Genomic DNA, 113,828 nt, shown 5'->3' on the forward strand with positions numbered 1-113,828 from the left:
GCAACGGCGCTTGCCCGTTCACGGCGCTCGGTGCTCGTCGTCGATGCCGGGCAACCGCGCAACGCTCCGGCCGAGGGTGCGCACAACGTCCTCGGCCAGGATGGCGTTCCACCGCTCGACCTGCTCGCGGCCGGGCGTAAGGAGGCGAGCGGATACGGGGCGGAAATACGCGTCGACACCGCAGTATCGGCGCGGCACACCGGCGGTGCACTCGAGGTGGACCTCGAAGAAAGTGGACCCGTTCGCGCGCGACGCCTCATCCTGGCATCAGGGCTCGTCGACGAGCTTCCCGACCTGCCCGGCGTGCAGGAGATGTGGGGGAGGAAGGTGCTCCACTGCCCCTACTGCCACGGATGGGAAGTGCGCGATCAGCGCGTCGGCGTGATCGGGACGAGCCCGATGAGTGTCCACCAGGCGCTGCTGTTCCGGCAGCTCACCGCCGACGTCACGCTGTTCACCCACGCGATGCCGGAGCTCGACACCGACGCGACCGAACAGCTTGCGGCACGGCAGATCCGCGTCGTCGCTGCGACCGTTTCGGGACTCCGGGAAGAGGGCGATACCGGTGTCACCGTCGTACTCGACGGCGCTCCGGAGGCCGAGTTGGACGCGGTGGTGGTTGCCCCACGATTCCACGCCCGGGCAGACCTGTACGAACAGCTCGGTGGAACCATGACCGACCACCCGCTCGGGGCCTTCATCGATTCTGATCCGATGGGCAAGACCGAGGTCCCCGGAGTTTGGGCTGCAGGCAATGCGAGTGACCTGTCGGCGATGGTGATGGTGGCATCGGGGGCAGGTGTGATGGCCGGTGCTGCGGTGAATGCAGACCTCGTCATGGAAGACGTCGCTGCCGCGGTCGACGCACGGGCCGGACGGTGACGACACATCGCCGGACGTGCGTCAACGCGAATCCGACGCTTCGACCGTCTCGGAAACGCCCACGACCACACCTGCTTCGTCGAGCGCCTCAACGGTGACGAATACCGGGGACGCGGTATCGGTGTAGCCCGAGTCATCAGAGATGGTGGCAACGGTCTCGAAACCTGTTGCGTCCGCGTCGGTGACACGGGTAGGGCCGTCCGCTTCGGGTCCGGAGCTGATGCGCCACGCGGCGACCTCGGTGGCACCGTTCCAGCTCATCGCGACCTCGATCGGTCCGGATTCCACGGAGTCGTCCCGGTGGGCAACGACCGACGGCGGCTCGGCCGGCGTTCCGGTCCAATCGAACAGGTGCGCGCGGTACGAATACATGCCTTCGGGTAGGGATGCGTGCCACAGGACCGCCCCGTCCGCGCCGAATTCGGTGGCTGTCGGAACCGAACCCCAGCCCACGAAGCTGTGGCCGTTGGGCAGCACCTGGTGGTTCGCCTGCGTGGCGCTGGTGACCGGGTCGGGGTTCTCGAATGCTCGGATGGTCCGAGCCGAGCGGTTCTGTTCGTCGAGTTCGAGGATGAGCGCTCGGGAGGGCCTTCCGGCATTCTCGTCGTCCGACACATTGTCGAGCAGACTGATCCGCCCGTCCGGGAGCCAGCGGGCATCGTGCTGCCACGCGAATCGGGCATCGTCGTCGAGTGCGAAATCACTGTGTGGGCCGCCAAGGCGCCACAGGACGTCACCCGAATCTCGGTCGATCTTGTACAGCGCGTGGGTGTGTCGAGCGGACAGCAGCAGGTTTCCGTCGCTGTCCTCGTCGACGGAGTTGATGTGGAAGTAGTCATAGTGCTCTTCCGGGTCGTCCGGCTCGGACACCATCGATTCGGACGGATCGATATGGTCGAGACTGTTCCACTCGAAAAGTACTGCACCAGTGCTGATATCGATCTCCTGGACGATCGCCGACAGGAACGGACGCCCGCGGCGTTCTCGGGCGTACGAGGTGAGCAGCGCGGTGTCGCGCGGTGTGATCACCAGATCGTGGAAATCGGCCGCGTGTCCGTTTCCTGCACCGACAGATGCGATGTGCCGGTACGCCGAGTCGAGGATCCAATAAGTGCCTTCACCCCAGCCGATGCCGGGCGACGTGCCCTCCCAGAAGGTGAGCACCGACTCTCCACGGTAGGTCTGCACGTCGATATCGTTGACGTACGTGTCGCCACTGGGATCCTCGTGAGGCATCACCCACAGCGGGTTGCCCGCGCGATCCACGATCAGCAGCCCGGTGTCCGGACCATCCTCGCCCTGATCGTGGATCCGCGGGGTCAGGAACACGAGCCCGTCCCGGTCCGTCGGTGTCGTCAGTACGTCGACGACCGGTGGGGTCAGATCGGGGCGCGACATATATTGGGACGCCTGGTGCTGAGGGCGGTCTTCGACCGGGCTGGGAGGAGAACCGTTGTCCGCGGTGCAGCTTGCCAGGATCAGGCAGGTGGATACGGGGATTGCCCAGCGCACTGCTCTGCGCACCGTGGATCACCGTCCTCTGGTGGGTAGGACTGTGGTAAGTGCTGACCGTGAGTTTACGTATCGGATCGTGGCTCGGCCACCGTCGGCAGTGTGGCGAGTCGGCCGAGTCGGCTCATGATTCGCTCGATGTCGTGGGGGAGGAGCGCGCCGTCGATGAACGCGCCCAGTGGGACCGTCGAGATGAACGTAGTGGCGATGTCGCGGTCGTAGAGAACGTCGACGACGTTCGCGAAACGTTGAGCCGGTTCCCGACCTGCGGCGCGTAGGTCGGGGATCTCGCTGATGACCCAATGTCCGAACTGCTCGGCCAGGGCGAGATAGTCCGACGGCGCGGTGGTGTCGACACACAGGTCGGAGAAGCCGATCCAGAGTGCCGCGCCGGCACCGCGCCGGAGACGGATGGGGTGGCCGGTCGGTGCGACTGTCACTGCTTCGTCCGGCCGGGGGTGCGGAGGTGCGGAGTCCGGTGCGGACCACGAGCCGGCAGCAAACCCGGTGTCGTGACTCGGCACCGTGCGGTAGTCGACGGGACCGTCGACCGCCACGACTGTCAGATGCTGTTCGATCAACTCGATGGTCGGCACGAAATCGTCATGGAACAACGGATTCGGCATGAGGGACCGCGGTGGATAGTTCGACGTCAGGACGACTGTGACGCCATGATTCAGGAGTGCGGGAAGCAGGCGCGAGAGGAACTTGCCGTCGGCAGGATCGTGGACGTGGAATTCGTCGAAGCACACCACATCCACTCCGTCGAGCAGCTCGTCCAGAGCGGCGGCGAGGTTGTTTCGGTGGCGTCGGATGGCGCGGTGCAGGTTGCGGAAGAAGTCGTGGAAATGGACCCGACGCTTGCGGTGGGTGGGCAGTGCATCGAAGTACATCGACATCAGCCGGCTCTTGCCGCGTCCGACCGGCCCCCACAGGTACACGCCGCCTTCGGCGGACGAGAGTTCGAGTGCGGCCTGTCGCTGCGCTGCATCCAGGGTGATCCCGAGTTTCTGTGCGGCGGAGTCGAATACCTCAGGATCCACCCGGTGAGGTCGGACTGTTCGAGCTGTCCGGCGAAGCCATCCCATGACCGATACTCTACTATCGTAGAGCGTGGAAGGATGGAGACATGCCTCACCGATCCTCGCGTCGCGACCTCATCTGTGACGCTGCCCTGGATCTCGTTGCAGAGGGTGGAAATCACGCGCTCACACACCGAGGTATCGACACCCGGCTCGGACTCGCGCCCGGTTCCACTTCGTACTACTACCGAACCCGCCAGTCGTTGGTCGCCGCCGCGATCGCCCACCTGGCACGGCGTTCGCGCGAATCCTTCCGTGCTGCGTTGCCCGAAGCGCCGCCCCGGTCGGTCGAGGAGGCCAGTGCACTGATCACCGACCAACTCGACACGCTGATCGTGGACCGGCGCCGAGACGTTCTCGCCAGGTACTCGTTGGCGGTCGACGCATCCGGGAACGACGAATTGCGTGCAGCGCTGGCTGCGTGTCTCTTTTCACGTCCCGCCGCAACCGTTTTGATGGATTCACTGGGAGCCGGAGATCCGGACGGTGCAGCGCGCGACCTGATCACTCTGCTCGAAGGAGTGGTATTCGATCTCACGTACGGGTCGCGGGCGCTCGCCGCCGACGCTCGGTTCGCCGAACATCGGCAATCGGTGCAGCGGGCCATCGCGCTCTGGATCGGCGCGCTCTGTCACCAATAGCCCTAGCATCGGAGGATGACCACAGCGCGACAGGTGCGAAAGGCAGCGCTCTACCTCCGCGAGGTGGAGGAAGGGACACGGTCTGAAACGATCACCTTTTCGGTCCGGGGCAAGGTCTTCGTTTCGATCACCGACGGCGGTGTCGTCCAATTCCGGCTCCCCGAGGAGATGATTGTCGATGCGCTGGAACGTCATCCGTCCGGTGAGCGGCTCGTGCAGCGGGGCGCCGTGATCGGATTTCGGATGCCGCTCGCCGAGATCGATGGGCAGGATCTCAACGGGTTGGTGCGTCAGGCGTGGATTTTCCGGGCCCCGAAACGGCTGGCCGCCGCATCGGTCGAAGCCGACACTGGAACATTGCCGTCCCACAGCGACCTGCCCACATCCATCGGGAAGCCCGCGACACGGGCCCTGCTCGGCGCTGGGGTGGTGACGCTCGACGATGTCGCAGCCCGTTCGAAGGCCGAGCTCGCAGCGCTCCACGGTGTGGGTCCGAAAGCGCTGCGGATCCTTGCGGAAGTGCTTCAGGAGCGAGGTCGGGGTTTCGTGTCCTGAATGCGTCTACCGGCATTCGGACGAATCTCCTGTCATGATCGAGTGGCGTGGGTTACGAACCCCCACAAGGTCGGACTCACGACAGGGAGACTGCGATGACAGCCGAGCGAAGTGCGGCTCGACGTCCGCGACGGCACATTCTGAGGTGGATCGTGGTTGTTCTCGCGTTGGTGGTGGTGATCGCGGTGGCCGCGTTCGTGCTGAGTCCGACCCCCGGTGCTCTCGTCGTCAGGGCCGTATTCCATCGAGATGCCGACAGGCTGACGACGAACCTCGCGGAGGGTGCGCCAGAAACCGATCTCGTCGCCGACGTCGCGTACCGGAGCAACGACCCCGACGCGTATCTCGCCGTCTATACGCCGACAGGGACGACGGAGGCGCTTCCCACGATCGTCTGGACCCACGGAGGCGCGTGGATCTCCGGGAACCGCAAGAACTACGCCGGGTACTACCAGCGGCTGGCCGATGCCGGGTTCACGGTGGTGTCCGTCGGATACTCGCTCGCGCCGGAGCACCGCTACCCGATCGCGGTCCACCAGCTCAACGACGCGCATGCGTACCTGCTTGCCCACGCCGAGGATCTCCATATCGACCCGGACCGGATCGTGCTCGCAGGTGACTCCGCGGGTGCTCAGCTCTCGGCGCAACTCGCCGCAGCGATCACGACGCCCGCCTATGCGCAGGAGCTCGCGCTGGAACCGGCACTGCCTGCGACTGCACTACGTGGTGTGGTGCTCAATTGCGGCATCTACAACGTTCCTGCGATGGACGGTGCGGGTGGACTGATCGGGTGGGGGGTGCAGCAGGCGTTGTGGGCGTATACCGGCGACCGTGACTTCGCGGCGTCCGAAGCAGCGCGGCAGATGTCCAGCCTGTTCGTCGTCACGGAGGACTTCCCGGCGGCATTCATCAACGGCGGCAACGCCGATCCGCTCACCGTCAGGCAGTCGAAACCGCTGGCCGCCAAGTTGTCCGATCTCGGCGTCACGGTCGACGAGGTGTTCTACCCGGACGACCACATCCCTGAACTGGGGCACGAGTACCAGTTCGACCTTTCGCTTCAGGACGCCCGCGACGTCCTCGACCGCACGATCACCTTCGTCCGCAAGGTGACGGCATAACCGTCACGCGGCGGGGAGCGTCAGGATCTGCGCGGCGTCCTCGGTGATCGCGATGGTGTGTTCGCTGTGCGCGGTGCGTGATCCGTCCGCCGACCTGATGGTCCAGCCGTCCGGGTCGTACACGATCTTGTCGGTTCCCGCTGCGAACCACGGTTCGAGCGCGAGGGTCAGACCAGGTCGGAGAATCAGGCCCCGTCCTGCCCTGCCCGTGTTGGAGACGTGTGGATCCTCATGCATGGTGCGTCCGAGGCCGTGCCCACCGAATTCGGTGTTGACCGGGTACCCGTATTCGGCCGCGACCGCGCCGATGGCAGCGGAGATGTCACCCAGTCTGTTGCCACGCCGTGCGGCGGCAATGCCTGCGTCGAGCGCTTGCTGCGTTGCGTCGATCAACCGGAGGTCTTCGTCCCTCGGAGTTCCGACGACGATGCTGCGCGCCGAATCGGCGACCCAGCCGTCGATGGAGACCGCGATGTCCATACTGAGAAGATCGCCGTCGCGCAACGTGTAGTCGTGGGGGAGTCCATGCAGCACGGCGTCGTTGACGGACAGGCAGATGACGTTCCGGAACGGGCCTCGCCCGAACGAGGGAGAGTAGTCCCAGTAGCAGGACACCGCGCCACGCTTCGCGATGAGCTCGCGGGCTCGGTCTTCGAGATCGAGGAGGTTCACACCGGGTAAGGCCCGGTTCGAGAGGTCGGTGAGCAAGTCGGCGATGAATGCGCCCGTAACGCGCATTGCGGCAACTTCTCCCGGGGTCTTGAGCTCGAGCATCAGTAGTCCTTCTTCTGGATGACACCTAACCTTACCGGTATTTTAATACCAGACGGTGTAGAGTCATGCGTATGGTTCGTCTCCCGCTCACCCCGGAGCAGCTCGCCGCAGGACGACGCCTCGGTGGCCGTCTGCGCGCCGCGCGTGGCGCGCGCACTCTCGCTGAAGTCGCCAGTGAGGCGGGAATCTCTCCCGAAACTCTCCGTAAGATCGAAGCGGGCCGGATGGCAACCCCCGCTTTTGCGACCGTTGCTGCATTGGCGCAGGTCCTCGCGGTGTCCCTCGACGAACTCGCGGTACTCGCGCTCACTGTTCCAGGCGAGGAATCGGTCCGGCCGGCCGGGTAGAACCCGGCTATTCGCGTTTGAACAGTGCTGAGCCGGGGAACACACTGCCTCGAACCCTAGGTCGTATGAGTCGGAAATGGGGACGAAACGATGGTCACGGCAACACCCGTACGGATCGACACCGCGAGTCGAGAGCAGGCTCTGACGGAGAGCAAGGCGGCGGGAGTGGTTCTCCTGGTGATCATGGTCGTACTCGGTGGTCTCGCGGTGGCCTTCGTCGCGGGCTCTCCGCTCCTCGGGGCAGCAGCAGCCGCTGCAATGGGTGTCGGTGCGCCTGTCCTCGCCGCGCTGTTGTGATCTCTTTCGAGTACGGTGAGCGGGTGGCGCGCGGGCGGTGATCCCGTGGCGGAGCTGTGATGCCGGCGGGCTATTGTTCCCGCCATGTCGAAAGCATTCACCTTCACCACCGAATTCGAGCACGGCGTCGACGCGATGCACGCCGCGCTGACCAGCGAGGACTTTTGGAAGAGCCGCGGCGGAGCAGACGCCGAAGGCAGCTCGATCGCAGTGACCACCCCCGGCGGACCCGGAACGATTCGTGTCGAGATCACCGGCCGGATGGATCCTGCAGGGCTACCTGCCGTCGTTCGCGGGGTTCTTCGCGGCCCGCTGGAAATGACCCGGACGGACGAGTGGAGTGCGCTGGACGGTGGTAGCGCGCAGGGTGCGATGGCCGGAGGGTCCTCCAGCCTTCCCGTCACCATTTCAGGGCGCTCCGAACTGCGTCCCTCGGCGTCGGGCGGATCGGTCGTCGAGGTCACCGGTGAAGTCGGGGTCAAGATTCCGGTCGTCGGCGGTCAGGTCGAAGGTCTCGTCGTCCAGATGGTGGAAAGCATCGTCAAGGCCGATGAGAAGGATCTGAACGACTGGCTCGCCGCGCACTGACGCGCCGAGGGGGTCGCTCAGGCGGCCCCATCCTGTCGGGTCTCGTTGTCTGCCGGCCGGGCCCGTACGGAATTGTGATCTGCGACACGCCGTGATCGGTCGTTGCGGGTGTGGCGTAGTGCGAGCAGTATGCGGGCCATGTCGGCACCGTGGGATGACGATGGCGGCTTCGCTTGGGAACAACGCGAAGCCGGGCACACCTGGGATCAGATCGGCGCCGAGCTCGGATGCCCCGCTCACGTGGCGCGCGAGCTCGGAGAGCGGCACCACGCGGAATTCACAGCGTCGGCACTGCGCGATCAGCTCCCGTTGTTCGACCTCTCCGGTGGAGGTGGTCCCGAATGACGTGACCCGGGGGCGGAAATGGGTATTGTCCCGGATGTCTCCCGGGCGTACGTCGCGCACAATCGACATCGAGAATCTCCGGCAGCTGAAGGAGTTCGCAATGTCGAAACTGCGAAATGCGTTGTCTGTATGCATAATCGGAGCATCCGTGCTCCTCGCCGGTGTCGCAACCGCAGGCGCCGCGCCACCGTCGGCGGCGCAGGAACTCGCCTCCGACCTCCAGGCGATCGAAGACCTGCGGGTGCGTCAGCACGACGCGTGGAAGAACGGTGACGGCGCGGCATACGCTGCGATCCACACGCACGACGCCGATGTGGTGACCTTCAGCGGCGACCTGTTGCACGGCCATGATGAGATCGCGTCGGGTATGCAGTACTTCTTCGACACCTATGTCGGCGGTACCGAACTGAATCAGGTCTCCGAGACCATCGCCTTCCCCCGACCCGACATGGCGATCATCATCCGCACCGGATGCGTGCTCTGGAACGGTGAGACGGAGTGCACCGACGAGGCGTTGTCCCGTAATACGAGCGTCGCGTTGAAGTCCGACGGGCAGTGGCTGATCCGCTCGTTCCAGAACACCCGTCTCGATCCGCTCTTGTAGTGGTCAGTGCAGTTCGTTGCGAGTTCATCTGAACATCACCGGGCGGTGACCGTGTTGATGCATTGCACGGCGACCATCGATCACATGCAGGCACTCGTGCCCGACTCGCTGTTCGGCTTCCTCCAGGAAAGTGGTTTGGCCACCTCCGGAGGGGAAGCCGCGGCCCTTCTCATGGAAGGCGCTGTGTGCGTCAACCACAGTCCGGTACGGAGTCCGCGAAGGCGGCTGCAAGCGGGCGATGTGGTGTCGGTGTCGGGTAGCCGCATGGTCGCGGTGTACGGCGCAAAGTCTCTCTTCTGACACTTTTTCAAAGCGGTATGCGACTCTCCACCCTCGGGAAACGCGCAGGTGGTCGATCGTTGTCGGCTCGGTGTGGTAAGCCGTAGCCGACGGATCGAACAACCCACGAGGGGGCCCACGCGTGCTCAGACTGCATCGTGCCGAGCGCACCGACACCCTGGCCGATGCACTCGCCGAACTTCTGTCCGTCCCGCCTGCCGACCCGTTCGCCCGCGAGATCGTCGCCGTACCGGCTCGAGGTGTCGAGCGGTGGCTCACGCAGCGGTTGTCGACGGTGCTCGGGGCCGTCGCCGGCGATGGGGTCGCTGCGAACATCGACTTTCCATCCCCGTCCCGTCTCGTCGACGAGGTGCTCTCGTCTGCCGCGGACACCACCGCAGACGATGACCCATGGCATCCGTCGCGCGTGTTGTGGGCGTTGCTCGACGTCATCGACGAGAACCTCGGCCGACCGTGGTGTGCAGCGCTCACGCGACACCTCGGCCACGGCACCGACGATCACCGGGCCGGGCGTCGCTACGCCACCGCCGAACACTTCCGCGACCTGCTGCGCAGCTACGGGCAGCATCGGCCACGAATGCTCACCGATTGGGCTGCGGGACACGACACCGACGGCACCGGGGCCATGCTCGACGAGCACCTGCGTTGGCAGGCCGAACTGTGGCGCCGCCTGCGCGACCGCATCGGTGTCGACAGTCCCGCGCAGCGGCTCGACGAGGTGTGCGAACGGCTGCGCGCAGAGCCCGGAATCGTCGACCTGCCGGATCGGCTGTCGCTGTTCGGGCCCACCCGTATCGACCGGGTGCAGCTCGAAGTACTGGCGGCGCTGGGTGCCCGCCGAGACGTGCACCTGTGGCTGCCGCACGCGAGTCCTCGGATGTGGGCGAATCTCTCCGGCCGAGAGCAGATTTCGCGGCGCGCGGACGATCGCAGCGTAGATCTCGTCGGCCACCCCCTTCTGGCCGCGCTTGCCCGGGACGTCCGCGAACTTCAGAGCAGGTTGTCCGAGCTCGGTGCGGTCGAGCAACAACACGATGTGCCTGCGCCCCCTGCCACGCTGCTCGGCAGGATCCAGGCGGACATCCGGGCCGACCGCGCTCCGGAGGTGGCCTGCGCCGAGGCCGACGGCACTGTGCAGATTCACGCGTGCCACGGCCCGACCCGTCAGGTCGAGGTGCTCCGCGAATGCCTCCTGCACCTGTTCGAGAATGATCCGACCCTCGAACCTCGCGAGGTCATCGTCATGTGCCCGGACGTCGAGACCTACGCTCCGCTCGTCGCTGCGTCGTTCGGTCAGGACATCGGCGGGCATCCCGGGCACGAGCTGAGGGTCCGGCTGGCCGACCGCGGGCTGCGTCGTACCAATCCCGTGCTGTCCGTCGTTTCGGCACTGCTCGATCTCGCGGATGCGCGCGTCACTGCGGGCGATGCGCTCGACCTCGCTGCGGCGGCACCGGTGCGGCGCATGTTCTCGTTCGACGACGACGATCTGGAGCGGTTGCAGGAATGGACTGCCGAGTCGGGCGCCCGCTGGGGGCTGGGCAAACGGCAACGCAGCGCGTTCGGACTCGCGGACTTCCCGCAGAACACTTTCGGCACCGCGCTGGACCGAGTACTCCTCGGAGTCGCCGCGGACGGTTCCGACAGCGAATGGCTGGCGCTTGCAATGCCACTCGATGACGTCGAGAGCAACGACATCGATCTCGCGGGGCGGTTCGCCGAATACGTCGATCGGCTCGACAAAGCGTTGTGGGTTCTGCGTCGACCCCAGGACGCAGCGCGGTGGGCGCACGCGCTCACGCACGCGCTCGATCTACTGGTGGATGTTCCGGCCGCCGACGCATGGCAGCGCGCGCAGGCGCATCGCGAAATCGGCGCCGCTGTCGAACACAGCGGAGCCGCCGAGCTGCGACTGGCCGATGTGCGTGCGATGCTCGCCGGCCGGTTGGCGGGCCGTCCCACTCGCGCGAACTTCCGCACCGGCGAGCTCACGGTGTGCACCATGGTGCCGATGCGTTCGGTGCCGCATCGGGTGGTGGTGTTGCTGGGCCTCGACGACGACGTCTTCCCCCGCACCGCCCACATCGACGGCGACGATGTGCTCACCCAGAATCCCCGCGTCGGCGAACGTGACCCTCGAAGCGAGGACCGGCAGTTGTTGCTCGACGCGATCATGTCGGCGGGAGAGAAGGTGCTGCTGTTCTACACCGGAGCCGATCCGGTCACCGGTGCGGCACGGCCACCCGCGATTCCGCTCACCGAGGTGCGCGATGTCGTCGCCACGATGATCGGCGACGCGGCGCAGGTGGTCCGCCGTCACCCGCTGCAGCCGTTCGACACCCGGAACTTCCTGCCCGATGCGCCGTTCAGTTTCGACGAGACGGCGCTCGCCGGTGCCCAGGCGGCACAGAGCCCGAGCACGGGGAACGCGGCCCCCGCCCTCGCGCAGGTCCTCCTCGCTCCGCCCGAACAGCGGGCCGACATCGACCTCGCCGACCTCGTCTCGTATCTCGTGCATCCTGCCCAGGGGTTTCTGCGGCAACGCCTCGGTATCAGGATTCCCGAACCGGACGAAGGCACGACCGACGCGCTCGACGTCGATCTCGATCCGCTGGCCCGCTGGAACCTCGGCGACCGGATGCTCGAATCCCGCCTCGGCGGTGTCTCTGCAGCCGACTTCCGGGCCGCGGAGTGGCGCCGCGGGACGCTCCCGCCGTACGCGCTGGGCGAGAGGGCGCTCGACGACGTCACCCATGCGGTGGAAAGCCTCGTCTCTGCGTGCGCACCGGTACACAGCGGAAGACCCACGACCATCGACGTGATGGTCGATCTCGGCAACGGCCGACGGCTCACCGGGACGATCGGTGGAGTCCACGGCAACGTGGTCGGCCGCAGCATCTTCTCGAAGTTGTCTGCCAAACATCGGATCACGGCCTGGATCCAGCTCTTGGCCGTCGCTGCGTCCGGTCATGACGAGAGGTGGCAGGCCGTGACCACCGGCCGCGGCCGCGGACGCATGCCTGCATGGCGTTCGACGATGATCGCGCCCGGCAACGCCCACGAACTGCTCCTTCAACTCGTCGACCTCCGCGACCGCGGCCTGGGCGCAGTGCTGCCGCTGACAACTGGGGCAGCCGCCGCGTATGCGGAGCAACGTGCGCGTGGTGGCTCCGTCGACATGGCACTCGAATCCGCCGGAAACGAATTCGGAGGAAAGTTCGGTGACGGGAAGGACCGGCACGTGCAGTACCTGTACGGCAGCGGTGTCGGGTTCGGTGAGCTCACCGCAGCAGAACCGCTCGCCGACGAACACGTCTGGTTCGACGACCCGACCCGGTTCGGGGTGTTGTCCCGCCGGTTGTGGGAACCGCTGCTGGCAGCGGAGAAACAGGGGCGTCCGTGATGGGAAGTGGCATCGTGACCGAAGGCGTAGTGCCCGGTACTGCAACAGGATTCGACCTTCTGGGAGAGCTTCCGGCGGGGACGACGGTCCTCGAGGCGTCGGCGGGGACGGGGAAGACCTACGCAATCGTGGGTCTCGCGACCCGATACGTCGCGGAAGGCATCGTCGACCTGTCCGAACTCCTGCTCGTCACGTTCAGCCGTGCAGCAACGCAAGAACTCCGGGAACGGACCCGCGCCCGGTTCGCCGAGGTCGTGGACGCTCTCGCCGATGCGGAGGCTGCCGCAACAGGCAGCGACGAGCTGATCCGGTACCTGGCCGCTCACGACATCGCCGGTCGTCGCACCCGCCTCCGGCAGGCCCTGTCGGATTTCGACGCCGCGACCATCGCCACGACGCACGGGTTCTGTCAGCGGATGCTCGACGAACTCGGCATCGCCGGCGAGCGTGAACCCGATGTCACCGTGGTGGAGGATGTCGACGACCTCACGATCGAGGTCATCGCCGACCTCTACCTGCAGCGGTACGGCCGATGTGAGCCACCCATCTCCCATGCAGAGGCCACGATCGCCGCCCGCGCGGCGATCTTCGACCAGCAGGCGGCGCTCGCTCCCCAGAGCGCCGACGGGACACCTGCGGGAGAGCGCGTCGAATTCGCGCGGGAGGTGCGTGCCGAGGTCGAACGACGGAAGCGAATGACGGGTTTGCGTGATTTCGACGACCAGCTCGCACTGCTGCACCGTGTGCTGAGCGACCCGGAGCACGGCGCGGCTGCATGCCTCCGGATCCGCGCGCGGTTCGGTGTCGTCCTCGTCGACGAATTCCAGGACACGGACCCCAAGCAGTGGGAGATCCTTCATCGGGTGTTCCACGGCCACACCACTCTGGTGCTGGTGGGCGATCCGAAACAGGCAATCTACGCCTTCCGAGGCGCCGAAGTGTTGAGCTACCTCGATGCGGTGAACACGTCCGATGCACATCGTGAGCTCACAACCAACTGGCGTAGCGACGCCGCTCTGATCTCCGCACTCGACCACGTGTACGGCGGTGCAGCACTGGGTGATCCGAGGATCGCCGTGCACCGTGTCGACGCCGCCCGCCCCGGGACACGCCTTGCAGGGGCGGCCCCGCTGCGTCTGCGTTACCTGCCGCGCACCGGAGCCGGACCACTGGGCAAATCGGGATACCCGACGGTCGGGCCGCTGCGGGCCAACGTCGCGCGCGACGTCGCCGCCGATGTGGTCGCGCTGCTCGACAGCGATGCGACCATCGAACGGACCGGGCGCCCGGAGCCGGTGCAACCAGGCCACATCGCGATCCTCGTGCGGACACACGCACAGGTCTCCCTCGTGTACGACGAACTGCAACGGACGGGTGTGCCGTGCGTCCTCGCAGGCGGAACGAGCGTGTTCACGACCCCCGCGGCCCAGCAGTGGCTGTGGACCCTGCAGGCGCTCGAACAGCCGCACCGCGCGGATCGGGTGCGCCTCGCAGCGTTGACACCGCTGCTCGGGTATTCCGCGCAGGACCTCGTGGCGCGCGGCGACGAACTGGTCGCGCAGGTCGGGGGCGCGCTCCGCGATCTTGCGATGGTGTTCGCACAGTCCGGATTCGCGGCGCTGTTCGAACGCCTTGCCACGATCAGCGAACTCGAAGCGCGCCTGCTCCGAACGGTATCGGGAGAGCGGCACCTGACCGACCTGCGACACCTCGCGGAGCTGCTCGACGATGCGGCCGCATCCGACTCGTTCGGTATTGCGGCGCTGACGCGATGGTTCGAAGACCGGATGAACGATCCGGGACGCGGCAGCGCCGATCGTAGTCGTCGCCTCGACAGCGACGCAGCAGCCGTGCAGATCCTCACGGTACACGGCAGCAAAGGGCTCGAATTCCCGGTCGTCTACGTGCCGTACGCATGGGATGCCGCCAAGAACCCGAACCCCGATACCCTGCTGCTACACGAGAACGGCCGCCGCATCCTCGACGTCGGGGGCGAGGGCAGCCCGGGCTACGGCGAGCGTCGCCGCACCCACGAGGCGGAGGAAGCGGGTGAGGAACTGCGATTGCTGTATGTGGCGTTGACCCGAGCCTGTTGTCAGCTCACGCTGTGGTGGGCGCCGTCCTACGGGACCGCCCGCTCACCGCTGCACCGAGTGTTGTTCGCCCGCACTCCGGGCAGCTCCGAAGTTGCGCCCGCAGCGGGCATTCCGGCCGATTCGGTGATGGCCGAACAGTTCGCGTCGTGGGCGAAGGCCTCCGGCGGTCTGATCTCCGTTGAGGCCACGGGCATCGTCGGAAAGGGAGAGATCAGCTGGGTGAAGCCGCAGCAGGACGAAACGTCCCTGGTTGCTGCACGGTTCACCCGTGTGCTCGACGGCACGTGGCGGCGCACCTCGTATTCGGCGCTCACTGCGTCGGCACACGACGGTGCCGGCGTCGGCAGCGAGATCGAAGTGCCGGAGAAGGACGACGAGCCGGAAGAGCCCCCGCTGGCAACCCCTGACCCCGTGGTCGAGGGGATCCCCTCGACCATGAACGACTTGCCCGGCGGCACGATCTTCGGCACGCTCGTGCACTCCGTGTTCGAAATCGTGGACACCTCCGCCGCCGACCTCGCCGGCGAACTCACCGCGTGTTGTCGCGACGTGGTGGCGCAGCGACTGTCCGACGTCGACCCCGAGGAGCTTGCGCAGGCGCTGCTGCCCGTGTTGCACACCCGGCTCGGCCCGCTCGCACGCACGCTGGCCGACTTCTCGCCGAAGGACAGGCTCGCCGAGCTCGACTTCGAGTTGCCGCTTGCTGGCGGCGACGATCCCGCTGCCGTGACCGTCACCCTGGCTCAGGTCGCCGATCTGCTGCGACGCCATCTCACACCGGATGATTCGTTGTTCGAGTACGCCGATCATGTGCGCGACCTCGAGCCGGTGCCGTTGCGCGGATACCTCACGGGCAGCATCGATGCGGTCCTGCGCGTCGACGGGCCGCAGTTCGTCGTGGTCGACTACAAGACCAACCGGCTTGCGCCCGGTGAGCTGACAACGGCCCACTACACCCGCGACGCGATGGCAGCGGAGATGATCCGTGCCCACTACCCGATGCAGGCCCTGTTGTATTCGGTTGCGCTGCATCGGTACTTGCGGTGGCGCCTGCCCGGGTACCACCCGGAGACGCATCTCGGTGGTTCGCAATATCTGTTCGTTCGCGGCATGGCCGGACCGGACAGTCCTCCCGGAAGCGGTGTGTTCGACTGGACACCGCCCGCATCGCTCGTCACCGACCTGTCGGATCTGCTCGCGGGAAGGGCCGTACCGTGATCGAAGCCAGAATTGCGCAGCGGGGTAAAGGAGCACTGCGCGAATTCAACGAAGCCGGCGTGCTGGCCGCTGCCGACGTCCACGTCGCACTGAGACTCGCGAACCTCGGCGGCGAACCGAACACCGACGTTCACCTCGCCACTGCCCTCGCCGTGAGGGCCGTACGTTCCGGTTCGGTATGCCTCGACCTGACGCGACTGCGCGACGTCACCGTCGAAGAGGACGAGGACGGCAACCCGGTGGTCGACCTCGAGTCGTTGCCGTGGCCACACGACGGTGACGTCCTCGGTGCGCTGCAGCGCAGTCCACTTGTGATCGGCGGCGACCACGGGTCGCTGCGCCCACTGCGCCTGGTCGACACCGACGAGGGGCCACTGCTGTACCTCGATCGGTACTTCCGTCAGGAACAGATGATCAGGGAGGTCCTCGCTGCCCGCAGCGACGGCTTCCCCGCAGCCGACGACGACCGGCTCTCCGCCGCACTCGACGAACTGTTTCGCGACCAGTCCGACCGGACGAAGTCGTCTCCTGCGCCGGATCGTCAACGCGTGGCGGCGGCGCTCGCCGCCACGCACCACACCACCGTCATCGCAGGCGGACCGGGAACCGGAAAGACCCACACCATCGCGCGGATTCTCGCGCTGCTCGAGATGATCGAAGGCCCCGGTCTTCGCATCGGGCTCGCGGCACCCACCGGTAAGGCTGCGGCGCGTCTGCAGGAATCCGTGCGCGAGCAGGAGTCGGTGCTGCCGCTGCCGCCGGGGCTCAGCGCCATGACTCTGCATCGCCTGCTGGGCTGGCAGCGTGGACGCACGCGATTCCGTTATCACGCCGACAACCATCTTCCGTACGACGTCATCGTCGTCGACGAGACCTCGATGGTGTCGCTGACGATGATGTGCCGGCTCCTCGAAGCAGTCCGGCCCGATACACGTCTCGTCCTGGTCGGCGACCCCGACCAGCTCGCCTCCGTCGACGCCGGTGCCGTGCTCGCCGACCTGATCGCGCGCCCGGTCTCCGGGGAGGTGAATCCGGTGTTCGTGCGGGCCGCAGCGCGCGACCTCGAAGCCTCCGGCGATCCGGACGAGGCCGCCTTCAAACCCCTCGAACACGAGCGGTTGCGTGGCGGGATCGTGCGGTTGAGCCGGGGTCGCCGTTTCGGGGGTGAGATCGCGCGCCTGGCAGTTGCGGTGCGCGACGGCGACGGCGACAAAGTCATGGAGATCCTGAACAGCGGAGCGCCCGAGATCGCGTTCCAGCGGCCCGACGACATCGAGTCGCTGCGGCGCGACGTGGTGGGCTCGGCGCAGGAGGTCACCGCAGCGGCACTGGCCGGCGACATCCACGCAGTTCTCGAACGATTCGAGACCCACCGGTTGCTGTGCGCGCACCGCGACGGACCGTACGGGGTGCAGCGGTGGGCGCGCCAGGCCATGGAATGGATCAGTGCATCCACGGGCCGACGCCTCGACCCGGAGCGCTGGTATCCGGGGCAGCCGCTGCTGGTCACCGCCAACGACCACGAGGCCCGCGTCTACAACGGAGACACCGGTGTTGTCGTGCGCCGCGGCGACGGCGATCTTGTTGCCGCCTTCGCGCGCGGCGAGCAGCCGTTCGTGCTCCATCCGAGCCAACTGTCGGGGGTGCAGACCGTGTACGCGATGACGATCCACCGCAGCCAGGGCAGCCAGTACGGCACCGTGTCGGTGATCCTGCCCGACGAACGGTCGTCGCTGCTCACCCGCGAGCTGCTGTATACGGCGATTACGCGTGCGCGCTCCAAGGTGCGGGTCGTCGGGACGGAAGCGGCGGTGCGAGCAGGCGTGGAGCGTCGGGTGCTGCGAGCCAGTGGACTGCGCCGCACGATCCGAACCTGAGTCCGGCGTCCGAACGTCATCAGTCCGTCCGGCGTGCAATCCTGGGAGTGGGGCTGTGCTCGGCCCGCGCCGGGGCCGACGGGAAGTCACGACGGTGCACTGGTTGGATGCTGACGACTACGTGATCGGGCGGCTGCTGCTCGCCCGTGGTCTTGCCGCGCTGTACCTCGTCGCTTTCCTCGCGGCCTTGCTGCAGTTCCGGGCGCTGATCGGCGAGCGAGGAATACTCCCCGTCCCGGACTTCGTGCGGGAACACCCGTTCCGTTCCGCTCCGAGCCTGTTCCACTTGCGGTTCACCGACCGCACCTTCGCCACAGTGGCGACGATCGGTGCGGTCCTGGCGTTGCTGACCCTCGTGGGTGTCACCGAGCGCCTACCGTTGATCGCCTGCATGCTCGTGTGGTTCGCGCTGTGGATGCTCTATCTGTCGATCGTCAACGTCGGCCAGGTCTGGTATTCGTTCGGTTGGGAATCGTTGCTGCTCGAAGCCGGAGTGCTCGCGATCTTCCTGGGCAACGCGGAGACCGCACCTCCGTTCCTGGTACTGCTCCTGATCCGCTGGTTGCTGTTCCGCGTCGAGTTCGGAGCGGGCATGATCAAATGGCGTGGCGACCGCTGTTGGCGCGACCTGACGTGCCTGTACTACCACCACGAGACGCAGCCGATGCCGGGCCCGCTCAGCCGATGGTTCCATCACTTGCCGCGCCCGCTGCATCGGCTGGAGGTGGCCGGGAACCATATGACACAGCTCGTGGTGCCTTTCGCTTTGTTCACGCCGCAGCCCGTCGCGGGAATCGCCGCCGGGGTCATGATCGCGACACAGCTGTGGCTGGTGGCGAGCGGCAATTTCGCGTGGCTGAACTGGGTGACGATCGTGCTGGCGCTTTCGGTGTTGCCCGACGGCTTCTATGCCGCCCTCGTCACTCCGAACCCTGACTTCGCGCCCACCCCCGCGCCGTTCACCGGGGCGGTACTCGCTTTGAGCGCCGTGGTCGCGGTTCTGAGCTATCGGCCGGTGCGGAACCTGATATCGAAGCGGCAGGCGATGAATGCGTCGTACAACCCGTGGCATTTCGTCAACACCTACGGTGCGTTCGGCAGCATCACCCGTACCCGCAGGGAAGTGATCGTCGAAGGCACCACCGATGCGGTTGTCACCCCGGCTACCGAGTGGCTCGAGTACGAATTCAAAGGCAAGCCCGGCGATGTGTTCCGCAGACCCCGCCAATGTGCGCCCTACCATCGCCGGCTCGATTGGCTGATGTGGTTCGCCGCTATCTCGCGTGACTACGCGGTCGGCTGGTTCCCTCGATTCGTAGCGCGGCTCCTCGACAACGACCCCGAGACCCTGCGGTTACTGCGTCACAACCCGTTTCCCGATGCGCCGCCCGCTCTGGTCCGTGCACGGGTGTTCCGCTATCGGTACACCACCTCGGCCGAGCATCGCGCGACCGGAGCCTGGTGGGTGCGTTCACCGGCGGGCGATTTCATGATGCCGGTATCGCGAGTGGACCTCGCGGGCCTGTGAACGCAACCTCCCCGACTCAGGCGTCACCACAACTCGTAGTCGTCGGCCGACACCGTGAATCCGTGCGCGTCCGACTCGCAAGTGACGCCCGTGCTTTCGTCGATCGTGCAGGTGAACACGCTGACCTTCAACTCTGCCCCGTACGGGAGGACCTGTGCTGTCCGATTGGGATCCATGAAGGCGATGTCGCCGATGTTGCTGAACTGGCCCTCGCCGGACGATTCCACGATCACGACGTTCGCGGGCACCGTGACGTCCGACGCTCCGCTCCCCGGGACGCGGGGCGCGCTCGACGGCATGGTGCCCTGGCAACCCGCAACAGGGTCGGTGTGGGTGAGGATCGCGCACTCGAACTTCCCGCTCTCGGAGAGGAAGTAGTACACGCCGGGCTGCGAGCCCGCGTAGTCCGCAGCGTTCGCCTGTACCGGCGCCTTCGTCGTGGTCGTCGTCGTGGTAGCCGGTGCAGACGATGTCGTCGGTGCTGCAGAGGTGGTCGGGTCGGCGGCGGTGGCCTCGCCGGAAACCGTGTCGCTGCAGGCTGTGACGGTGACGAGCGCTGCGGCGAGCGCGATGAACGATGCGGTGCTGCCCCGGCTGATCATGCCGGGAGCATAGCGGCCTCCTGATGGCGGTGCTCCACCAGATGCTCTACGACGTACCGAGCATCGGGGCCGAGATCTCCGGATGCGTTCGGCATGGGCGAGTCATCCGGCGACACGAGTCGTGGGACGGTCAGTCGCCCACCCGCTCCCCGGTCTCGGGATGGAACAGGTGCACGGAGCCTTCGCGCTTGCGAAGGTGGATGGTGTCCGCGAGGCGGGCGGGGGTACGGGTCAGTGAGCGCGCGACGATCTGATTTCCGCTCCCGGGCACCCGTGTGTGGACGTACGATTCGCTGCCCAGCTCTTCCACGAGTTCGACGACGGCCTCCACACCCTCACCCTCGGTGATCTCGAACTGTTCGGGACGGATCCCCGCCGTGACAGATGTGATCCCGGCCGCGTGCAGGCTGGTGATCCGGTCACGTTCGACCGGGATCACCGTATTGCCCACGAGGACTCCGTCGTCGGTGACGGTGGCGGGGAGAAGATTCATTGCCGGAGAGCCGATGAACCCGGCGACGAAGGCGTTCGCCGGGCGGTCGTACAGTTCGGTCGGCGACGAGAACTGCTGCAATTGCCCTCTCTTCAGGACGGCAACACGATCGCCCATCGTCATTGCTTCGACCTGGTCGTGGGTGACGTACACCGTGGTGGTGCCCAGCCGGCGTTGGAGGGCGGCGATCTGCGTGCGCGTCTGAACGCGCAACTTGGCGTCGAGGTTGGACAGTGGCTCGTCCATGCAGAACACCTGTGGTTCGCGGACGATCGCACGTCCCATCGCGACACGCTGCCGCTGACCACCCGACAACTTCGCAGGCTTGCGGTCGAGGTATTCGGTGAGGTCGAGGACCTTGGCTGCCTCCTCGACCTTCCGTCGCCGTTCCTCGGCGCTGACCCCACGCATCTTGAGGGCGAATCCCATGTTCTCGGCGACGGTCTTGTTCGGGTACAGCGCGTAGTTCTGGAAGACCATGGCGATGTCGCGATCCTTGGACGGCACACCCGTCATGTCGACGCCGCCGATGGAGATCGAGCCCTCGTCGATGTCTTCGAGACCCGCGAGCATGCGCAGTGCCGTGCTCTTGCCAGACCCGGACGGCCCGACGAGGACAACGAACTCACCGTCCTCGATGTCGAGGTCGAGCGAGTCGACGGCGAGTGAATCGGAGTTCTCGTAGATGCAGGAGGCGTTCCGATAGGTGATCTCGGCCATGATGGAAACCCTTCGTTTCGAGAGGAAGTCGAGAATCGGTGGCTTACTTGATGGCGCCGAACGACAGGCCGCGTACGAGCTTGTTCTGCGCGATCCATCCGGCGAGCACGACGGGGAGGGCAGCCATCGTCGCCGCAGCGGACAGCTGTGCCCAGTACAAGCCCTCGCCGGTGATGAACCCGACCAGGAAAACCGGAATCGTCTGGGCCTGAACGGCAGTGAGGTTGACAGCGAAGAAGAACTCGTTCCACGAGAAGATCACGCAGATGAGGGCGGTCGCGGCGATACCGGGGGAGACGAGCGGGAGGATCACCTCGCGCACCGATGTCCACAGACTCGCCCCGTCCATGCTCGCTGCCTCGAGCAGTTCGCCAGGAACCTCGAGGAAGAACGACCGCATCATCCACACAGCGATGGGCAGGTTCATGGCGGTGTACAGGACGATCAGTGCCCAGATGTTGTCGAGTAGACCGATATTCGCCACGATCACGTACAACGGAATGATCGCCGCAACGATCGGCAGCATCTTGGTGCTGATGAAGAAGAACAGTGCGTCCTGGGTTTTGCGGACCGGGCGAAGCGACAACGCGAACGCCGCGGGCACGCCGAGCAGGAGTACGAACACGGTCGAGACGATGGTCGCGAACGCAGAGTTGAGCAGGGCCGTGCTCGCACCGGTTTCGAAGACGGAACGGAACTGTTCCAAAGTCGGTGTGAAGATGAATTTCGGTGGATCGGAGTATGCGTCCGATTCCTGCTTGAAGGCGGTGAGCACCATCCAGAACACCGGGAAGAAGAACCCGATGGCGGCGATCCAGGCCACGATGCCCCAAGGGTTCATCTTGCGGTGCTTGCGTTTACGGACCGTCCGCGTAGCCTTCCCGGTCGGCAGCGTGGTGTCCGATGTCTGCGGACCCGCAGCTGTGGTGCTCATGCCGCTTCCTCCTTACCGGTGAACGACTTGAAGATCAGGCGTAGCGCGAAGGTCGCGATGACGATCGTGGCGATCACGACGACCACACCCATCGCCGCGGCCTGGCCGATGTCGAAGCCGAGGAACGCGCGCTGGTAGATGTAGAACGGCAGGTTGGCGCTCGCTGTGCCCGGCCCGCCCTGCGTCATCATGTAGATAGCGTCGAAGGTGTTGATGAGATAGATGGCGCCGAGCACCGTGCCGAGTTCGATGAATCGACGCAGGTGCGGCAGTGTGAGCTCGCGGAACAACGAGAATCCGCTCGCTCCGTCGACTCGACCTGCCTCGAGGATGTCGCGGGGCATCGACTGCAGCCCGGCGAGGATCAACAGCATCATGAACGGTGTCCATTGCCAGATCAGCGCGACCATCACCGTGGGCAGGGGGTATCGGCTGATCCAGTCGACCTCGCCGACCCCGAACGGGGACAGTACCCAGTTCACGATGCCGAAGATGGGATCGAACATCGAGGTCTTCCACACCAGTGCCGCGGCGACGGGGGTGACCAGGAACGGTGTGATCAGCATGGTGCGGACGATGCCCCTGCCGAGGAACACGCGGTCGAGCAGTAGTGCGAGCAGTAGGCCGAGAACCACCGAGATCAGTACGGTACCGACGATGAGGATGACGGTGTTGAGTGCCACCTGCCAGAACTGACTGTCCTGGAACACATCCACGTAGTTCTGTAGCCCGACGAAGCGCCGGGAGCCGGGGCTGACGAGGTTCCAGGACTGCGTGGAGTAGAAGAGGGTGAACAGGAACGGTATCTGTGTCACCACGATCATGAATATCAGTGCGGGCAGCAGGGGGCCACGCAGCCGCCAGCCTTCGGCGCGGGAGACCTTCTCGTTCTTCGCTGCTCTGACACGGCGGATGCGTTCGGCTGCATCCGGTGTCGGTTGAGGCACCTCGAGGGCAGTCACTGCGATTCCTCCCGATAGGTTGCGCCGACTGCTTCGGCGTACTTCTGGGCTTGATCGAGCGCTTCGGCGACCGTCTGACGGCCTGCGATGGCGGCGCTGATCTGCTGGCTCACCCGGGTGCCGAGATCCTGGAATTCGGGTATCGCCAAGAATTGGATGCCGGTGTAGGGGACCGGCCGGACCGTGGGATTCGATTGATCGGCGCCCTCGATGGATTCGAGTGTGATGGGGCCGTATGCCCGGGCTGCCTCCGCGTACTCGGGGATCTCGTATGTCGACAGCCGGCTGCCCGGCGGAACACGCTCCCACCCGAGTTCTTCACCGACGAGGCGCATGTAGCTCCTGTCGGTCATCCACGAGATGAATTTCCACGCGTCGTCGGCGTTCTCGCTGCTCTTCGGGATCCCGAGCGACCAGGTGTACAGCCACCCGGAGGGGTCCTTCTCCATGACCGGTGCGGCCGCGTAACCGATCTTGCCGACGACGTTGCTGGAGGACGGATCCTCCAACGTGGAGACCGCGGAGGTCGAGTCGTACCACATCGCGACCCGACCCTGCGCGAGTTGCGTCGCACACTCGGTGAATCCGCTGGTCGCGGCGCCCGGTTGACCGTAGGAGCGCACGAGGTCGACGTAGAATTCGACGGCGCGCTGCACCTCGGGGGAGTTGAGCTGAGCGTTCCACTCCTCGTCGAACCAACGGCCGCCGAACGTGTTGATCACGGTGTCGAGCGGTGCCAGCAATTCGCCCCACCCCGGTTTACCCCGCAGGCAGATCCCGTTGATCTCCGGACTGTCGAGTTGCGCGGCGGCGTCGGCGACCTCGGTCCACGTCGGTGGATCGGACAGCGTGATGCCTGCCTCGTCGAACAGGTCCTGTCGGTACATCAGGAACGACGATTCGCCGTAGAACGGCACCGAGTACATGTCGCCCTCGTACGAGAGTGCCTCGCGCAGAGAGGGAATGAAGTCGTCCTGGTCGTACCCTTCGGTGCTTTCGATGAAGGGTCCGAGGTTGGTCAGCCACCCGTACTCGGCCCATTGCGGCGTTTCGTAGTTGCTGATCATCACCACGTCGAATTCTCCACCGCCCATCGCGGTGGATGCGGTGATCTTCGCGCGGGCTTCGTTCTCCGACAGGGTGACGAAGCGCAGGTCGATGTCCGGATTCTCGGCCTCGAATTGTGATGAGAGCGAGCGTGCATCTGTCATCTGGGAATTCGACACCATGGCAATGGTGACGGTCCGGTCGGATGCGCCGAGCGCCCCGGCTCCGGCGCAGCCGGTCAGTGCCAGACACAGCACTCCGGCTCCGGCGACCAGTCTTCCGGCGAAACCGATTGTACGGGTGTTGCTTCCGGGCGGTTGCACGGCCATCTACCTCATTTCGGTGGGGTCCTGTCCGAGTCGTGCGGGTGGGTGTGGGGGCGGTCGAGAAGCCATTCGGCGCAGGCGATATCGCAGACCAGCATCGTTGCGTAGCCACCGCGCAGAGCGCCGTGGACCGCGTGATGCTTCGATGCTCCACCGGTGACGAGGATCGTCGAGGCGCACGCGGCGATGTCGTCCAGCGGTGTGGACATCGTGCGGGTTTCGAGTTCGGGGTGGGCCGGTGTTCCGTCCTCCCTGAAGAAGCGTCCGCCGATCTCGCCGACTGCCCCCAGCTCATCGAGGGTGTCGAGCATGGCGGTGTCGAGGAAGCTGCCCTCGAACAGGGTGGTGGAGGCGGACACGGCTCCGATTCCGAACATCATCATCTCGGCCCCCGAGCCCAGCTCGAGGGTGCGGGAGATCACCGAGTCCGTGCGCATCGAGGCGACGGTCGCGACGTCGGCGTACAGGGGGGTGGGCAGCCGAACCGGCTGGGCCTGAAGCTGTTCGGCGCAGCGGCCGAGGACGTACTCGGTGCCCGTCTGGTAGGTGCTGGTCGTGACGGACCCGTCGAGTTGCACGATCGTCTTGCAAGTTGCGACACCGGAGGGGATCGCCTGGGCGACAGCGATGGTTTCGGGGCCCCACGTGAACCCGAGGGTATCGGCCGGCCGGAGGCGGCGGGTCAGGAGTGAGGCGGCGGCGCGCCCGAGTGCCGCGAAGCTCGCGGAGTTGTCCACCGGCCCGCGGTCGTCGACCCGGACGCCGACGACCACCGCTTCGGTGAGCCCGAATCGTTCCTCGAGTGCGCGTTCGGCGTCGGCATGCAGGTCGTCGCGCAGATCGGGAGGCGTTGTGACCTCGATACGCACCAGCCCGTGCGAGCGGGCTCTCGCCACGAGGCGGCCTGCTGTGGCGCGGGAGACTCCGAGTCGGTCGGCGACCTGGGCCTGGGTCAGTCCGTCGAGGTAATAGAGGGTGGCTGCGCGTAAGGCGAGGCGAAGATCCTCGGGCGCGGTCGTGGTATCGCCGTCGTGTGCGGTCGGTGCAGCACTGGGATGGGTCACGGGGGCTCCTCTATGCCCGGAAGCACTCGACCCGTGAGCAGATGCTCAGGGGTGCGTTCATGTGCTCAGTACGTTAGCATTGCAGTGTGATCTACACAACAGATTCGCGCGAGCTTCCTGCGACGATGCGTGCGGCGGTTCTGGTCGAACCGGGGCGGATCGAAATCGAGGAGCGGCCTGTCCCCGAGCCCCGCCCGGGCGATGTGCTCGTCCGTGTCGCCGCCGTGGGGGTGTGCGGATCCGACGCGCATTACTACCGTGAAGGCCGCATCGGGGAATTCGTGGTCGAGGCTCCCCTCGTCCTCGGGCACGAGGCATCCGGCACCATCGTCGCGGTGGGCGCAGGCGTGCCCGCGGCGCGCATCGGGCAGCGCGTCTCGATCGAACCGCAGCGCCCCGATCCAGGGAGTGACGAGACCCGGCGCGGCGACTACAACCTGTGCCCCCACATGCAGTTCTATGCCACACCTCCTATCGACGGGGCGCTGTGTGACTACGTGACGATCGGGGCGCACTTCGCACATCCGGTCCCGGAGAGTGTCTCCGACGACGCCGCCGCGCTGTGCGAACCACTCTCGGTGGGTATCGCCGCCGTCCGCAAAGCGCAGTTGACGGCCGGGTCGAGCGTGCTCGTGACGGGCGCAGGCCCGGTCGGCATCGTCACGATCCAGGTCGCGCGGGCATTCGGCGCGGTGGAGATCGTGGTCACCGACCTCGACGAACGACGCCGCGAACTCGCTCGATCGTTCGGAGCCACCGCCACCGGCGATCCACGGTCGTTCGACATGTCCGCCGTACGGGCGGACAGCTTCATCGATGCGTCCGGCGCGCCGGCCGCAGTGGACTCCGGTATCCGGGCCGTCCGTCCCGGCGGCACCATCGTGCTGGTGGGCTCCGGTTCCGAGTCGATGCACCTGCCCGTCCAGGTGATCCAGAACCGAGAGTTGGTGCTCACCGGGGTTTTCCGGTACGCGAACACATGGCCGACCGCTTTGGGTCTTCTCACCTCCGGAAGGGTCGATCTCGATAGCATGATCACGGCGCGCTTCCCGCTCGAGAAGGTCGCCGATGCCCTCGAATCCGACCGCGTCCCCGGCTCGCTGAAAGCCGTTGTGCAGGTAGCACCCCTCGTGGAGGAGCAGGATCATGGAACCCGGTGAGAAGACACTCTCGGAACTCGCGATACCCTCGCCCACGTACTCCAGGGACGACGTGTCCGTCGGAATCGTGCATTTCGGTGTCGGTGGCTTCCACCGTGCTCATCAGGCCATGTACATCGACCGTCTCTTGGAGCAAGGACTTGCGAAGGAGTGGGGAATCTGCGGCGTCGGTGTGATGCCGCAGGACCGGCGCATGCACGAGGCCCTCGTCGCGCAGGACCACCTGTACACCCTCGTCCTCACCCACCCCGACGGCACGTGGGAACCGCGCGTGATCGGGTCGATAGTCGACTATCGGTACGCGCCGGACGAGCCGGAGTCCGTCATCGAGCTGCTCGCAGCACCCACCACGAGGATCATCTCGTTCACCGTGACCGAAGGCGGATACAACATCCGTCATGACACCGGCGAATTCGACACCGAGAATCCGGCGGTTCGGCAGGACCTGAGCTCCGACGGTCTGCCCAGCACCGTGTTCGGCCTGGTCGTCGAAGCATTGGCACGCCGACGCGCGCGGGGCGTTCCGTCGCCGACTCTCATGTCATGCGACAACATCGAGGGCAACGGTGTCGTCGCCCGCCGCGTTTTCACCTCTTACGCGCGTCTGGTCGATCCGGGTCTCGCAGACTGGATCACCGAGAACACCCGGTTTCCGAACTCGATGGTCGATCGGATCACGCCCGTGACCACGCAACAGGTGATCGACGAGTTGTCCTCGCGCTTCGATGTCCAGGACCGTTGGCCGGTAGTAGCCGAACCGTTCACCACCTGGGTTCTCGAGGACGACTTCGCCGACGGCCGACCGCCGTTCGAGGAAGCTGGCGTGCATGTGGTCGACGACGTCGCCCCGTACGAGCTGATGAAGTTGCGTCTGTTGAACGCGAGTCACCAGGGGCTCTGCTACTTCGGGTACCTGATGGGCTACCGGTATGTGCACGACGCGGCACAGGATCCGTTGATCGCACGGTTCCTCCTCGACTACATGGGTAACGAGGCAATACCTACCTTGAAGCCGGTACCGGGAATCGACCTCGACGACTACACCCGCACCCTCATCGAGCGGTTCGCCAATCCCGAGATCCGCGACACCATCGCACGGCTGTGCGCGGAATCGTCCGATCGCATCCCCAAATGGCTGCTACCGGTGATCCGGGAGAACCTCGACAACGGCGGCCACGTCGTCCGTTCGGCTGCGATCGTCGCGTCCTGGGCACGCTACGCCGAAGGCGTGGACGAGCAAGGGTCCCCCATCGAGGTGGTGGATCGGCTCGCCCAGGAGCTGGTGCCGATCGCGCGGAGACAACTCGTCCACCCGACAGTGTTCATCGAGAACGCCGCGGTGTTCGGCGACCTCGCGCACAACACTCGCTTCGTGGACGCCTACGCGTGGGCGTTGAACTCCTTGCACAATGAAGGCGCGAGACGCACCCTCGAACTGCTGCCTGTGGAGCCCGAATGAACGACCGGGCGCTGATCGTCGGTGAAGCCCTCGTCGACATCGTCCGACGCGGGGACGACGCTCCCGTCGAACATGTCGGAGGGAGTCCGTTGAACGTCGCTGTCGGCTTGGGCCGCCTCGACCGAGATGTCCGGCTCGCCACGAGTCTGGGGACCGATGAGCGTGGCACGCGCATCGCCCGGCATCTCGACTCGTCCGGTGTCGCACTCACGCCCGGCAGCGTGACGGCGGAACGCACCGCGACTGCTTCGGCGACGATCGGTCGCGACAACGCCGCCACCTACGAATTCGACATCGCCTGGGATCCCGAACTTCCGGTTCCGTCCCCCGACGCGGTGCTCGTTCACACCGGATCGATTGCGACAGTGCTCGAACCGGGATGCGACGCTGTCGCCGAGCTCATCGAACAGCAGTCCCGGATATCGACGGTGAGCTTCGATCCCAATGTCCGGCCCGCGCTGATCGCCGACGAAACACGGGGGCGGAGGCGGATCGCGCGTCTGGTGGCGCTCTCGGATGTCGTCAAGGTCAGCGACGAGGACCTCATGTGGATCGAACCGGGACGCGAGCCGCTCGATATCGCCCGCGATTGGTTGTCGCTGGGGCCTGCCCTCGTTGCGGTCACGCGCGGGGCATCCGGAGCAGTCGCCGTGTGTCGCGCAGGAGTGGTCGAGGTGCCTGCAAAGAAAGTCGAGGTGGTCGACACCGTGGGTGCGGGCGACGCCTTCACCGTCGGGCTCCTCGACGCTCTGTGGACGCTCGGACTGCTGGGAGCTCATCGACGCGAGGCGCTGCGCATGATCGGGGTCGACGACCTTGACTTCGTATTACGCACGGCTGCAGTGTCATCGGCGCTCACAGTCGCTCGACCCGGAGCGGATCTGCCGACCAAGGCACAGCGCGACGCGGAGGTGGCCCCATGACGCTCGTGGCCGGTGTGGATTCGTCGACGCAGTCCTGCAAGGTGATGGTGTGCGACGCCGAGACCGGCTCGGTGGTCAGGGAAGGCCGAGCGGCCCACCCGGACGGAACGGAGGTGGATCCGCGAGCCTGGTCGTCTGCGCTCGACGAGGCGATCGCAGCGGCCGGGGGGCTCGACGACGTCGCCGCGGTATCGGTCGGCGCGCAGCAGCACGGCATGGTGTGCCTGGGCGACACGGGAGAGCCCGTCCGGGATGCCCTGCTGTGGAATAACACCCGATCGGCGGTGGCGGCGGAAGACCTGGTCCGAGAGTTCGGAGGGCCGGATGCCTGGGCCGACGCAGTCGGCGTGGTGCCGCTTGCCGCGATCACCGTGGCGAAGGCTCGCTGGCTCGCCGACACCGAACCCGAACACGCAGCGCGGACGGCAGCCATGTGTCTGCCGCACGACTGGTTGACCTGGCGCATCACCGGTAGCGGTGACATCGGGGATCTGATCACCGATCGCAGCGACGCGAGCGGCACCGGTTACTTCGATGCCACGAGCGGCGAGTATCGCCGGGATCTGCTCGAGCTCGCGTTGCGCCGTCCGAGTCCGTCGTTGCCGTCGGTCGCGGGCCCCGCAGAATCCGTCGGGGAAGCCCCGTGGGGGGCGCTCGTCGGACCCGGCGCCGGCGACAATGCTGCTGCGGCATTGGCATTGGATGCGCGGGAAGGCGATGTCGTCGTATCGATCGGCACATCCGGAGTGGTGTGCGCGGTATCGGCGACCGCCCCGCGCGACCCGGACGGATACGTCGCCGGATTCGCCGACGCGACCGGGCGGCACCTGCCGCTCGTGTGCACGCTCAACGGGGCCCGGGTGCTCGACGCGACCGCAGCGATGCTCGGTGTCGAACGTGCAGAACTGGCCAAGCTCGCGCTGTCTGCCCCCACGGGCAGCGACGGCCTCGTACTCGTGCCGTACCTCGAGGGCGAGCGGACTCCCAACCGTCCCGGCGCGACGGGCGCGATTCACGGTATGCGACTCACGAATTCGACACCCGCGCACCTGGCCCGCGCCGCTGTCGAGGGGTTGCTCTGTTCGCTGGCCGACGGCATCGACCACATCATCGATCAGGGCACACCGGTCCGACGGGTGCTGATGGTCGGGGGCGGGGCGAGGTCCAAGGCCCTGTGTGAGCTCGCACCTGCGATCTTCGGTCTGCCGGTGGACGTGCCCGAACCGGGTGAATACGTCGCCCGCGGCGCGGCGCGGCAGGCCGCGTGGGTCCTTCGCGGTGGCCACGAACCCCCGAAGTGGGAGGAGGGCTCGATTCGACGTTACGAAGCCGACCCGGCCCCGCACGTCCGTCGGCGGTACGCCGAAGTGCGCGACCTGACCGACGGTGTCGGCCACTGAGATATCGAGGAGAGCAGAGCAAACATGGACCTTGCAGGCAAGGTTGCCGACCACACGAGTTGCGAGGTCTGCATCGGTCCTGCGGGCTTCTCGGCGATGACTCTTCGTCGTCGCCGTGGTCTGTCCACATGACAGCTGAATCGTCGATGAAGGAGACCGTGATGCCCGCCCTGACCCCGTGCCTGTGGTTCGACATGAATGCCCAGGAAGCCGTCGAGTTCTATACGACCGTGTTTCCCCATTCGAAGGTGCTGAGCACTTCGTATTATCCGGAGGGCACACCACTGCCCGCCGGGACCGTGCTGACGATCGAGTTCGAACTCGACGGTTCGCGCTTCACAGCTCTCAACGGCGGGCCGCAGTTCACCTTCAGTGAGGCGGTGTCCTTCCAGATCGACTGCAGCGACCAGGACGAAGTCGATCACTACTGGAATTCGCTCCTTGCCGACGGCGGCGAGGAATCGCAGTGCGGATGGCTCAGAGATCGGTTCGGGCTGTCGTGGCAGGTGGTGCCTCGACGTGTCGTGGAACTGCTCGCCGACCCCGATCCGTCGGTCGCGCAGCGGGTCAGCGACGCGTTCATGAAGATGCAGAAAATCGACATAGCCATCCTCGAGGAAGCCGCGCGCGGGTGAGCACCGTCAACGGAGGCACCGTGTAACTTCCGATCCATGACCACGCGCACCCAGCGGCTCGACGAACTGCCGTTCACCGCCAAGCACCGTCGCTTGCTGGCAGGGTCCGGTGTGGGCTGGGCACTCGACGCGATGGACGTCGGCCTGATCTCGTTCGTCATGGCGGCGCTGGCAGTGCAGTGGGATCTGTCGTCCACTCAACTGTCGTGGATCGGGTCCATCGGCTTTCTCGGCATGGCGATCGGCGCGTCGGTCGGTGGCCTGCTCGCCGACCGCATCGGCCGCAGACAGGTATTCGCCGCGACGCTCCTGCTCTACGGACTGGCGACGGGCGCGGCCGCGTTGTCGACGTCGGTCGCGATGCTCATCGCTCTTCGTTTCATCGTGGGCCTCGGGCTCGGCGCGGAACTCCCGGTCGCCTCGACGTTGGTCAGCGAGTTCGCGCCGCGCAAGATCCGTGGTCGCGTCGTGGTGGCGCTCGAAGCCTTCTGGGCTGCGGGGTGGCTTCTTGCGGCGTTGATCGGGTACTTCGTCGTACCGCTGAACGACGACGGGTGGCGATGGGCTCTCGCGATCGGTCTTGTTCCGGCCGCGTACGCGCTCGTCGTGCGTCTGGGATTGCCGGAATCGGTGCGGTTTCTCGAGAGCAAAGGTCGTGACGAGGAGGCCGAAGCGATCGTCCGCGACTACGAACGCTCCGCCGGCGTCGTGCCTCGGGGAGACGTGGCGGACGATGCGCCGTCCGAGACAACGCAGGCCGAAGTTGCGCGGCGGTCGATCTGGGGCGAAGGGTTACGCGCCCGCACCGCAGCGCTGTGGATCGTGTGGTTCGGCATCAACTTCTCGTACTACGGTGCATTCATCTGGTTGCCGAGCCTGCTCGTTGCGCAGGGCTTCGACCTGGTCACCTCATTCGGTTACACCCTGATCATCACCCTCGCGCAGCTTCCCGGTTACGCCGTCGCCGCGTGGCTTATCGAATTGTGGGGCAGGCGCACCACACTTGCGGTGTTCCTGGCGGGGTCGGCGGTCTCGGCGGCGTTGTTCGGTCTCGCAGACACTCCCGGCACGATCATCGCCGCAGGAATGGCGCTCTCCTTCTTCAACCTCGGCGCGTGGGGCGCACTGTATGCAATCGGACCGGAGTTGTATCCGACGCTGGTGCGTGGATCTGGAACCGGCGCTGCCGCCGCGTTCGGGCGCCTCGCATCCATCATCGCTCCGCTACTCGTCCCACTGCTTCTCGACGGTGGTGGAAACGGTCTGGTGTTCTCGATGTTCGCAGTGTCGTTCGTGATCGCTGCGGTTGCGGCCATCACCCTCCCGGAGCGGGCGCAGGTCGCCCTCGAGGACTAGGTGGCCGTCATGACCACGAGCGAAGAGGTCCTCGACCTGATCTTCGAATCGCTGCAGGACGCGACCGCGCGGCGCACGCCGTTCACCCTCGGGTATCTGGGAACGGTGGGCATCGACGGTGGGCCGCGGGTTCGTGCGGTGATCCTTCGCCGCTTCGACCCGGTACGGAGCCGGATCATGTTCGCAACCGACTCACGGTCGGAGAAGGTGCCCGAGATCCGGCGCAGCCCACGTGTCGCGCTGACGATGAGCGACGATCAGCGCGCAGTGCAACTACGAGTCGAAGGCCACGCCACCCTCGTCGACGACACCGACGAGCGGGTATCGGTGTGGGAGACGCTCGGACGCCACAGTCGGGAGCTGTACAGCTCGCCGGCGGTCCCCGGCACACCGGTGCGAGAGCGACCGGAGGTGTTCGACGACGATGCGACCGCTTTCGACCGCTTCGCCTGGGTGGGGGTGGAACTCGAGCGGCTCGACTGGCTCGACCTGTCCGCACCCCGCCACGCGCGTTGGAGGTTCGTGCGGCGAGACGGTGGGTGGAGCGGTCAGAGTGTAGTTCCGTGACCGGCCACGGCGGCGACGACCCGTTCGGCCAGCGGCCGCGACGACGCGGGGTTCTGGCCGGTGTACAGACCGCGGTCGACCACGACGTGAGGTTGCCACGGATCTGCGGACGAGAAGACCGCGCCCGCTTCCTGGAGCCGATCCTGCAGCAACCAGGGGGCCATGTCTGCGAGTCCTGCCTGCGCTTCCTCGAGGTTGGTGAAGGAGGTCAATCGGTAGCCCTCGAACAACCAGCGCCCGCCCGACGCGAAGGCGGGAAGAAGCGCTGCAGGGGCATGGCACACCATCGCGACGATCTTGTCCGAGTCGACGAAATGCCGCACCAGCTCACCGAATCTTTCGTCGACGGCAAGGTCTTCCATCGGCGCGTGGCCACCGGGCACGAACATCAGATCGAAATCATCGGCGCGTTGGCTTTCGAGTGGTACGGCATCCTCGAGCACGGGATGCAAATTGTCCAGCGACGCTTCGAGAGCCGCGGCGCGGTCCGCTCCTCCGGCAGCGTCGGGTTCGAGGCTGGCAGGGTCCACGACCGGAGTGCGCCCGCCCGGAGTCGCGACGGTGAGGGTGTAGCCGGCCTCGTCGAAGGCGGTGTAGGGCTCCACGAGTTCTTCCGCCCAGAAACCGGTGGGATGGCGGGTGCCGTCCTGAAGAGTCCAGTGATCGGCAGCGCTGACGACGAACAGGACTTCGGTCATGAGGTGGCTCCTTTCGAAGGTGTGTAGCTCGTGTACCCGCTGGCGGCTCGGAGAACACGGAGAAGCCGCCGCCGATCGCCGGGTGCGAAATCACGACCCGGCGATCGGCGACGGCGCTTCGAACTCGGCGTCGGTTGATCAGACGCCGACCACGTCCTGCGCGATGTCGGCCAGGCGGGTCTGCGCGGCAGACACCACGCCGTGCCGTGCTTTGTGGGCTTCTTCGTACGCCACGACAGCGCGGATGTCCGCGGGCTCGGTCAGCTCCTTGACCGCGTGCACAGCCTTGGGGACGGTGAGTTCGTCGTAGTCACGGATCGGTAGTTCTTCCGCGGTGAGGACCCCGGATGCACTGCGTGCCCTGTGCAGGGCGTCGGCAGCGCCGTCTGCGCCTTCGTTTCGGCTCACGCGCTCGGCGGTCTCGAGGGCAGCGTCGCGCGACGCACCGATGGTCTTTGCGGCGATGTCACCGGCGTGCGCACCCCGGGAGAGGAGCGTCTCGATGCGGGGCCGTGTGGAACGGGCCACGTCGATCGCGCGGTCGAGTCCCCGTGCCGACCACGTGACCGGCGTGTTGACGAGCCGCACAGCTGCACCGGCCGCGGCCTGCAGCGGAGTCCGGCGCAGAGCGGCGGGACCTCCGAGAGCTTCCTCTGCGATGACGGTGGTCAGCCATTCCACGGTGGCCGTATGGGCGGTGATCAGACGGTCTGCCAACGCGACGATCGGCTTGTGGCCACCCGCGGTGGCGAGTGCCTTCACGTAGCGGGCGCGGTCGAGCAATTGGTGTTCGAGGGCGAGATCCGACAGCAGTGCCTCGTCGAACGGTTGTGCCTGTTCGGTGAGGGTCTTCACCAGGACGGCGGCGCGGCCGAGGAAGGGCCCCACCACATCGGGGAACCCGCCCAGGTCGCGAATGGTTTCCTCCAGGGCAATCGCCCGGATCCGGCAGTGCTCTGCGTTCTCGGACAGTTCCTTGCGCACAGCGTCGGTACGAGCCTGCGCGACACGGGTCTCGGCAACTTGGATTTCGGCATGGGTCAGTTCGTGGAGTGTGCGCAACTGCGTGAGCAACGCGGGGGTACGGTTCTCGGTCATGTGCGTTCGCCTCCTTCGCACTGGAAGAGTCGGTGATCTACCGACAGATCACATCGATCGGGAACACGATGTGACCACTCTCGACTACCCGGATCGCGCCCTGCCAATGCGTGTGTGACCGATGGCACACGTTCCGGGGTTGGTTGCCACCGCAAGGTGCACTGTCTGCCCTGGGCAGACAAACGGGCCGATTCGGGCCGGAACCCGCAAGGGTGAGGCGCATGGCAACGAACGGAACCTCCACTTATCGCGACACCCTTGTCGAAAGGCTCTTTCGGCACCGCACCCTCCTCCTCACCGGCGAGGTGGACGACGAGATGGCCGAACGTGTCTGCTCGGAACTGGTGTTGCTCGCCAGCGAGGACGATCGGCGCGACATAGTTCTCCACATCAACTCGCCGGGCGGATCGGTTCTCGCGGGGCTGGCGATCTACGACACGATGCGCCTCGTCCCCAACGACGTGGTCACTGTCGCTGTCGGCTTCGCCGCGAGCATGGGTCAGGTGCTCCTCGCGTCGGGCACGAAAGGCAAACGGCTGAGCTTGCCGCACAGTCGCATCATGATGCACCAGCCGTCCGCAGGGTTCTCCGGTACGGCCGTCGACATCGCGATTGCGGCCGAGCACCTCGAGTACATGAAGCAGCAATCGCAGCAGATTCTCGCCGAGGCCACCGGGCGTTCGGTGGAGGAGATCGCCCGCGACAGTGACCGCGACCGGTGGTTCACCGCCGACCAAGCTCGCGAGTACGGGATCGTCGACGCCGTCGTCGGGTCACTGCAGGAGGTCGCTCCGTTTGCCGCAGCGCGTCGGCTCGGATTGTCCGCCGACCGGCAGGAGGACGTCCGATGAGCTCGTACACGATCCCCAACGTCATCGAACGCACACCGGGAGGGGAGCGGTCGTTCGATGTCTTCAGCAGGCTGCTCAACGAGCGGATCATCTTCCTGGGCAACGAGATCGACGACGGCGTCGCCAACGTCGTGATGGCCCAGATGCTGCACCTCGAAGCGGAATCGCCCGACCGGGAGATCGGGCTGTACATCAACTCGCCGGGCGGCTCGACCACGGCGATGCTCGCGATCTACGACACCATGCAGTTCCTGCGTCCGGCCGTGGCCACCTACTGCATGGGTCAGGCGGCATCCGCAGCAGCTGTGCTCCTTGCGGCGGGCGCGGAAGGACGACGGCATGTACTCGCGCACTCGAAAGTTCTGCTGCACCAGCCGTCGGCGCAGGGGCAGGGCACCATCTCCGACCTCACGTTGCAGGCTGCCGAAGTGATGCGGGTGCGGGGCACAGACCGAGGAGATCCTCGCCGCGCACACCGGTCGCGACGTCGGGCAGCTTCGCCGTGACACCGATCGTGATCGGGTCTTCGTCCCAGAGGAAGCCGTTGCATACGGGCTCGCCGACCACATCATCGTGAGCCGTGACGACATCTAGGTCGTGAACCGATCACCCTTACGCTGCTCGAAGTTCCACGGTTGTATGCCGTGTGGTCCCGATCGCGCGGTGTGCCGACATACGGCGGATTCCACGCTCGAGGAGTTGTTCCACCGGCATGCCCAGTGCCGTGCAGACGGAGCCGAGTATCTCCGACGACGGGTCCTTGCGTCCGCGTTCGATCTCGGACAGATACTGTTTCGACATCCCCACGGTGCGGGCGACTTCGTCGAGGCTGCGGTCCTGGTCGAGCCGCTCGCTACGGAGAACTTCGCCGTAAACCTGACGAAGCAACCGCGGTTCGCGGGTCGCGCGCGCGGCTCCGAGATCGACGACGTTCCGTGGCTCCGTTTGCATGTCGTCCATTGTTCCGCCGGAATACGTGGAGTGGACTCGGTTCCGCTGTGGACGAACACGCGCGTCCGTCAAGACCGGGCGTCGACGTGACACATACCTCGGGCGTGGTGATTGCGAAGTACGCCGTTTTCTGGAATAGTTCCAGTTATTGGACTCATTCCAGAAAATTCCCGGCCGGAGTACGATGGCCGGGAGAAGCGCAAGGAGATTCGCATGTTCACCGCCGACCGTTTTCGCACTGTGACGCTTCCGCCGCTGGTGCTCGGCGGACTGCGTCCCCTTCATCGTCAAATGATCCGAAGCAACGTAGCGTCCGCGTCGTTCGAACACGACGCTGGCGGTGCTGTATTCGAAATCTGCTTGACCGAGGGTCAACACGGTCCCGAGTTGCTGGTGCGCTCCCGCAGTCACGGAATCGCGTTCACGTTGGCGATGACCACGCACTTTCGCGTGGCACCGGTGCTGAGCGACGACACCTACCGTCGACTGTGCGAGATCCTCGCCCCCGGTGAAGAACCCGCGCCGGATGTCGTCGCGAGCTTCCTGCAGAGTGTGGTCGCTCAGTCCCCGGCAGTTCTGTCCCGTACGCATTCCTGCGCTGCCTGACGGTGAACCCGGGGAGATCCGCTCCCGCGACCGGCCCAGCTTTCCACATCGGCAATTGCCGTAGGGGAAGCGAATTCGATCGCGGGAGCGGATTCTCCTTAGGTAGACCGAAGTCTAGAGACCGGGTCGCTTCCCGACGGTCAGCGTGACCTCGCCCGTGTGGGCGAAGAAGTCGTTGCCCTTGTCGTCGACGACGATGAAGGCGGGGAAGTCCTCGACGTCGATCTTCCAGACCGCTTCCATACCGAGCTCTTCGTATTCGACGACCTCGACGTTCTTGATGCAGTCGAGCGCCAGACGCGCGGCCGGGCCGCCGATCGAGCCGAGGTAGAAACCGCCGTGCGCGTTGCACGCGTCGGTGACCTGCTTCGACCGGTTGCCCTTCGCCAGCATCACCATCGAACCGCCCGCCGCCTGGAACTGCTCGACATAGGAGTCCATGCGGCCGGCCGTCGTCGGACCGAACGATCCGGACGCGAGCCCTTCTGGCGTCTTGGCCGGGCCGGCGTAGTACACCGGGTGATCCTTGAGGTACTGCGGCATCTCCTCGCCCGCGTCGAGCCGCTCCTTGATCTTGGCGTGCGCGATGTCGCGGGCCACGACGAGCGGGCCCGTCAGTGACAGCCGTGTCTTGACCGGGTGCTTGGACAGCTCGGCGAGGATCTCCGGCATCGGCTTGGTCAGGTCGATTCTGACCGCTGCACCCTTGCCGGTGCCCGAGACACCGGAGGTCTCGGCGTCGAGCTGACTGTCGGTGACCTCGGGCAGGAACTGGCCGGGGTTGAACTCGAGCTGCTCGAGGAACACGCCCTCCGGCGTGATCTTCGCCTTGGCCTGACGGTCGGCCGAGCACGAGACCGCAATGGCGACCGGCAGCGACGCACCGTGGCGCGGAAGACGGACGACGCGGACGTCGTGGCAGAAGTACTTACCGCCGAACTGCGCACCGATGCCGATCTTCTGGGTGAGCTCGAAGACCTTCTTTTCCAGCTCGTGGTCGCGGAAGCCGCGGCCGGTGATCGCCCCCTCGGTGGGGAGCTCGTCGAGGTAGTGCGCCGACGCATACTTCGCCGTCTTGAGGGCGAACTCGGCAGACGTGCCGCCGACGACGATCGCGAGGTGGTAGGGCGGGCACGCGGCGGTGCCGAGCGAACGAATCTTGGCCTCGAGGAACTGCATCATCGAGTCCGGATTCAGGATCGCCTTGGTCTCCTGGTACAGGTACGACTTGTTGGCCGATCCGCCGCCCTTGGCCATGAACAGGAACTTGTACGAGTTCTCATGACCCTTCGCGGTGTCGGCGTACAGCTCGATCTGCGCGGGAAGGTTGTTGCCCGTGTTCTTCTCCTCCCACATGGTGAGGGGAGCGTTCTGCGAGTAGCGCAGGTTCAGCCGTGTGTATGCGTCGTAGATTCCGCGCGCGATCGCTTCTTCGTCGTCGCCGGGGGTGAGCACCTGCTGGCCCCGCTTACCCATGACGATCGCGGTGCCGGTGTCCTGGCACATCGGCAGCACGCCGGCCGCCGCGATGTTCGCGTTCTTCAGGAGATCGAGAGCGACGAACTTGTCGTTGTTCGATGCCTCGGGATCGTCGAGGATGCTCGCGAGCTGCTTCAGATGATCGGTGCGCAGGTAATGCGAGATGTCGTGAAGCGCGGTCTCGGTGAGCAGCCGCATCGCCTCGGGTTCGACCTTCAGGAAAGTGCGTCCGTCAGGTCCTTCGACGGTGGACACCCCCTCGCTGGTCAGCAGCCGATATTCGGTGGGGTCTTCCCCGATCGGCAGCAGGTCCTCGTAGAGGAAGTCGGCCATTGTTTCTCCTGAAAAGAGGCTGAGGTTCGCAAACAGATTAGTCGCGCCGACGCAAGGCCTTGACAACGGGGCGCGTGACGCATCCCTCGAGTGCGCAGATCGTGATGTGCGTCACGGGAATGGGCTGGTTCGGTCCGTATACTGGGGGAGATGTTCCCCAGCAACCCGCGCGTCACCTCCCGTTTCCCTGCATCACACCTGGTCGAGAGGGTTCGCGCGTGACTGTCGAAGCCGAACGGATCGTCCCGATCGTCCGACGGGTCCCACAGTTCCACGCGTGGGTCGACGTCTGCGTCGTCGTTGTAGTACTCGTCGCCACGAATCTCGTCGCGCACTTCACCACCGTGTGGGCATCGATCGCCACGGTCCCCATCGCTGCAGCTGTGCTCGTGGCGATCATGCGGCAACGTGGCATGCACTGGAACGAACTCGGATTGTCGCCGCGGCACTGGAAGCGCGGCACGCTCTACTCGGTGGGTGCGATCGGCTTGGTTCTCGCCGTGGTCGCCATCGGAATCGCGCTACCGTTCACGAGGCAGTTCTTCCTGTCCGAACGGTACGCGACCGTGTCCGGCGCACTTGTCGCGTCGATGATCATCATCCCGCTGCAGACCGTCATTCCCGAAGAACTCGCCTTCCGCGGTGTCCTGCACGGCACCCTCGAGCGCGTGTGGGGAGCCCGCGGTGTGTTCGCGGCCGGATCCCTGTTGTTCGGTCTGTGGCACATCGCGTCGTCGTTCGGGCTGACGGCGGGCAACGCGGGACTGAGCGCATTCCTCGGCGCCGGAATCTGGGCGCAGCTCGCAGGGATCGCCGGCGCGGTGGTCGCCACTGCGGCGGCGGGGTTCGTGTTCACGTGGCTTCGCCGACGCAGCGGCAGCATTCTCGCCCCGATCGCGTTGCACTGGTCGCTCAACGGCGCCGGTGCGCTCGCGGCAGCGCTTGTGTGGCACGCGACCGTGGCCTGACGGAGCCATGCGGCATCGCGAACGTCTCGGCTGATGGCACTCGCCGTCTGCTTGCTCTTCGACGCCGACACCGACCGTGCGGTGCGGCGACTGTGGGGACGTCTAGAGGACGACGGCATCTCGACGCTCCTCACCCACACACATCGCAGGCACGTACCGCACCTGTCGTATGCGGTGCTGCGGACCTACGACACGGGTCGTATCCTCGCGGCGCTCGACGCGCTGCCCGCGGCCGACCCGATCCCACTTCGGCTCGACGCTGTGGGCCTGTTCCGCAGGGGCCGCGCATGCTTGATCCCCGCGCCGACCGCCGAACTGCTCGTCCGGCAGGAACGTGTGGTGCGCGCAGTCGCGGGCGCCGGAGCCGAACTGCACCGCCACTACAGGCCGAAGTCGTGGACACCTCACTGTTCGCTGAGTCCGAGAGCGCGGCGCGAAGAACTCCCACGGTTGACCGCCGCCGTCTACGACGTGCTGCCCATGGAAGCCACGGTGATGCGGGCGGAGCTCATCGACACCGTGACCGGCGAGCGGCAGCGGCTGCAGAATCTGCCCTGACGCGAGATCAGTCGTCGGGATTCTCGACCCAGTGCCCGTAGGGTGGCGGTCCCTCGCTCTGGATCTGGATGCCGAACACCGGCGAGTGCTTCCACACATACCCGTGAAGCACGTGTTCTTCGGACGAGGACTTGTTCGTGACCACGATGTCCCCGGTAGAACGTTCTTCGACGGCGAATCCGTCTTTCCGCCCGTCGATCACCCACCACTTCGCAGTGCTCATGATCGGTCGCCTCCGGATCAGTTCGAACAGCTTCCACTCGAACCGTACGCCGGTGACGTCCGGTGGGAACAGGGTTCGCGCGACCCGCTCAGCCGTGCAGGGCAGCGGCGGTCGCGTCGTCGGCCGGATAGAACGCCTCGATCGCGAGTTCGGACACCGTGACGTCGAGCGGCGTCCCGAACAACGTGGTGGTACTCAAGAACGACAGTTCACTGTCGGCGGTGCGTATCCGCAGGGGAACCACGAGTGAATTCGACTCCGCATGCTCGTCCGGGTCGTCACACGGATAGCCGGACAGTTCGTCGTACAAGCGCAGGAGAACGGGGTCGGCGGTGGCGCCGATCTGATGACGGAGCCGGGCCAGCAGGTGCGAGCGCCACTGCCCCAGATTCGCGATTCGTGGGGCCAGGCCGTTCGGATGCAACGACAGGCGCAGCACATTGACCGGTGGTTCGAGTAAATCCGGTGAGCAGCCTGCAACGAGCGCGCCGATGGCCTCGTTGGCGTCGATCATCGTCCAGTGCCGATCCACGACGAGCGCGGGAAACGGCCGGTGCGAACGCAGGATTCGCGTGATTGCATCGGACACCGCGGACATGGGCACGTCGCCGAGTCGATGCTCGGGATAGGCGGGTGCCAGACCCGCGGCCATCAGGATCGAATTCTGCTCGCGCAGAGGTATTTCCAGCTCCTCGCAAATCTTCAACAGCATCTCGCGGGACGGACGCGACCGCCCGGTCTCGACGAAACTCACGTGTCGCGCGGAGACGCCGGCGCGGTTAGCGAGCGTGAGCTGGCTGAGTCCTCGACGTTCTCTCCAGTGTCGCAGCATCGCGCCGGCCGGTTCCGACTGCATCGTCGTCATGCGTCGACTCTATGGGCGGCGAGGGAACCGTTGCCATTACCTCACAGGTAATCGATCTGTCGCGCCCGATCTTGCAGAGTCGTCGGCATGACCGCATACGCAATCGCCCACCTCCGTTCCGTCGACTTCGGAGCGGACATCATCCGATACCTCGAGACGATCGATGACACGTTCGTGCCGTACGGAGGACGTTTCCTAGTTCACGGGGTCGACCCGGAGGTGCTGGAAGGACCGTTCCCCGGGTATGTGATCGTCGTCGAATTCCCAGACATCGAGCGAGCCCGCGGGTGGTACGACTCACCCGGGTATCAGGCGATCCTCCCGCTCCGCACGGAGAACTCCGACGGGGTCACCGTCCTCGTCGAGGGAACGGCGGACGGTTACCGCGCGACCGACTACGTCGCGAAGGTGACCGGGCGCGCCTGATCACCGCGCGAGGATGCCTGCCGCCCGAGCGGGCGCTGCGTACGCCTCGGCCAGGGAGTCGACGGTGTCGTGGGCATTGAGGCCGCTCGGATTGGGGACCACCCACAGCGGAACGCCGGCGATCGTCTCCTCCTGCATGCCGGAGACGGCTTTGCGTCGCCCGAAGGCTGCGCGGTACGCGGTGATTCCCGCAACCGCGACGACGCGGGGTTGCCAGCGCGTGACCACCTCTGCCAATCGCTCAGGGCCGGCGCGCAATTCGTCGGTGGTGAGTTCGTCCGCGCGCGCCGTGGCGCGGGGTGCCAGATTCGTGATGCCGATGCCGCGCTCGAGCAGGTGCGCGGTATCGGCTTCGCTCAGGCCGGATGTGGGGTCGACGGCGCGGGTGAGGATGCCCGCCCGCAGCAAGGCGGGGTAGAAGCGGTTGCCCGGTCGCGCGAAATGGGCTCCGGTCGCGGCCGTCCACAGTCCGGGATTGATGCCGACGAACAGCAGACGGCAGCCGTCCCCGATCAGATCGGGGACGACGGCATCGCGGAAGGACTCGAGCTCGGCGCGTGTGAAACCCACCCGCTCACACTAGGAGATCTCGGGTAGCCACGCTCCGTGCAGCCCCGAGGGCACCCGGATCGGCATCTGTACCTGCGCCACCGGCCCGGTTGTGGGATCCTCGGCCGGGAAGATCAGGAAACGACTGGTCATATCGGTGCGGTCGGTGGCGATCGTGCCCCAGTAACCCGGCCCGCCGGACGAGCTCGACAGGTACACGGGTTCGCCGACGGAGTAGTCGCCCGCGTCCCACGTCGTATCGGTGCCGGCGACCACGTCGAACCAGCACAGGGCGTCCGCGTCGCCGGGCGGAATACGGCGCTCTCCGGTCTTGCCGACCGTCGCCACCGTCCGGTGCTCGCCGGTCAGGAGGCGGTCGTCGACGCGGGGGAACTCGATGGTGCGCTCGACGAACGGTGTCCGGGTGACTCCGGAGTCGGAGATCAGCGCGCGTGTGAGTGAACCGGGATTCGGCTCGTTCGACTCGATGATCCCGCCCGGATACCGCCATTCGACGTAGTCGAGTGTGACATCGCCGTTCGGCATGTCGAAGGCGTTGGCCGTGTGCCAGACCCAGAACGTGTCGGTGGTGTGCCAGCGCACCGGGCTGCCGTCGCGGGGGATCAGCGCGATTCGGGTGCCGAGGTCCGGCAGCCAGGTCAGCGGCGACGCACCGGAGAAGATCCGCTCCATCTGGAACACGCACGGGGAGAGGATGAGCACGATGTAGCGCGACGTCAGTGCCATATCGTGGATCATCAGCGGGCGGTCCGCCCCGGCGACGGGCGTCGGTGGGCGGATGACCGTGCCCGCGGCATCGATCACCGACCAGGTGAGATACGGGGCTTCGAGCATGTAGCAGAACGCCACCATCTCGCCGGTGTGCGGGTCGACCTTCGGGTGGGCGGTGAGGCCGACGGGAAGGCCCCCGTCGAACGTGTCGCGAGCGAGTGTCTCCAGCTCGGATCCGAGTGTGTACGGCGGCGCGCCCTCTGCGAGTGCGAACAATTTGCCACCGTGCCGGACCACGTTGATGTCGGGGAGTTCGCGCATGGTGTTCGCGAGGTCCGGGCCCACCTCGGCTGCGGGCGGGAAGTACGGGTCGGTGATCCCCGCCCACAGCGCACGCCCGGCCTTCTCCTCCGCGACCACGTTGGGAGTGCGGACGAACCTGTTGGTGTACCGCACTGTGCCGTCGCCGATTTCGACGCGGTGCACCATTGCGTCGCCGTCCAGCGGATAGACGTAGGTGCCGATCGGATCGAACCTCGGGTTCGGTCCGTTCCGCAGATAACTACCGTGTAGATCCGGTGGCAGCTCACCGGATACCGGGAGGTTCGCCACGTCCACTTCGTCGCGTTGCGGGGCGAACACCCCACTCAGGTAGGGGTTACGGGCCATATCGACTGGTGCGGGGCGATTCACGGCCGGCCCGCAGACCTCGTGGGGAGCACGGATTTCATCGTAGGGCGCACGTCAGGTGCCCGCGCCGAAAACGGGCACCGCCGATCCGATAGGGTGTTTCCCGACCTGTAGGAGCGACCGGCGGTACTGGGCAAGACCGCAACGATTGGGGAAGGTGTGCAGCGCCGAAACGTTGTCGGAAACCCCCTCGCAAGCACGGCAGGTGCGGTAAGTGCAGCCGATGACGAGAGCGCGCTCCCGCCCTATACCGATTTGCTGTGGCCGACCCTGCAGGCGGTCATCGGACTCGGTGGATCCGGTGCGATCGACGAGATCGACACCGCAGTATCGGAACGTGTCGGATTGTCGGCGGCAGCGCGTGCCGTGCTGCACGGGGACGGCCCGGGGACCGAAATCGAATACCGCGTGGCCTGGGCGCGCACCTACCTCAAGGGCATGGGGCTGCTGGCCAACGCCCGTCGCGGCGTGTGGAGCGTCACCGATCGGGGGCGTGCGGTGCGGGAATCCGAGATCAGGCCCATGCAGATCGCCTACACCGCCGAGAAGCGGCGCAAGCGGATGGTGCGCAGCTCGTCGGGTGCTCAGGTCGTTCCTCTTGTCGCAGCCCCCGAGGATCCGGAATTGTGGCGCGAACCGGTTCTGGGTGCCGTCACGGATCTGTCCGACGACGGCTTCGAGCGGTTGGTCACGGCCGTTCTTCGTGCGGCCGGGTTCACGACGCTGATTACCCTCGACCCGGACGAGAGTACCGACGCCGACGTCGTCGAAGGCACCGGTGTGTTGCGGGTGTCGCTGCTCAGCTTCTCGGTGTTCTTCCGTTTCGTCCGCGGTCGCGAGCGGGTGGCCGCCGATGTCGTGCGTGAGTTCCGCGCTGCGATGGTCGGCCGCGGTGAGAAGGGGTTGCTCGTATCCACCGGTGAGTTCACCGACGATGCCCGGGCTGAGGCCCATCGGCACGGAGCTCCGCCGATCGATCTGGTCGACGGCGATGGCCTGTGCGATCTGCTCAAGGAACACCGGCTGGGGGTACGCACCACGGTGCGGACCGTCGAGGACGTCGCACTGGTGCCCGCGTTCTTCGCAGATCTTGCCGGTTACTGATTTCCTTCGTAGTACCGGGCAAATCGGGCGCCTTCGGCGATGTGACAGGTGTGTCCGGTGGTGCTGTGGTGCAATACCGGATGGTATCTGTCCCACCAGTGAAGCGAGCGCGCATGACACTCACCCGTCGGGAACTGCTGCGGTATACGGCGATCGGATCGGGAGCCGTGGTTGCATCCGCACTCGTGGCGCCCGGGATCGCTCAAGGACGCGAGGTGCTCGGCACCATCGTGGACTACTCCGCAGGGGTACCGTCGCCGTCCTCGATCCGCTCCGCGGGGCACATCGGTGCAATCCGGTACGTGTCCGATCGTCGGCCGGGTGCCGACTGGATGCTGGGAAAGCCTCTCACCGAAAGTGAGGCCGACGCGCTCGTCGACAGCGGCCTCGAAGTGGTGTCCTGCTACCAATTCGGCAAAGGGGAAACCTCCGACTGGCTCGGTGGCTACGAGGCCGGGTTGACACACGCGCGACGTGGCCTCGAACTGCATCGCGCGGCGGGGGGACCCGACGATCGGCCGATCTACGCCTCGATCGACGACAATCCGACCTTCGTGCAGTTCACCACTCAGATCGTCCCGTACCTGCTTGCATGGCAAGAAGTGGTCGGACCTTCGAACACCGGGGTGTACGCGAATTCACCGACCATCGGGTGGGCGTCCGCCGTCGGGCTGGGGGCTTTCTACTGGCAGCACAACTGGGGAACGCCCAAGGGGTTCGTCCACGGATCCGCACACCTGCACCAGGTGTCCGGGGGCGAGATCGACGGTATCGGTATCGACGTGAACAACATCCTTGCCTCCGACTACGGACAGTGGTCGCTGTCGAAACTCTGAATTCGGTGACGGGGCTCAGTTGTCGGCGCGCCGCGCGGTCGGGGACGGTCGGGGGATCAGCGCGGTGATCGCCAACGAGACGATCGCTGCGACGACCGCAATCAGGAACGTGATCCGGAATCCGTCGAGGGACGGGACCACGGCATCGCCGATCCGGGTGGTCATGGCGGCGAGCACGACTCCGATGACCGCTGCCGCCGTCGACGTACCGATCGATCTCATCAGAGTGTTGAGACTGTTGGCTGCGGCGGATTCACTCAAGGGCACCGCTGCCATGATCAGAGCGGGCATCGCCGCGTAGGCGAGGCCGACCCCGGCCCCGATGATCATCGCCGCGACGAGGATGTGCCATACCTCGGTGTACAGCAGGTACGCCACAAGATATCCGAGTCCGACGGTGGCTGCCCCGCACGCGAGCGTTGCACGCGCGCCGAATCGCCGCGTGATCCCGGCCGATACAGGGGACAGGGCCATCATCACAAGTCCGCTCGGGGCGAGCACGAGCCCCGCCATCACCATCGACTGCCCGAAACCGTAACCCGTTTCGGAGGGCGCCATGAGCAGCTGCGGGAAGGCGAGAACGTTGGAATACATCGCGAACCCCAGCGCGATCGAGGCGAAGTTCGTCATGAGAACCGGGCGTCGCCCGGAGATCCGGAGATCGACGAGCGGGCGTGGCAGCCGTAGTTCGTACATGCCCCACCCGACGAATACCGCAATCGCACCGGCGAACATCCCCAGCGTGATCGGGCTCGACCACCCCCACGTATTGCCCTTGCTGACGGGAAGCAGTAGCAGCACCAACGCGATGGAGAGCAGAACGGCGCCGAGGTAATCGAAGCGGCCCGGATTGCGCTGGGGCGACTCGGGGACGAAATACAGCACTGCGGCGATGCCGATGACCCCGATGATCCCGGAGACCACGAACAGCATGTGCCAGCTGGTCAATTGCGCGACGAACGCCGCGAACGGCAGACCTATCGCGCCACCGACACCGAGAGTGGCGCTGAGCGTCGCCATAGCGCCCGGGATCTTCCTGGGGGGAAGTTCGTCGCGCAGAATCGCGATGCCGAGTGGAATCGCGCCGACGGCTGCGCCCTGGAGGGTGCGGCCGACCACAAGGGGAACCAGGGTGGTCGACAGAGCACACACGGCGGAGCCGAGGACCATCATGCCGAGGCTGACGATCAACATCCGGCGTTTGCCGAACATGTCGCCGAGGCGGCCCGAGATCGGGGTGATGACGGCCCCGGCGAGAAGTGTCGCGGTGACGGCCCATGAGGTGTTCTCGGGCGTCGCGTCGACCAGCACCGGCAACTGCGGCAGAAGAGGAACGATGAGGGTCTGCATGAGCGCCACGCCGATGCCACACAGCGCCAGAACCGGAACGATCGCGCGCGGTGCGGGCCGCTCCCGTGTGGGAATCGGGCTGTCGACGGCCATGGGGTCCTCGTCCGAGCCACGCTCGAACGCGGCCTCAACTTTGATGTGTGCGAAAACAACTATGTCGCAACTTGTCTAACATGCCGACAGTTCGGAAGCCCAGCGGACCCACCGCATACGTGTCAGGACTGGCAGTGACCGGCTGGATCGGTTTCGTCGGCCGTGACCACGAGGCGTGGATGCTCGTCCGGCGCCGAATGCACCCCGCGCCACGCCATCAGCGACCAGCGCGAGAGCGCCGACATGCACGAGCCCACGCTTCCGAACGACAACGACGACAGTGCCGAGACTGCGGATCCGGCGGATCCGATCGACAGGATCGAGCCGATGCTGCCGATCGACAGGATCGAATAGGCGGACCCGATGGAGAGGATCGATCCCTCCGAGGCGATCGACAGGATCGAGCGGTGCGAGCGCAACGACCGGTGCCGTTGTGTTCGTGGGTGGTGGGGCATGCGGGCCATGCTTCGGTTTACCACGTGCAGCGGCCGGTGAGAAGGGAGCGAGGAATTCGGCTGCATACGCGACGAGGCCACCGGAACGCCTCCGGTGGCCTCGTGCTGAATGTGCCTGTCAGGGAACTGCGACGAGCCCCAGTGTCGGCAGGAAGGTGCACGAGCGCGCGTCCGCGCCCTCCTCCTGCGTGGTGATGCCCCCCGAGATCACGGCGACGACCTGGCCGGGTCCGGTGTCGGCGATCGCGGTCAGCGTGGTCGGGCCGTCAGGGTTGACATTGGCCTCGTTGGTCAACGGCTGCGCCCCCGTGCGTCCGTTGGAGATGTTGATCCAGGTCAGGGTGAGCGGCTCGGCCTGCTCAGCGGCCGCCGGTGCGGTGCCGAGTGCAGTGAACACGAAACCGGCCTGGCCGGCGCCCGGTCCCGGAGGCGGCAACAGTGCCGGGCCCGCGACTGCGAGTGCAGTGCCGACCGAGTCGGCGCCGTCGCCGATGCAGTCCTGGCCGAGTGTCGGGTACAGGAACTGGGAGATCACGACTTCACCCGGAGCCGGGAGGTCGGGCCCGCCGCCGCCACTGCCGTCGAGGAAGGTGATGACCCTTTCGAGGGTGCTCTTCACCGAATCCGGAAGCTCGGAGTTCGCGAGCAGTTCCTTGGCCTGAGCGAGGATGTCGTTCTTGCCGTCGTCCGCGATGTCGGAGGGACCGGCAGCAGCCCCCACGATCGCGGGAGCGAGAGACGCGAGCGCTTCCGTCTGCTGGAGGTCGACCTCGGCCCGGGGGAGGAACTGTGTCAGCGACTCGATGGACAGGTCGGCCGGCACAGCGAACTGGGGGAGCGTTACGAGCTCGGCCAGATCCGGTAGCGCAGGCGGTGCAGGTTGCGCGACTGCGTGCGTCGGCACGGCAAGTCCCGCGGTGGCGGCGAGTGCGCACACCGTGAGCGCCCTCCGCATTCCTCGAGTACGAAGCACTGTTCCCCATCCTTGTCGTTGAAGTATCCGGTGTCCTGGACGGGCAACCAGATACTGACGGCTCGAGGAGACACTCTATGTAGCCCCCCCGTCCGGTACAAGCGGCAGCGCCCGTTTGCAGAGGACGCGGGCCGATACCTGCGGGGAGTGTAGCGACAGGGTGTTCCGTATGGCGGTTCGTGTTCGACGGTAACTCGATACTGATGTGGAAAGTGTGACGAGAGATAAAATTGTTACGTGAGAGGTTGGTGCTTTTCTCTCTGATGCGTCGCACCGGTAACCTCTGACGCCGGGTCGGAGCACCCGGACGACGACGACGGGAGGCGCACCGCAGTGCCAGAACGTGCTCGGTCGTACCGTCTGTGGTGCGTGTTGCTTCTGCTGATGTCTGTGGTGGCCAGGCTTGCATGGGGTCTGCTGACTCCCAACGGCATGAACCTCGTCGACCTGCATGTCTATGTCGACGGTTCCGCCGCGCTCCTCAGCGGCGGGCTCTACGACTTCACCTATTCGCGCGACACCCCGGATTTCCCGCTGCCGTTCACTTATCCGCCGTTCGCGGCTCTCGTGTTCCTGCCGCTGCACTATCTGCCATTCGGATTGCTCGGCATCATGTGGTTGCTGCTGACCATCGCGGCGCTGTTCTGCGTCATCAGGATCGCACTCGAACTGCTCATCGGTCCGGCGGCGCACGAGGATCACTGGACGTCGGTGGCGTTGGTCTGGACGGCGATCGCGGTGTGGATCGAACCGGTACGCACAACCCTCGACTACGGGCAGATCAACGTCTTCCTCGTGCTTGCCGTGATGGTGGCGGTCCGTAGCAGCCGGTGGTGGCTCTCCGGTGGGCTCGTCGGCGTGACGGCCGGGATCAAGCTCACTCCGGCGATCACAGGCGTGTATTTTCTGGCCAGACGACGTTGGCGCGAGGCATTCTTCTCGGCGGTCGCGTTCGGTGCCACCATCGTCGTCAGCGCCGTGCTGCTCGGTGAGCAGGCTCGCACCTACTTCACCTCCCTCTTCGGTGACGCCGATCGGATCGGGCCGGTGGGATCGGTCTGGAACCAGTCCCTGCGGGGCGCGCTCAGCCGGCTTCTCGGCCGTGATGTCGACACCGGTGCGGTGTGGATCGTCGCCGTCGCTGTCTGTGCGCTCCTCGCGGTCGCGGCGTGGCGGTCCCTCGGCCCTGACGACAGGCTCGGCACACTCGTCATAGTTCAGCTGTTCGGGCTGCTGATTTCGCCGATCTCATGGGTGCACCACTGGGTGTGGGTCGTGCCGATGTTGCTGTGGCTCGTCTACGGGCCCCTCGCGGGTCGTCTCGGCACGCGGGTCGTGGCGGTCTGCTGGGCGGCGGTGACGTTGGTCGGCGTGCCGTGGGTGCTGAGTACTTTCCAGGCTTCGATGTGGGATATCGACCGGCCCGCCCCGCTCGCATGGCTCGGAGCGGTGAACGTCGTCGGCGTTCTCGTTGTCTATCTGTGGATGATCGTCGCACCGCGGTGGGGCGGCAGTGATGCTGCTACGGGCCGGCCAGCGCATCGATCTTGTGAGCCAGAGCCGGATCGGCCTCGGTGATTCCGCCTGCGGAGTGCGTGCTGAGCGAGTAGGTCACCTTGCGCCATCGGATATCGATATCGGGATGGTGGTTTGCTTCCTCCGCGACTTCGGCGACCCTGCCGACCAGGGTGATCGCTTCGGGAAACGTCGGTGATTCGATCGTGCGCACCAAGGCGTCTCCTGCGCGGTGCCAATGCGGAAGGTCGGACAGTGCGGCGTCGATCTCGCCGTCGGTGAGCAGCTGGGCCATGACCCATTGTGTCGTCTCCGCGGTCGCACCCGCAATGACCCGCGCAATGAACCCGTTGGTGCGAGTCAGGCGGCGCGGACCTTCTCCAGGTGTTTGCGCAGCTGCTTCTCGCTCATCCCCTCGTCCTGGACCTTCTTCATGCGCATGATCACGACAGGGCATTTGACGCAGCGGGTCTTCTTGCGGCAGCACTTCTTCTTCGGTTTCAGGCTCGCGACAGTGCTCGCCTTGAATTTCTTCTTGCCCATCGTCGTCCTGCTCCCGTCCGTGCGCGTGAAAGTCAGGTTAGCGTTCCCTCAGTTGAACACCAAGGGTCACTTTGGAGGGGCTGAGCATCGCGAAGCACGGTTCTCCTACGTGTCGAACGTCACTTCGAGGTACCCTGAGCTGGGCCGATAGGGGCGCGATGCCGCGTGCACACCCATGCGGGCTGTAGGGTATTCGTGGCCGCACTGCCCGCATGGACCTTCGGAGAGTTGATCTCGAAGACCACGCCGGGTGTTTCGCATTCGCGTCGCGGCCCAGAACGAAATTGCGCCGTACGGGCGAGGTGCCAACCGGGTCCAGTGCCGTGTGGCCGGACTACAGCCAGGAGAGCCATCGCGTGAGCACCGCCGATTTTCGAAACGTCGCCATCGTGGCGCACGTCGACCATGGAAAGACCACCCTCGTCGACGCAATGCTGCGCCAGTCGGGTGCGTTCGCCGAACGCGCCGAACTCGTTGACCGAGTCATGGACTCCGGCGACCTCGAACGCGAGAAGGGCATCACCATTCTCGCCAAGAACACCGCGGTGCACCGCCACCACCCCGACGGCAGCGTGACGGTGATCAACGTCATCGACACCCCCGGCCACGCCGACTTCGGCGGCGAGGTCGAGCGGGGCCTGTCGATGGTCGACGGCGTCGTCCTGCTCATCGACTCCTCCGAGGGCCCGCTTCCGCAGACCCGCTTCGTGCTGCGCAAGGCGCTCGCCGCGTCGCTGCCGGTGATCCTGGTGGTGAACAAGACCGACCGCCCCGATGCCCGCATCGCAGAGGTCGTCGAGGAGAGCCAGACCCTGCTTCTCGATCTCGCGTCCGATCTCGACGACGAAGCAGCGGAAGCCGCCGAGCTCGCCCTGGAACTACCCGTGCTCTATGCCTCGGGTCGCGAAGGTAAGGCCAGCCGCAAGCAGCCCGAGAACGGTCAGGTCCCCGACGCAGAGAACCTCGATGAACTCTTCGAGGTTCTGTTCGAGTGCATCCCCGCGCCGAAGGGCAACCCGGAGGCCCCGCTGCAGGCGCACGTCACCAACCTCGACGCGTCCGAGTTCCTCGGACGCCTGGCACTGCTTCGCGTCCACAACGGCAAGCTCCGCAAGGGCGACACCGTTGCATGGATGCACTCGGACGGCGTGAAGAACGTCAAGATCACCGAGCTGCTCAAGACGGTCGGTGTCGAGCGTCAGCCCGGTGAAGAAGCCGTCGCGGGCGACATCGTCGCAGTCGCGGGTATTCCCGACATCATGATCGGCGACACGCTCGCCGACATCGAGAACCAGGTCGCGCTGCCCACCATCACCGTCGACGAGCCCGCGATCTCCATGGTGATCGGCACCAACACATCGCCGCTCGTCGGTCGTGTCCAGGGACACAAGCTCACTGCGCGCATGGTCAAGACCCGTCTCGATTCCGAGCTCATCGGCAACGTGTCGCTCAAGGTGCTCGACATCGGCCGCCCGGATGCGTGGGAGGTGCAGGGTCGTGGTGAGCTCGCCCTCGCGATCCTGGTCGAGCAGATGCGCCGTGAAGGCTTCGAGCTCACGGTCGGCAAGCCGCAGGTGGTCACCAAGACCGTCGACGGCAAGCTGCACGAGCCGTACGAAGAGCTGACGATCGACAGCCCGGAGGAGTACCTCGGCTCGATCACTCAGTTGCTCGCTGCCCGTAAGGGCAAGATGGTGCAGATGACCAACCACGGTACGGGTTGGGTCCGGATGGAGTTCATCATCCCGTCCCGAGGTCTCATCGGCTTCCGCACCGACTTCCTCACCGAAACACGCGGCACGGGTATCTCCAACGCGATCTTCCACGGCTACGCACCGTGGGCCGGTGAGATCCGCGCGCGCCACACCGGCTCGCTCGTCTCCGACCGCGCAGGGTCGGTGACCCCGTTCGCGATGATCCAGCTGGCCGACCGCGGCACCTTCTTCGTCGACCCCGGTGCCGACACCTACGAGGGCATGGTCGTGGGTATCAACCCCCGCGCCGAGGACCTCGATATCAACGTCACGCGCGAGAAGAAGCTCACCAACATGCGCTCGTCGACGGCCGACGTCATGGAGACGCTCTCGAAGCCGATCGAACTCACCCTCGAAGCTGCGCTCGAATTCTGTGCGGTCGACGAATGCGTCGAGGTGACGCCCGAGGTGATTCGCGTGCGGAAGGTGCATCTGTCGAGCACCGATCGAGCGCGCGCACGTTCGCGTGAGAAGGCCCGCAACAAGTAGAAATAGTGTGAAGCGGCCCCGGTAGCCCTGGCTCCCGGGGCCGCGACATACCCGGTGGACACAAGTCGACGAGAGGAAGCCCGAGTGTTGCGTTCGCGCACCTGGTATCGGCGATGGGTCGTTCCGGTGGCCGTCGCGACAGTCGTACTGACGTCGGCGGCGTGTACCGCAGATCCGCCTCCGCCGATCGAACAGACGGAGCCGACGGCAGCGCCCGCACCTGCCCAGAAGCGCAACACCGTGGTCGTCGCGATCGACGGCGTGGAGACCGGTTTCAACCCTCATCTGCTGGCAGATCAGTCACCGGTCGGTGACGCGATCGCGCAACTGGTCCTGCCCAGCGCCTTCCGTCCCGTGCCGAGCGTGGAGGAGCCCGGTGTCACCGAATGGGTGCTCGACGACTCGGTGCTGGTGTCGGCGGAGGTGGTCTCGCAGACACCGTTCACCATCGAGTACGAGGTTCGGACCGATGCCCAGTGGTCCGACAGCGCACCCATCGCGGCGGAGGACTTCCATTATCTTTGGCAGCAGATGATCACGCAGCCGGGAGTGGTCGACGCCGCCGGTTACCGGTTGATCGACGATGTCCAGTCCTCGGGCGGGGGTAAGACGGTCACTGTCACACTGCGTGAGCCGTACCCCGCGTGGCGAGAGTTGTTCGCCGACATGCTGCCCGCACATCTCGTCAAGGACACCCCGGGTGGTTTCGACACCGGCCTGTCGGAAACGATCCCGGTGTCGGGTGGGCCGTTCAAGGTGGAATCCGTCGACCGTGGTCGCGGCGAGGTGCTGCTCGAGCGTAACGACCGGTTCTGGGGCGAGCCCGCGCTCCCGGACGAGATCCTCATGCGACGCGGTGGCAGCGACGCCCAGCTCACCGAATCCATGCGCACCGGCGACACTCAGATCGCGCAGGTCTCGGGCGGATCGGCATTGCTCGCCCAGCTCGGTGCGGTATCCGGCCTGCGAACGCACGTGCAGCTCGAGCCCCGCACGCTCGAATTGACGCTCAACACCCGCACTGCCGTTCTCGCCGACCCGCGGGTACGCCGCGCTGTGCTCGGTCTTCTCGACCCGGAGATGCTTGCCCTCGTCGCAGCGGGTTCCGCTGCCGAGGTCGTCCCCGACCGGGCACAGATCCTCGCTCCGTCCGATCCCGGCTACGCGCCGACGATGCCGCCGCGACCGAGTCGTGAGGACGTGCTCGCCCTGTTCGCGGACGCCGGCTACCTGCCCAACCTCCCCGCTGTGCCCGCCCCCGAGCCGGCCGAGGATCCGGCGTCCTCGGCCGAAACGACGACGCCGGAGACCACCGCGGCGGAAGGGGCTTCCCCGGAAGCGGATTCGCCGGAGCGGGCGCCCTCGGGACGTGCAGAGCCGATCGCGGACGGCGCGCTCGTCCGGGACGGGGCGCCGCTCGTGCTCGTGCTGGGTGTCGCCGAAGGGTCCGAAACAGCGCGTACTGTCGCGCGGACGGTGGCGGATGTGTTGTCCGGCGCAGGAATTGCGGCCTCGGTGAGTGAACTACCGCCGGACGAACTCTACGGAGACGCCCTCGTCACCGGGGAGGTGCACGCGATCGTCGGCTGGATGGAGGCGGGGTCCGACCCCGCAACGGCGGCGATCTCCCGCTTCGGGTGCCTCCCCGCGCTCCCGGCTCCCGCAGCCTCGGAGACCGCAGATATGTCGGAGACAACGGAGGCGGTGCCCACGTCGACGAGTGGCCCCGCGACCACTACGGCAGCCGATGCCCCCGACTCGGACGCTGGGAACGACGGGTCCGGCGACGCCAACTCGACGGATGACGAAGAGGATGCGGCCGCGGCCCAGCTCGAAGCACCGAGCAACCTTTCCGGTGCTTGTGATCCCACAGTGCAGGCCCAGCTCGTCGATGCCCTGCACGGGGTGGGCGACGTCCCTGCAACACTGGCTGCAGTGGAGCCGAGCCTGTGGGATCTCGCAGTGAACCTTCCGATCATCCAGGGCAGGTCCGTCGCTGCCGCCGGCCCCGGCGTGGACGGAGTGGCCCTGTCAGGCCCGGTGCAGGCAGGCATCGTCGGCGACGCTCGATTCTGGGGGAGGAACACACCGTGACCGCTGACGAACCGCGCAGACTGCTGCTCGTCCACGCACATCCGGACGACGAAACCCTCACCACGGGCGGCACTGTTGCCCGGTACGTCGACGAAGGAGCCGAGGTCACCGTGGTGACCTGCACCCTCGGCGAAGAAGGCGAAGTCATCGGCGACGAGTGGGCGCAGCTGACTGCCGACCGGGCAGACCAACTGGGTGGTTACCGCGTGCTGGAACTGACCCGGGCCCTGAATGCCCTCGGGGTCGCCGCGCCCTGCTTCCTGGGTGGGGCCGGCCATTGGCGAGACTCCGGGATGGCAGGCACTCCGGCAGCGTCGAATCCCCGCGCGTGGGTCAACGCCGATCCCGATGAAGCCGTGGGGGAGCTCGTTGCCGTCATCCGGCGCACTCGGCCTCACGTCGTCGTCACCTACGACCCGGTCGGTGGGTACGGGCACCCGGACCACATCGCAGTGCACGAACGCGTCACCGCCGCCGTCGAGCTCGCCGGAACGGAGGACTACCCCGGTGCGGGTGCGCCGTGGACACCGGCGAAGGTGTACTGGACGGTCACCGAGAGGACGGCGCTCGAAGCGGGCATCGCCGAGATCGGCGAGCTCCCCGAGGGTTGGCGCGTGCCCGAGCCGGGCGAGCTCCCGAGCGTGCCCGACGATCAGGTCAGCGCCGTCGTCGACGTCCGCGAAGTGCTCGACGCGAAACGTGCCGCGATGGCAGCCCACGCGACCCAGGTCACCGTGGCACCGGGAGGAGCGCAGTTCACACTGTCGAACTTGGTCGCCCAACCGATCCTCCGCGAGGAGCATTTCCGCTTGGTGCGCGGAGAACCGGGCGAACGGGACGATTCCGGGCGGGAGCGTGACCTCTTCTCCGGCATCGGATAATGTGACCGCCGTCACCGATGGAGGGAGGGGCGGCGATGTACAACTGGTCCGTTCAGAATCAGATCATCGCGTTCGTCGACTCGTTGCGGCCGCACGCCGACGAGATTCGCGCCGGCTATTTCGATGCGCTCTACGGGTTCGTCGACATGCAATCGCACCTGCTGACAATGCTCGGTTACCCGCCTGTACCGTGACCTGCCCCCGACCCCGGGTAGCTCGGCCGACGCGCCGTCGCGCACTATGGAACGATGACCGTCGACCCTGCAACCGAACTGCCGGACGTACCCGCGCTACCGCCGGAGCCGCGCAGAGGCATCGTTGCGTTGCTCGTCTTCGACGGTGTCCTCTGCGCGATCCTGTCGGTGCTGTTCCTCGGCCTCTACATCGGCCCGGTTCCGTTTCCGATCACGATTCTGCTCGCAGCCGTGATCAATCTGCTGCTGGTGATGGCCGTGTACAGCGAAACCGGGGCGCTGCGAACCGCGATGCTGCCGCTCGCGGCCTGGTTGCTCGGATTCGCCGTGTGCCTGGCCGTCGGACCGGGTGGCGATCAACTCGCCATGGCGGACTGGCGGATCCTGATGCTTCCCGTCGCGGCGCTCCTGCCCGCAGGCGGTTACCTCTTCTCGGCGCGGATCAAAGCGATCATCAGGACAGCCCGGCCGCCTGCGCAGCAGATCTGAGCACAGCCGCGGTCATCTCCTGGGTGAGACGGCCGGTGAAGGTGTTCTGCTGACTCACGTGATAGCACCCGAACAGGTGCAGCGGGGCCTTTCCCTCGGTCGCCGGGGCGAGGGTGACACTTGCGCCGTGCCCGAACTTCGGACGCGGCGACGGCACGACCCATCCCGCCGCGGTAAGCACCGGGAGCAACGCTTGCCATCCGAAACCACCGAGCACCACGACGGCCCGCAGCGTCGGCGAGAGCAACGCGAGTTCCTGCTCGAGCCAGCCCCGGCACGTGTCCCGCTCGGTCACGGTCGGCTTGTTGGCGGGGGGCGCGCAGTGCACCGGTGAGGTGATCCGCGTGCCGAACAGTTCGAGTCCGTCACCGATGTGGGTCGCGATCGGTTGCGACGCGAGTCCGGCTTCGTACATGGCGGCGTAGAGGAAGTCTCCGGAGCGATCGCCGGTGAACATCCGTCCCGTCCGGTTCGCGCCGTGCGCGGCGGGCGCCAATCCCACGATGAGCAGCGCCGCATCGGCGGGGCCGAAACCGGGGACCGGCCTGCCCCAGTACTCCTCGTCGCGGAAAGCGGCCCGTTTCTCCCGTGCGACGCGTTCACGCCACTCGACCAGCCTCGGGCACGCGCGGCAGTCCACGAGCAACTCGTCCATCACCGCGAGGGTGCTTGCTCCGGGTCTGCGCCAAGGATCGATCACGAGGACTGACCTCCGCGTGTCCAGATATCGCCCGCGCCGGGTGTCACGGATTCGATCAACGCCCATGCGTCGCTCTCGGGGACGTCCACGACCTCGTAGTGGCCCGCGCCCGCAGGAGTCGCAGCGATCACCGTCGCCACTCCCGCCCGCCGCTGGAAGAACGTCTGCCGCACGGTCCATCCGATGATCCCGTCCGACTCGAGGCAGACCCGATGGCGATCGAGGGAACCCGAGCGGGTGACGAGGTACCCGGCCGGCGAGGCATGTCCGAGCCCCCGATAGCGATCCCACCCGAGTGCTGCCGCGGCAACGACGAGCACCACCGTTCCCGCTGTGGTTGCGGGCAACGGCAGCGGCCGGTCGAGGATCGTGGTGACTGCAATACCCGCCGCGACCAGGCACACCACCGGCACGATCGCCCTGGTGAATCGGCGGCGGCGTGCTGCAGCGCCGTGGGGGACCAGAGGCACCGTCAACGGTGAGTCGGTGGTGAGCACTGCGCCTGCGACCCGGCGCACCTCACCGTCGGGCGCCGACGGCAGCACGAGCGACGACTCGCCGCGTTCGGCCGATACACCGGTCATGATCGCGTCGAGTCGTGCAGCTCCCACGAGTCTCAGTGCAACGGGCTCGTGGACGTCGACGCCGCGAAGGCGCGCGCGGTCGAGCGTCGTGTGCCGCACCCGCAGCAGGCCTCGCCCGACCCGCAGCATCCGTCCGTCGTCGGTGACCAGTAGGTTCCCGTACAGCAGTAGGTACCGGATGCACGCGGCGATGCTCGCGACGACGAGCATCACGACCACTGCGACGCCGACGACGACCGCAATGCCGGCTGCCGCGAGCGCATCGACCCCGCGCGCGACGGTGTCCGATTCGGTGAGTTGTTCACCGATCCCGTATTGGAACGCCAGCCCGACCACGGCGGCGATACCGATCAGGCCGGTGGCCGAGAACGGCGCGTACCGCACCCACCCGGATCGGAATCGGGCCAGTTCGCGTTCGCTCGGTGCAGTGCCCATCGGGGCGCGCACGGAATCCACCGAGGCGCGCACGGCCATGCCTTCCGGTGCTGCGGCATCGAGGCCGCCTTCGAGGAGTCCGGTTCGCAGAGCGGGAACGTCCTCGATGGCGATGCCGTTGAGCTCGAACCTGTTGTGATCGGTGGCGCTGCCGCCCGATTGTCCGGTGCCGATCTTCACCACTGCGAGGCCGAGCAGTCGATGCAGTACCCGCCGATCGACGTCGACCGACCGGATACGGCTCCGCGGGACCGAGAGCTCGCGGCGTCGGAGCAGACCGCGGCGCAGCTCGACGTGCACGGGCCCGATCCGATAGCTCGTGGTGAACCAGCGAGCCAGTCCGACAAGGACCAGCAGCCCCGCGACACCGAGTCCCCAGTACGGGTTGCCGCTGCTGCTGCCCAGCAACACCGAACCGATCAGGACGGGGAACAGCTTCAGGATCTCCTCGACCGGATGGATCAGCAGCATCCGGCGGTCGAGTCGCTGCCAGCCGACGATGTCGTCGTCGACGGCGCCTGCCGGATGAGTCGTGTCGGGTGGGGGAGTTCCGGGTTCGAAGGTCACGTCGCATCGGCTCCGTCGCCACCCGCGATCGCGGTGAGTCGTGCGACCGTCTCGTCGGCCACTGCCGTGTCGAGCGCGGTGATTTCCACGGCGCCGGCGGACGACGCGGTGGTGACGGTCACGGTCGCGAGCCCGAGCCACCGGTCGATCGGGCCGCGTTCGGTGTCGACGGTCTGGATCCGGGAGATCGGCGCGATGCGGCGTTCCTGCGTGAACCACCCCGAGCGGGTGTGGACGGCAGCGTCGCTGATCTCCCATCGGTGCACCCGGTACCGCCACAGCGGCACCACCGAGATGTGAAGGCCCGCGACGACGACGGTCGCGACGGCCGCGGCGATGTGCCACCCGGCCCGGCCGGAGTCGAGCACACCCCACACGACCTGCGCAATGACGATCGGTACCCACATCAACGCAGCGTTGATCGCCCACAACGCCCGAGCCTTCGGACTCGGCCTCCATGCGGGTTCGGCTATCACCGTCCCGGTGCTGCTCTCCACATTCACACTCCCGACTCGGTTCAGGGTTCCACGTTAGGCTTGGTTGGACACCCGATCGGGGCAGCCCCGAGTATTCCCACACCGCCGGGCGTTTCAGGCACGAGGAGGATCGACATGAGCGAAGCGGACATGACCGACACTTCCGATGTTCTCGGGTTCAGCAGCCTTTCGGCGGAAGATTCCGAAGGCGATCGGGTCGAACAGTCGACGCCGGCCTACGACGAGCCTCGCGATACGTTCCCGACAGACCTGCCACTCGAGGTCGATCCCGCCGACGCGGTCGAGCAGAATCGCGAGGTGGCCGTGGACGACGACTATCCCCACGAGTGACAGCCGGGTGCACCCCGAAGTGGCATGCGACACGGCGGGGGCGCATGATCGGCCCATGACCGATTCCGCTGACGACACCCAGCACTCCGCGATGCTTCCGTCGCCGTCGCTGCGCCCCGGTGCCGCTCCCCGGCCGTCCCCGTCTGCGATGCGCCGAGTGCTGCGTCGCGCCCGCGACGGGGTGAGTCTCAACGTCGACGAAGCCGCAGTGCTGCTGCAAGCGCGCGGCGCCGACCTCGATGATCTGTGTGCGTCGGCGGCTCGCGTACGCGATGCGGGTCTGCTCGAGCAGGAGCGGCCGGGTACGGTCACCTACTCGCGAAAGGTGTTCGTCCCGATCACCCGGCTGTGCCGCGACCGTTGCCACTACTGCACGTTCGTCACGGTCCCGGGCAAGCTTCGGGCCGAAGGCCGGGGGATGTACCTCGAGCCCGACGAGATCCTCGAAATCGCACGGCAGGGCGCCGAGCTCGGCTGCAAGGAGGCGCTGTTCACTCTCGGTGACCGGCCCGAGGACCGGTGGCCAGAGGCACGGCAGTGGCTCGACGAACGCGGGTACGATTCGACGCTCGACTATGTGCGTGCGATGTCGATCCGGGTGCTCGAGGAGACCGGATTGCTGCCGCACTTGAACCCGGGCGTGATGAGCTGGGCCGAGATCTCGCGACTCAAGCCGGTGGCGCCGTCGATGGGCATGATGCTCGAGACGACCTCGGAGCGGTTGTTCACCGAGAAGGGCCAGTGCCATTACGGCAGTCCCGACAAGGAACCGTCCGTGCGGCTGCGGGTGCTCACCGATGCGGGCCGCTTGTCGGTGCCGTTCACCACGGGCATCCTCGTCGGAATCGGCGAGTCGTTCGTCGAGCGTGCCGAGTCGATCCTGGCGATCCGCAAGACGCACAAGGCGTTCGGTCACATCCAAGAAGTCATCGTGCAGAACTTCCGGGCCAAGGACGACACGGCGATGCGTGATGTCGACGATGCCGCGCTCGACGAATTCCTGGCCGCGATCGCGGTCACCCGTCTGATCCTCGGCCCGGGTATGCGAATCCAGGCTCCGCCCAACTTGGTGTCGCTCGACGAGTGCCGCGCGTTGCTCGGGGCGGGGGTCGACGACTGGGGTGGAGTCTCGCCGCTGACCCCGGATCACGTCAATCCGGAGCGGCCGTGGCCGAACCTCGACACGCTTGCCCGGCTGAGTGCCGAGGCGGGCTTCCGGCTCACCGAGCGGATCGCAGCGCAGCCGCAGTACGTGCTGGCGGGTCAGCCGTGGATCGATCCGAGGATCACCGCCCACGTGCGCGCGCTGTCCGACCCGGAGACCGGTCTCGCGCAGCAGGTCATCCCGTCGGGTCTGCCGTGGCAGGAGCCCGACGTGGACTGGGAGTCGTCGGGGCGTATCGACCTCAACTCCGAGATCGACGTGACCGGGCGCAACACCGATCACCGCTCCGACCTGGGCAGTGCTTTCGGTGATTGGGACACTGTGCGCGAGCAGGTGCTGGCACTGGGTGAGTCCGCCCCGGTTCGCCTCGAGCGCGACGTACTGTCGGCGTTGCGTTCTGCGGAGCGCAATCCGGGAGGGTGCTCGGATGCTGAGTACACCGCGCTCGCGAATGCCGACGGTGCGGGCCTGGAGGCAATGGTCGCGCTGGCAGATCAGCTGCGTCGCGACACGGTCGGCGACGACGTCACCTATGTCGTCAACAGGAACATCAATTTCACCAACATTTGTTACACGGGCTGTCGCTTCTGTGCGTTCGCGCAGCGCAAGGGCGACGCCGATGCCTTCACGCTCTCTGCCGAGGAAGTCGCCGACCGGGCGTGGGAAGCGCACGTCGCAGGCGCCACCGAGGTGTGCATGCAAGGCGGTATCGACCCCGAACTACCCGTCACCGGTTATGCCGATCTGGTGCGCGCGGTCAAGGCACGGGTGCCGTCGATGCACGTGCACGCGTTCTCGCCCATGGAGATCGTCAACGGTGTCGCGCGCAGCGGTACCTCCATCCGTGAATGGTTGACCGAGCTGCGCGAAGCCGGCCTCGACACCATCCCGGGCACGGCCGCGGAGATCCTCGACGACGAGGTGCGCTGGGTGCTCACGAAGGGCAAGCTGCCCACCGCGGAGTGGATCGAAGTGGTCACCACCGCCCACGAGGTGGGGCTACGGTCCAGTTCGACGATGATGTACGGGCACGTCGACCAGCCGCACCATTGGGTGGGGCACCTGAACGTGCTGCGCGGAATCCAGGACCGGACGGGTGGCTTCACCGAGTTCGTGTTGCTGCCGTTCGTGCATCAGTCGTCGCCGCTCTATCTGGCGGGTGCGTCCCGTCCGGGGCCCACGATGCGAGACAACCGCGCGGCGCACGCGCTGGCCCGCATCATGCTGCACGGGCGGATCGCGAACATCCAGACCAGCTGGGTCAAGCTCGGCGTGGCGGGGACACAGGCGATGCTCGAGGGCGGGGCCAACGATCTCGGTGGCACGTTGATGGAGGAGACGATCTCCCGGATGGCGGGGTCGCAGCACGGCTCGGAGAAGTCCGTTGCCGAGCTGGTGGCGATCGCCGAGGGCATCGGTCGTCCCGCCCGGGAACGCACCACCGCGTACGCCCGTCGTGAGATCGGCGTCACTGTCCGATAGGCCCGACTCGTGGTCCCCGGTCAGGTCAGGGCACCCTAAGGGGGAGGGTGCCACCGGCGACGGTGGATACTGTTCGGTTGTGGGCGCCAGTGCGCCGATGCGCTGGGACCGTACCGGGTCGGCGGGCATCGAAGAGAGGCAGGGAGAACAGCAGTGACGTACACGATTGCGGAGCCGTGCGTGGACGTGTTGGACAAGGCATGCATCGAAGAGTGCCCGGTCGACTGCATCTACGAGGGTGGTCGCATGCTGTACATCCACCCGGACGAATGTGTGGACTGTGGTGCTTGCGAGCCCGTGTGCCCCGTCGAGGCGATCTTCTACGAAGACGACGTGCCGGACGAGTGGTCCGAGTACGTGCAGACCAACATCGACTTCTTCAAGGATCTCGGATCGCCGGGCGGCGCAGCGAAGCTCGGCAAGGTCGACTACGACACGCCGTTCGTCAAGAACCTGCCTCCCATGGGTGAGGACTAGGCACCTGTGGCGACACGCACACGCCGGTCGGTCGCGCAGAGCCTTCCGGATTTTCCCTGGGATTCACTGACCGACGCGAAGGCGAAGGCTGCCGCGCACCCGGACGGCATCGTCAACCTCTCGGTGGGGACGCCTGTCGATCCGGTCGCCCCGGTGATCCGGGAAGCGCTCGTCTCGATTGCGAAAGAACCGGGCTACCCCACGACCCACGGAACGCCCGAACTGAGGCAGGCCGCGGTGGGTGCGCTCGCGCGTCGCTACGGGATCACCGGTATCGACGAGGCATCGGTTCTGCCTGCCATCGGCACCAAGGAGATGATCGCGTGGCTGCCGACCCTGCTGGGTGTCGGCGCCGCCGATCTCGTCGTCATCCCTGAGCTCGCATACCCGACCTACGAGGTCGGCGGGCTGCTCGCGGGCGCACGGTTGATCCGAGCCGACGGACTCACCCGGCTCGGACCGGAGGGCGCGTCCCTGGTGTTCGTGAATTCGCCGTCGAACCCGACCGGCAAGGTGCTCGGTCTCGACCACCTGCGCAAGGTCGTCGACTGGGCGCGCAGCCGGAACGCGATCGTCGTGTCGGACGAGTGCTATCTCGGACTCACGTGGGAGGGCGAGGCACTGTCGATCCTGCATCCGAGCGTGAGCGACGGTGACCACACCAATCTGCTTGCGGTGCATTCGCTGTCGAAGACGTCGAACCTCGCGAGTTACCGCGCGGGATTCGTCACCGGCGACCCCGTACTCGTGGCCGATCTGCTCGAGGTGCGCAAGCACTCCGGCATGATGGTGCCGCTGCCGATCCAGGCCGCGATGACTGCGGCACTGAACGATGACGAGCACGAGAACATTCAGCGTGAGCGGTACCGGGTGCGTCGCGAGACGCTGCTCGCGGCCGTGCGCGGCGCCGGTTTCACCGTCGACCACTCCGAGGCGGGTCTGTACCTGTGGGCCACCCGCGATGAAGCGTGTCGCACCACTGTCGACTGGTTCGCCGAACGCGGCATTCTCGTTGCACCCGGCGAGTTCTACGGTCCGGGTGGTGTGCAGCACGTGCGGATCGCGTTGACGGCCACCGACGAGCGGATCGAGGCTGCGGCACAGCGACTGGCCTGATCGATCGGAACCTCCCGCTCGATCGTTCACCCGGCGCTACCCTGGGCCCAGGAGGCACCATGGACGCCGTCACAGTTGTTCCTGAGCCGAGGAACGAGCCGGTTCACGGATATGCCCAGGGCAGTCCCGAGCGAACGCGCCTGCTCGGCAAACTCGCGGAACTCACCGCAGAGCCGGTCGATGTCAGCCATGTGATCGGAGGAGTTCACCTCCACGGCGAGGGCGATCGCGTCGATATCCTGCAACCGCACAACCACGCGGCCGTGCTCGGAACCCTCCGCAATGCCACAGCAGCGGATGCGGCGGCAGCGGTCGACGCCGCCACTGCCGCTGCGCCTGCGTGGCGCGACATGCCGTTCGATGCGCGCGCTGCGATCCTGCTGCGGGCCGCCGACCTGATGTCGGGGCCGTGGCGCGAGACCATCGCGGCCGCCACGATGCTCGGTCAGTCGAAGTCGGTGCAGCAGGCCGAGATCGACGCGCCGTGCGAACTCGTGGACTTCTGGCGGTTCAATGTGCATTTCGCACGAGGTCTCCTGGCCGAACAACCGATGTCCTCGCCCGGAGTGTGGAACCGCATGGATCACCGTCCGCTCGAGGGGTTCGTGTACGCGGTGACGCCCTTCAACTTCACTGCGATCGCCGGAAACCTGCCGACCGCGCCCGCTCTCATGGGCAATACCGTCATCTGGAAGCCCTCGGAGACCCAGTCCCTCGCGGCCCACTGGACGATGCGCGTGCTCGAGGCGGCAGGTTTGCCGCCAGGCGTGATCAATCTGCTCACCGGCGACGGCAGAGCCGTGTCCGACGTGGTCCTGAGCGACCCTCGTTTCGCAGGTCTTCATTTCACCGGATCGGTCGCGACGTTCCGGCACCTGTGGAAGGAGATCGGCGGCAACCTCGACGCCTATCGGACCTATCCGCGGATCGTGGGGGAGACCGGCGGGAAGGACTTCGTCGTCGCGCATCCTTCTGCTGATCCCGCTGTGCTGGCCACCGCGCTGATCCGCGGCGCGTTCGAGTACCAGGGCCAGAAGTGCTCCGCGGCGTCGCGCGCGTTCGTGCCGCGCTCGGTGTGGTCGCGGATGCGGGAGGATTTCCTCGCGGAGGTCGATGCGCTCAGCTACGGCGACGTGACCGATCTGTCCAATTTCGGTGGCGCGTTGATCGATCGCCGTGCATACGAGAGGGTCGTCGGTGCCCTCGAGCGCGCTCGCGACCGCACCTCCGTGGAATTCGCCGTCGGTGGCGGGTACGACCAGTGGGTCGGGTGGTTCGTACGGCCCACGGTGTTGCTCGTCGACGATCCCGGCGACGAAGCTCTCACCACCGAATACTTCGGTCCGATTCTCGCCGTGTACGTCTACGACGACAGCGTGGCCGGTGCGTGGGAGAACGTGCTCGAGATGATCGACACGGCAACCCCGTATGCACTGACCGGGGCGGTGATAGCGGAGGATCGCGCCGCTATCGAGCATGCCGCCGCCGCATTGAGGTTCACGGCGGGCAATTTCTACGTCAACGACAAGCCCACCGGCGCGGTCGTCGGGCAGCAGCCGTTCGGAGGTGGTCGTCTCTCGGGCACCGACGACAAGGCGGGCTCAGCGCTGAACCTGCTGCGCTGGGTGTCGCCGCGGGCACTCAAGGAGACGTTCGTCCCGCCCACCGGCCACCGCTACCCGCACATGGAGCCCGACCCGGGGACGGGACGATGACCAGCCTGGGCGACGCGCTGTCGAACCCACTGCGTCCGGTCATCCTCACGGCCGCGAAATCGAACGCGGTGCGCCGCGTGGTGACCGCGGCACCACCCACTCGACGCATCGTCGACCGGTTCGTTGCCGGCAACACTCGCGCGGACGCGGTGACCGTTGCCACGCAGCTGTTGGGTTCGGGCCGGGGCGTGAGTATCGACCATCTCGGTGAGAACACCCTCGACGTCGGGCAGGCCCGCGTGATCGTCGAAGAATACCGTGGCCTGCTCACCGATCTCGGAAAGCTCGAAGAACTCACGCCCGAGACGTTCACGGGTGCGCCCGCGGTGGAAGTGTCGGTCAAGCTCACGGCTCTCGGGCTGTTGCTCGGGCCGGACGGTAGCAAGATCGCGCTCGATCACGCCCGGGAGATCTGCGCCGCCGCACAGAACGTGGGTGCGTGGGTGAGCATCGACGCCGAAGACCACACCGTCACCGGCGACACGCTCGCGATCGTCCGCGAGCTGCGCGTCGATTTCCCCGATGTGGGGGCGGTCGTACAGGCGTATCTGCGCCGCACCGAGGGCGATTGCCGAGAACTGTCGGGGCCGCGGTCGCGGGTGCGGTTGTGCAAAGGCGCCTACGACGAGCCCGAGTCGGTGGCGTACCGGGACCGCGGCGAAGTCGATGCGTCGTATCTACGGTGCCTGCAGATCCTGATGGCGGGAGACGGGTACCCGATGGTCGCCTCGCACGATCCCGCCTTGGTGACGGCGGTCGATCCGCTTGCCGCAGTGGCAGGACGTGGTCGAGGCGACTTCGAGCACCAGATGTTGTTCGGAATTCGCGACGGCGAACAAGTCCGCTTGGCCGGTGCAGGCCGGCGGGTGAGGGTCTACGTACCGTACGGATCGCAGTGGTACGGGTATCTCATGCGACGCCTCGCCGAGCGCCCCTCCAACCTGCGATTCTTTCTGCATTCACTCCTGAGCCGCGACTGAGCGGACCCCCTCGCCGGTAGATTGGCGCCCGTGAGTACCTCAGGCGACGACCCCCGTTCGTGGGTGCTCTACGTCGTCGTGGTGGCTCTGACCGCCCTGATGGCGGCCCCGCGTCACGGCAGGCACGCCGCGAAGGGCTGGTGGTGGCCGCCTCCGGTCGCTGCAATCGCGTTGTGGGTGCTGGTCGCCGTGCCGTCGGTGATCCGATTGATCGAACCCTCGATGATCCTGGTGTTCCGTCGGGATCCGATCCGCACTCGCGATGGTGAATGGTGGCGGGTCTTCACGTCTGCGCTGACTCAAGACGGTGTTGCCGGAACTGTGGGCAATCTGGTGATGTTCGCGATCGTCGCGATCGCGGTGGTGCGAGTCTGGGGGTGGCAGCGCGCGGTCGCGTTGTGTGTGGTCGGCCAGCTGTTGTGGGGCCTGTTCACCTCGTTCGTCTCACCATCGGTGGGGTCGGGAGTGTCAGGAGCGACGTTCGTGATGGCAGCGTCGCTCGCGGGCCTGTGGCCGGTGGTGGCGGCCCGGCACACCTTGCTCCTGGCATCGGCGGGCACGTTCGTCGCCGGGGTGCTGCTGGTTCTCTTCGACGACGCCCACGGTGTCGCGGTCCTGATCGGCATGCTGCTTGGGGCAGTACTCGGAATCGTGCTTCCGCCGGCGCGGCAGATCACCGCGTCCGACCCCGGAGCGCACGGGCATCTCCGTTCCTGAACGTGCACAAGCGATACGTGCGATCGAAGATCGTCAAAGTATCGTGACAGGGGTGTCTGCACTACTGCGTTCGTTGAACCCGCTTGCCGTCGCCCGCGGTGATGATGTCCCCGATGCCGTCCGGATCGACGGCCACACCTTGTCGCGCAGCGACATTCTCGGTGCGGCGACTGCGGTGGCCGCCCGTGTGTCGCGAGCCGAGCGGGTCGCGGTGCTCGCGACCCCCACCGCGACGACGGTCGTGGCGGTCGTCGGCTGCCTGCTCGCGGGCGTCACCGTGGTGCCGGTGCCGCCGGACTCGGGTCCGGCGGAGCTCGCCCACATTCTGAAGGATTCGGGTGCGCAGGCGTGGCTCGGGTCCGCTCCCGAGACGGGCGGTGCCGGCGCGGGTGTGCAGGTGCCGGAACTTCCGGTGCTGCCGGTGCGACTGCACGCGCGCGACTGGCATCACGTGCCCGAACCGAGCACGGCGAAGGTCGCGTTCGTGCTCTACACGTCCGGCACCACGGGCTCGCCCAAGGGGGTGTTGCTCAGCCGCCAGGCGATTGCGGCCGGCCTCGACGCGATCGTACGGGCGTGGGACTGGACGGAGCGCGACACGCTTGTGCACGGACTGCCGCTGTTCCACGTGCACGGACTGATCCTCGGTGTCCTCGGTCCACTTCGGGTGGGTAGCAGGCTCATCCACACGGGTAGGCCGACACCGCAGGCCTACGCGGAGGCTGCGGGCACCCTCTATTTCGGTGTGCCCACGGTGTGGTCGCGGGTGGCCGAGGACGAAGAGTCCGCGCGCGCTCTCGGTAGCGCGCGCCTGCTCGTCTCGGGTAGCGCCCCGCTCCCGGTGCCGGTGTTCGAGAAGTTACGCGAGCTCACCGGGCACGCCCCGATCGAGCGGTACGGCATGAGCGAAACGATGCTCACCGTGAGTACACGTGCCGACGGGGAGCGTCGCCCCGGCTGGGTCGGGACACCGGTTGCAGGGGTGCAGACGCGGCTGCGCGACGAACACGGCGCCGATGTGCCCCACGACGGGGAGAGCATCGGTGTGCTTCAGGTGCGCGGGCCGATGTTGTTCGACGGCTATCTGGGTCGTCCCGAGGCGACGGCCGCCTCGTGGACCGAGGACGGGTGGTTCGTCACCGGTGATGTCGCGGTGATCGACGCCGGCGGTTTCCACCGGATCGTCGGCCGGGAATCGACCGATCTGATCAAGTCCGGTGGGTTTCGGGTGGGCGCCGGAGAGATCGAGACCGTGCTGCTCGGACACCCAGCGGTAAGGGAGGTTGCGGTTGCGGGCTTGGAAGACGATGATCTCGGCCAACGTATCGTCGCGTTCGTGGTTCCTCACGTCGATGGTCCGGAAGTGGTCGAGGAAGAGTTGATCACGCTTGTTGCTCAGCAGCTTTCGACCCACAAGCGCCCGCGCGAGGTGCGAGTGGTCGATTCCTTGCCACGCAACGCGATGGGAAAGGTACAGAAGAAACTGTTGCAGTAGTGATGCTGACGGAACATTCTCCGGCGGAGTCCCGGTGTCGACGGAAACTCGACAAACAGTCGGTTCGAGGGTTGCGTGTGCCACACTCCAGGGCGGATTGTCTACTGCAGAGTAAGTAGGTCTACTCACTTCGATGGGGGTTCGAGGTATGTCTTTGACGGATCAGGTTCGCGACACCGAGCAAGCGCTTCGTTCGGAACGCTCCAGCGGCGCGAGCCCGGCCTTCATGGTCGACGGCAAGCCCGCGTCGGTCCCGCTTCGCGACCTGCCTGCGGTGGCGCGCAAGCTGGTCGCACACTTCGCCGACAACGTCGCACCGTGCTCGTTGCGCCCGGGAGAGTCGTTGCGCGGCGACGTCACCGAGGTCACCGTGCGGTGCCTGCGCATCGCGATCCACCTGCTCGACTCCGGCGAGCTGCCGTCGGATGCCGATCTCGCAGATCTGCGCAGCAGCGCAGCGCAGTGGGCACGGGCAGGCTTCCGCCTCGAATACATGCTGCGCATCTACCACGAGGGCATTCGCCTCGGCTGGGAGCTCGTCAGTGACCGGGCCCGCGAAGGCGACGTCATGTCGGTCGCCGACGCCTCGCGACTGTGGATGGCACTGCTCGAACGCGTCACCGTCACCGCCACGACCGGTTTCGTCTCGGAGCTCGAGGTGATTCGCCGCGAGCGCGACGTTGCCGCACAGGAACTCATCGCTGCACTGCTCAGCGGGCAGGATGCCGCGTCGGTCGCGCGCCGTTCGGGGCTCGAACTCGCCGACGGATACACGGTGCTCGCCGTGTCGCTGGCGCGGCACCCCGACGAGCGGAATCCGCACGTGCGCCCGGAAGTCGTCGCCCGTCGAACCCTGCGTCGCGTCGAGGTCGAGCTGGAAGCCATCTGCGACGGCAAGCATCTGGCGTTGCTCGGGCCCGAAGGGGGGACGGTCCTGCTCGCGGGGACGTCGACTTCTCCGTCGGTCGACGAGCTGCGCCACCGGATCGAGGCGGTGGCCGGTGTCTCGGTGACGGTGGCGCTGGTGCACGCGTCCGTGCCGGAAGTGCCTGCAGCGGCGAAGCAGGCCCACGAACTGCTGGACCTCGTCAGATTGCTGGGACGCCCGGTCGGCACGTACGGGATGCACGATCTGGCTCTCGAATATCAGCTGACCCGTCCTGGCCCGGCACGGCAGTATCTCGCGCGTGTCCTCGATCCACTCGACGATTCACCCGAGCTCGTCGAGACTCTCGAGACCCACATCTCGCACGATCTGAGCAGGCAGCTGACCGCACGCTCACTGCACGTGCATGCCAACACCGTCGACTACCGGCTCAAGCGGGTTTCTCAGCTGACCGGTTTCGATCCCACGCGCCCCTCGGGTCTGCGACAGTTGCAGGCTGCGCTGATAGCCCGGAGACTCGAAGGTCTCGGCGCGGACAGGGAATTCCTCGCCGCCCAGTAGTTTCTCGCCCCATGCAGTCGGGGAATCGGGCCCAGCGTTCGGCCGGGCCCGACACCGACACTCTCTCAGGACGTGGGAAGATTCTCGGAGTCTGCGGGATGGAACCGGCGCCAGACGATGCCGATCACGGTAATGATCACGAACAGCACGGCGGTAGCGGTGAGCTGCGCGCGGGCGTCGGAATCGGAGAGCATCAGGATGATGAACGCGACGAGCATGGCGAGCGTGAACCAGCTCAGGTAGGGGAACGCCCACATCTTCAGCTTCAGCGTGCCCTCCTGCTCGAACCGCCGCCGTAGCCGCAGGTGCGCGACCACGATGAAGAGCCAGATCGCGATCAGTGCCGAGCCGACGGCGTTGAGCAGGATGCCCAGGATCTCGTCGGGAAGCAGCCAGTTCAGCCACACGCTGACGAAACCGAAGAACACCGACACCAGCACGGCGTTGCGGGGCACCCCGTTGTGCGAGAGCTTGCCGAGCCACGCCGGTCCGTCCCCACCACGCGCGAGGGAGTACGCCATCCGCGAGGTTCCGTACACGTTCGCGTTGAACGCCGACAGCAGCGCGATCACGACGACGAGTTCCATGAACCCGGAAACGTAGGGGATTCCGGCGATATCGAGGACGGACACGAACGGCGAGGTGTCGCCGCTCGCGGTGGTCCAGGGCAACACGAGCACCATGATCGCGATCGAACCCAGGTAGAAGAGGCTGATGCGCCAGACGACCGAGCGCACGGCGGTGGCGATGGACCGTTCCGGATCTTTCGATTCGGCGGCGGCGATCGTGACGATCTCGATCCCGCCGAACGCGAATGCGACCGCGAGCAGGCCCGCAGCGATGCCGGCGAGGCCGTTCGGCGCGAACCCGTCGCCGTCGCCGAGCAGGTGCACGGTGCCGACCGGATCGGTATCGGGTAGCAGTCCGAACACCAACAGCACACCCAGCACGAGGAAGCCGATGATGACGGCGACCTTCAACGCGGCGAACCAGAACTCGAACTCACCGAAATTGGCGACACGCGCGAGGTTGATCACGGCGAAGAAGGTGACGAATACGAGTGCCACAACCCATTGGGGCACACCGGGAAGCCACGACTGCACGATGGCCGATGCACCGGTGATCTCGACGCCGAGGACCATGATGAGCATGAACCAGTACAGCCATCCCATCGTGAATCCGGCCCAGCGGCCGATCCCGATGCGGGCGTAATGCGAGAACGAACCGGAGACCGGAAGGGCCGCGCCCATCTCGCCGAGCATGCGCATCACGAAGATGATCATGATGCCCGCGAGGACGTACGAGATGAGGACGGCGGGACCCGCCGCGGCGATACCGACGCCGGAACCGAGGAACAGGCCGGCGCCGATCGCGGAGCCGAGCCCCATCATGGTCAGATGTCGGACTTTGAGCCCGCTTCCGAGGTGCTGCGGCTCGCTTGCGGGCGACTCGGCTGTGCTCAAGGGACCCTACTCAGTCGTTGGCGTGGAGGGCTGCGTTCAATTCGACGCCGGTGCCCTTGTTGGGGACCACTTCGACAGCACCGCTGACCGAGTTGCGGCGCAGCATGAGATTGGACTTGCCGTTGAGATCCTTGGCCTTGATGACGGTACCGTCGGGGCCGGTGACCTTGGTTCCGGCGGTGACGTACAGGCCTGCCTCGACGATGCAGTCGTCGCCGAGCGAGATGCCGACGCCGGCGTTCGCTCCGAGGAGGCAGCGCTTCCCGATGGAGATGACTTCCTTGCCGCCGCCCGACAGAGTGCCCATGATCGACGCGCCGCCACCCACGTCGGAGCCGTCGTCGACGACGACGCCCGCGGAGATTCGGCCTTCGACCATCGAGTTCCCGAGGGTGCCCGCGTTGAAGTTCACGAAGCCCTCGTGCATCACGGTGGTGCCGGAGGCGAGGTGCGCACCGAGACGGACGCGATCGGCATCGGCGATGCGGACACCGGACGGCACGACGTAGTCGACCATGCGCGGGAACTTGTCGACGCCGTAGACGGTGACGGGTCCGCGGATGCGAAGACGCGAACGGACGAGTTCGAATCCTTCGACGGCGCAGGGACCGTAGTTGGTCCACACCACGTTGGCGAGCAGACCGAACAGGCCGTCGAGGTTGATGCCGTGCGGTTGGACGAGACGATGGGAAAGCAGGTGCAGACGCAGATAGGCGTCGTGTGCGTCGGCGGGCGCCTGCGACAGATCGGCGATGGTGGTGCGGACCGCGACCTGGTTGACGTCGCGCGCCTCGTCGGTCCCCGCGAGCAACGCGAGGTCGGACGGGATGTCCTTGCCTTCGAGCCGCGTCGTCCCGGTTTCGGTGTGTTCGCCCAGCGTGGGGGCCGGGAACCAGGTGTCGAGGACGGTGCCGTCCGTCGCGATGTTCGCGATGCCTACTGCTGATGCTCCGTGTGCACTCACGGTCGAGAAGCGTACGCGAGGCGCGCGTGCTCCTGTGTAGGCCCTGTGAAAAACCGATGCCGAACCTGTGAAAAACGGTGATTCCGTATTGTGCGGCTATGACCGCTCCACACCTCGACCTGCATGCCGATCCGATCGACCTCACCGCTGCCCTGGTGGACATTCCCAGCGTGTCGCAGGACGAATCGGTCATCGCCGACGCCGTGGAGAAGGCGCTGCGCGAACAGACGTCGGGGTTCGAGGTGATTCGCAGTGGCAACGCTGTTCTGGCGCGCACGAATCGAGGTCTCGGAAGCCGGGTGATGCTCGCCGGTCACCTCGACACGGTGCCGATCGCCGACAACGTGCCGTCGCGGCGCGAGGGCGATCTGATGTACGGGTGCGGGACCTCCGATATGAAGTCGGGCGACGCGGTCTTCCTGCATCTCGCGGCGACGGTCGCCGAACCCGCGCACGACCTGACGCTCGTGTTCTACGACTGTGAGGAGATCGCCGCCTCCTTCAACGGACTCGGCCGAATCGAGTCCGATCTGCGTGAATGGCTCGATGCCGATGTCGCAATCCTCGGCGAGCCCACCGGCGGGCTGATCGAAGCGGGCTGTCAGGGGACGCTGCGGGTGAGGATCACCACGGGCGGTGTGCGAGCACATTCGGCCAGGTCCTGGCTCGGCGACAATGCGATCCACAAGCTCGCGCCCGTACTCGAACGATTGTCGCGGTACGAAGCGCGATCGGTCGACATCGACGGCTGTGTGTACCGCGAGGGACTGTCCGCCGTGCGCCTCGGCGGGGGAGTGGCAGGCAATGTCGTGCCCGACGCTGCTGAGGTCGACGTCAACTTCCGGTTCGCACCGGACCGCAGCCCCGACACCGCCCTCGCCCACGTGAAGGAGGTTTTCGCCGGCCTCGACATCGAGATGGAGCTGACCGACATGTCGCCGGGTGCCCTGCCCGGGCTGGCGAATCCCGCAGCGGCAGCGCTGGTCGCGGCAGCCGACGGGCGCTTCCGCGCCAAATACGGATGGACCGACGTGTCGCGGTTCGCCGCCTTGGGAATCCCCGCCGTCAACTACGGCCCGGGCGACCCGAACCTCGCGCACAAGCGGGACGAGAACGTCGACGTGCGTCACATCACCGAGGTGACCGCGGTGCTCCGCGGGTACCTCACCCGATAACGTGACCGACATGCCAGGCGACGAACCCCCCGCGAACTCGGACAGTCGACGCGACCGCGACGAGGTCGTGCATCGCGGGCCCGTGCAGTTGCGCGGCGATCGTGCGTTCGAGTCCACCATGATGGATCAGCGTCTGCTCGACCGGCGAGGGCCTGCCGACTGGGTGCACACAGACCCGTGGCGGGTGCTGCGAATTCAGAGTGAATTCGTCGAGGGGTTCGGCGCCCTCGCCGAGGTGCCACGCGCCGTCGCGGTGTTCGGGTCGGCGCGGACGCCGACGGACCACGCGGACTACGAGATCGGTCGCCGTCTCGGTGCTGCACTCGTCGAAGCCGGATACGCCGTGATCACCGGTGGTGGCCCCGGAGCGATGGAAGCCGCGAACCGGGGCGCGAGCGAGTCGGGGGGATTCTCGATCGGGCTGGGTATCGAATTGCCATTCGAGCAGTCACTCAATGATTGGGTGGATCTGGGCCTGAACTTCCGGTACTTCTTCGCGCGCAAGACGATGTTCGTGAAGTACTCACAGGCGTTCGTTTGCCTGCCCGGCGGATTCGGAACGCTCGACGAACTGTTCGAAGCGGTCACGCTGGTTCAGACCCACAAGATCACCCAGTTCCCGATCGTGTTGTTCGGCACCGAGTACTGGTCGGGCCTACTCGACTGGATCCGCGCGACGATGCTGCGCGAGGGCAAGATCTCGGCGGAGGACTTCGATTTGATCTCGGTTACCGACAGCATCGACGAAGCGGTGCAGATCATCGTCGCCGCGCACCGCGGTGAGGACGAACACGAGCTCTACGGTGAGGAGGCCTCATGGTGAGCGAGTCCGGTCTGGCGGTGTGCGTCTACTGCGCGTCCGGTCCGGTGCACGAGTCGTACCTCGGGTTCGCGACCGCGGTCGGCACGGCGCTGGGACGTCGCGGATGGCGGCTGGTCTCCGGCGGGGGCAACGTGTCGATGATGGGTGCGATCGCCGAGGCCGTCCGCGCTGCGGGCGGGCACACGCTCGGAGTCATCCCGAAGGCGCTCGTGCACCGTGAGGTCGCCGATGTCGACGCGGACGAACTCGTCGTCACCGATACGATGCGCCAGCGCAAGGAGATCATGGAGAACCGCGCCGACGCGTTCATCACCCTGCCCGGTGGTATCGGCACCCTCGAGGAGCTCTTCGAAACCTGGACCGCGGGATACTTGGGAATGCACGACAAACCCATGGTGCTGCTCGATCCGGTCGGGCACTACACCGGATTGCTCACGTGGCTGGAGTCTATGGTCGACACCGGGTTCGTGGCTCGGCGGGCGCTCGATTCCCTGCAGGTCACCGCGGATATCGAGGATGCGCTCGACCGGTGTGGCGCGGCCGCTCGGATGTAGAGGGGGTTTCGTTCGGCCGATCGATTATCTACTCTTCGGTAAGTTCGGGGGAGCTGCGACTTCTTTCGAGCCTGCTGCCCAGCCGACCGCCGTGAGGAACGAAGTTGACCAAGTCCGTGTCCACCGAGCGTGATTCGACCGTCTCCCCGCTCGACCTGCTTGCCCAACTACCGGCCATGCTGCCGGATGCACCGAGCCTGCTGCGCGGAGCACTCGGCATGACCCGCACTCCGAAGGCCCGCGAGACGATCGGTTCGGTCTTCCAGAAACTCGCCGAGCGTCGGCCCGACCGGCCGTTCCTGCGTTTCGACGGCGACACACTGAGGTACGGCGATGCGAACGCACAGGTCAACCGGTACGCGGCGGTGCTGACGGCGCGGGGCGTGCGGGTCGGCGACGTCGTCGGCATCCTCATGACGAACAGGCCCGAAGCACTCCTCATCACGCTCGCAGCGGTCAAACTCGGTGCCGCGGCAGGCATGCTCAACAATCACCAACGTGGCGAGGTCCTTGCCCACAGCCTCGGTCTACTCGACAGCCGGGTCCTCGTGATCGGTGAAGAGTGCGAGGACGCGATCGAGTCCCTCGACGGACCACCGCAGGCGGAGGCGGTGCTGCGCGTCGACGAGCTCGACTCACTCGCCGCCGAGGCAGATTCCGCGAACCCCGCGGTCACCGAACGTCTACAGGCCTCCGAGACCGCGTACTACATCTTCACCTCGGGGACGACAGGTCTGCCCAAAGCCAGCAAGATGTCGCACTTCCGCTGGCTCAAGTCGATGTCGGGGCTCGGCGGACTGGGTGTCCGATTGCGCCGCGACGACACTCTGTACTGCTGCCTGCCGCTCTATCACAACAACGCACTGACGGTCGCGCTCTCGTCGGTGCTCGGTTCCGGCGCGACCCTCGCGCTGGGCCGCAAGTTCTCGGCGTCGGGATTCTGGTCGGATGCCCGACGCAACGGAGCCACCGCGTTCATCTACATCGGTGAGATCTGCCGCTACCTGCTCAACCAGCCGGCGCGTCCCGACGACCGTGACAACGGCATCCGGCTGATGGTGGGCAACGGCCTGCGACCCGAGATCTGGACCGAATTCACCGACCGCTTCGGAATCGACCGTGTCGCAGAGTTCTACGGCGCAAGCGAATGCAACATCGCATTCATCAACGCGCTCAACCAGACTCGCACCGCGGGAATCTGCCCGCTCCCGCACGCAGTGGTGGAATACGACCCCGATACGGGCAAAGCGCGACGCGCTGCCGACGGGCACCTGAAGAGCGTCCGGCGAGGTGAGGTCGGTCTGCTCCTCGCGAAGGTCACGTCCCGCGCCCCCTTCGACGGCTACACCGATCCCGAGGCAACCGAAGCCAAACTCGTCCGCGACGGGTTCGACGACGGCGACGTCTGGTTCGACACCGGCGACCTCGTCCGCAAACAGGGATTCATGCACGTCGCGTTCGTCGACCGACTCGGCGACACCTTCCGGTGGAAAGGCGAGAACGTCGCAACCACCCAGGTCGAAGGGGCGGTATCGTCGCACGAGTCGATCGCCGAAGCCGTCGTCTACGGGGTCGAGGTGCCCGGCGTAGAAGGCCGCGCAGGCATGGTCGCGGTGACGTTGAATCCGGACTCGGAATTCGACGGCGCGGCACTCTCCTCAGCCCTGCACCACGCGCTCCCGGACTACGCGGTACCGCTGTTCGTGCGGATCGTCGACGAGCTCGAACACACGACGACCTTCAAGAGCCGCAAGGTGGATCTGCGCAACCAGGGCTTCACCGACACCGGGTCCGACGCGGTGTTCGTTCTCGCAGACCGCTCCGACGGATATCGCCCCCACTACGACGGATACGTCGAGGCAGTCACTCGGGGTGAAATCCCCCGACGCTGATCATGTCAGGATGGGAGCCATGACCGGTTCCGCCGCAGAGGTTCCCGAGCTGCCCGCACAGCGCGACGTGCGCCCACCCGGGCATGCATCCCCGACGCTGGGTGGACGACCGTCTCCGACGCTGGGTGGACGACCGTCTCCGACGCTGTGCGGCCGGCCGGTCGCGACCGACCGAGCCCTCGTGATGGCGATCGTCAATCGCACCCCGGACTCCTTCTACGACCGGGGCGCGACGTTCACCGACGATGCAGCCCTGGCCGCAGTCGACCGCGCCGTTGCCGAGGGAGCCGATCTCGTGGACATCGGCGGTGTCAAGGCAGGACCGGGCGACCTCGTCGACACTGCTGAGGAGATCAGACGGGTCGTACCCTTCGTCGCAGCGATCCGTGAGCGATACCCGGACGTGCTCATCAGCGTCGATACGTGGCGCAGCGAGGTGGCGCGGCGCGCGGTCGCCGAAGGCGCCGATCTGATCAACGACACGTGGGCGGGCGCCGACCCCGAACTCGTCGACGTCGCGGCAGAGCTCGGCGTGGGCATCGTGTGCTCCCACACCGGCGGCGCGACCCCTCGGACCCGCCCTCACCGGGTGCGGTACGCCGACATCGTTGCCGAGGTCGCGGCCGAGGTCGTCGGCGCTGCCGAGGACGCAGCGCGGCGAGGCGTCGCGCCCGACTCGATCCTCATCGATCCCACCCACGATTTCGGGAAGAACACCTATCACGGGCTCGAATTGTTGCGGCACGTGGACGTTCTCGTAAATAGCGGGTGGCCTGTGCTCATGGCGCTCAGCAACAAGGACTTCGTAGGCGAGACTCTGGGAGTCGAACTCGCCGAGCGGTTGGAGGGCACATTGGCAGCGACAGCATTGTCCGCGGCAGCAGGAGCGAGGGTGTTCCGGGTGCACGAGGTCGCAGCGACCCGCCGCGTGGTCGACATGACGGCCGCGATCGTCGGCACCCGCCCGCCCGCCCGCACGGTCAGGGGTCTGGCATGAGTGCTCCCACACGCACCTGGAGTGAAGCGAACAGCTGGGACCGTCCCACGTGGACGGTCGCCGAACTCGAGCGCGCCAAGGCAGGGCGCACAGTGACCGTGGTGTTGCCCGCCCTCGACGAGGAGGACACCGTCGGAAGGGTCGTCGACACGATCCACCCTCTCCTGGGTGGTCTCGTCGACGAGCTGGTGGTGCTCGACTCGGGTTCCACGGACGACACCGTGGCCCGCGCGCGTGCCGCCGGTGCACGCACGATCTCCCGCGAGGAAGCAGTGCCCGGTGTGCCACCGGTCCCAGGCAAGGGCGAGGTCCTGTGGCGGTCGATCGCGGCGACGTCCGGCGACCTGATCGCGTTCGTCGATTCCGATCTCATCAACCCGGATCCGGCGTTCGTGCCGAAGCTCCTCGGCCCGCTGCTGCTCGGAGACGGAATCCACCTCGTCAAGGGCTTCTACCGGCGTCCCCTTCGGGTCAGTGGAGCCGAGGACGCCTCCGGAGGTGGCAGGGTCACCGAACTGGTCGCCCGGCCGCTGCTCGCCGCTCTGCGGCCGGAACTGACGTGTGTCCTCCAACCTCTCGGAGGCGAATACGCGGGTACCCGCGAGCTGTTGCAGTCGGTGCCGTTCGCACCGGGTTACGGCGTCGAGATCGGACTACTGCTCGACACGTACGACCGGCTCGGTCTCGATGCGATTGCCCAGGTCAACCTCGGCGTGCGCAAGCATCGGAACCGGCCCCTGTCCGAGCTCGGCGCGATGAGCAGGCAGATCGTCGGGACGATGCTGGGTCGCTGCGGAATCGCGGATTCGGGTGCGCCCCTGACCCAGTTCCTCGTCGACGGCGACTCGTTCAGCCCGGTCGAGACGCGCGTGAGCCTCGAGGACCGTCCACCCATGGCGACCATCACCGGCTGACCCGGTTGTCGGTGCGGCGTGTCAAGATCGAGGGATGCTGACGGTTCTGCTGTACGTGCTCGTCATCGTCGTCGTCGGCGCCGCGCTGTTCTTCGTCGCGAGTGTGGTGTTCGGGCGTGGTGAAGCGCTCGCACCCATCCCGCCCGGCACCACAGCCACTGTTCTGCCCGCGTCCGACGTGACGGGCACCGACGTGCGAGATCTACGCTTCCAGCAGACTCTGCGCGGATACAAGATGGGCGAGGTCGATTGGGCACTCGATCGGCTCGCTCGCGAGATCGACGAACTCAAGGCGCGGATCGAGGAGTACGAGGTGTCCGCCGAGACGCCGGGCGACGACGTGCCCGTGCCCCACGATCGAGTCGTCGAGAAACCGGACGACGAGCACGACGATCCCGGGTCTCGCGAATCCACGCGACCGGCGGAGTCCGAGGCCGAGAGGGAGAAGCAGGACGCCGACGAAGGAGCGACGTCATGACCGAGGACCAACGGGCGCGCTGTCCCTGGGCGGTCGATCGCGCCGGCGAGACGCTCTACCGCGACTACCACGACACCGAGTGGGGACGTGAACTGCACGGCCGCGACGAACTGTTCGAACGGCTCGCCCTCGAGGCGTTCCAGTCGGGGCTTTCGTGGTTGACGATCCTGCGTAAACGCGAGAGATTTCGCGCGGCGTTCGACGGTTTCGATGTCGACATCGTGGCTCGCTACGACGAGGAGAAAATCGCGGCGCTTATGGCCGATGCCGGCATCGTCCGCAATCGGCTCAAGATCGAGGCAGTGGTGTCGAACGCGCGAGCGGTACTCGATCTCACCGACTACGACCTCGACACGTTGCTGTGGTCGTTCGCGCCGCCGCGGCGCGCCGAGCGGTTCGACTCCGCGGAGCGGATTCCCGCGGTGACCGAGGAATCGAGGGCGATGGCGCGCGAACTCAAGCGCAGGGGATTCCGTTTTGTGGGCCCCACCACTGCGTATGCCCTCATGCAGGCCACCGGGATGGTCGACGACCACGTTGCGGAGTGCTGGGTTCGAACGGACGCTTGACCTACTGCGCGCGGGCACCCGCGGGAGTCCGCTGTCCAGCGAGGACCGCGATAGGGAACAATGGTGGAGCGCGCATCGTCGACCGCGACGAGGCAACCACACGGTAACCCACGCGCCCGGAGGTCGGGTGCAGATTTGGAGGGAGCAGAGGATGGCGGCCATGAAGCCCCGGACCGGGGACGGTCCCCTCGAAGCAACCAAAGAGGGACGAGGAATCGTCATGAGGGTTCCACTCGAGGGCGGCGGACGTTTGGTCGTCGAGCTCACGCCGGACGAGGCTGCGGCCCTCGGCGACGAACTCAAGAGTGTCACCAGCTGATCAGCGCCTCTTTCGACGTTTCCGGGTCTCGCGCTGCTGTCTGTGCGCGAGGCCCGGATTCGTATCGGCGAGACCTGCCGTGCGCGTCGTGGATGAAGGGAAACCATGCTCGACTCGGTGATCGACCTCCTCGCGTGCCCGCATTGTGAATCCGCGATGGATCTCGACGACACGGCGGTGTTGTGCGAACGCGGCCACAGCTTCGACATCGCACGCCAGGGCTACGTTTCTCTCTTGAGCGGTGCGGCGACCCGATTCACCGGCGACACGGCAGAGATGATCGCCGACCGCGCCGCGTTCCTCGATGGAGGCCACTACGACCCGATCCGCGAGGCAGTGAGGGCTGCGTGCGCGTCCGTCCCGTCCGATTCGGGTGTGCTCGAGGTGGGCGCGGGCACCGGGGGCTACCTTGCCTCGGTACTCGACGGGTTGCCGGGTTCCCGAGGTATCGGTCTCGACGTGTCGAAGCCGGCGGCGCGCCGAATCGCTCGCAGTCATCCCCGTACCGGCGCCGTCCTCGCGGATGTGTGGGCGCAGATCCCGGTGCGATCCGGGACGCTCGGGCACGTCCTGTCGGTGTTCGCCCCGCGCAACGCGTCCGAGGCGCACCGGGTCCTCGAGCCCGGCGGTGTGCTCGTGGTGGCCACTCCGGCACCGGAACACCTGCGTGAACTCGTGTCGCTGCCCGGGATGGTCAGCGTCGACGAACACAAGACCGAACGTCTGTCGTCGGCGCTGTCCGGGCGATTCGAGCGACACGCTCGCACCGAGGTGCGTTTCGCGATGCAACTGACCCGCACGGCGCTCGTCGCTCTCGTGGGAATGGGCCCGTCCGCCTTCCATCTCACCGCGGCGCAGCGCGCCGAGATGGTGGAGGCACTGCCCGACGATTTCGAGGTGACCGCATCGGTGACGGTGTCGACGTGGAGCCGGAAGCCCGGTGACGGCGCTCGGCGAGACGGGGAGGTCAGCGGCGGCTGATCGCGTCCTGATAGACCACCAGGGTGGCCCGCGCGATCTGCGCCCATGAGAACTCGCTGATCGCCCGCGCTCGCCCGGCACGTCCGAATTCGGCCGCGCGCGCGGGGTCGGAGGCGAGATCGTTGACGGCGTCCGCGAGAGCGTGTTCGTAGACTGCGGGTTCGTACGAGTTGTAGTGCACAAGCGTGCCGGTGACGCCGTCCTGCACGACCTCGGGGATCCCACCCACATCCGATGCCACTACGGCGGTCTCGCACGCCATCGCTTCCAGGTTGACGATACCGAGTGGCTCGTACACCGAAGGGCATACGAAAACCTGAGCGGCAGCGAGCAGCTCGCGGACCGATTCTCGCGGGAGCATCTCCTGAACCCAGATGACGTTGCCCCGCGAACTCTGCAATTCGGCGACAGCTCGTTCGGTGTCCGCTGCGAGCTCCGGGGTGTCGGGAGCACCTGCACACAACACGAGTTGGATCTCGGGCGCGATGCGGTGTGCGGCGGCGATCAGATGACCGAGGCCCTTCTGACGGGTGATGCGGCCGACGAACACGGCAATCGGCGCGGTGGGATCGACACCGATCGTCGGAAGCACCGATTCGGAATCGGGCGGGAGGGGGCCCGGATGCCACACCGAGGTGTCGATCCCGTTTCGCACCACGTGGACGCGCGCGGGGTCGACGAACGGATAGGCGTCGAGAACGTCGAGCCGCATACCGTCGCTGACGGCGATGACCGCGTCCGCGTACTGCACGGCGTTGCGTTCGGACCACGACGAAATCCGGTAACCACCACCGAGCTGTTCGGCTTTCCACGGGCGCCGGGGCTCGAGCGAGTGAGCGGTGAGGACGTGGGGGACGTCGTACAGGTCTGCGGCGAGATGACCGGCGAGACCCGAGTACCACGTGTGTGAGTGGACGATGTCCGCCCCGGCCGCCCCGTGGGCCATACGCAATTCCGCTGACAGGGTGGTCAATGCAGCGTTGGCGCCGGAGAGTGCCGGGTCGGGGGAATGCACGATCGCGGTCTCGCGGGGCCCTCCCATGCAATGCACGTCGACCTCGCACAGGCGCCGTAGTTGCGACACCAGCTCGGTCACGTGAACGCCTGCGCCGCCGTACACCTCGGGCGGATACTCCCGTGTCATCATTGCCACCCGCACCGCATCAAACTATCCGGCCGCAGAAGTTCCGGCCACTCGATCTCCGAACGCCGGGACGAGGGGACATCACAGGCCGCCGCACCCCGACGGGGTCGCCGACTTCTCCGAGTTCTCACTTGGCTGGCGGCATCGTAGGCAGTGCGGATAGGTTGAGCGTGTGAGGAGCCAGCCACATGTGCTTGGAATCGTGCTCGCCGGCGGCGAGGGTAAGCGGCTGTATCCGTTGACCGCGGACCGCGCGAAGCCCGCGGTGCCGTTCGGAGGTGCCTACCGTCTGATCGATTTCGTGCTGAGCAACCTCGTCAACGCGGGCTATCTGCGTATCTGCGTGCTGACGCAGTACAAGTCGCACTCGCTCGATCGGCACATCTCCCAGACCTGGCGGCTGTCCGGTTTCACGGGGGAATACATCACCCCGGTGCCCGCGCAGCAGCGTCTGGGGCCACGCTGGTACACAGGGAGTGCCGATGCGATCCTGCAGTCGTTGAACCTCGTGTACGACGAGGATCCCGAGTACATCGTGGTGTTCGGCGCCGACCACGTCTACCGCATGGATCCCGAGCAGATGGTGCGTCAGCACATCGAATCCGGAGCCGGCGTGACCGTTGCGGGCATCCGGGTCCCGCGCAGCGAAGCGTTCGCCTTCGGATGCATCGACAGCGACGAGTCCGGCCGCATCACCCAGTTCCTCGAAAAGCCTGCCCACCCGCCCGGCACTCCCGACGACCCCAACGTGACCTTTGCCTCCATGGGCAACTACGTCTTCACCACGAAGGTGCTTGTCGAGGCGTTGCGAGCGGATTCCGAGAATTCCGACTCGGACCACGACATGGGCGGCGACATCATCCCCGCTCTCGTCGCGCAGGGTGCAGCGCACGTCTACGACTTCAACAACAACGTGGTGCCGGGTGCCACCGAACGCGACCGCGCCTATTGGCGCGACGTCGGCACGCTCGACGCGTTCTACGACGCACACATGGATCTGGTGTCCGTTCACCCCATCTTCAATCTGTACAACAGGCGCTGGCCGATCCGCGGTGCGGCCGAGAACCTCCCGCCCGCGAAGTTCGTACAGGGCGGCCTCGCGCAGGAGTCGATCGTGGGGGCAGGGAGCATCCTGTCGGCCGCGACCGTCCGTAACTCGGTACTCAGCTCCAATGTCATGGTCGAGGACGGCGCCACCGTCGAGGGCAGTGTGCTGATGCCCGGGGTGCGCATCGGTAAGGGCGCGGTCGTGCGTCACGCAATTCTCGACAAGAATGTCGTCGTCGGAGACGGCGAGATCATCGGAGTCGATCTCGAACGCGACCGTCAGCGCTTCGCGGTGAGCAACGGAGGGGTCGTCGCCATCGGCAAGGGCGTGTGGATCTAGCTCACCCTGGTGCGCGCGGTGCCCAGCTCATACGCACGGCTGTGCGCGGCGCTCAGCTCATACGCACAGCGCACAGCAGTCCGTCACCGAGAGGCAGGACCACAGGAGCAAGCCGGTCGTCCTGAGAGATGGCACGGGCCGCCTCACGAACAGCGAGCACCGTCGAGTCTCGCGCTGCCGGGTCTGCGACACGCCCGTCGAGCAGTGCATTGTGCAGCACGATGACCCCGCCGGGCCTGAGCAGCCGTACGCCTTCCCGGACGAAGTGCGGATGGTCGGCGGGGGTGGCGTCGACGAAGACGAGGTCGTATCCGGAATCCGCGAGGCGAGGCAGCACGTCGAGTGCCCGGCCGTTGATCAGCCGGGTTCGGGAGGCGACCATCCCGCCGTCACGGAACGCGATCTTGGCGGCCCGCTGGTGCTCGGGTTCGCTGTCGATGGTGGTGAGGACGCCGTCCTCGCGGAGTCCGTGGAGCAACCACAGGCCGCTGACACCGGCGCCGGTGCCGATCTCGACGACGGTGCGCGCATCGAGCATGCGCGCGAACAGCGACAACGCTGCGCCCACGGACGGAGATACGGGTTCGGCGCCGAGATCGAGGGCGCGTTCGCGCGCGTTGACGAGGGCATCGTCCTCGACGACGACATTCTCCGCGTGGGCCAGGATCCGGTCGGCATTGGTCTGCACCCTGATGAGGCTATCGTCGCGACCGCATCAGTGCAGGCAGGCGCGCCCCAGAATCCCGCGTTCGTGGTTTCTCAGCTGACTTTCAGGGTACTCATACGGCGTCCACATCGCTGTGGTGAAAAGTAATGGTCGGATACGCAACAGACCGCCGGTTCGACGATTGCGCAAGACCTGTCGGAAAGGTCGACGAAGGGGCACCAGCGGAAATAGATTCCCGCGTCCGAGCGTTGACCACCGGAAGAATGTCGTTTTTTTCGATCAGCGGTCCCGAAGAGGAGGATCCACCGATCCACATGCAAAGATCCGATACCGTCCCCACCTCCGACGTGTGCACGTCTGCCGACACCGATATGAGTGGAACAGCAGTGTTCGATGCCACCGGTGATCGTGCTTCCATGCCGTCATGGGACGAGCTGGTCCGTCAGCACGGCGACCGCGTGTACCGGCTTGCCTACCGACTTTCCGGCAACGCACAGGACGCCGAAGATATCACCCAGGACACATTCATCAGGGTGTTCCGTTCACTGCAGGACTACCAGCCGGGCACTTTCGAGGGCTGGCTGCATCGAATCACCACGAACCTCTTCCTGGACATGGTGCGCCGCCGGAATCGCATCCGGATGGAAGCGCTGCCGGAGGACTACGATCGGGTACCGGCCCACGGGCCGAACCCCGAGGAGATCTACCACGACGCTCGCCTCGGTGCCGATCTGCAGTCCGCACTGGACTCGCTGGCACCGGAGTACCGTGCCGCGGTGGTGCTCTGTGACATCGAGGGACTCTCGTACGAAGAGATCGGTGCCACACTGGGGGTGAAGCTCGGTACGGTGCGTAGTCGTATCCACCGGGGTCGCCAGGCGCTGCGCGAGCACCTGCGCGAGCATGGGAAGGTCGAAGTCGGTCGCGTCGATGCGGGGTAGCCGCCAGGAGGATTTGATGACGATGGTGCAACCACCTCGCAGGTTCGGTTCTACGGAGCACCTGGCCAGCGAAGCCGTTGCCGCATTCGTCGACGGAGAGCTCCGGATGTCGGCGTACCTCCGCGCCGCACAGCATCTGTCCATCTGTGGCGAATGCGCGACCGAGGTCGAAGCGCAGGAACAGGCCCGTCGCGCATTGCGGTCGGCGGCCCGTCAGGCCCCGGCGATGCCGTCCTCGCTGCTCGGGGCGCTGAGCAACATTCCCAGCCATCTCTGTGACAAGCCGGGCCCCGACCCTACTCGTCTGTCGGGTCCGGGAGGTCCGTTCGACGCCGCCGCCCAGGATCCGTGGAGCGCCACACGCCGGTGGTCGATCCGCCGTCGTCGGTGACAGCGAGCAGGCGGTAGCAGCAGAGACAGTGCCATCGGTGATACTGGGCTGCGTGACGGACCTACACGGGGGAGACGGACACGCGTGAGCGGCGATTCTGTGCAACGGACGGGTGTGCAACGTAACGGGCGAGGCGACGCCGGGACCGGCGACAACAGGGTCGGCGACAACGACACTGCGCCCGCCGACGGTATGCCCGATGCCGCTTCGGGTCGGTCCGGGGAGATTGCAAGACCCGTCGATGCGCCGCGCCTCGAACCAAGGCCCGTGTATCGGCCTATCGTCGACCCGTCCGCTGCGCAGGTCTTCGGTCGGCCTGCCGGTGCCGTCGGTTCCTTCGGCGGGAGCTCCCGAGACCGGACACCCGACCCGCGGATCCAGCATGCGCCTCCGGCCGATCCGATCTTCGCGGAAGCGTACGGACGTCCCGACGAGAGTGTCGATACTCTTCAGCGCCCGCCAGGGGACCCCGACGAAGGCCCTGCCGAGACGACGCCGCCCGACCCGTGGCGCAACCCGGATTCGGCCGTGCGACTCGGTCCTCCCATTGCGGACACGGCGCCGGACGAACTGCCGCCCGCACGCAAATTGGCTCTTCGGGAAGTGCTCTTCGACCGTCGCGTCGAGCCACGTGCCCTCGCCACTCTCGCCGCCGTAGCCGTCGTCATCGGAATGGTCGGCGGGCTCGTCGTCGCTCTGATGCTGTCCGAGAACGGATCGCTGACAAGTCGCGGCGTATCGCTGACGCAGGTTGCGGCAGGCGAGGATGTCCCGACCGGCACTGTCGCCCAGGTTGCCGACGCCGTCCTGCCCGCGGTCGTATCGATCCAGGTCACGCTCGGCCAGGACGCCGGAACCGGATCGGGTGTCGTGATCGACGGGGAAGGCTACATTGCTACCAACAACCACGTGGTGTCGATGGCCGCGAACAATCCCGAAGCCAACGTGCAGGTGTCGTTCAACGACGGTACGAAGGTGCCTGCGTCGATCGTGGGGCGAGACATCAAGACCGATCTGGCGATCCTGAAGGTCGATGATGTCGACAATCTCGTCGTCGCCGAACTCGGCCGGTCCGAGGACGTCCAGGTCGGCGAGGACGTCGTCGCGGTCGGTTCGCCCCTCGGCCTGAACAAGACCGTCACGCGTGGCATCGTCAGTGCGCTGCATCGGCCCATGCGGTTGAACGGACAGGGCACCGACACCGACGCGGTCATCGATGCCGTGCAGACCGACGCGGCCATCAACCCGGGTAATTCGGGGGGACCGCTCATCGACTCGGAAGGCCGGGTCATCGGCATCAACTCGGCGATCAAGTCGGAGACCGGCGGATCGGTCGGTCTGGGCTTCGCGATCCCGATCGATACCGTCACCGAGGTTTCGCAGGCGCTCATCACCGACGGTGTGATGCATCATCCTGAGATCGGTGTGAATGCTCGGACCGTTGTCAACGATGTTGCCAGTGGCGCCGAGGTGGCCAATGTGCAGCAGGGGAGCCCGGCTCAGCAGGCAGGCATCGTCGAAGGCGACGTGATCGTCAAGGTCGGCGACCGAGAGGTCACGAGCGCGGACGAACTCGTCGTCGCAGTTCATCTGCAGGCGATGGATCAGCCGGTCACCGTGCAGTTGGTGCGTGAGGGCCGCCTGGTCGACATCGAGGTCACACCGGTATCGGATTGATCATGAGGGATTGTGACATCTGCTGTGGGTGCTGCAATCCTGCGTGGACCACGTAGTCTGGTGCCGTGTTCGGCAACATCGGTTGGGGCGAGTTCATGGTCCTCCTCATCGCGGCCCTCGTGGTCCTCGGTCCGGAGCGACTTCCGGGTGCGGTGTCGTGGGTGACCAAGTCACTTCGGCAGGTGCGTGAGTATGCGTCGGGTGCCCGTCAGCAGCTCAAGGACGAACTCGGGCCCGAATTCGACGATCTTCAGAAGCCGCTGTCCGATCTCAACCAGCTGCGGGGCATGACGCCGAAGGCCGTCATCACCAAGCATCTTCTCGACGGCGACGACTCGATCCTCACGGGCAACTTCGATTCCCCGACGGCCAATGGGCCCGGTGGGGGCCCTCGCAGTTCGGCGCCTTCGCGGCCGGACATGTCGAAGCCCCTCGCTCCGGGCGAGATTCCGCCGATCGATCCCGACGCGACGTAGTGTCCTCGCCCCGAGGAGGGGCTCTGCGTCCCTGAGGGGCGGTGCTGCTTCTCTGCGGCTCAGAGATGCCGGGTGGTGTCGATCCCCAGTGACATGCCTGCCAGACCACGACGACGCACGGCGAGTTTCTCGGCGATCTCCCGCATCGCGATGCCCGGTGCGGAATCCGGTGCGCTGAGGACGATCGGGGTGCCCGCGTCGCCCGCCTCACGGATCGCAGGGTCGAGGGGGATCTGGCCCAGCAGTGGCACCTCGGCTCCGACTGCGCGTGAAAGCCGCTCTGCGACTGCCTGGCCGCCGCCGGTACCGAAGACATCCATCTTGGTGCCGTCGGGTAGTTCGAGCCACGACATGTTCTCGACAACGCCCGCGATGCGCTGACGGGTCTGCAAGGCAATCGAGCCGGCACGCTCGGCGACCTCCGCTGCTGCCTGCTGCGGGGTGGTCACCACGAGGATCTCCGCGTTGGGGATCAGCTGCGCAACCGAGATCGCGACGTCGCCCGTACCGGGCGGGAGGTCCAGCAGCAGCACGTCGAGATCGCCCCAGAAGACATCGGCGAGGAACTGCTGCAGTGCCCGGTGGAGCATGGGGCCGCGCCATACCACCGGGGTGTTCCCCTCGGTGAACTGGGCGATCGAAATCATCTTCACTTCGTGCGCGATGGGCGGCACGATCATCCGTTCCACCTGGGTGGGCTTCGCGGACGTGCCGAGCATGCGGGGGATCGAGTGGCCGTAGATGTCGGCATCGAGCACACCTACGGACAGTCCACGATCGGCCATCGCAGCTGCGAGGTTGACGGTGACCGACGATTTGCCGACGCCGCCCTTCCCGGAGGCCACCGCGTAGACGCGAGTGAGCGAACCGGGCTGCGCGAACGGGATGACGGGTTCGGTGGAGTCACCGCGAAGGGACTTGCGAAGGGCCGTGCGCTGCTCGTCGTTCATCACGTCGAGGGTCACTCGGATCTCGCCCACGCCCGCCACGTCGGCTACGGCCTTGGTGACCCGATCGGTGATCTCGGTACGCATCGGGCACGCGGCCGTCGTGAGATACACCTCGATGTCGACACTGCTGTCGTCGCGGATTTCGACGCTCTTGACCATTCCGAGGTCCGTGATGGGCTTGCGGATCTCCGGATCCTGGACCCGTGCGAGCGCGCTTCGGATGTCGGACTCAAGGACTGCCATGGTGACCATGGTAGGTGGCGGTGGTTCAGTGGATCCGCGGCAGGTCGGCAGCGCTGGGTGTGATGCCGGTCGAGTAGGCGGCAGACCAGGCGAGGACGTTCGCGACGTACGCCATCGAGTTGTTGTAGCGGTGGATGGCTTTCGTCGAGTGCGCGAGGTTGCGCATGTCGAGGCCACCGTCGCACAGGTAGCGCGCGGTGGTCAGGGTGGAGTCGTAGAGGTTCTGGGGATCGGACTTGCCGTCACCGTTGCCGTCGCCCGCGTACTGGGTCCACGTGGTGGGGATGAACTGCATCGGCCCCACGGCCCGGTCGTATACGGAATCGCCGTCGAGGACGCCGCCGTCCGTGTCGTGGATCACGGCCTGGCCGGGGAGGCTGCCGTTGAGCGGAAGGCCGATCACGGGCTCGTTGAGGTTTCCGAGATCGTCGGCCTGGCCTCCGTTGGCATGCCCGGATTCGACGCGGCCGATTCCCGCGAGCAACGTCCAGTACATGCCACAGCCGGGATTTTCCTCGTTGAGGATCCGTTCGGCGTTGAGGTAGGCGTCGAAGTTGATGCCGGGAATTCCGAGGGGGCCTTCGTGCAGGACCTTGGGCTCGGGTTCCGGCGCGGGAGCGGCCTTCGGTGTGGGCGCGGCAGCGGGCTCCGGAGCGAGCATGACATTCTGGGCGACCGCGGTGACCTGCGGGATATCGATCGAGTTCACGGCCGCGGCGATGTCGTCGATCGGCGTCGCAGCAGTTGCAGGCTCGGTTTCGTGCTGGTGGATCCCGAGCAGGGTGCGGGGCGATGCGCCCGCGGTGGTGGCGGCTGCGGCAACCAAGCCCACCGGCACCAACCCCGTCATGGCAATGACGGAATTGCGACGGAGTTTCGAATCCAATGGCTTAGCGTGCCGGCCCACTACTACCTCCCTCGGGCATCTCGTCGAGATGCCTCCGTTATATGGCCGGGCCGACACTACAGGATTCGATGCGCTTCCGTTACTCAACCGTGATGTAACGCAGGTTTACGGATACTCGGGGCCGGCGTCATCGCCGGTGGCGACGGAAATCGAAAACCCGCGGTCGAGGCGCCTGCGAGGGGATCGAGCGGCCGCGGAGGGGAGGATGCGTCCGTTATGTGTATGTGATTTTAGTAACAGGTCGACGGGTGGGAATGTCCGACTTCAGGTGGGAGCGTCCGGGGAATGTCACTGCTTGAATGTCCCGCTCTTGAATGTCACGGCTCGCAGAGGGTGGGGACGAGGCAGGGTATTTCCGGCAGTTCCGGAATCGTCATCATGGGCAGGCCCGGCGAGGCAGGAGTGGTCTCCTCGGTGGCCTGCTCATCGTTCGTGTCCGGTGTGGCAGGAGCGGCAGCGTCGGTGGTGGGCATCGGCACGACCGGAGGGGTGGGGGCAGCGGTCGGTGGTACCGCAGGGACTGCCGGGGCCACCTCTGCGCCCTTCTTGTAGGCGGCAGACCATTTCTGCACATTCGCCAGGTACTCGGGGGAGGGGTCGAACATTGCGGCGACCCGCGCTTCGCCTGCCTCGTCTCGCGCGGGCGCGCCGTCCGCGCAGGCCCACGCCCCCGCTGCGAGTGTCGCATCGAACACGTTCTGCGGGTCCGTCACTCCGTCGGCGTTTCCGTCCGAGGGGAAGCGCTCCCACGCGCCGGCCGGAAGCTGCATCGGGCCGACGCGGCCGTCGGGTGTCGTCCGTGCTGCGGCGAGAGTGCCGAGGACGTCCGTTCGCCCGTTGTCGGCATGATTCGATTCGAGGCGCCCGATCGCTGCCAGCAGATGCCACGACAGTCCGCACTCCGGCGAATTGATCGCGAGCTGCATCTCGGCGGCGCGGTATGCGTAGAACACGAGTTCAGGGATTGCGAGGGGGCCGTCGCCGAGTATGGCGAACCCGTCACCGGGCATCGCAGGGGGCGTCTGTGACAGCGGATCCGTCGGGTCGCCGGTGGCTGCGGACGGATTGCGCATCGCCTGCGGGGTCGCCGGCTCGGCGGGCAGAACGCCCACATTCCGTACGGCGGCGGTGTGCGCGGGTTCGAGATCGGCCGCGGCGCCGCTCGGTGCGGGCGCCGAGGCTGTCGCGGCGAAACCTGCTGCAGCGAGCAACGGAACAACAATCAGAGTCGTTTGCCAGCGCACCTGGACACCCCACCTTCGACCGAACCTACGTCACCACTGTTGTGACGCACATTACAGAACGGGTTCGGGTTATGTGCAACCGGACGTTGCGGTATCGGATGTCCTCAGCGTCGCGGTGGCCTCACCGGACCGGGACCGACCTCGTCGCCCTTGTCGGCATCGATGATCAGAGTCTTCAGGTCTTCCAGTTCTCGTCGCAGATAGTCGCGTGTCGCGACCTCGCCGACGGCAAGTCGCAACGCCGCAAGCTCACGTGCGAGGAACTCGGTGTCGGCCTTCGTTTGCTCGGCCCGTGTCCGGTCTTCCTCGAGCGACACCCGGTCGCGGTTCTCCTGCCTGTTCTGGGCGAGCAGGATCAGCGGCGCCGCATACGCGGCCTGCGTCGAGAACGCGAGATTGAGCAGGATGAACGGATACGGATCCCACTGCAGGCTCACCGCGAAGACATTGAGCACAATCCAGACGATCACCACGATCGTCTGGATCGCCAGGTAGCGGCCGGTGCCGAGGAATCGTGCGATCGACTCGCTGACGCGGCCGACGGCCTCCACATCGAAGTTCACCCGGAACCGGGAGGTACGGGGAGTCTCGAGCCGCTGTGTGCCCAACGGGTTGCGGTCACTCATCCTCTTCCTCCTCTTCACGCCAGTCCTCGGGCAACAGATGGTCGAGCACGTCGTCGACACTCACCGCACCGAGCAGGTGCTGCTCGTCGTCCACGACCGGAGCGCACACCAGGTTGTACGTCGCGAAGTAACGCGTTACCGAAGCCAGAGAATCCTCGGGATCGAGTCGCGGGAGATCGTTGTCGATGACACCGCCGACGAGGCTTGCCGGCGGTTCTCGAAGCAATCGTTGCAGATGAACGCAACCCAGATAGCGGCCGGTCGGTGTCGCGGTCGGGGGGCGGACCACGAACACCATCGACGCCAGTGCGGGGGTCAGATCCGGATTGCGTGCCCGAGCGAGTGCCTCGGCGACCGTGGTCGCCGGAGTCAGAACGACCGGCTCCGGAGTCATCAGGCCGCCCGCGGTGTCGGGAGAGTGTTCGAGCAGGCGGCGCACCGGCTCGGAATCTTCCGGGTTCATGCGCTGAAGGAACCATTCGGCGTCGGTCTCCGGCAGCTCGCCCATCAGATCGGCGACGTCGTCCGGGTCCATGGCCTCGAGAACGTCGACGGCACGGTCGACCTCGAGGTGTTTGAGGAGATCCGTCTGGTCGTCTGCCGGTAGCTCTTGGACGATGTCGGCGAGTCGTTCGTCGTCGAGTGCGGCGGCTACTTCGTTGCGGCGTTTGATCGGGAGATCGCGCAACACGTTGGCGACGTCGGCGGGACGCATGTCCTCGAACTGGAGCAGCAACTGTGAGACACCCTGCCCGGGTAGAGCGAGGGCCTGCTGAGTCAGGCCGTGCACGTGCTGCCACTCCACGACGTGCACGGGCGCGCGACGCGCCAGCCGTCCCCGATGCCGTCGCACCGCGACACGCGAGACCAGCCAATCCCGGCTGCGGGTGAGATCGATCCCGAGATCGACGACGGTGACGTCCGCTCCCTGGAGGTCGGAGAGCTCCGGGTCGTCGACGCGCACGCGGGAGTCGAGCACCTGCGCGAGGGCGAGCACCTCGGAGGGACGCTGAGTGAACCTGCGAAGGCTCACGTTGCCGGTGACGAGCGTGACCGAACCCGGCGCGATCGCCGTCACCCGCAGCATCGGAACGAAGATCCGTTTCCTGGTGGGAAGCTCGACGACCAGGCCGAGCACGCGCGGAGGCTGACGGCCTATTCGTATGGTGAGCACGACGTCGCGGACACGACCGATCGATTCGCCGTCGGGGCCGAGCACGACCAGGCCCGCCAGCCTCGCTGCGAATACCTTGCTCACTGCTGCCATGATTGCCAGGCTAGAGGCTAGGTATGTCGATCACGGAACACGGAGGCTCGGTCACCCCATGTCGTTCTCATTCAGGCCCCGACGGTCAGTACTTGCGGTTCCGGGCAGCAGCCGGAAGATGATCGACAAGGCCAAGGGGTTGCCTGCCGACGCGCTCTTCCTCGATCTCGAGGACGCCGTATCGCCGCTCGCCAAGGAACAGGCGCGCACGACCATTGTCGAAGCGCTGAACGAAGACGGTTGGGGTGACCAGCTCAAAGTCGTACGTGTCAACGACTGGACGACCGACGCCACCTACCTCGATGTGTCCACCGTCGTCGGTGGCGCGGGCGCGCATCTCGACGCGATCCTGCTGCCCAAGGTGCCGGACGCGAGCCACGTGAAGGCGCTCGATCTGCTGCTCACCCAGGTGGAGAAGGCACACGGACTCGAGGTCGGGCGGATCGGGATCGAACCGCAGATCGAGGATGCGCTGGGGCTGACGAACATCAACGAGATCGCGACGGCCAGTCCTCGCGTGCAGACCCTCGTGTTCGGCCCCGCCGACTTCATGGCGAGCATCAACATGCGCACTCTCGTCGTGGGCGAACAGCCCGAGGGCTACGACCGCGGTGACGCTTACCACCACATCCTCATGACGATCCTGATGGCCGCGCGGGCACACGGACTTCAGGCTATCGACGGACCGTACCTGCAGATTCGCGACGTCGAGGCGTTCCGCCGATCGGCGCAGCGCTCGGCAGCGCTCGGATTCGACGGCAAGTGGGTGCTGCACCCCAGCCAGATCGATGCTGCCAACGAGGTGTTCAGCCCGCGGCAGGAGGACTACGACAAGGCGGAGATGATTCTCGACGCCTACGAGTGGCACACCTCCGCAGCGGGCGGCGCGCGCGGCGCCGCGATGCTCGGTGACGAGATGATCGACGAAGCGAGCCGGAAGATGGCCCTCGTCATCTCGGCGAAGGGCCGTGCCGCGGGGATGACCCGGACCACCTCGTTCGAGCCGCCGAAGTAGGCGGATCCCGGCAGAATGGACACGGACTGCAACGAGAAGGAGCCAGAATGACGAATCCCATGGGGCCCGGACGTCAGGCGCCGGGACTGCCGGAACCGCCGAGCGGATGGCCTGTCGGTTCGTACTCGACATACGCAGAAGCGCAGCGCGCCGTCGACCACCTGTCCGATCAGAACTTCTCGGTCGAGGACGTCACGATCGTCGGCGTCGACCTGATGCAGGTCGAGCGCGTCACGGGTCGGCTGACGTGGGCCAAGGTGATCGGCGGCGGCATCGTCTCCGGTGCGTGGCTCGGCCTGTTCTTCGGTCTGCTGCTCGGGATCTTCTCCACCGACTTCCTGGGGCCGCTGCTCGTGGGTCTCGTCGGCGGCATCATCTTCGGGTTGATCTCGGCGACGATCCCGTACGCAGCAACGCGAGGGCAGCGCGACTTCTCGTCGACGATGCAGCTGGTCGCGGGACGCTACGACGTGCTGTGCGAGCCGCGTAGTGCAGAGACGGCACGCGACCTGCTCGCGAAGCTGGCCTTGTAGGCGCGCCCGCACACTTCAGCCGGGCCTGCCGGTCGCTTCGAGATGCCGGAGCACGGCGACGACTCGCCGGTCGGAGTCGTCGCCGGCATACAGGCCGAGTTTGGCGAAGATGTTCCGAATGTGCTTGTGGACAGCATTTTCCGTGATGAACAGCCGTGTCGCTATCGCACCGTTGCCCAGTCCTTCGGCCATCACGGCCAGTACTTCCCGTTCTCGCGTGGTCAGGTCGGAGAGTCGGTCGGCCGCGCGTTGCCGCGCAAAGAGCTGCGCCACTACTTCGGGATCGATCGCAGTGCCACCGCGGGCAACTCGGTGCAGCGCCTCCATGAACGTGCCGACCCGCCCGACGCGTTCTTTGAGCAGGTATCCGGTGCGGTCGGCTCCGCCCGCAAGCAGTTCGGTGGCGAAACTCTGCTCCACGTAGGCCGAAAGCACCAGAACCGCGAGATCGGGATGGGCCGCCCGGGCCGCGACGGCTGCCCGGATCCCCTCATCGGTGTGGGTCGGCGGCATCCGGACGTCGACGATCGCGACGTCCGGGCGGTGCTCTTCGACGGCGTAGAGGAGTGCCTCGGGATCGCCCACCGCCGTAACGACGTCCAGCCCCTCGCCGCGCAGCAACAGCACGAGCCCTTCCCTCAGCAACGCGTCGTCTTCGGCAACCACTATCCGCACGGGATCACCGCTTCCACGATCGTCGGCCCGCCGGCCGGACTGTGCACCCGCATCGCCCCGTCGTGGGCCTCGATGCGTCCCCGGATTCCGGCCAGCCCGGATCCGTGCCCGATGACAGCACCGCCGGAACCGTCGTCTTCCACCTCGATCACGAGTTCGTCGCCTCGCTGCCGCACTCGCACCTCCGCTCGCCGTGCCCCACTGTGGCGGGTGACATTGGTGAGCGCCTCGGCCACTGTGTAATAGGCGATGGCTTCGAGGGCCACAGGACATCGCGATATCACGCGTGCGTCGACCCGGGTCTCCACCGGGCACTGCGCTGCCAGCGCCGACAAGGCTCCCGACAGGCCATCGGATTCGAGGACCGGCGGCAGGATGCTGCGCACCACCGAGCGCAGCTCCGCCAAGGCCGCCTCGACGCTCTGTTGAGCGCGCTCGAGCAGAGGGTCTGCGGTGGACGGGTCGCGGGCCAGCGCCTGGCGGGCTGCGCCGGTGAGTACGGCGACGGTCACGAGCCGATTCTGAGCGCCGTCGTGCAGCGCCCGCTCGATCCGGCGCAACTCCACGGCATGCGCGTCGAGGGCAGCCGCTCGTGTTGCGGTGAGCGCCGCGACGCGTGCGGACAGGTCGACGTCCGGGTGCGGGGCCAGCAACCGGATGCCGGGGGCAACCTGTGCCCGGAGAAGCAGCGGAGGCAACGCGAACCACAGGATCGCCCAGCAGAGACCGGTGACGAGTGCCCAGCGCGCACCGGCCCACGAGTCGACGGTGACGAAGCCACCGAGGATGGTCGCGCCGCCTGACGGCACCGAACTCCACCACAGCGGAGCACTGAGCTCCTCCACCGCATTCGAGAGCAGTTCCAACGGCAGCAGGCCGACGACGAGTCCGAACGTCGCGTGGATGCACATCCATGCGATGTCTCGTCGAGGTCCGGGATCGGAGCGCAGGAACCGCCAGGCCTCTCGCGATTCTGTGGGAATGTGGGAGTACGGCGAACGCATGGGATGGCCGAGCGCACTCAGTCGTCGCCGTTCCAGATCCGCGATCGACCGGACGACGGTCAGCACCGGTCCGAGCAGAACCACTCCGATACCCACCAGGCAGAGCAGCCCCACCACGATCAGCGCACTCACCCCGAAGAGTGCCAGCACAGCAGTGCCGGCCCCGAGTACCAGCCATTTGGTCGCGTGGGCTGCATTCCTCACCGCTGCAACCGCTTTCTCGCGCGGCGCGGTTCGTCGAACGGCATCACCGACGGGCACAGGTTCTCCTCGGACTCTCCAGCAGCGGAGGTTGTGGTTGTGCGACGACACTATGTCGCCTCCGCGTGCGAGGTCCATGCGTGTGCACTGTCGGCGGAAAAGGTACAGCCTGCCGTACCGGAAGCCGGTAGGCGCCGGGATGTCGGGACGTCGCGACCGCTCATAGCGTCGAGCCCAGTGGAACGACGGCCTCGAAACAGCGGCCTCGAAACAGCGGCGTGAAGGAGACATCGTGGACGATCCCTACCGAATCCGACCGAACCGTGGAGAACCGGACACGACAGGTGGTGCGTTGCCCCGCGGGGAGCATCCCGACCGGGTGGTCGGGATGCTGTGGGCCATGCTCGCGGTCTTCGTCGGGCTGAACGCGGTGGTCTCGATCACCGAGCCGGACAATGTCCTGCTCTCGCTGATGTTCGGTGTTCCCGGCGTCGTCTGCCTGGTTCTGCTGGTGATGCGCTACATGGGGCGGCGGCGCTCGTGAACACGGCTGCAGCACCTGCAGCCGCGGCGCACGAGCACGATGCGTCGCCGGTGACGGCTGCAGTGCGGTTCGAGGGCGTCACCAAGATGTACCGTCGCGTGGGCGGAGCGCCCGCCCTCGACGACGTGACACTGACCGTTCCGCGCGGCGCGTTCCTCGCGGTCGTAGGCCGGTCCGGATCAGGCAAGAGCACGTTGCTGCACTGCGCCGCAGGGCTGGACACCCCGACACGAGGGCGCGTGTGGATCGGCGACACGTTGGTCAGCACGTTGCGCGAGACCGCCCGCACCCGGATCAGGCGGGAACGAGTGGGATTCGTCTTCCAGGCCTACAACTTGATCCCGTCCCTCACCGTCGAAGAGAACATCACCCTGCCGCTGCGTCTGGCCCAGACACCCGGCGACGGAACGTGGCTGGGGGAGGTGGTCGACCGGGTGGGCCTGGGCGACGTCCTCTCTCGCAAGCCCGGCGAACTGTCCGGTGGGCAGCAACAGCGTGTCGCGGTGGCCCGTGCACTCGCGACCCGTCCCGACGTGATCTTCGCCGACGAACCGACCGGGGCGCTCGACCCTGCCACCGGCGACCGAATCCTGTCTCTCCTCACCGATCTCGTGCGGGACCTGGGACAGACCGTCGTCATGGTCACGCACGACCCCGCGGCCGCGGCCAGAGCTCACGACGCGGTGGTGATGGAAGACGGCCGCATCGAGCAGGTACTGAGTGCACCCGACGCCGCCGAGTTGACCCGCGTACTGGGCGGGAGGATCGGGTGACGGTGCGATTGCCAGGCAGGGCCGGCGAAGCGATCGCGGTGACTTGTGCGGTGACGGTCGGCGCGGCCTTGGTGACCCTCTGCTCGGTACTGGCCGAGACCGGTCTGCGCTCACCCGTACCTGCGCAACGGTTCGCCGGAGTGGATGTGGTGATCGGCGGGGACCAGATCGTCACGCGGGACGAGGACTTCGACCTTGCACTGCCCGACCCCGTCGGAGTTCCGATGGAGCTGGTCCGTACGGTCTCGGAGATCGCGGGTGTGCGCGCTGCTGCGGCCGACTTCACCTTCCCCGCCGCACTGCCGGATGGCGAGGGCGGGGTGGTGCCCGGCGGGTCGGTACGGCACAACGGGCACGGGTGGGGCTCCTTATTGGGGTCGGTCGACGTGACCGGCGCACCACCGGCCGGTCCCGACGACGTCGTCCTCGCCACCGACCTGGCAGCCTTGGCCGGTGTCTCCGTAGGGGATCCAGTGCAGCTCATACTGCGCGGGCAACCGCGGGACATGCTGGTGACGGGAATCGCGGATCTCGACGGTGGCGGGATCTTCGTCGGTGACACCCTGGCCCGCGACCTTTCGCACCGGTCCCGAGACACCGTCGACCTGCTCTCCGTCGAGTTCGACGCCGACGTCGACAGTTCGGCCGTCCGCGAGCGGATCGAAAAGACGGTCGCGGACCGGAATCTCGTGGTCGCGACCGGGGACGGTATCGGCCGGCTCGAACGCCCCGCTGCAGCGGCCGCCTCCGCTACATTGCTGGCCGCGTCCACGTCCGTCGCCGGAGTTCTGGTGACCCTGGTCGGATTCATCACTGCCGGTGCGGTTTCGGTCGGGGTCGCCAACCGCGCCCGTGAACTGGCGCTGTTACGCGCTGTGGGCGCCACTCCGAAACAGATCCGGTCGATGACGGCACGACGGACCACCCGCGGTGCGCTCGGCGGTGTACTCGTGGGCATCACGGCGGGCAGCCTGCTCTCCGCAGCGGCCACCGGACCACTCGTGGCCATGGGATTGCTCGTTCCAGGTCAGTCGCTCAGCTGGAGTCCGGTCCCCGCGCTGGGAACCGGGCTTTTGACGCTCGGTCTCGTCCAGGTGGCGGCGTGCGCCGGGTCGTTTCGGATCTCCCGTATGTCTGGTGTCGACGCGATCACCGCGACCGAGACCGAACCGGCCAGCGCGAGTCCGATCCGGACCGGGGTGGGGTTCGTCGTCATCGCACTGTCGGCCACCTCCACCGTCATCCCTCTCGTGACCCGCGGCGAGGCCGCTCTGATCGGTGCGGCATCGGGAACACTCCTGGCGATCATCGGCGTGTCGCTGGTCGCTCCTGCCGCGGTCACCCGCAGCTGTGAGTGGCTTGCCTCTCGGGCGAGTCCGCCGAGTTCCTGGCTGGCTGTGCGTAATTCGGGAAGTCGCGCTGTGCGGACCGGGGGTGCCATCAGCGTTCTCGCGCTCGCCATCGGGTTGTCGACCACGCAGCTCTTTGCGGAGTCGACCATGAGCGCGACGATCGATCATGAGGTCGAGGAAGGCACCTTTGCGGATCTGCTGGTATCCGCGCCCGAGGTCGGGGGTGTGTCCGCGGAGGCGCTCGACACAATCGAGGCGGCACCCTCCGTCACGGCGGCTGTTCCCGTGATCCGCTCAACCGTGACACGACGCTTCCAGAGCGATGACCGGACACGCGCCGAGTCCTACCCTGTGTCCGCCGTCGGTTCCGGCTTCGACGGTGTGCTCGATCTCGGGATCGTCGACGGCGACCTGTCCCGGCTCAATGGAGCCTCTGTTGCGGTGGATTCCGCGACCTCCCGGATGGCGGGGATCGACGTCGGCGACACACTGCCGCTGATCCTCTCGGATGGGGCCGCTGTGGAACCGACAGTGGTCGCGACCTATTCCCGCGGCGTCGGTTTCGGCACCGTCGTGATGCCACTGGACCTGCTCCCACAGGCGGCGACAGGCCCATACGACGCCGTGTTCGTCAACGGTGACGAAGCAAGCGTCGCAACCGAGCTCGCGGATCTGGTCGCGGGATCACCCGGACTGCGGATCGAGGAGACCCGTACGACTGCCGCGGGGGCGGTGTCCCAGGATCCCACGCGGCCGCTGAGCGTCGCGCTTTCCGTCGTCCTGATGGGCTACGTACTCATCGACGTAGCCAACCGCCTCGTCGTGACCACCCTGCGACGACGCCGGGAATGGCAGCTGCTGCGGGCCGTCGGTGCAACCCCTCGCCAGCTCCTGGCAATGGCGGGGACGGAAGGTCTGTTCGTCTGTCTCGGTGCCGTCGTCACCGGACTGGTGATCTCGCTGGTTCCGATGACGGTGGTGGCCATCGGTTTCGTCGGCCGACCCTGGCCGCAGGGGCCGCTGTGGCCCGTGCTCGCGACGGTCTCGGTCGTGTGTGTGGTCGCCCTTTTGACGATGATGCTGCCCGCGCATCATCTGCTTCGAGGATCGGGTGTCCCTGTGCCTGAGGGGTGATCGGCCACTACTCTCGGTCACATGCCTACGCTAGACTCGGCAGCGGACTCCCTGTACGGACTCGATCCCAGGGAGTTCATCGCGGCGCGCACCGAGTATGTCGCGCAGGCACGGGAGTCGGGTGATCGCGAGCTCACCGCAGCGATAGGCCGGCTCCGCAAACCGACTGTTGCGGCGTGGCTCGTGAACCTGCTGGCACGCGAGCGGGCCGACGAACTCGATGTCCTCCTCGACCTCGGCGACGCCTTGCGTACCGCGCAGCGAACACTGTCCGGCCAGGATCTGCGCAGGCTGTCGGCGCAGCGACGGCAGGTCATCTCCGCGCTCGAACGGGACGTCGCCGAACTCGCCTCCGAACGGGGGAGGAAGGCCGGCGAGAACACACTGAGGGAGGTGACGCAGACCCTCAATGCCGCGCTTGCAGACCCGGCGATCGCCGACCGTGTGCGGGCAGGGCGGCTCGACGCGATCATCGAGCCGAGTGGCCTCGGTGAGCTGGGTGGCTTCGAAAACCTGTCGCCGGCGCAGCTGAGTGTGGTTCCCGAGCACACCACCACACGAGTCGAGCGCACCGCAGAGCGAGCCGAACTGGACGAGGCCACCACCGCGGCCGAGGACGCCCGCCGCGCGGCCCGGCGAGCGCGCGCTGCTGCGACAGAGGCGGAGCAGGAGCTCGCCCGCCATGAGGCGGAGGTCGACGCACTGCAAGAGCAGCTGATCCGCGCCGAAGAACAGCGCAAGTTCGCGCGTCGCGCGGTCGCGGCGGCCAAAAAGGAAGTCACGACTGCCGAGCGTGAGGCATCTGCAGCCGAAGCCGAAGTGGTCCGTGTGAAGCGACGCCGCTCATCCCAGTGAACGGAACCGAGTGACGAACCGGCGCTGCCACGGGGTTTCGACCGCGCGAGGGTGATAGTGGCGCCGGACGAAGGCGACTGCGTCCCTCGCTCGGATACCGTCGAGTATCGCGAGGCAGGCGAGCGCGGTGCCGGTGCGTCCGCGCCCACCGGTGCAGGCCACCTCCACCCGCTGCCGTCCTGCGCGCACCCACGTCTCGTACAAAGCGTCGTACGCGTCCTGCGGGTCGGACGGCACTCGGAAGTCGGACCAGCGAACCCAACGGGAATCCCAATCGAGGGCGACCAGCGGACGCCCCTGGAGGTACACACCGAACTCCGGTAGCGGGCCGTCGGGCAGCGGACCGCGCAGAGCGCGCCCGCGTACGCGCCTCCCTGACGGTAGCTGCAGTACGCCGGGAGCTTCGATGTCCCATTCCGCTTGCACGAAGGAAACCTACCTGTGTCTATCCTGTCCACCCCCGACACACCGGCTCGTGTCGGTCGGGTGTGTCAAGCTGCACTGTGACCACCGGCATCCTGACCGATCGTGCGCTGGGCCGTGCGACGCTTGCCCGGCAGCATCTGCTGCGCCGCAGCGACATGGATCCGCGGACCATGATCGAACACCTGCTTGGCCTGCAGGCACAGGCACCGATGCCGCCCTACTACGCACTCTGGACCCGGCTGCGCGGTTTCCGTCCCGAGTCGCTGTCGGCCCTCCTCGAGTCCCGAGCGGTGGTGCGGATCGTGCTGATGCGGGGCACCGTGTTCGCGGTCTCCGCGGCCGACGCCCATGCACTGCGTCGGTGGGTGCAACCGCTGCTCGACAAGGACCTCGACACCAACACGCTCCACCGCGCAGGCCTGCACGGTGTCGATCGGAGGGCGCTCGCGTCTGTCGGCCGGGATCTCCTGTCCGACACTCCGCGGACTCAGGCCGAGCTGCGGCCCCTGCTCGCCGAACACTTCCCCGATCAGGACCCCGCGGCGCTCGCACACGGTGTGCGGGGCCTGCTTCCGCTGGTACAGGTCACGCCTCGCGGGCTGTGGGGGCGTTCGGGCCCGCCTCGACTCGCACCCCTCGACGTGTGGGCAGGCCCGCCGGAATCGGACCTTCCGGGCCCCGATCGGCTCATCCTGCGTTACCTCGCGGCGTTCGGTCCCGCGAGTGTCCGCGATGTGCAGGCATGGTGTGGCCTGACCCGGCTGTCGGAGGTCGTCGAGCGGCTGCGCCCACAACTCGCGACATTCCGCGATGAGCGTGGAGTAGAACTGTTCGACCTGCCCGACGCCCCTCGCCCTGCCTCGTCGACTCCCGCGCCGGTGCGGATCCTCGCTCCTTTCGACAACGCGCTGCTCTCGCACGCCGATCGCCGGCGGTTCATCTCGGACGACGATCGTCGGCGCACGATGACGAAGAACGGGATGATCGCGCCGTTGGTACTCGTCGGTGGCCGGGTCGCCGGAATTGCGAGCCTGACCACGGGCAGCGGGTCCTCGGTAGTGGAAGTGACGCCCTGGCGTTCGCTGACGGCATCGAACCGGTCGGCAATCGAGACCGAAGGAATGAAGCTGGTGAAGTTCGCTGCCCCGGACGCAGACCATTACGACGTGCGGTTCACTGCAGACTCCGCGTAGAGACAAGTGTGGAAGCTCTCTCTAGTCTCGGGCGTATGAGCGAACACCGTGACGCCGAGATCCGAGCCCTCGAATCCGAGGAGGAGTTGAGGCACGCGATGGCACTGTTCCGTACGGCCATGGTCGGGCTTCCTTCCGGGCCGGACTATCCAGAGGGTCGCATGGGCGACTACCTCGAGGTGGGCCGCACGTTCGGCGCATTCATCGATGGAGCGCTCGTCGGTACCGTCGATGCGACGTCCGGGTCTCTGGTGCTGCCGGGCGGCGAACGCGTGCCCCACGCGGGGGTCACCCACATCGGGGTGCTCCCCACCCACACTCGCCGCGGCGTCGTCACCTCCCTGGTGCGCAGGCAGCTGCGCGACGCGCACGATCGCGGCGACGTCGTTGCGAGCTTGCGAGCCTCCGAGGCCACGATCTACGGGAGATTCGGTTACGGCATCGCGTCGACGTCGACGACTCTCGAGGTGGAGAGCTGCCGTGGGGTGCTGCACCCGGGCGTGCCAGCCGGTGGCCCTGTCAGGTTCGCTGAGCTTCCCGATTCATGGGACCTGTTGGAGCGCATCTATTCCGAGCACGCGACAGACCGCCCCGGACGCATCGAACGCACCTCGTTCTGGTGGGCTTCTCAGCGCTTCCGCTCATTGTCGGGGAACGGGCCCACGTATGTCGCAGTGCACGGCAGCCCGGGTGCCGAGGACGGTTTCATCCGGTACCGCCCTGAGAACACCGGGGCGTGGTTCGGCGGGCGCGACCGCACCATCGTCGTGAGCGACTTCTTCGCCCCCACCGCCGAATCCCACGCGGGACTCGTCCGGTTCCTGCTGAGCCTGGACCTCGTCGACCGGATCGTGTTCGACGCGGTGCCGGCAGACGATCCACTGCCGTGGATGCTGACGGACCATCGTGGGGCACATGTTCGTTCGGTGTCGGATGAAACCTGGTTGCGGATCCTCGATGTGTCGCGGGCACTCGGCGCACGATCGTTCGCAGGAGCGGGCAACGTCCGGATCGCGGTGACCGACCCCGTCTTCGCGGAGAACAACGGCGTGTTCGAGATCTCCGCAGACGGCGTGGCGACCTCGGACGGGCATGCACAGCTCGAGGTCGGTGTCGCCGAACTCGGATCGTTGTTGCTCGGCGGCGTGGGCTGCCACGAACTGGCCGCTGCGGGACGGATCCGGGTGCACGACCGGGAATCGCTCCGGGTCGCCGCGGCACTGTTCGCGTGGCCGCTGGCACCGTTCGCGGGGACCATGTTCTGATGCCGGTTCGATGGAAGTTTTTCTGATCGGTGTGACTGCGATCGTGGTGCTCGTCGGAGTCGATCAAGCAGCACTGTGGGCGGAGAGAAGGGGATGGGTGTTCTGGCGCAAGAGCAAGCCTCGCACCGCCGACGCGGGGGCGGCATGTTGGGGATGATGGACGAACTCTTCTCGCCCGCGAAGCGGCATGTCACTGAAGAAATTGTCGGCAAGAGGAACGGCCGAATCGACATCGCCGTGGGAGACGACGGATGGATCGATCTCGATAGTGGTCGGGTGCGGCTGTCGACGATCGACCACCCGTAGCCACCTGTGCAGCGGCCTCTGAGGTATGACCGGACACGATTTCAGCGGTCCGTCGACGTCACCCGGTTCCACGACATCACCCTCGAGTCATTCGAAGGAAAGGCGCACGAAGCAATACCGAACTCGGGCGTCCGTGGCCTCACGGTGCGTGAGACTACGAAGAAGGCAAGGGGCGTCTACACAGCATCCCTCGCGGGCCGCACCGCTCACGACATGCGGTATCGCCGGCGCGTTAGATTGCAGAGGTGACCGAAGCCGTTCTCACCGCAGTCCGTGCCCACCTCGCCGCGAACCTCTCCGACGCGACCGGGCCGGCGCCCGAATCGGCGTCGGTGACCTTTCTCGGCCTCGAACCGATCGAGATTCTCCGGCTCCACGCACACGACGACCTCACCCGATTTGCGACACTGGGTTGTTCGCGTCACCCGATGGGCGATCCCACCGCAACCATCGCCGACCCGAACCGCGGTCCGCGCGCCGAACTCGTTTTGAGTCTGCGCAGGGCGGACGGTCTCACGGCCGGTGTGCACCGCAGCCTGGCGGTGCTGGCGGCGCTTCCAGCCGTGGAGGGGGTGGTACTCACCGCCGACGCGCTCCTCGATCTCGGTGAGCCACTCTGGGAGGGTGCGCCGTTCACCGCGGTGCTCCTCGAATCGAGCGACGTGCCCGATCTGGAGTTGCCCGAGCCTGCCGATCCGGTGCGGTTCTTCGATGCGGTTCCGATCACGGCGAACGAAGCTGCGTGGAAGCGACTGCGCGGCGCCGACGCTCTGCGCGAGGCATGGGCGGAGGCAGGCATCGACGTCCGTGACCCCGAACGTGGCGCCGCGCGCATGTGATGGGTCAGCTCGGGACCACCACGCCCATCGATCCGCCGCCGATGCATACGTTCAGTCCCGGTGTCGCCGACTCGACCTGCAGCGCAGCGCCGCCACCCGACAGCCGCACGTACACCGAGCCCAGCCCCTCGGTGACGGGCACGGTGACGCGGGGGCGACCGGGGAATCCGAGGTCGATCGCGCCGTCGTCGGCGGCCATGTAGTGCAGCTCGACGGTCCACTCCCAGTCGCCGGCAGGCTCGTTCAAGCGGAGCGTCGTCACGACGTCGTCGGCCACCCGGTGTCCGCACTCGGGCACGTGCCCGGGGAGGACGCCGCGCAGCGGCATGAGTTCGGCGGGTACCAGCGCGCCACGATCGTCGAGGACGCTGAGCGAGGTGGTGTGGTCGCTGATGGGGGAACGTCCGGGTAACGACGAGAACACCGATCCGACGAGATTGTGCGGGTACGTGACGGGCAACAGGACCCACACCGATACCGGGTGGTCGAGGACCGGATCCTGCGGGTGTTCGGTGAGTGCAGCCTTCGCGGCCGCGAGGTATTCGCCGGTGGGGTTGTCGGTCCAGCTGCGGGCGAATGTCACGGTCGACCATGCCGAGCTCACGAGGAACACGACCGCGCAGACGAGGGCGACCGCACGCGACCACGCCGCCGTCGGTCTGCGCTGCGGGGCGCGCAGGATGAGCGCGGCCGCCACCGCGACGATCACGGACGAATCGGCGAAGTAGCGCAGGGTCTGCGCCAGCTCGTATGTCGTCTCGGGACCGAACCGCGTGCTGATCATGGCCACGAGAGAGGCGCACACGTACGCGGTTGTCGCGGTCCACACCCAGCCGGTCCGGGCCCGGCAGCGCAGGCTCCACACCAGCGCACCCGCTACAGCGACCCACGCGGCGACCACGAGGACCAGCGGTGGGTCGGCCCACGGCGGACTCGGATTCCACCGGTCCCACTGCCACGGCCCACCGAGCAGCGACGGCGCCAGACCGTACGACAGGCCGTGGTGGGTCAGTCCTGCCACCATCGACCCGGGCGGCACACCGAACCGCGATGCGACGACGGTGGTGTACCACGCGGCCCAGATCACCAGTACCGCGCCGGATCCGACCCATAGGGGGCGTGCTCGCTGCCACGCGACACGGACGGGCTGCCGAACACCGTCCACGCGATACAGCAGCGCGACTGTCACGAACGCGACGAAGGGTACGAGGACCGACTTCTCGAAGAACACCAAGGCACAGAGGGTGACGACGACACCGGACACGGCATGACGTCGTCTGCCTGTCCGCGCGAGTTGCAGGGCGTCCCCTGCCACCCAGGCGAGAGCAGCCTGCATGGGGAGTGAGTTGAGTCCGGCCGCCCACCATGCGAACGCGGGCAGCGTCAACGGCGAGAACAGGTAGAACAGCAAGGGGCCACACAACACTCGACGCGGTCCGAGAATCAGCCACAACAGACGTAACACCGCGAGTGACGCCAACAGCTGGGCCACGACGAGAGTCAGTGCGGCAGGCCACCATTGCATCGGAGCGAGCCAGGTGACCAGCGACGCGACGGCGAACGCCCCGGGCATCAGATGCCCGTCGTGGTCGTAACTCAGCATTTCCGGCGACAGCGGCGGGTAGGTGCCTGCACGGCCGATCAGAATCAGGTCGTCCCAATAGAATTCGCCGTGGAACGCGAGAACTCCGCGGACTACCAGCTGTATTGCGATGAGCGCGAGTGCCACGGTAGGCACCGTGCGCCGGCCGAGGCGCGCACCGGACGAGACGGATACGCGCTCGAGTAGGGCAGCGCTCACAGCCACTTGTTGCGTCGGAACAGGACGAACAACACGGTCACGATCAGGGCGATGACACCGACGACCACATAGTAGGAGTACTCCCAGTGCAACTCCGGCATGTGATCGAAGTTCATGCCGTAGACGCCCGCGATCATCGTGGGTACCGCAGCGATGGCAACCCACGCCGAGATGCGGCGCATATCGGTGTTCTGCTGGACCGTGACCTTGGCGATTGCCGCGTCGAGGAGGGTGCTCAGCGTTTCGTCGAAAGTCGCAATGCGATCGGACACCGTGGTGTGATGATCAGCGACGTCGCGGAAGTAGCGGCGAATGTCCTTGGGGATCGGATTGCCGGGTGAGCGGATGAGTTGCTGCAACGGCTCCGCGAGGGGCACCACGGCGCGACGCAATTGAAGGATCTCGCGCTTGAGGAGATAGATCTGCTCGACCGCGATCCTGGTGTCGGGGGTGAAGACGAATTCCTCGAGATCGTCGACGTCCGGTTGCACCGCGGTGGTGACCGCGAGGTAGGTGTCGACGACGTGATCTGCGATCGCGTGCAGGACCACGGCCGGCCCGAGACCGAGGTGCTCTGGGTCGGCTTCGAGGCGGGCACGCACTGCGGACAGCTCCGAGTGATCGCCATGACGCACGCTGACGATGAAGTCGGGGCCGGTGAACAGCATGATCTCACCGGTCTCGACGATGTCGTTGGTGGTCGTCACCGATTCGTGCTCGACGTAGGTCACGGTGCGAAGCACAAGGAACAGCAGATCGTCGTAGCGCTCGAGTTTCGGACGCTGATGTGCGTGCACTGCGTCCTCGACCATCAGTTCGTGCAGATCGAACGTCCGGGCCACGCTCGTCATCTGATGTTCGTCCGGATGATGGAGGCCGAGCCAGACGAACCCCTCGCCGCGTCGGCGGACTTCCGCGAGGGCTGCGGCGTGCGTGTACCGGCCGGGGAGACGCTTGCCGTCGATGTAGATCGCGCAGTCGACCACCGCACGTTCGGCGGGGACGTGGATCGTCGGTACGTCCTTGCTCATGCGGCGTCCCGGACACGTGGCATCGCGCGAGCACTCCCGCTCACTTGGTAGGAACGGTTCGGCAACGGGTTCCTTTCCGTCCGTGTCGAGGTGCCTTCGGCACGTGTCCAGGCGCTGTCCGGTCGCTCGATCATCGTAGTCGCTGCACCTGACACACTTGTGTGGTGCGCATCGATCTTCACTCCCATTCGGCCGCCTCCGACGGTACGGACACCCCCACCGGTCTCGTCCGGAATGCGGCGGCAGCGGGCCTGGACGTGGTGGCCCTGACAGACCACGACACCACAGCGGGATGGGACGAGGCCGTCGGTGCTCTGCCTTCCGGCCTGCGGTTGGTCCGGGGCATGGAGATGTCGTGCACCGGTCGCGGCGAGGACGGCGCTCCTGTCGCAGTGCACCTGCTGGCGTATCTGTTCGATCCCACTGATCGTGTGTTCGACGACGAACTCGAGCGATTGCGTGGCGAGCGCGTGTCACGGTTGCGTGTGATGGCGGAGCGCATGGCAGAAGACGGATTGCCCATCGACGCGGACCGTGTCCTGGAACAGGCCGGACCGGCGGCCGGTCGCCCGCATCTGGCGCGGGCGCTCGTCGAAGCCGGGGTCGTGCCGACGATCGGAGACGCATTCACCGAATTGCTGGCGCCGCGGGGTCGTTACTACATCGACAAGAACGACACGCCGCTGGCCGAAGCGGTGAAGATGGTGGCGGCAGCCGGCGGCGTCTCGGTTGTCGCCCATGCCCGGGCTCGATCTCGCGGACGGTTGCTTGCGCTGGACCAGATCGAGGAGCTCGCCGAGGTCGGTCTCGGTGGGGTCGAGGCCGATCATCCCGACCACAGCGACGCGGATGCTCGATTGATGAGGGACATGGCCTCGAACCTCGGGTTGTTCGTCACCGGTTCGTCCGACTATCACGGCGACAACAAATCGGTCGGACTCGGCCGGTTCACGACGGATGGTGACGCGTTCGAGGACATGCTCGATCGTGTGCACGGCGTCGAGGTGGTCGAGGGATGAGGTCGTGGGGGCCGCGTCGCGACGACGCAGATCAGAATGAAATCTACCGGGACAGCAACTATTACGAAGACGAGTATTACGTGGACGAGTACTACTCCGGCGAGTACTACGACGACCGTGCTCGTTACGGAGCCGCTTCCGGACGTGCGGGTTTCGTGGTGAGGGCGGCACGCGTCGTCTCGGGAATCGTGACGGGTGCCGTCCTGGTCCTCATGGCGGTGGTGTGTGGCGCCCACTATCTCGGAGGGGATGGCGATTTCCCGGGCCCGGGGACCGAATCCGTGGTGGCGCACGTCGTCGCCGCAGTCGTCGCGGTGGTGGCGCAGGTGTTCGCGGATCGTCGGCGGGGGCCGATTTCGGTGCTTGCCGCAATTGTGGTGGTTTTCACTGCATCGATTCTGTTGGTCACCCAGTGGTGGGGTTGAGGGCGGAAAACCTGCGCGCTACTCGCCGGTAGCTCGGACGTAACCCCAGGAACCGCTGAGGAATCACTGGAAAATCGACCGCCAGGCTTGCAAACTCACAGGTAGGGCACGCAAATCGGTGAGAACCTTCGCAACCAACACCGATTTGATGTTTGGTCTGTGAAGGTGGCAAACTTCTGGGTGGTTCGAGGTGGTGCTACCGCCCCGCTTCGGGCAGAAGATGGCAGGTCCTGTTCGAGCTCGTTGGAATACTCAGGGCCGCCGCCAGGGCCACCCTCCTCGGCGCCATCACGCTCCGGAAGTCGTACAGCGTTGTACAGCGGCAATCGTGATCGCGCCCGGAAGCTTCACCGAACCCGTCCTTGGCGAAGCTGCTGCAACTACACACGGTCGATGCATGCGGTGCATACCAATGATGTTCTGTTGCAGTTACTTCGCAGTAACCGGGACCCGACTGGTCTCGGAACATGCAGGAGTGTCATCGTGTCAATTGTGTCCGACGCAAAAACCCCTCAGAAGCTCGCGTTGACGGACGACGAGATCTTCGGAAGCCACGTCGACGGCAAGCTCTCTGTCGAGCTCACCTCGCCGCTGGACACCCAGCGCGACCTGTCCATTGCGTACACTCCGGGCGTTGCCCAGGTCAGTCGTGCGATTGCGGCCGACGCGACGCTGGCCGAGCGGTACACCTGGACCAACCGTCTCGTGGTTGTCGTTTCCGACGGCACCGCCGTTCTCGGACTCGGCGACATCGGCCCGCGCGCCTCCCTTCCGGTGATGGAGGGCAAGGCTGCGCTGTTCAAGAAGTTCGCCGGGCTCAACTCGATACCGCTGGTTCTCGATACCAAGGATTCCGACGAAATCGTCGAAACCATCGTCCGGTTGCGCCCGAGCTTCGGGGCCGTCAACCTCGAGGACGTCTCTGCCCCGCGTTGCTTCGAGATCGAGAAGCGTCTGATCGAGGCGCTCGACTGCCCCGTCATGCACGACGATCAGCACGGCACGGCCATCGTCCTCCTCGCCGCCCTCAAGGGCGCAGTGAAGGTGCAGGACCGCGACATCACCAAGCTGAGGGTCGTCATCTCCGGCGCCGGTGCAGCTGGTGTCGCGTGCGCCAACATCCTGCTCGCTGCAGGAATCGACGACGTCACGGTGCTCGATTCGAAGGGCATCATCTCGCGCGAGCGCACCGATCTGTCGGGCGTGAAGACCGATCTGGCCGAACGCACCAATCCGGCGGGCCGGCACGGCGGAATCGTCGAAGCACTCGACGGTGCCGATGTGTTCGTCGGCGTCTCTGCGGGCACCGTCCCGGAAGAGATCGTGGCGACCATGGCCGACGACGCGATCGTCTTCGCTCTGTCGAACCCCGACCCGGAGATCCACCCTGACGTCGCCTCCAAGCACGTGGCGATCGTCGCGACCGGGCGTAGCGACTTCCCGAACCAGATCAACAACGTGCTCGCCTTCCCCGGTGTGTTCAAGGGGGCGCTCGACGCGGGCGCCCGCCGTATCACCGAGGGCATGAAGCTCGCCGCCGCCGAGGCCATCCTCTCGGTCGTCGGTGATGAATTGGCTGTGGACAAGATCGTTCCGAGCCCGCTCGATCCGCGTGTCGCGCCCGCCGTCGCAGAAGCCGTTGCGGCCGCTGCGAGGGCAGAGGGTGTCACCGACTGACGTGATCGCTCCGTGCGCCCCGGCTCGAACCCGCACCAAGGTTCGGACCGGGGCGTTCGGCGTCTGCCGAGGATGCGCGACAATGGCCGCCGTGAAGATCAAGAGGATGCGGCACCGCTCGCTGATCGCGGCTGTCGTGGCCGCGATGTCACTCTCGGCCGGGTGCGCATCGCCGGTTCTCGACTCTGCGGAGGTGTCCGGTCCCGTCGTGGTCGCGGCACGGGACGGTGCGGACGGCGCATTGCTTGCGCACCTCTACGCCGGGGTGCTGCGCACGACCGGTATCGAGGTGCAGGTCCGCGACGGTCTCGCCGACCGTAACGCAGCGCTCGCCGCACTCGACACCGATGACGCGACGGTGGTCCCCGACTACACGGGGCTGCTGCTCCGGCACTACGACCCCGGCGTCGCCGCCACGGACGCGGAAGACGTATTCGAGGCGCTGGCACGTGCGCTCCCGGACGAGCTGACGATCGCCGACTATGCGTCGGCTCAGAATCGCGCGGTGCTTGCCGCCGGCGCAGACCTCATCGCGACACGGGACATCTCGCGGATCTCCGACCTCGCCGGTCACTGCACCGACCTCACCTTCGTTCTCACCCCGGAGTTCGAGGCCGCCGGCGGACTCGAGGCCCTCACCGAACTCGGGTGCGAACCACGATCGGTCGAGCGAGCGCCGACAGCTGCTGCGTTCGGCGCGACGTCGGACGTCGACACCGTCGCGGGACTGACCTCCCTTGCGCCCGTGCTCGCAGAGAGCAGCGGAAGCGGTGTGGTTACGGTGCCCGACGCCCCGGACCGAGCGCCGATGGAGGAAGCGTCCTCCGACATGGAGAGTCCGGTGTTCGTCGCACAGAATGTGGTCCCTGTGTTCCGAAAGGCAGTCTTCGGCGAGCTTCAGCTCGACGCCCTCCGCGTCATCGCAGGTGAGCTCACCACGTCGGATCTGACCGACATGATCACCCGCGTCGCTACCGGCGAGGACGCAGCTGCGGTGGCCGACGACTGGCTGGCGGAGCACACCTGATCGCTGCGCCGGATCACAGGTTCACCCGGTCTGCTTCATGTGGGAGCGCAAGAACTCGCCGAAATCTGCCACCGCATCCGCGGCCTCTTTCACGAGCGAGGCCTGTAGTCCCGCTACGTGCCACAGTTCAGGCTGCTCGACCAGCGTCAGATCCACCCCCGCGGCGCGCAGTCTGCCCGCGAACTCGACGATCTGCGGGTAGAGCACTTCTGTGGTGCCGACCTGGATCAGCGTTGGCGGCAGGCCGGTCGGATCCGCGTGCATCGGTGCGTAACCCAGGTCGGTGGGGTCTCCGTCGCCGAGGTAAGCCTTCGCCGAGGAGTACACCCATCGCGTGTTGACGACGACATCGCGATCGAACGGTGCCGAGCGAGACCCCGGATCCACCCAGGGCGAGAACAGGCCGATGGCGGCTGGGGTGACGCCGTGGTCGGTGCGGAGCCTGTTCGTGGTGGCGACCGTGAGACCGCCGCCGGCCGAATCCCCGGCAATCGACACGGTTTCCGGGAGCATCCCCGGCTCGGTGAGAAGCTGGAGGTAGGCCTGGACGGCGTCGTCCAGTGCGGCAGGGTACGGATGCTCCGGCGCGAGACGATAGTCCAGCGCATAGACCACCGCACCGCTGGCCGCTGCCAGATGTGCGACCAGGGATCGGTGTGTGGCAGGCGACGCGCAGGTGTAGGCGCCGCCGTGCAGATACAGCACCGCGGTGGGACGTTCGGTGGCGCCCACCGTCACCCGTTCTGCCGGCCTGCCCGCCAACGTCGTCGGCCGGACCACTGTGCCCGATGGCAACGTTTGGATCGGCGCGGCGGCCTCGAGCAGGCGTCGTTGCACGGGATAGGGGAGTCGCGCGTTGAGCGTGAGCGCGTACAGGGGCCGGAGTGCGGCGCGGACGAGTGGCAGCGGCAGGTGGGGCATGACGAACGCTAACCCTTCGGCAGGACGCGCGCCGTCACGAAAGCGACGACACGCTGGTACGACGGACCGACGAGACGCACCCAACCGTCGAGCAGTTTTGCATCGGCGCCGATCAGCACGCGGCCCTTGTTCTTCCGGACGCCGCGCACGATGGTCGCGGCCGCATCCTCGGGGGTGGTGCGGGCCAGTTTACTGTCGAAGAACTGAGCGAAACTCACCTGATCGTCGCCGTCGGGTACGGCCGCGTTGCGCGCGATCGCCGTCTTGATCCCGCCGGGGTGCACACACGTCACCCGCACAGGATGCTTCGCGATGAGCATCTCCTGCCGCAGCGACTCGGTGAACCCGCGCACCGCGAATTTAGCCGCGTTGTAAGCGCTCTGGCCCGGAATGGACAGCAGCCCGAACAAGGACGACACATTGATCAGGTGCCCGTCACCC

The 113,828-nt window shown here is 66.5% G+C and carries 113 protein-coding genes and 1 pseudogene (2 of these 114 cut by a window edge); 73 read left to right on the plus strand and 41 right to left on the minus strand.

The window, feature by feature from the left end; translation table 11 throughout:
* Window positions 1-882 carry the 3' portion of an NAD(P)/FAD-dependent oxidoreductase gene (locus tag ACSYG9_RS17235; RefSeq protein WP_454839293.1) on the plus strand. It extends 81 nt beyond the left edge of the window, so only the last 882 of its 963 coding nucleotides appear in the window; the start codon falls outside the window, past its left edge; the stop codon is at window positions 880-882.
* A gap of 21 nt (window positions 883-903) precedes the next feature.
* Here the strand turns inward: ACSYG9_RS17235 and ACSYG9_RS17240 are convergent, their stop codons facing one another.
* On the minus strand, window positions 904-2,280 hold the full coding sequence (locus tag ACSYG9_RS17240) for an arylsulfotransferase family protein (protein WP_454839295.1): 1,377 nt from the start codon (window positions 2,278-2,280) through the stop codon (window positions 904-906).
* 179 nt (window positions 2,281-2,459) lie between these two features.
* Entirely contained in the window at window positions 2,460-3,482 is a 1,023-nt protein-coding gene (gene zapE, locus ACSYG9_RS17245; RefSeq protein ID WP_454839296.1) for a cell division protein ZapE, read from the minus strand.
* Between the two features lie 41 nt (window positions 3,483-3,523).
* On the opposite strand from zapE, the gene ACSYG9_RS17250 reads away from it, so the two are divergent.
* From ACSYG9_RS17250 to ACSYG9_RS17260, 3 genes are all read left to right on the plus strand, one after another.
* Entirely contained in the window at window positions 3,524-4,117 is a 594-nt protein-coding gene (locus ACSYG9_RS17250; RefSeq protein ID WP_454839298.1) for a TetR/AcrR family transcriptional regulator, read from the plus strand.
* A 15-nt stretch (window positions 4,118-4,132) separates the two neighbouring features.
* Window positions 4,133-4,672, plus strand: a complete 540-nt coding sequence (locus ACSYG9_RS17255; RefSeq protein WP_454839299.1) for a hypothetical protein — start codon at window positions 4,133-4,135, stop codon at window positions 4,670-4,672.
* Window positions 4,673-4,767: 95 nt separating this feature from the next.
* Window positions 4,768-5,793, plus strand: a complete 1,026-nt coding sequence (locus ACSYG9_RS17260; RefSeq protein ID WP_454839301.1) for an alpha/beta hydrolase — start codon at window positions 4,768-4,770, stop codon at window positions 5,791-5,793.
* 3 nt (window positions 5,794-5,796) lie between these two features.
* Here the strand turns inward: ACSYG9_RS17260 and map are convergent, their stop codons facing one another.
* Window positions 5,797-6,567: a type I methionyl aminopeptidase gene (gene map, locus ACSYG9_RS17265; protein WP_454839302.1), complete on the minus strand. Its 771-nt coding sequence runs from the start codon at window positions 6,565-6,567 to the stop codon at window positions 5,797-5,799.
* Window positions 6,568-6,638: 71 nt separating this feature from the next.
* On the opposite strand from map, the gene ACSYG9_RS17270 reads away from it, so the two are divergent.
* From ACSYG9_RS17270 to ACSYG9_RS17315, 10 genes are all read left to right on the plus strand, one after another.
* Entirely contained in the window at window positions 6,639-6,914 is a 276-nt protein-coding gene (locus tag ACSYG9_RS17270; RefSeq protein WP_440123697.1) for a helix-turn-helix domain-containing protein, read from the plus strand.
* A gap of 90 nt (window positions 6,915-7,004) precedes the next feature.
* Window positions 7,005-7,211 carry a hypothetical protein gene (locus tag ACSYG9_RS17275; protein WP_440123698.1) on the plus strand — a complete coding sequence of 69 codons (207 nt, stop codon included), beginning with the start codon at window positions 7,005-7,007 and terminating at the stop codon, window positions 7,209-7,211.
* Window positions 7,212-7,295: 84 nt separating this feature from the next.
* On the plus strand, window positions 7,296-7,799 hold the full coding sequence (locus ACSYG9_RS17280) for a DUF2505 domain-containing protein (protein ID WP_454839303.1): 504 nt from the start codon (window positions 7,296-7,298) through the stop codon (window positions 7,797-7,799).
* Window positions 7,800-7,937: 138 nt separating this feature from the next.
* Window positions 7,938-8,144: a hypothetical protein gene (locus ACSYG9_RS17285; RefSeq protein ID WP_454839305.1), complete on the plus strand. Its 207-nt coding sequence runs from the start codon at window positions 7,938-7,940 to the stop codon at window positions 8,142-8,144.
* 100 nt (window positions 8,145-8,244) lie between these two features.
* The gene (locus tag ACSYG9_RS17290; protein ID WP_454839306.1) at window positions 8,245-8,748 is read left to right on the plus strand and encodes an SgcJ/EcaC family oxidoreductase; all 504 of its coding nucleotides are present in this window, start codon (window positions 8,245-8,247) and stop codon (window positions 8,746-8,748) included.
* 84 nt (window positions 8,749-8,832) lie between these two features.
* On the plus strand, window positions 8,833-9,048 hold the full coding sequence (locus ACSYG9_RS17295) for an RNA-binding S4 domain-containing protein (protein ID WP_454839308.1): 216 nt from the start codon (window positions 8,833-8,835) through the stop codon (window positions 9,046-9,048).
* Between the two features lie 121 nt (window positions 9,049-9,169).
* Window positions 9,170-12,451 carry an exodeoxyribonuclease V subunit gamma gene (gene recC, locus ACSYG9_RS17300; protein ID WP_454839309.1) on the plus strand — a complete coding sequence of 1,094 codons (3,282 nt, stop codon included), beginning with the start codon at window positions 9,170-9,172 and terminating at the stop codon, window positions 12,449-12,451.
* Window positions 12,451-15,765, plus strand: coding sequence for a UvrD-helicase domain-containing protein (locus tag ACSYG9_RS17305; protein ID WP_440127687.1), 3,315 nt, complete (start codon window positions 12,451-12,453; stop codon window positions 15,763-15,765). Before recC ends, ACSYG9_RS17305 begins: the two co-directional genes overlap by 1 nt.
* Window positions 15,762-17,642 carry an exodeoxyribonuclease V subunit alpha gene (recD, locus tag ACSYG9_RS17310; RefSeq protein ID WP_454839311.1) on the plus strand — a complete coding sequence of 627 codons (1,881 nt, stop codon included), beginning with the start codon at window positions 15,762-15,764 and terminating at the stop codon, window positions 17,640-17,642. Before ACSYG9_RS17305 ends, recD begins: the two co-directional genes overlap by 4 nt.
* Before the next feature lie 94 nt (window positions 17,643-17,736).
* The gene (locus ACSYG9_RS17315; protein ID WP_454842983.1) at window positions 17,737-19,170 is read left to right on the plus strand and encodes a lipase maturation factor family protein; all 1,434 of its coding nucleotides are present in this window, start codon (window positions 17,737-17,739) and stop codon (window positions 19,168-19,170) included.
* 23 nt (window positions 19,171-19,193) lie between these two features.
* On the opposite strand, the gene ACSYG9_RS17320 is transcribed toward ACSYG9_RS17315, so the two are convergent.
* The 6 genes from ACSYG9_RS17320 to ACSYG9_RS17345 all read right to left on the minus strand — a co-directional run bounded on the left by ACSYG9_RS17320 (window position 19,194) and on the right by ACSYG9_RS17345 (window position 25,318).
* The gene (locus ACSYG9_RS17320; RefSeq protein WP_440123706.1) at window positions 19,194-19,772 is read right to left on the minus strand and encodes a hypothetical protein; all 579 of its coding nucleotides are present in this window, start codon (window positions 19,770-19,772) and stop codon (window positions 19,194-19,196) included.
* A gap of 130 nt (window positions 19,773-19,902) precedes the next feature.
* Window positions 19,903-20,985, minus strand: a complete 1,083-nt coding sequence (locus tag ACSYG9_RS17325) for a sn-glycerol-3-phosphate ABC transporter ATP-binding protein UgpC (RefSeq protein ID WP_440123707.1) — start codon at window positions 20,983-20,985, stop codon at window positions 19,903-19,905.
* Between the two features lie 43 nt (window positions 20,986-21,028).
* The gene (locus tag ACSYG9_RS17330) at window positions 21,029-21,919 is read right to left on the minus strand and encodes a carbohydrate ABC transporter permease (protein WP_169687655.1); all 891 of its coding nucleotides are present in this window, start codon (window positions 21,917-21,919) and stop codon (window positions 21,029-21,031) included.
* Entirely contained in the window at window positions 21,916-22,887 is a 972-nt protein-coding gene (locus ACSYG9_RS17335) for a carbohydrate ABC transporter permease (protein ID WP_454842984.1), read from the minus strand. The genes ACSYG9_RS17330 and ACSYG9_RS17335 overlap by 4 nt, the downstream gene beginning before the upstream one ends.
* A complete protein-coding gene (locus tag ACSYG9_RS17340; RefSeq protein WP_440123708.1) occupies window positions 22,878-24,257 on the minus strand; it encodes an extracellular solute-binding protein in 1,380 nt (459 codons plus the stop codon). Before ACSYG9_RS17340 ends, ACSYG9_RS17335 begins: the two co-directional genes overlap by 10 nt.
* A 5-nt stretch (window positions 24,258-24,262) precedes the next feature.
* Window positions 24,263-25,318: a sugar-binding transcriptional regulator gene (locus ACSYG9_RS17345; protein WP_454839314.1), complete on the minus strand. Its 1,056-nt coding sequence runs from the start codon at window positions 25,316-25,318 to the stop codon at window positions 24,263-24,265.
* 125 nt (window positions 25,319-25,443) lie between these two features.
* Here ACSYG9_RS17345 and ACSYG9_RS17350 point away from each other — a divergent pair, with 125 nt between their 5' ends.
* From ACSYG9_RS17350 to ACSYG9_RS17380, 7 genes are all read left to right on the plus strand, one after another.
* Window positions 25,444-26,478, plus strand: a complete 1,035-nt coding sequence (locus tag ACSYG9_RS17350) for an NAD(P)-dependent alcohol dehydrogenase (protein WP_454842985.1) — start codon at window positions 25,444-25,446, stop codon at window positions 26,476-26,478.
* Window positions 26,465-27,937, plus strand: coding sequence for a mannitol dehydrogenase family protein (locus tag ACSYG9_RS17355; RefSeq protein ID WP_454839315.1), 1,473 nt, complete (start codon window positions 26,465-26,467; stop codon window positions 27,935-27,937). The genes ACSYG9_RS17350 and ACSYG9_RS17355 overlap by 14 nt, the downstream gene beginning before the upstream one ends.
* Entirely contained in the window at window positions 27,934-28,860 is a 927-nt protein-coding gene (locus tag ACSYG9_RS17360) for a PfkB family carbohydrate kinase (RefSeq protein ID WP_440123711.1), read from the plus strand. The genes ACSYG9_RS17355 and ACSYG9_RS17360 overlap by 4 nt, the downstream gene beginning before the upstream one ends.
* Window positions 28,857-30,260 (plus strand): xylulokinase, encoded by a 1,404-nt coding sequence (locus ACSYG9_RS17365; protein ID WP_454839316.1) that lies wholly within the window; start codon window positions 28,857-28,859, stop codon window positions 30,258-30,260. The genes ACSYG9_RS17360 and ACSYG9_RS17365 overlap by 4 nt, the downstream gene beginning before the upstream one ends.
* A gap of 161 nt (window positions 30,261-30,421) precedes the next feature.
* Complete coding sequence (locus ACSYG9_RS17370; RefSeq protein ID WP_440127690.1) at window positions 30,422-30,895, plus strand: VOC family protein; 474 nt, start codon at window positions 30,422-30,424, stop codon at window positions 30,893-30,895.
* A 36-nt stretch (window positions 30,896-30,931) separates the two neighbouring features.
* Window positions 30,932-32,251 (plus strand): MFS transporter, encoded by a 1,320-nt coding sequence (locus ACSYG9_RS17375; RefSeq protein ID WP_440123713.1) that lies wholly within the window; start codon window positions 30,932-30,934, stop codon window positions 32,249-32,251.
* Between the two features lie 9 nt (window positions 32,252-32,260).
* On the plus strand, window positions 32,261-32,818 hold the full coding sequence (locus tag ACSYG9_RS17380; protein ID WP_454839318.1) for a pyridoxamine 5'-phosphate oxidase family protein: 558 nt from the start codon (window positions 32,261-32,263) through the stop codon (window positions 32,816-32,818).
* On the opposite strand, the gene ACSYG9_RS17385 is transcribed toward ACSYG9_RS17380, so the two are convergent.
* Window positions 32,800-33,516, minus strand: coding sequence for a DJ-1/PfpI family protein (locus tag ACSYG9_RS17385; protein WP_440123715.1), 717 nt, complete (start codon window positions 33,514-33,516; stop codon window positions 32,800-32,802). The two genes, ACSYG9_RS17380 and ACSYG9_RS17385, sit on opposite strands and share 19 nt — an antisense overlap.
* A gap of 138 nt (window positions 33,517-33,654) precedes the next feature.
* Entirely contained in the window at window positions 33,655-34,614 is a 960-nt protein-coding gene (locus ACSYG9_RS17390; RefSeq protein ID WP_440123716.1) for a ferritin-like domain-containing protein, read from the minus strand.
* Between the two features lie 221 nt (window positions 34,615-34,835).
* On the opposite strand from ACSYG9_RS17390, the gene ACSYG9_RS17395 reads away from it, so the two are divergent.
* Entirely contained in the window at window positions 34,836-35,465 is a 630-nt protein-coding gene (locus ACSYG9_RS17395) for an ATP-dependent Clp protease proteolytic subunit (RefSeq protein ID WP_440123717.1), read from the plus strand.
* Window positions 35,462-36,059: pseudogene (locus ACSYG9_RS17400) on the plus strand (ATP-dependent Clp protease proteolytic subunit). Before ACSYG9_RS17395 ends, ACSYG9_RS17400 begins: the two are co-directional and overlap by 4 nt.
* A gap of 18 nt (window positions 36,060-36,077) precedes the next feature.
* On the opposite strand, the gene ACSYG9_RS17405 reads toward ACSYG9_RS17400, so the two are convergent.
* Window positions 36,078-36,416 (minus strand): helix-turn-helix domain-containing protein, encoded by a 339-nt coding sequence (locus tag ACSYG9_RS17405; protein ID WP_454839320.1) that lies wholly within the window; start codon window positions 36,414-36,416, stop codon window positions 36,078-36,080.
* 213 nt (window positions 36,417-36,629) lie between these two features.
* Here ACSYG9_RS17405 and ACSYG9_RS17410 point away from each other — a divergent pair, with 213 nt between their 5' ends.
* Complete coding sequence (locus ACSYG9_RS17410) at window positions 36,630-37,022, plus strand: hypothetical protein (protein ID WP_454839322.1); 393 nt, start codon at window positions 36,630-36,632, stop codon at window positions 37,020-37,022.
* 114 nt (window positions 37,023-37,136) lie between these two features.
* Here ACSYG9_RS17410 and ACSYG9_RS17415 read toward each other — a convergent pair whose 3' ends face one another.
* Window positions 37,137-38,834, minus strand: coding sequence for a FumA C-terminus/TtdB family hydratase beta subunit (locus ACSYG9_RS17415; RefSeq protein WP_440123721.1), 1,698 nt, complete (start codon window positions 38,832-38,834; stop codon window positions 37,137-37,139).
* A 218-nt stretch (window positions 38,835-39,052) separates the two neighbouring features.
* On the opposite strand from ACSYG9_RS17415, the gene ACSYG9_RS17420 reads away from it, so the two are divergent.
* Both ACSYG9_RS17420 and ACSYG9_RS17425 read left to right on the plus strand, forming a co-directional pair.
* Window positions 39,053-39,802 carry a CPBP family glutamic-type intramembrane protease gene (locus tag ACSYG9_RS17420; RefSeq protein WP_440123722.1) on the plus strand — a complete coding sequence of 250 codons (750 nt, stop codon included), beginning with the start codon at window positions 39,053-39,055 and terminating at the stop codon, window positions 39,800-39,802.
* Between the two features lie 33 nt (window positions 39,803-39,835).
* Window positions 39,836-40,360: a 2'-5' RNA ligase family protein gene (locus ACSYG9_RS17425; RefSeq protein WP_440123723.1), complete on the plus strand. Its 525-nt coding sequence runs from the start codon at window positions 39,836-39,838 to the stop codon at window positions 40,358-40,360.
* A gap of 7 nt (window positions 40,361-40,367) precedes the next feature.
* On the opposite strand, the gene ACSYG9_RS17430 is transcribed toward ACSYG9_RS17425, so the two are convergent.
* Together ACSYG9_RS17430 and ACSYG9_RS17435 are read right to left on the minus strand one after the other, a co-directional pair.
* Window positions 40,368-40,583, minus strand: a complete 216-nt coding sequence (locus ACSYG9_RS17430) for a maltose regulon activator MalT (protein WP_169687637.1) — start codon at window positions 40,581-40,583, stop codon at window positions 40,368-40,370.
* An 88-nt stretch (window positions 40,584-40,671) separates the two neighbouring features.
* Window positions 40,672-41,448: an MmyB family transcriptional regulator gene (locus tag ACSYG9_RS17435; protein WP_440123724.1), complete on the minus strand. Its 777-nt coding sequence runs from the start codon at window positions 41,446-41,448 to the stop codon at window positions 40,672-40,674.
* An 87-nt stretch (window positions 41,449-41,535) separates the two neighbouring features.
* Here ACSYG9_RS17435 and ACSYG9_RS17440 point away from each other — a divergent pair, with 87 nt between their 5' ends.
* Entirely contained in the window at window positions 41,536-41,874 is a 339-nt protein-coding gene (locus ACSYG9_RS17440) for a DUF1330 domain-containing protein (protein WP_440123725.1), read from the plus strand.
* Here ACSYG9_RS17440 and ACSYG9_RS17445 read toward each other — a convergent pair whose 3' ends face one another.
* Window positions 41,875-42,444: a uracil-DNA glycosylase family protein gene (locus ACSYG9_RS17445; RefSeq protein ID WP_440123726.1), complete on the minus strand. Its 570-nt coding sequence runs from the start codon at window positions 42,442-42,444 to the stop codon at window positions 41,875-41,877.
* Between the two features lie 9 nt (window positions 42,445-42,453).
* A complete protein-coding gene (locus tag ACSYG9_RS17450) occupies window positions 42,454-43,824 on the minus strand; it encodes a carotenoid oxygenase family protein (RefSeq protein ID WP_454842986.1) in 1,371 nt (456 codons plus the stop codon).
* Between the two features lie 180 nt (window positions 43,825-44,004).
* Here ACSYG9_RS17450 and ACSYG9_RS17455 point away from each other — a divergent pair, with 180 nt between their 5' ends.
* Window positions 44,005-44,949, plus strand: a complete 945-nt coding sequence (locus ACSYG9_RS17455; RefSeq protein ID WP_454839323.1) for a winged helix-turn-helix domain-containing protein — start codon at window positions 44,005-44,007, stop codon at window positions 44,947-44,949.
* A 113-nt stretch (window positions 44,950-45,062) separates the two neighbouring features.
* Window positions 45,063-45,785 (plus strand): DUF1906 domain-containing protein, encoded by a 723-nt coding sequence (locus tag ACSYG9_RS17460; protein WP_440123729.1) that lies wholly within the window; start codon window positions 45,063-45,065, stop codon window positions 45,783-45,785.
* A gap of 15 nt (window positions 45,786-45,800) precedes the next feature.
* On the opposite strand, the gene ACSYG9_RS17465 is transcribed toward ACSYG9_RS17460, so the two are convergent.
* The 3 genes from ACSYG9_RS17465 to ACSYG9_RS17475 all read right to left on the minus strand — a co-directional run bounded on the left by ACSYG9_RS17465 (window position 45,801) and on the right by ACSYG9_RS17475 (window position 48,638).
* The gene (locus ACSYG9_RS17465; protein ID WP_440123730.1) at window positions 45,801-47,228 is read right to left on the minus strand and encodes an MFS transporter; all 1,428 of its coding nucleotides are present in this window, start codon (window positions 47,226-47,228) and stop codon (window positions 45,801-45,803) included.
* Between the two features lie 122 nt (window positions 47,229-47,350).
* Window positions 47,351-47,683, minus strand: a complete 333-nt coding sequence (locus ACSYG9_RS17470; RefSeq protein WP_440123731.1) for a hypothetical protein — start codon at window positions 47,681-47,683, stop codon at window positions 47,351-47,353.
* A 118-nt stretch (window positions 47,684-47,801) separates the two neighbouring features.
* Window positions 47,802-48,638: an Rv1157c family protein gene (locus tag ACSYG9_RS17475; RefSeq protein ID WP_440127691.1), complete on the minus strand. Its 837-nt coding sequence runs from the start codon at window positions 48,636-48,638 to the stop codon at window positions 47,802-47,804.
* Between the two features lie 351 nt (window positions 48,639-48,989).
* Between ACSYG9_RS17475 and ACSYG9_RS17480 the strand changes: the two genes are divergently transcribed.
* Window positions 48,990-50,234: a mannosyltransferase gene (locus ACSYG9_RS17480; protein ID WP_440123732.1), complete on the plus strand. Its 1,245-nt coding sequence runs from the start codon at window positions 48,990-48,992 to the stop codon at window positions 50,232-50,234.
* On the opposite strand, the gene ACSYG9_RS17485 is transcribed toward ACSYG9_RS17480, so the two are convergent.
* Together ACSYG9_RS17485 and ACSYG9_RS17490 are read right to left on the minus strand one after the other, a co-directional pair.
* Window positions 50,179-50,466, minus strand: a complete 288-nt coding sequence (locus tag ACSYG9_RS17485; protein WP_440123733.1) for a 4a-hydroxytetrahydrobiopterin dehydratase — start codon at window positions 50,464-50,466, stop codon at window positions 50,179-50,181. The two genes, ACSYG9_RS17480 and ACSYG9_RS17485, sit on opposite strands and share 56 nt — an antisense overlap.
* Window positions 50,467-50,531: 65 nt before the next feature.
* A complete protein-coding gene (locus ACSYG9_RS17490; protein ID WP_440123734.1) occupies window positions 50,532-50,714 on the minus strand; it encodes a hypothetical protein in 183 nt (60 codons plus the stop codon).
* Window positions 50,715-51,070: 356 nt separating this feature from the next.
* On the opposite strand from ACSYG9_RS17490, the gene typA reads away from it, so the two are divergent.
* From typA to ACSYG9_RS17515, 5 genes are all read left to right on the plus strand, one after another.
* A complete protein-coding gene (typA, locus tag ACSYG9_RS17495; RefSeq protein WP_440123735.1) occupies window positions 51,071-52,957 on the plus strand; it encodes a translational GTPase TypA in 1,887 nt (628 codons plus the stop codon).
* A gap of 84 nt (window positions 52,958-53,041) precedes the next feature.
* Window positions 53,042-55,051: an ABC transporter family substrate-binding protein gene (locus tag ACSYG9_RS17500; RefSeq protein ID WP_454839325.1), complete on the plus strand. Its 2,010-nt coding sequence runs from the start codon at window positions 53,042-53,044 to the stop codon at window positions 55,049-55,051.
* Window positions 55,030-55,932, plus strand: a complete 903-nt coding sequence (gene mshB / locus ACSYG9_RS17505; RefSeq protein WP_454842987.1) for an N-acetyl-1-D-myo-inositol-2-amino-2-deoxy-alpha-D-glucopyranoside deacetylase — start codon at window positions 55,030-55,032, stop codon at window positions 55,930-55,932. Before ACSYG9_RS17500 ends, mshB begins: the two co-directional genes overlap by 22 nt.
* A gap of 35 nt (window positions 55,933-55,967) precedes the next feature.
* A complete protein-coding gene (locus ACSYG9_RS17510) occupies window positions 55,968-56,126 on the plus strand; it encodes a hypothetical protein (protein WP_330136294.1) in 159 nt (52 codons plus the stop codon).
* A gap of 54 nt (window positions 56,127-56,180) precedes the next feature.
* The gene (locus ACSYG9_RS17515; RefSeq protein WP_454839328.1) at window positions 56,181-56,615 is read left to right on the plus strand and encodes a hypothetical protein; all 435 of its coding nucleotides are present in this window, start codon (window positions 56,181-56,183) and stop codon (window positions 56,613-56,615) included.
* On the opposite strand, the gene ACSYG9_RS17520 is transcribed toward ACSYG9_RS17515, so the two are convergent.
* From ACSYG9_RS17520 to ACSYG9_RS17530, 3 genes are all read right to left on the minus strand, one after another.
* Complete coding sequence (locus ACSYG9_RS17520; RefSeq protein WP_440127693.1) at window positions 56,581-57,270, minus strand: uracil-DNA glycosylase; 690 nt, start codon at window positions 57,268-57,270, stop codon at window positions 56,581-56,583. The two genes, ACSYG9_RS17515 and ACSYG9_RS17520, sit on opposite strands and share 35 nt — an antisense overlap.
* A gap of 41 nt (window positions 57,271-57,311) precedes the next feature.
* Complete coding sequence (locus ACSYG9_RS17525) at window positions 57,312-58,805, minus strand: PH domain-containing protein (RefSeq protein ID WP_454842988.1); 1,494 nt, start codon at window positions 58,803-58,805, stop codon at window positions 57,312-57,314.
* Window positions 58,806-58,897: 92 nt separating this feature from the next.
* Complete coding sequence (locus tag ACSYG9_RS17530) at window positions 58,898-59,404, minus strand: PH domain-containing protein (protein WP_440123738.1); 507 nt, start codon at window positions 59,402-59,404, stop codon at window positions 58,898-58,900.
* Window positions 59,405-59,512: 108 nt separating this feature from the next.
* Between ACSYG9_RS17530 and ACSYG9_RS17535 the strand changes: the two genes are divergently transcribed.
* The 9 genes from ACSYG9_RS17535 (at window position 59,513) to ACSYG9_RS17575 (ending at window position 70,322) form a co-directional block, all read left to right on the plus strand.
* Complete coding sequence (locus ACSYG9_RS17535; protein ID WP_440123739.1) at window positions 59,513-59,728, plus strand: hypothetical protein; 216 nt, start codon at window positions 59,513-59,515, stop codon at window positions 59,726-59,728.
* Window positions 59,729-59,819: 91 nt separating this feature from the next.
* The gene (locus tag ACSYG9_RS17540; RefSeq protein ID WP_440127695.1) at window positions 59,820-62,375 is read left to right on the plus strand and encodes a bifunctional FO biosynthesis protein CofGH; all 2,556 of its coding nucleotides are present in this window, start codon (window positions 59,820-59,822) and stop codon (window positions 62,373-62,375) included.
* Window positions 62,376-62,528: 153 nt separating this feature from the next.
* Entirely contained in the window at window positions 62,529-62,852 is a 324-nt protein-coding gene (fdxA, locus tag ACSYG9_RS17545; protein WP_169687621.1) for a ferredoxin, read from the plus strand.
* 6 nt (window positions 62,853-62,858) lie between these two features.
* Window positions 62,859-63,968: a succinyldiaminopimelate transaminase gene (gene dapC, locus ACSYG9_RS17550; RefSeq protein WP_454839330.1), complete on the plus strand. Its 1,110-nt coding sequence runs from the start codon at window positions 62,859-62,861 to the stop codon at window positions 63,966-63,968.
* Window positions 63,969-64,027: 59 nt separating this feature from the next.
* On the plus strand, window positions 64,028-65,683 hold the full coding sequence (gene pruA / locus ACSYG9_RS17555; protein WP_454839332.1) for an L-glutamate gamma-semialdehyde dehydrogenase: 1,656 nt from the start codon (window positions 64,028-64,030) through the stop codon (window positions 65,681-65,683).
* A complete protein-coding gene (locus ACSYG9_RS17560; RefSeq protein WP_440123742.1) occupies window positions 65,680-66,663 on the plus strand; it encodes a proline dehydrogenase family protein in 984 nt (327 codons plus the stop codon). Before pruA ends, ACSYG9_RS17560 begins: the two co-directional genes overlap by 4 nt.
* 30 nt (window positions 66,664-66,693) lie before the next feature.
* Window positions 66,694-67,380, plus strand: a complete 687-nt coding sequence (locus ACSYG9_RS17565; protein WP_440123743.1) for a rhomboid family intramembrane serine protease — start codon at window positions 66,694-66,696, stop codon at window positions 67,378-67,380.
* A gap of 52 nt (window positions 67,381-67,432) precedes the next feature.
* Entirely contained in the window at window positions 67,433-68,875 is a 1,443-nt protein-coding gene (locus tag ACSYG9_RS17570; RefSeq protein WP_454839333.1) for an acyl-CoA synthetase, read from the plus strand.
* Window positions 68,876-69,101: 226 nt separating this feature from the next.
* A complete protein-coding gene (locus tag ACSYG9_RS17575) occupies window positions 69,102-70,322 on the plus strand; it encodes a helix-turn-helix domain-containing protein (RefSeq protein ID WP_440127696.1) in 1,221 nt (406 codons plus the stop codon).
* A 65-nt stretch (window positions 70,323-70,387) separates the two neighbouring features.
* Here ACSYG9_RS17575 and ACSYG9_RS17580 read toward each other — a convergent pair whose 3' ends face one another.
* Entirely contained in the window at window positions 70,388-71,713 is a 1,326-nt protein-coding gene (locus ACSYG9_RS17580) for an amino acid permease (protein WP_440127697.1), read from the minus strand.
* Window positions 71,714-71,795: 82 nt separating this feature from the next.
* Window positions 71,796-72,749: a 2,3,4,5-tetrahydropyridine-2,6-dicarboxylate N-succinyltransferase gene (dapD, locus tag ACSYG9_RS17585; protein WP_454839335.1), complete on the minus strand. Its 954-nt coding sequence runs from the start codon at window positions 72,747-72,749 to the stop codon at window positions 71,796-71,798.
* 98 nt (window positions 72,750-72,847) lie between these two features.
* Between dapD and dapE the strand changes: the two genes are divergently transcribed.
* From dapE to ACSYG9_RS17635, 10 genes are all read left to right on the plus strand, one after another.
* The gene (dapE, locus tag ACSYG9_RS17590; protein ID WP_440123746.1) at window positions 72,848-73,924 is read left to right on the plus strand and encodes a succinyl-diaminopimelate desuccinylase; all 1,077 of its coding nucleotides are present in this window, start codon (window positions 72,848-72,850) and stop codon (window positions 73,922-73,924) included.
* 10 nt (window positions 73,925-73,934) lie between these two features.
* Complete coding sequence (locus ACSYG9_RS17595) at window positions 73,935-74,747, plus strand: TIGR00730 family Rossman fold protein (RefSeq protein WP_440123747.1); 813 nt, start codon at window positions 73,935-73,937, stop codon at window positions 74,745-74,747.
* A complete protein-coding gene (locus ACSYG9_RS17600; RefSeq protein ID WP_440123748.1) occupies window positions 74,741-75,301 on the plus strand; it encodes a TIGR00730 family Rossman fold protein in 561 nt (186 codons plus the stop codon). Before ACSYG9_RS17595 ends, ACSYG9_RS17600 begins: the two co-directional genes overlap by 7 nt.
* A gap of 176 nt (window positions 75,302-75,477) precedes the next feature.
* The gene (locus ACSYG9_RS17605; RefSeq protein ID WP_454842989.1) at window positions 75,478-77,193 is read left to right on the plus strand and encodes a long-chain-acyl-CoA synthetase; all 1,716 of its coding nucleotides are present in this window, start codon (window positions 75,478-75,480) and stop codon (window positions 77,191-77,193) included.
* Window positions 77,194-77,212: 19 nt separating this feature from the next.
* Window positions 77,213-78,190: a dihydropteroate synthase gene (gene folP / locus ACSYG9_RS17610; protein WP_440123749.1), complete on the plus strand. Its 978-nt coding sequence runs from the start codon at window positions 77,213-77,215 to the stop codon at window positions 78,188-78,190.
* A complete protein-coding gene (locus ACSYG9_RS17615) occupies window positions 78,187-79,104 on the plus strand; it encodes a glucosyl-3-phosphoglycerate synthase (protein WP_440123750.1) in 918 nt (305 codons plus the stop codon). The genes folP and ACSYG9_RS17615 overlap by 4 nt, the downstream gene beginning before the upstream one ends.
* Before the next feature lie 34 nt (window positions 79,105-79,138).
* Window positions 79,139-79,582 (plus strand): DivIVA domain-containing protein, encoded by a 444-nt coding sequence (locus ACSYG9_RS17620; protein ID WP_440123751.1) that lies wholly within the window; start codon window positions 79,139-79,141, stop codon window positions 79,580-79,582.
* Window positions 79,579-80,151, plus strand: a complete 573-nt coding sequence (locus ACSYG9_RS17625; RefSeq protein WP_454839337.1) for a DNA-3-methyladenine glycosylase I — start codon at window positions 79,579-79,581, stop codon at window positions 80,149-80,151. Before ACSYG9_RS17620 ends, ACSYG9_RS17625 begins: the two co-directional genes overlap by 4 nt.
* Before the next feature lie 151 nt (window positions 80,152-80,302).
* Window positions 80,303-80,470: a DUF3117 domain-containing protein gene (locus ACSYG9_RS17630; RefSeq protein WP_011211259.1), complete on the plus strand. Its 168-nt coding sequence runs from the start codon at window positions 80,303-80,305 to the stop codon at window positions 80,468-80,470.
* 105 nt (window positions 80,471-80,575) lie between these two features.
* Window positions 80,576-81,451 (plus strand): putative RNA methyltransferase, encoded by an 876-nt coding sequence (locus ACSYG9_RS17635; protein ID WP_440123753.1) that lies wholly within the window; start codon window positions 80,576-80,578, stop codon window positions 81,449-81,451.
* On the opposite strand, the gene glgA is transcribed toward ACSYG9_RS17635, so the two are convergent.
* Window positions 81,438-82,610 (minus strand): glycogen synthase, encoded by a 1,173-nt coding sequence (glgA, locus tag ACSYG9_RS17640; RefSeq protein ID WP_440123754.1) that lies wholly within the window; start codon window positions 82,608-82,610, stop codon window positions 81,438-81,440. The genes ACSYG9_RS17635 and glgA overlap by 14 nt on opposite strands.
* Before the next feature lie 157 nt (window positions 82,611-82,767).
* Between glgA and glgC the strand changes: the two genes are divergently transcribed.
* The gene (gene glgC, locus ACSYG9_RS17645) at window positions 82,768-83,982 is read left to right on the plus strand and encodes a glucose-1-phosphate adenylyltransferase (RefSeq protein ID WP_440123755.1); all 1,215 of its coding nucleotides are present in this window, start codon (window positions 82,768-82,770) and stop codon (window positions 83,980-83,982) included.
* Window positions 83,983-84,034: 52 nt separating this feature from the next.
* On the opposite strand, the gene ACSYG9_RS17650 is transcribed toward glgC, so the two are convergent.
* Window positions 84,035-84,670 (minus strand): class I SAM-dependent methyltransferase, encoded by a 636-nt coding sequence (locus tag ACSYG9_RS17650; RefSeq protein ID WP_440123756.1) that lies wholly within the window; start codon window positions 84,668-84,670, stop codon window positions 84,035-84,037.
* 293 nt (window positions 84,671-84,963) lie between these two features.
* Here ACSYG9_RS17650 and sigE point away from each other — a divergent pair, with 293 nt between their 5' ends.
* From sigE to tatB, 4 genes are all read left to right on the plus strand, one after another.
* Window positions 84,964-85,590 (plus strand): RNA polymerase sigma factor SigE, encoded by a 627-nt coding sequence (gene sigE, locus ACSYG9_RS17655; protein ID WP_440123757.1) that lies wholly within the window; start codon window positions 84,964-84,966, stop codon window positions 85,588-85,590.
* Window positions 85,591-85,606: 16 nt separating this feature from the next.
* On the plus strand, window positions 85,607-85,981 hold the full coding sequence (locus ACSYG9_RS17660; protein WP_454839339.1) for a zf-HC2 domain-containing protein: 375 nt from the start codon (window positions 85,607-85,609) through the stop codon (window positions 85,979-85,981).
* 192 nt (window positions 85,982-86,173) lie between these two features.
* Window positions 86,174-87,658 carry a trypsin-like peptidase domain-containing protein gene (locus ACSYG9_RS17665; RefSeq protein WP_440127699.1) on the plus strand — a complete coding sequence of 495 codons (1,485 nt, stop codon included), beginning with the start codon at window positions 86,174-86,176 and terminating at the stop codon, window positions 87,656-87,658.
* 65 nt (window positions 87,659-87,723) lie between these two features.
* A complete protein-coding gene (gene tatB / locus ACSYG9_RS17670) occupies window positions 87,724-88,134 on the plus strand; it encodes a Sec-independent protein translocase protein TatB (RefSeq protein WP_440123759.1) in 411 nt (136 codons plus the stop codon).
* Window positions 88,135-88,193: 59 nt separating this feature from the next.
* Here tatB and ACSYG9_RS17675 read toward each other — a convergent pair whose 3' ends face one another.
* The 5 genes from ACSYG9_RS17675 to ACSYG9_RS17695 all read right to left on the minus strand — a co-directional run bounded on the left by ACSYG9_RS17675 (window position 88,194) and on the right by ACSYG9_RS17695 (window position 93,371).
* The gene (locus ACSYG9_RS17675) at window positions 88,194-89,327 is read right to left on the minus strand and encodes a P-loop NTPase (RefSeq protein WP_440123760.1); all 1,134 of its coding nucleotides are present in this window, start codon (window positions 89,325-89,327) and stop codon (window positions 88,194-88,196) included.
* A 25-nt stretch (window positions 89,328-89,352) separates the two neighbouring features.
* Complete coding sequence (locus tag ACSYG9_RS17680) at window positions 89,353-90,234, minus strand: lytic murein transglycosylase (protein ID WP_440123761.1); 882 nt, start codon at window positions 90,232-90,234, stop codon at window positions 89,353-89,355.
* A 317-nt stretch (window positions 90,235-90,551) separates the two neighbouring features.
* Window positions 90,552-91,478, minus strand: coding sequence for a hypothetical protein (locus ACSYG9_RS17685; protein ID WP_454839340.1), 927 nt, complete (start codon window positions 91,476-91,478; stop codon window positions 90,552-90,554).
* 104 nt (window positions 91,479-91,582) lie between these two features.
* On the minus strand, window positions 91,583-92,104 hold the full coding sequence (locus ACSYG9_RS17690; protein WP_440123763.1) for a DUF1003 domain-containing protein: 522 nt from the start codon (window positions 92,102-92,104) through the stop codon (window positions 91,583-91,585).
* On the minus strand, window positions 92,097-93,371 hold the full coding sequence (locus ACSYG9_RS17695) for a magnesium transporter MgtE N-terminal domain-containing protein (RefSeq protein ID WP_440123764.1): 1,275 nt from the start codon (window positions 93,369-93,371) through the stop codon (window positions 92,097-92,099). Before ACSYG9_RS17695 ends, ACSYG9_RS17690 begins: the two co-directional genes overlap by 8 nt.
* 58 nt (window positions 93,372-93,429) lie before the next feature.
* Between ACSYG9_RS17695 and ACSYG9_RS17700 the strand changes: the two genes are divergently transcribed.
* Both ACSYG9_RS17700 and ACSYG9_RS17705 read left to right on the plus strand, forming a co-directional pair.
* On the plus strand, window positions 93,430-94,386 hold the full coding sequence (locus ACSYG9_RS17700) for an aldolase/citrate lyase family protein (protein ID WP_440123765.1): 957 nt from the start codon (window positions 93,430-93,432) through the stop codon (window positions 94,384-94,386).
* Window positions 94,387-94,433: 47 nt separating this feature from the next.
* On the plus strand, window positions 94,434-94,919 hold the full coding sequence (locus ACSYG9_RS17705) for a general stress protein (RefSeq protein ID WP_440123766.1): 486 nt from the start codon (window positions 94,434-94,436) through the stop codon (window positions 94,917-94,919).
* Between the two features lie 15 nt (window positions 94,920-94,934).
* On the opposite strand, the gene ACSYG9_RS17710 is transcribed toward ACSYG9_RS17705, so the two are convergent.
* Together ACSYG9_RS17710 and ACSYG9_RS17715 are read right to left on the minus strand one after the other, a co-directional pair.
* Complete coding sequence (locus tag ACSYG9_RS17710; RefSeq protein WP_440123767.1) at window positions 94,935-95,594, minus strand: response regulator; 660 nt, start codon at window positions 95,592-95,594, stop codon at window positions 94,935-94,937.
* Window positions 95,585-96,859, minus strand: coding sequence for a sensor histidine kinase (locus tag ACSYG9_RS17715; RefSeq protein WP_454839343.1), 1,275 nt, complete (start codon window positions 96,857-96,859; stop codon window positions 95,585-95,587). Before ACSYG9_RS17715 ends, ACSYG9_RS17710 begins: the two co-directional genes overlap by 10 nt.
* A gap of 232 nt (window positions 96,860-97,091) precedes the next feature.
* Here ACSYG9_RS17715 and ACSYG9_RS17720 point away from each other — a divergent pair, with 232 nt between their 5' ends.
* The 4 genes from ACSYG9_RS17720 to ACSYG9_RS17735 are packed head-to-tail and all read left to right on the plus strand — an operon-like array spanning window position 97,092 to window position 101,457.
* Complete coding sequence (locus tag ACSYG9_RS17720) at window positions 97,092-97,343, plus strand: hypothetical protein (protein ID WP_440123769.1); 252 nt, start codon at window positions 97,092-97,094, stop codon at window positions 97,341-97,343.
* Window positions 97,340-98,116, plus strand: a complete 777-nt coding sequence (locus ACSYG9_RS17725; RefSeq protein WP_454839345.1) for an ABC transporter ATP-binding protein — start codon at window positions 97,340-97,342, stop codon at window positions 98,114-98,116. Before ACSYG9_RS17720 ends, ACSYG9_RS17725 begins: the two co-directional genes overlap by 4 nt.
* A complete protein-coding gene (locus ACSYG9_RS17730; protein WP_454839347.1) occupies window positions 98,113-100,602 on the plus strand; it encodes an FtsX-like permease family protein in 2,490 nt (829 codons plus the stop codon). Before ACSYG9_RS17725 ends, ACSYG9_RS17730 begins: the two co-directional genes overlap by 4 nt.
* Before the next feature lie 21 nt (window positions 100,603-100,623).
* Window positions 100,624-101,457 carry a hypothetical protein gene (locus ACSYG9_RS17735; protein ID WP_440123772.1) on the plus strand — a complete coding sequence of 278 codons (834 nt, stop codon included), beginning with the start codon at window positions 100,624-100,626 and terminating at the stop codon, window positions 101,455-101,457.
* Here ACSYG9_RS17735 and ACSYG9_RS17740 read toward each other — a convergent pair.
* Complete coding sequence (locus ACSYG9_RS17740) at window positions 101,446-101,883, minus strand: protein-tyrosine phosphatase family protein (protein WP_440123773.1); 438 nt, start codon at window positions 101,881-101,883, stop codon at window positions 101,446-101,448. The two genes, ACSYG9_RS17735 and ACSYG9_RS17740, sit on opposite strands and share 12 nt — an antisense overlap.
* Before the next feature lie 77 nt (window positions 101,884-101,960).
* Here ACSYG9_RS17740 and ACSYG9_RS17745 point away from each other — a divergent pair, with 77 nt between their 5' ends.
* From ACSYG9_RS17745 to ACSYG9_RS17760, 4 genes are all read left to right on the plus strand, one after another.
* On the plus strand, window positions 101,961-103,076 hold the full coding sequence (locus ACSYG9_RS17745) for a winged helix DNA-binding domain-containing protein (RefSeq protein WP_454839348.1): 1,116 nt from the start codon (window positions 101,961-101,963) through the stop codon (window positions 103,074-103,076).
* 35 nt (window positions 103,077-103,111) lie between these two features.
* Window positions 103,112-104,341 carry a GNAT family N-acetyltransferase gene (locus tag ACSYG9_RS17750; RefSeq protein WP_454839349.1) on the plus strand — a complete coding sequence of 410 codons (1,230 nt, stop codon included), beginning with the start codon at window positions 103,112-103,114 and terminating at the stop codon, window positions 104,339-104,341.
* A 93-nt stretch (window positions 104,342-104,434) separates the two neighbouring features.
* Window positions 104,435-104,647 (plus strand): hypothetical protein, encoded by a 213-nt coding sequence (locus ACSYG9_RS17755; RefSeq protein ID WP_454839350.1) that lies wholly within the window; start codon window positions 104,435-104,437, stop codon window positions 104,645-104,647.
* Between the two features lie 245 nt (window positions 104,648-104,892).
* Window positions 104,893-105,486 (plus strand): suppressor of fused domain protein, encoded by a 594-nt coding sequence (locus ACSYG9_RS17760; RefSeq protein ID WP_454839352.1) that lies wholly within the window; start codon window positions 104,893-104,895, stop codon window positions 105,484-105,486.
* Window positions 105,487-105,490: 4 nt separating this feature from the next.
* On the opposite strand, the gene ACSYG9_RS17765 is transcribed toward ACSYG9_RS17760, so the two are convergent.
* Both ACSYG9_RS17765 and ACSYG9_RS17770 read right to left on the minus strand, forming a co-directional pair.
* A complete protein-coding gene (locus tag ACSYG9_RS17765) occupies window positions 105,491-107,293 on the minus strand; it encodes a hypothetical protein (RefSeq protein ID WP_454839353.1) in 1,803 nt (600 codons plus the stop codon).
* Complete coding sequence (locus ACSYG9_RS17770; RefSeq protein ID WP_454839355.1) at window positions 107,284-108,318, minus strand: magnesium and cobalt transport protein CorA; 1,035 nt, start codon at window positions 108,316-108,318, stop codon at window positions 107,284-107,286. The genes ACSYG9_RS17765 and ACSYG9_RS17770 overlap by 10 nt, the downstream gene beginning before the upstream one ends.
* Window positions 108,319-108,482: 164 nt before the next feature.
* Between ACSYG9_RS17770 and ACSYG9_RS17775 the strand changes: the two genes are divergently transcribed.
* From ACSYG9_RS17775 to ACSYG9_RS17790, 4 genes are all read left to right on the plus strand, one after another.
* Complete coding sequence (locus tag ACSYG9_RS17775) at window positions 108,483-109,337, plus strand: PHP domain-containing protein (protein ID WP_440123780.1); 855 nt, start codon at window positions 108,483-108,485, stop codon at window positions 109,335-109,337.
* A complete protein-coding gene (locus ACSYG9_RS17780) occupies window positions 109,334-109,762 on the plus strand; it encodes a hypothetical protein (RefSeq protein WP_440123781.1) in 429 nt (142 codons plus the stop codon). Before ACSYG9_RS17775 ends, ACSYG9_RS17780 begins: the two co-directional genes overlap by 4 nt.
* A gap of 483 nt (window positions 109,763-110,245) precedes the next feature.
* The gene (locus ACSYG9_RS17785; protein WP_440123782.1) at window positions 110,246-111,439 is read left to right on the plus strand and encodes a malic enzyme-like NAD(P)-binding protein; all 1,194 of its coding nucleotides are present in this window, start codon (window positions 110,246-110,248) and stop codon (window positions 111,437-111,439) included.
* Window positions 111,440-111,521: 82 nt separating this feature from the next.
* Entirely contained in the window at window positions 111,522-112,466 is a 945-nt protein-coding gene (locus tag ACSYG9_RS17790) for a glycine betaine ABC transporter substrate-binding protein (RefSeq protein WP_454839357.1), read from the plus strand.
* Window positions 112,467-112,487: 21 nt separating this feature from the next.
* Here the strand turns inward: ACSYG9_RS17790 and ACSYG9_RS17795 are convergent, their stop codons facing one another.
* Window positions 112,488-113,387, minus strand: coding sequence for an alpha/beta hydrolase fold domain-containing protein (locus tag ACSYG9_RS17795; RefSeq protein WP_440123784.1), 900 nt, complete (start codon window positions 113,385-113,387; stop codon window positions 112,488-112,490).
* Between the two features lie 8 nt (window positions 113,388-113,395).
* Window positions 113,396-113,828, minus strand: partial view of an SDR family NAD(P)-dependent oxidoreductase gene (locus ACSYG9_RS17800; RefSeq protein WP_440123785.1) — the 3' portion only. Its footprint extends 395 nt past the window's final position; 433 of the gene's 828 nt are visible here — the last part of the coding sequence; its start codon lies beyond the right edge, outside the window; the stop codon is at window positions 113,396-113,398.

The sequence above is a fragment of the Rhodococcus sp. SJ-2 genome, from assembly GCF_053750035.1.

Coding starts and splice junctions, on each gene's coding strand:
- ACSYG9_RS17795 (WP_440123784.1), bottom strand. CDS start 113,387: ATGCCCCACCTGCCGCTGCCACTCGTCCGCGCCGCACTCCGGCCCCTG.
- ACSYG9_RS17605 (WP_454842989.1), top strand. CDS start 75,478: ATGCTGCCGGATGCACCGAGCCTGCTGCGCGGAGCACTCGGCATGACC.
- ACSYG9_RS17525 (WP_454842988.1), bottom strand. CDS start 58,805: ATGCTGCTGATCCATCCGGTCGAGGAGATCCTGAAGCTGTTCCCCGTC.
- ACSYG9_RS17290 (WP_454839306.1), top strand. CDS start 8,245: ATGTCGAAACTGCGAAATGCGTTGTCTGTATGCATAATCGGAGCATCC.
- ACSYG9_RS17700 (WP_440123765.1), top strand. CDS start 93,430: ATGTCGTTCTCATTCAGGCCCCGACGGTCAGTACTTGCGGTTCCGGGC.
- ACSYG9_RS17755 (WP_454839350.1), top strand. CDS start 104,435: ATGGGTGTTCTGGCGCAAGAGCAAGCCTCGCACCGCCGACGCGGGGGC.
- ACSYG9_RS17595 (WP_440123747.1), top strand. CDS start 73,935: ATGCCAGGCGACGAACCCCCCGCGAACTCGGACAGTCGACGCGACCGC.
- ACSYG9_RS17580 (WP_440127697.1), bottom strand. CDS start 71,713: ATGATGGGGCTCGGCTCCGCGATCGGCGCCGGCCTGTTCCTCGGTTCC.
- map (WP_454839302.1), bottom strand. CDS start 6,567: ATGCTCGAGCTCAAGACCCCGGGAGAAGTTGCCGCAATGCGCGTTACG.
- ACSYG9_RS17695 (WP_440123764.1), bottom strand. CDS start 93,371: ATGGCAGCAGTGAGCAAGGTATTCGCAGCGAGGCTGGCGGGCCTGGTC.
- ACSYG9_RS17270 (WP_440123697.1), top strand. CDS start 6,639: ATGGTTCGTCTCCCGCTCACCCCGGAGCAGCTCGCCGCAGGACGACGC.
- ACSYG9_RS17405 (WP_454839320.1), bottom strand. CDS start 36,416: ATGCAAACGGAGCCACGGAACGTCGTCGATCTCGGAGCCGCGCGCGCG.
- ACSYG9_RS17390 (WP_440123716.1), bottom strand. CDS start 34,614: ATGACCGAGAACCGTACCCCCGCGTTGCTCACGCAGTTGCGCACACTC.
- ACSYG9_RS17340 (WP_440123708.1), bottom strand. CDS start 24,257: ATGGCCGTGCAACCGCCCGGAAGCAACACCCGTACAATCGGTTTCGCC.
- ACSYG9_RS17450 (WP_454842986.1), bottom strand. CDS start 43,824: ATGGCCCGTAACCCCTACCTGAGTGGGGTGTTCGCCCCGCAACGCGAC.
- ACSYG9_RS17690 (WP_440123763.1), bottom strand. CDS start 92,104: ATGAGTGACCGCAACCCGTTGGGCACACAGCGGCTCGAGACTCCCCGT.
- ACSYG9_RS17790 (WP_454839357.1), top strand. CDS start 111,522: ATGGCCGCCGTGAAGATCAAGAGGATGCGGCACCGCTCGCTGATCGCG.
- ACSYG9_RS17620 (WP_440123751.1), top strand. CDS start 79,139: ATGCTGACGGTTCTGCTGTACGTGCTCGTCATCGTCGTCGTCGGCGCC.
- ACSYG9_RS17515 (WP_454839328.1), top strand. CDS start 56,181: ATGACCGTCGACCCTGCAACCGAACTGCCGGACGTACCCGCGCTACCG.
- ACSYG9_RS17460 (WP_440123729.1), top strand. CDS start 45,063: ATGACACTCACCCGTCGGGAACTGCTGCGGTATACGGCGATCGGATCG.
- ACSYG9_RS17490 (WP_440123734.1), bottom strand. CDS start 50,714: ATGGGCAAGAAGAAATTCAAGGCGAGCACTGTCGCGAGCCTGAAACCG.
- ACSYG9_RS17275 (WP_440123698.1), top strand. CDS start 7,005: ATGGTCACGGCAACACCCGTACGGATCGACACCGCGAGTCGAGAGCAG.
- ACSYG9_RS17470 (WP_440123731.1), bottom strand. CDS start 47,683: ATGCCCCACCACCCACGAACACAACGGCACCGGTCGTTGCGCTCGCAC.
- ACSYG9_RS17705 (WP_440123766.1), top strand. CDS start 94,434: ATGACGAATCCCATGGGGCCCGGACGTCAGGCGCCGGGACTGCCGGAA.
- ACSYG9_RS17240 (WP_454839295.1), bottom strand. CDS start 2,280: ATGTCGCGCCCCGATCTGACCCCACCGGTCGTCGACGTACTGACGACA.
- ACSYG9_RS17750 (WP_454839349.1), top strand. CDS start 103,112: ATGAGCGAACACCGTGACGCCGAGATCCGAGCCCTCGAATCCGAGGAG.
- ACSYG9_RS17675 (WP_440123760.1), bottom strand. CDS start 89,327: ATGGCAGTCCTTGAGTCCGACATCCGAAGCGCGCTCGCACGGGTCCAG.
- ACSYG9_RS17250 (WP_454839298.1), top strand. CDS start 3,524: ATGCCTCACCGATCCTCGCGTCGCGACCTCATCTGTGACGCTGCCCTG.
- ACSYG9_RS17625 (WP_454839337.1), top strand. CDS start 79,579: ATGACCGAGGACCAACGGGCGCGCTGTCCCTGGGCGGTCGATCGCGCC.
- sigE (WP_440123757.1), top strand. CDS start 84,964: ATGCAAAGATCCGATACCGTCCCCACCTCCGACGTGTGCACGTCTGCC.
- ACSYG9_RS17295 (WP_454839308.1), top strand. CDS start 8,833: ATGCAGGCACTCGTGCCCGACTCGCTGTTCGGCTTCCTCCAGGAAAGT.
- ACSYG9_RS17615 (WP_440123750.1), top strand. CDS start 78,187: ATGAGTGCTCCCACACGCACCTGGAGTGAAGCGAACAGCTGGGACCGT.
- ACSYG9_RS17600 (WP_440123748.1), top strand. CDS start 74,741: ATGGTGAGCGAGTCCGGTCTGGCGGTGTGCGTCTACTGCGCGTCCGGT.
- zapE (WP_454839296.1), bottom strand. CDS start 3,482: ATGGGATGGCTTCGCCGGACAGCTCGAACAGTCCGACCTCACCGGGTG.
- ACSYG9_RS17425 (WP_440123723.1), top strand. CDS start 39,836: ATGGCACTCGCCGTCTGCTTGCTCTTCGACGCCGACACCGACCGTGCG.
- ACSYG9_RS17575 (WP_440127696.1), top strand. CDS start 69,102: ATGGTCGACGGCAAGCCCGCGTCGGTCCCGCTTCGCGACCTGCCTGCG.
- ACSYG9_RS17255 (WP_454839299.1), top strand. CDS start 4,133: ATGACCACAGCGCGACAGGTGCGAAAGGCAGCGCTCTACCTCCGCGAG.
- ACSYG9_RS17330 (WP_169687655.1), bottom strand. CDS start 21,919: ATGAGCACCACAGCTGCGGGTCCGCAGACATCGGACACCACGCTGCCG.
- ACSYG9_RS17735 (WP_440123772.1), top strand. CDS start 100,624: ATGCCTACGCTAGACTCGGCAGCGGACTCCCTGTACGGACTCGATCCC.
- ACSYG9_RS17260 (WP_454839301.1), top strand. CDS start 4,768: ATGACAGCCGAGCGAAGTGCGGCTCGACGTCCGCGACGGCACATTCTG.
- ACSYG9_RS17465 (WP_440123730.1), bottom strand. CDS start 47,228: ATGGCCGTCGACAGCCCGATTCCCACACGGGAGCGGCCCGCACCGCGC.
- ACSYG9_RS17780 (WP_440123781.1), top strand. CDS start 109,334: ATGAGGTCGTGGGGGCCGCGTCGCGACGACGCAGATCAGAATGAAATC.
- ACSYG9_RS17665 (WP_440127699.1), top strand. CDS start 86,174: ATGCCCGATGCCGCTTCGGGTCGGTCCGGGGAGATTGCAAGACCCGTC.
- ACSYG9_RS17380 (WP_454839318.1), top strand. CDS start 32,261: ATGACCACGAGCGAAGAGGTCCTCGACCTGATCTTCGAATCGCTGCAG.
- ACSYG9_RS17360 (WP_440123711.1), top strand. CDS start 27,934: ATGAACGACCGGGCGCTGATCGTCGGTGAAGCCCTCGTCGACATCGTC.
- ACSYG9_RS17540 (WP_440127695.1), top strand. CDS start 59,820: ATGCTTCCGTCGCCGTCGCTGCGCCCCGGTGCCGCTCCCCGGCCGTCC.
- ACSYG9_RS17475 (WP_440127691.1), bottom strand. CDS start 48,638: ATGCGGAGGGCGCTCACGGTGTGCGCACTCGCCGCCACCGCGGGACTT.
- dapE (WP_440123746.1), top strand. CDS start 72,848: ATGACCGCTCCACACCTCGACCTGCATGCCGATCCGATCGACCTCACC.
- ACSYG9_RS17635 (WP_440123753.1), top strand. CDS start 80,576: ATGCTCGACTCGGTGATCGACCTCCTCGCGTGCCCGCATTGTGAATCC.
- ACSYG9_RS17325 (WP_440123707.1), bottom strand. CDS start 20,985: ATGGCCGAGATCACCTATCGGAACGCCTCCTGCATCTACGAGAACTCC.
- ACSYG9_RS17770 (WP_454839355.1), bottom strand. CDS start 108,318: ATGAGCAAGGACGTACCGACGATCCACGTCCCCGCCGAACGTGCGGTG.
- ACSYG9_RS17435 (WP_440123724.1), bottom strand. CDS start 41,448: ATGACGACGATGCAGTCGGAACCGGCCGGCGCGATGCTGCGACACTGG.
- ACSYG9_RS17430 (WP_169687637.1), bottom strand. CDS start 40,583: ATGAGCACTGCGAAGTGGTGGGTGATCGACGGGCGGAAAGACGGATTC.
- ACSYG9_RS17660 (WP_454839339.1), top strand. CDS start 85,607: ATGACGATGGTGCAACCACCTCGCAGGTTCGGTTCTACGGAGCACCTG.
- ACSYG9_RS17415 (WP_440123721.1), bottom strand. CDS start 38,834: ATGGCCGACTTCCTCTACGAGGACCTGCTGCCGATCGGGGAAGACCCC.
- ACSYG9_RS17485 (WP_440123733.1), bottom strand. CDS start 50,466: ATGGCCCAGCTGCTCACCGACGGCGAGATCGACGCCGCACTGTCCGAC.
- folP (WP_440123749.1), top strand. CDS start 77,213: ATGACCGGTTCCGCCGCAGAGGTTCCCGAGCTGCCCGCACAGCGCGAC.
- ACSYG9_RS17385 (WP_440123715.1), bottom strand. CDS start 33,516: ATGACCGAAGTCCTGTTCGTCGTCAGCGCTGCCGATCACTGGACTCTT.
- ACSYG9_RS17630 (WP_011211259.1), top strand. CDS start 80,303: ATGGCGGCCATGAAGCCCCGGACCGGGGACGGTCCCCTCGAAGCAACC.
- ACSYG9_RS17520 (WP_440127693.1), bottom strand. CDS start 57,270: ATGGACGAGTTGCTCGTGGACTGCCGCGCGTGCCCGAGGCTGGTCGAG.
- ACSYG9_RS17355 (WP_454839315.1), top strand. CDS start 26,465: ATGGAACCCGGTGAGAAGACACTCTCGGAACTCGCGATACCCTCGCCC.
- ACSYG9_RS17320 (WP_440123706.1), bottom strand. CDS start 19,772: ATGATCAGCCGGGGCAGCACCGCATCGTTCATCGCGCTCGCCGCAGCG.
- ACSYG9_RS17395 (WP_440123717.1), top strand. CDS start 34,836: ATGGCAACGAACGGAACCTCCACTTATCGCGACACCCTTGTCGAAAGG.
- ACSYG9_RS17365 (WP_454839316.1), top strand. CDS start 28,857: ATGACGCTCGTGGCCGGTGTGGATTCGTCGACGCAGTCCTGCAAGGTG.
- ACSYG9_RS17285 (WP_454839305.1), top strand. CDS start 7,938: ATGTCGGCACCGTGGGATGACGATGGCGGCTTCGCTTGGGAACAACGC.
- ACSYG9_RS17280 (WP_454839303.1), top strand. CDS start 7,296: ATGTCGAAAGCATTCACCTTCACCACCGAATTCGAGCACGGCGTCGAC.
- pruA (WP_454839332.1), top strand. CDS start 64,028: ATGGACGCCGTCACAGTTGTTCCTGAGCCGAGGAACGAGCCGGTTCAC.
- ACSYG9_RS17510 (WP_330136294.1), top strand. CDS start 55,968: ATGTACAACTGGTCCGTTCAGAATCAGATCATCGCGTTCGTCGACTCG.
- ACSYG9_RS17305 (WP_440127687.1), top strand. CDS start 12,451: ATGGGAAGTGGCATCGTGACCGAAGGCGTAGTGCCCGGTACTGCAACA.
- ACSYG9_RS17375 (WP_440123713.1), top strand. CDS start 30,932: ATGACCACGCGCACCCAGCGGCTCGACGAACTGCCGTTCACCGCCAAG.
- ACSYG9_RS17410 (WP_454839322.1), top strand. CDS start 36,630: ATGTTCACCGCCGACCGTTTTCGCACTGTGACGCTTCCGCCGCTGGTG.
- ACSYG9_RS17350 (WP_454842985.1), top strand. CDS start 25,444: ATGCGTGCGGCGGTTCTGGTCGAACCGGGGCGGATCGAAATCGAGGAG.
- ACSYG9_RS17535 (WP_440123739.1), top strand. CDS start 59,513: ATGAGCGAAGCGGACATGACCGACACTTCCGATGTTCTCGGGTTCAGC.
- ACSYG9_RS17440 (WP_440123725.1), top strand. CDS start 41,536: ATGACCGCATACGCAATCGCCCACCTCCGTTCCGTCGACTTCGGAGCG.
- ACSYG9_RS17370 (WP_440127690.1), top strand. CDS start 30,422: ATGCCCGCCCTGACCCCGTGCCTGTGGTTCGACATGAATGCCCAGGAA.
- ACSYG9_RS17560 (WP_440123742.1), top strand. CDS start 65,680: ATGACCAGCCTGGGCGACGCGCTGTCGAACCCACTGCGTCCGGTCATC.